The organism is Streptomyces sp. NPDC031225 (assembly GCF_055570355.1).
Window position 1 is genome coordinate 95,756 of record NZ_JBVIHJ010000003.1, and the last position, 114,208, is coordinate 209,963.

The following is a 114,208-nucleotide window of genomic DNA, read 5'->3' on the forward strand; positions in this document are numbered from 1 at the left end:
GCGCGGCCGGGACGGTACGGGCGGTCAACTGGCCGACCAGCACGCGGACCACGGTCACGATGTCGGGATCGTCGATGTAGTAGACCTGCCGACGGCCCTCACGGCGGGAGCGCACGAGCCCGGCGAGCCTCAGCTTCGCCAGGTGCTGGCTGACCGCGGGCAGCGCACCGCCCACCCGGTCGGCGAGATGGGTCACGTCGCTCTCGCCCTGGGAGAGCGCCCACATGAGGTGCAGCCGGGCGGGCGAGGCGAGCAGTCCGAACACGGCGGCCGCCTCCGTCAGCACCTCGGCCGACGGGTCCTCTGAGTCACCAGCGAGTGTCCTCACGGTCCTCTCCTGCCCCGCTCCGGCCACTGTCAACGTACGTGCGCTGTCTCAGTGCGGGAGCGCGGCCGGCGCCCGGCGCCCGGCGCCCGGCGCGCGGAGAGGGTGCCGCCGGTTCATCGCTTGCGCAATGTAATAAGTGTGTGAAAGAACATCGACGACTTGTCACCAGCTCCCGACGCGCCTCGCTCTCCCCCACGTCAGTCCCTAGGCTTGCGCAATCAGGCAACCCGACACATCGGGGTCCGGCGGTCTTCGCCCGGCCCCGGCCCGACTGGAGGACTACGACGTGGGCATCATCGGCTGGATCATCCTCGGCCTGCTCGCCGGAGCCATCGCCAAGATCCTGCTGCCCGGACGCGACCCGGGCGGCCTGATCGGCACCACGCTCATCGGCGTCGCGGGCGCCTTCGTCGGAGGCTGGCTCTCCTCGCACTTCCTGGACCGCCCGGTGGAGAGTCACTTCTTCGACCTCTACACCTGGGGCGCGGCGATCGGCGGCTCCCTGGTCCTCCTGATCGGCTACCGCCTGCTGTTCGGCAACTCGCGCAACTGACCGAGGGACCGCCCGCCTCCGGCCTGCCTGGCGCAGGTTCTCTGCCTGCCAACTCCACCTGCTGAGCTTCGACTTGATCAGTCCGACCCATGCGGCGCGTGTCTTCTCCCCCGGCGAGACGTGCTCGCCCCGAACCGCGGCAACACCGTGTGTCTCCGCTCCCTCAGCGCCCCGGCCGCAAAGCAATGGCCAAGGCTGTGGAGTGTGCCCCTCTTCGGCGGGCACTCGTGCGTCACCAACTAAAGATGGGGTGGCACCGCATGGAGATCTCAGGCGTCATCAGCGCGATCGTCATCGGCATCGTGATCGGTGTCCTTGGCCGACTCGTGATGCCGGGGCGCCAGCACATCGGCATCCTGTGGACGATCCTGATCGGCATCGTCGCCGCCTTCATCGGCACGGGCATCGCGGCGGCCCTCGATGTCGCCGACACCAAGGGCGTCGACTGGGTCGAGTGGCTGATCCAGATCGCTGTCGCCGCGCTCGGAGTGGCCGCCATCAGCAAGGTGAAGGTTCGCCACTGACAGCCCACCGCACCCGCTGGGCGTGCGGATCAACTCGCCATCGCCTGCCGGGCCGTGCTCTTCTGCGCGGCCCGGCAGGCGATCGCCGTGAGAGTCGGTCAGCCAGGCCTTCGTGCACACGCGTCGGGCGGCCACGCCACCACCCGGCGGTCCGACAGGGCCCGCTCACCGGGCCCGTTCACGCGTAGGCCCCGCCCCTTGCATGCCGTCTCTCGCGGAGCAGGACGGCGAGCGGCACGCGGACGCCGTAGCCCACCGCCCGCCGCGTGACGGACGTACCGGTGTTCTCGACGCGGGACAGCTGGTGCTCGGCCAGGTCCAGCAGGGCCCGCTGCAAGGGCCGGAACCCCGGCACCGTGGAGTCCTCCAGAGCTCGCGAGGCGGTCAGGGACGTCCTGGTCCTACGGCAGGTCTGGGCGACCAACTCCCGTACGGCCGCGGTGTCCTGGCCCTGTTCGAGGTCGGCGCGGGTGACACCGAGGCGGTCCAGGTCCTCCTGCGGCAGGTAGAGGCGCCCTTCGTTCAGGTCGTCGGTGAGGTCGGTCAGGAAGTCCAGGCGTTGCAGCCCCTCGGCGAACGACCGGCAACGGGACCGGAACACCTCGTCGCCCCCGCCCTCGTACTGCAGGTCCTCGATCAGCATCAGGGCCGGCAGGGCCAGGTTGTCGACATAGCGCTGGAAGTCGGCTTCGGTGGCATGACCGGTGAAGTGCAGTTCCTCGGTGGTGGCCTTGAGGTAGGTGTGCACCCAGTGGTGCGGGAGCCGCCGTACCGCCACGGTGTGCAGGAAGGCCCGCAGGACCGGGTCGTCGGCGTGCCCCGACTCCAGCCCCGCGGTGACGTGTTCGGCCCAGGCATGCCAGCGCGGCAGACGCTCGTGCAGCGGCCCCTGGTCGGCGAGGTCGTCGGTACGGGCGAGGAAGGCGTAGGCCGCGACGACGTGCGGGTGCAGCGCCGGGGCCACCAGCAGGCGTACGGCGGCGTAGTGGGCGAGGATCCTGCGGGCGAAGACCCGGGCGGCGGTCGCGTAATCCGCGTGCAGGGAGCGGTCCCGCACCCCGGCCGCCGTGAGCCTGCGATCCCAACTCGGCACCTGACACCACCCTTTACTGTCCGACCCGAGCTGCTGGACCGCCACGAGCCTGGTCGGACACGGTGTCGGCAGGGCGGTCGGACCGACCTTAACCTCCGCTGCGCGTGGCCCGCAGGGGGAGGCCGCAGGATGGCCGGCCTTCGGGGACGCTGCAAGTGCCGTGTCTGTGACCGGCGTTCAACTACAGGCGCCGCTCGTCGCGTTCTGGAGCAGCCGTGCGACAGCCGCTGCGTTCAGGTCGTGCGGAGGCGCGGTCGGGCCATGATTGTGATGCCAAGGGTGGGTCCGCTGACGAACTGACCCGCCGCGTGCGGGACCGTGGGCACGCCGGCCATGAAGCCGAGCGCGGTCCGCTTCACGCCGGGTCAGCAAACGGTGGCCTCCCTGGGGCGCGTTGCGAGGGGCGACACCCGAAGGCAGCTCGACGGAAGCCCCCTTGGGGGCTCGGTCCGACGGTCACGAGGGCGCGGCGGTCTCCTGCAACGTGAGCACGTCACCCACCCGAACCGTGCCCGCCTCCAGGACGTCCAGGTACACCCCGAGGCAGGAGAGCCGGCCGAGGTCGAACACCGGGATGCGGTGCTCGCGGGCGACCGCACGCATCATGGCGGGGTCCGGCGGCAGTTCGTCGTGACCGAGGGTGGGAACCACGCAGCGCGGTGTGGGCACCACGACCCGGAACAGTGCCTCCCCCGCCCGCAGCCGTGCGCCCAGCCAGGCGTCCTCGGGGAATCCCGGTGCATCGCCGGTGTCCACGACGAGGTTCGGCCTGAAGCGGCGCGCGTCGAAGTCCCCGCCCGGATACACGGTCCGCATCCGGTCCAGGGCCGCCATCGTCACGAGATGGACTCTGCCGAAGTCGAAGAACGTCCCGGGCGCGACACGACCCGTCGTGACGCGCTCCCCCGTCCCGTCGACGAAGGCCGACTCCCGCACCACCTCGGGCACACCGCCCTCGTAGTCCGGCACCGCGCGCTCAAGCCTGCCGTGTTCGGGCACCACGGCGGAGACGAACACCTCACGGCCCAGCAACGTGCAGAGCCGTCGCCCCAGTTCGGGGTCCTCGACCGACAGGGCGGTACCGTCCGGCAGCACGACGCGGACCACACCCGCATCGTCCAGACGACTGCGGCAGCGCAGCAAGTCCCCCCACTTCCGCGGGTGTTTGGCGCTTCCGACCGCACCCGATCCCTCAAGCACGGCATACACCCGGTCCCCGGCCACGCCTCGCTCGGTGACGGTCACGGAGGTCACGTCCTCCCCCAGCATCGACTTCACCGGATACCGGTACAGCGCTGTCACAGTCCCCATGGACCGATTATGGCGACCGCGCCTTCGGTGTCGGCCGAGCGCCATTTCGAGGGCTGCAGAAAGGCGGATCAAGCCGGGTATGAGCGCGGATTCTCCGGGTAGCAGGAGCAATGCCTGTCGGGGAGGGGCCGTCACACCTGGGGAGGTCGAGGCGGCCCTTCCCTCCCCGTACAGGTATCCGTGCCCGCCGGCACAGGATGTGGACTGCGAAAGGACCGGGCGACAGGCAGACACACCGGCACCTACTGCCTCATGGCCACCGGGATACGACGGCTTGGCCCTATCTCTCCACGCCCCGGCGTCGCGCGATCCCTTCGAGGCGTTCGAGATCGCGTTGTGCGGCGACCGGGTGGGCGAGGTCGAGGGCCATCCCTGCGCGGGCGGTCACATAGAGGACGTCCTGTCGGGTGGCCGCGTCGAGGCCGGGGACGGCAGCGCCACACCATAGGACGGTCGACGCACGCATCGCCCGCGAATTTCCGGGCCACGGACCGGGGCCGCCGGGAGCTCCGGCCGGTCACGACCGAACGTCGTGGCTCCGTCGACGACCCTCCTCACCGATGCGCGTGCCGCACGCCCGCGCTCGTCCGACCCGGACCGCATCGGCCGCCCCCCGCGCGTCCCGGCGGCCCGGGCAGGGGAGAATGGGAGCCGTACCCAACGGTCGACGGAGGAGCGGGGACATGCAGGACGCGCGCGCAGGACAGGTCGCCGGGCCCGAGGACCTCATCGATGTGGCCCGCCTGGTCACGGCGTACTACGCACTCCACCCCGACCCGGCGGAACCGGGGCAGCGGGTGGCGTTCGGCACCTCGGGCCACCGCGGCTCGTCCCTCACGACGGCGTTCAACGAGGACCACATCGCGGCCACCAGCCAGGCCATCTGCGAGTACCGCGCCGCACAGGGCACCGACGGCCCCCTCTTCCTCGGCGCCGACACCCACGCCCTGTCCGAGCCCGCCCGGGTCACGGCGCTGGAGGTGTTCGCGGCCAACGAGGTGACCGTCCTCATCGACCAGGCCGACGGCTACACGCCCACCCCGGCCGTCTCCCACGCCATCCTCACCCACAACCGCAACCGCGCCTCCGGCCTCGCCGACGGTGTGGTGGTCACCCCCTCGCACAACCCGCCCGCCGACGGCGGCTTCAAGTACAACCCGCCGAGCGGCGGCCCCGCAGCGTCCGCGGCGACCACCTGGATCCAGGACCGCGCCAACGAGATCATCACGGGCGGCCTGAAGGACGTACGACGCATCCCCTACAGCCGCGCCCTGGCCGCACCCGGCACCGGACGCCATGACTTCCTCGGCACCTACGTGGCCGACCTGCCGAACGTGCTGGACCTGGACGCGATCCGGTCGGCCGGGGTGCGCATCGGCGCGGATCCGCTGGGCGGCGCCTCGGTCGCCTACTGGGGCCGGATCGCCGAACAGCACGGGCTGGACCTGACGGTGGTCAACCCGCTCGCCGACCCCACCTGGCGTTTCATGACGCTCGACTGGGACGGCAAGATCCGCATGGACTGCTCGTCGCCGTACGCCATGGCCTCGCTCATCGAGCAGCGCGACCGGTTCGACATCGCCACCGGCAACGACGCCGACGCCGACCGGCACGGCATCGTCACTCCGGACGCGGGCCTGATGAACCCCAACCACTATCTGGCCGTGGCGATTTCGTATCTCTTCTCCCACCGGGAGCAGTGGCCCGCGGGTGCCGGGATCGGCAAGACCCTGGTGTCGTCCAGCATGATCGACCGGGTCGCGGCGGACGTCGGCCGTCCGCTGGTCGAAGTCCCCGTCGGCTTCAAGTGGTTCGTGGACGGTCTGTCCGACGGCACACTCGGCTTCGGCGGCGAGGAGTCGGCGGGCGCGTCCTTCCTGCGCCGCGACGGCTCGGTGTGGACCACCGACAAGGACGGCATCGTGCTGGCCCTGCTCGCCTCCGAGATCGCCGCCGTCACCGACAAGACCCCCTCGGAGCACTACGCGGGGCTCACCGACCGGTTCGGCGCCCCCGCCTACGCGCGTGTCGACGCCCCGGCCACCCGCGAGGAGAAGGCGCTGCTCGCCAAGCTGTCCCCGAGCCAGGTCACCGCCGACACCCTCGCGGGCGAGCCGGTCACCCAGGTGCTCACCGAGGCCCCCGGCAACGGCGCCGCCCTCGGCGGGATCAAGGTCGCCACCGCCAACGCCTGGTTCGCGGCCCGCCCTTCGGGCACCGAGGACGTCTACAAGATCTACGGGGAGTCGTTCCTCGGCCCGGACCATCTGCGCCAGGTCCAGGAGGAGGCCAGGTCCGTGGTTCTGTCGGCGCTGGGCGGCTGACACGGGGAGAACGTCCGTACCCCCCTCGTAACTCGGCGGGTCGGCGCAGTGGGGCGGGTTGATCAAAACCCCTCAAGTGGAGGCAGGTCGCCCCGCTGCCGCTGCCCGGCACTGCCCCGGGGTGGTACCGAATTCCCGGGTGAAGGCATGAGAGAGGGCGTACGGGGTGCCGTAGCCGACGCGGCGGGCGATGGTCGCCAGCGGGTCCGGGGTGTCGCGGAGCTGGGTGGCGGCCAGGGTGAGGCGCCACCAGGTGAGGTATGCCATGGGCGGGCGGCCGACCAGCGTGGTGAAGCGGCGGGCCAGGGTGGCGCGGGACACGCCTGCCTCCGCGGCCAGGCGGTCGTTGGTCCACGGGGCGGCCGGATCCGAGTGCAGCGCCCGTAGGGCGGCGGCCGCCACCGGGTCGCCCAGTACGGTCGACCAGGTGCCGCTCGTGCCCTGGGCTGCCCAGGATCGGATCATGTAGACGAGGAGCAGGTCGAGCAGGCTGGGCACCGCGACGCAGGCGCCGGGCCCTTGTGCGGTCAGTTCATGGCCCAACAGGTCGACAGCGGCGCGCAGTTCGGGATGGGTGCCCACTCGGTTCGGCAGGTGGACGACCTTCGGCAGTTCCGCCATGAGCGGGTGCAGACGGCTGCGGTCAAGCCGGTACTTGCCGCACAGCATCCGCACCTCGCCGGAGGTGGCCGGGGGCCGGCTCGGCTCCGTCCCGTCGACCCATCGCTCGAACGGCACCGCGTGTTCCACCGTCGTCGCATCGGCGGGGGCGTCGGCCATCACATGCCCGGTGCCGTGCGGCAGCAGCACCACGTCACCGGTGCCGAGTGAGACGGGAGAGCCACCGTCGGGCAGCAGCCAGCAGCTGCCCTCCAGGACCACATGGAAGCCCGCACCGTCGTACGGCGCGAACCGCGTGCACCAGCTCCCGCTCACCCGCACCCGATTCGATGACGGACGCCCGATGCGCACTGCCGAGACCGCGTCGCTCACCACATCCATCCGACGAGGATATCAACAGCGTCAACGGTGAGACGAATGCGTATCTGCATGAGCCAATCAGGCATTGAGAGGCTCATTCGCCGGGTCTACAGTCGATGACATGGAGAGCAAGGACATGGAAGGCGCGAGCAGGCAGAGCATCATGTTCGGCGATGTCGAGGCCGTCCGAGTCGTCGAGTGGCAGGGGGCGTTCGCGCCCGCACGCGGCATGGTCCCGGAGTCCGGCACCGAGGTGTGGAAGGGCAACGAGGACTGGCTGGCGCCGGATCACTGGGAACCGGACAGCGACAGGGCGATGGTGACGCTGCAGACCTGGGTGCTGCGCAGCGGCGGACGGACCGTACTGGTCGACACCGGAGTGGGGAACGGGCGCGAGCGGCCCGGCTCGGCACGGTTCCACCACTGGCAGGGCGATTTCCTGGGTGGGCTGGCACGGGTCGGGGTACGGCCGGAGGACGTCGATGTCGTCGTCAACACCCACGTCCACGGCGATCACGTCGGGTGGAACACCGTTGCCGTGGACGGCGGTTGGGAGCCCACGTTCCCCAACGCCCAGTACCTCATCCCGGCCGCGGACGACTTCCACTTCGGACCGCAGAACGCTTACGGGAACGGCCGCCGGGAGGATGACCGGCTGATCTACGAGGACAGCATCGCGCCGGTGCACCGGGCTGGGCAGAGCGTCCTGTGGGACGGCACCCACCGCATCGACGACCACCTCACCCTGGAGTCCGCTCCGGGCCACACGCCGGGCTCATCCGTGCTGCGGCTCGCATCGGGAAGCGACCGGGCGGTCTTCGTCGGCGACCTTCTGCACAGCCCGGTGCAGATCCTCACGCCCTCCTGGAACAGCCGCTTCTGCATGGACGCGGCACAAGCAGTGTCCAGCCGCCGTCGCATCCTTGAACGGGCCGCCGGTGAAAACGAGTTGGTCATCCCTGCCCACTTCGGCGGCGCGGGCGCCGTGGAAGTCCGGCAAGAGGGCGGCAGGTTCGCCCTCGGGCGGTGGGCGGCCTACGGCACGGAGTAGGCGGCCTCAGTCATGGCGACGTGCTTGCCTGCGGGTCTGTCCGGCATCAGGGGGATCATGGATGGGCGGGCCCTGCGCCCGCTGGAAGCACCCGCCCCAGGCGGGCGAGCGGGGACAAGGCCATCACCACGGGCGACAGCAGCATCCCTGCGGCCGTCACCAGGAGACCGGTGCGCAACCCCCACTCCCCCGCGAGGAATCCGCCGAGCAAGGAGCCGAGCGGGGCCGACCCCATGCCCACAAACGTGATCGTGGCGGCCGCACGACCCTGCATGCTGTCCGGAGTAACGGTCTGCCGGACAGCCATGACCGTGACATTCACCAACTGGCCGCCCGTCCCGAACACGAAGCTGACCGCGAGGAGCACGGGAACCGTCACCGCAGAGGTGCCGTGCAGCGCGGGCACACAGAGGAACGCGCCGTCCCCGAGTGCCGCAGCGGACATGAGTACCGTGCCATACCCGAACCGGCTCGGCAGGCGGGCGGCCAGCACCGAGCCCAGGAGCACGCCAGGCCCTGTCGCCGCGAGCACCAGCCCGATCGCGGTGCCCGAGAGGTGCAGTTCCCGCGGCAGGAAGAGCAGATAGACGGTCGTCATGGCGGCGTAGGAGAACTGGAAGGCGGCCGAGGCCAGGCACACGGTCCGCAGCGAGCCGTCGCTCCCGACGAAGCGCAGGCCCTCATGAATCCGTCGCCCTATGTGAGGGGGATGTTCCGAGCGCCCCGGGACCGATTCGGTGCGCCGAATCCGGCGGATCGACAGGAACGACAGCACGAAGAAGAGCGCACTTGAGGCGGCAGCGATCGGCGCCGAGAGCACCGACACCAACGCGCCACCGAGGGCGGGGCCGCCGATCTGCGCCGCGGACCGGCTGCCCTCGAGCGCACTGTTGCCCCGCACCAGCTGATCGCGTTTCACCAGCCGGACGAGAGACGCCTGGTAGGCCACGTCGAAGAACACGGACAGGGCCCCGACGGCGAAGGCGACCACGAGCAGGGCGGGCAGGCCGAAGAGGCCGAAGAGGCCGGCCACGGCGGCGGCACCCAGTGCCAGGGCCCGGCCTGCGTCCGTGAGAACCATGACCGTACGGGTCCGCCACCTGTCCACCCAGGCGCCGGCGAAAAGTGCGAGCAGCAGAATCGGCGCCTGCCCCACCGCACGGAGGACGCCCAACTGGCCGGCTCCGGCGCCGAGTGCCAGGACGGCGTAGAGCGGCAGCACCAACAGGCCTGCGTGTTCGCCGAGTTGGGAGGCGCTCTGACCCAGCCAGAGTCTGCGGAAGTCGGTGTCCCGCCACAGAGACCGAACAGGTCGACCGGACTCGGATTCAACGGAGGAAGCGGACGGCACGAGGATCCCTTGCATTGCCGACAACGAGGCCCGCCACCGGGTACACGGAAGTGCACCGACGGTTCAGGGCAGGGAAAGGCTCGCTGTGCCGCGACAGCAAGGGCAGCACGCGATGACAGGCCGATCACGGCCTACGACGTCAACGCGCGCTCGGACGACCGGGCATGTCTCAGCTCCTCGTGGGTCACTGGCCGAACCTGAACGCTAGCCCTCGGCGGCCGAGCAGGAAACACGATTGATGCCGGCAAGGACGGCCCAGCGGCTCGGACCACCATGCCACCGCCGGGTGCGCACTCGACGGGCATCGTCGCGCGGTCGCCCGCCCAAGGGCTCCGGCACCCGGCGCGGCCCGCGGACCCCTGAGGCTCCGTGGGCTCTCGCAACGGCGCCGGCCACGCCCTCATGGTGGTCACACGCACTTCTTCACGCGGAACTATGGTGCCCCGCCACATGTGCCGCTGACATGCGGATTCCTACGGTATGGCAACACGAACGCGTCCCCTGCCTACCGCTTGGAAGTGGTGCCGATGTCCTCCCCCGCGACCGCTCCCCCACCCCCCGCCAGCCTCAAGCGCATCGTCGCCGCCAGCCTCATCGGCACCACCATCGAGTGGTACGACTTCTTCCTCTACGGCTCCGCGGCCGCCCTGGTCTTCAACAAGCTGTTCTTCCCCGACTCCGACCCGCTCGTCGGCACGCTGCTGTCCTTCCTGACGTACGCGGTCGGATTCGCCGCCCGCCCGCTCGGCGCCCTGGTGTTCGGGCACTACGGCGACCGGCTGGGCCGCAAGAAGCTGCTGGTGCTGAGTCTGCTGCTGATGGGCGGGGCGACGTTCGCGATCGGCCTGCTGCCCACCCACGCCACCGTCGGCACCGCCGCACCCGTGCTGCTGACCGTGCTCCGCCTGGTCCAGGGCTTCGCGCTGGGCGGAGAGTGGGGCGGGGCCGTGCTGCTGGTGTCCGAGCACGGGGACGCGCGCAGGCGCGGATTCTGGGCCTCGTGGCCGCAGACCGGAGCGCCCGCCGGGCAGCTCCTCGCGACGGGTGTGCTGTCGCTGCTGACCGCCGTTCTGTCGGATGCCGCGTTCGGCAGTTGGGGCTGGCGGATTCCCTTCCTGCTCTCCGGTGTCCTGGTGGTCGTCGGCTTGTGGATCCGGCTGTCCGTCGACGAATCCCCCGTGTTCAAGCAGGCGTTGGCGCAGGCGGAGGCACGCAAGGCGGCGCGTGACGGTGAACCCGAGAAGCTGCCGCTCGTCTCCGTGCTGCGCGACCACTGGCGTGACGTGCTGGTCGCGATGGGGGCGCGCATGGCGGAGAACATCAGTTACTACGTCATCACCGCGTTCATCCTCGTCTACGCCACCACGTCGGCCGGTGTCTCCAGGCAGACCGCCCTCAACTCTGTGCTGATCGCGTCGGCCGTGCACTTCGCCGTGATCCCCGCCTGGGGGGCGCTGTCGGACCGGATCGGCCGCCGCCCGGTGTACCTGTTCGGCGCGGTCGGTGTGGGCTTGTGGATGTTCCCGTTCTTCTCGCTCGTCGACACCGGCGGCTTCGTCAACCTGATCCTCGCGGTGACCGTCGGTCTGGTGCTGCACGGTGCCATGTACGCGCCCCAAGCCGCCTTCTTCTCCGAGATGTTCGCGACCCGGATGCGGTACTCCGGTGCCTCCATCGGCGCCCAGTTCGCCTCGGTCGCGGCCGGTGCGCCCGCCCCGCTCGTCGCCACCGCGCTCCTCTCCGAGTACGGCAGTTCCACCCCGATCGCCCTCTACGTCATCGCCGCGGCCGTCCTCACGGTCGTCGCCGTCGGTGTCGCCAAGGAGACCCGCCACCGGGACCTGGCCGACGTCGAACCGGCCGCCGGGGCCGAGTCCGCGGCCACCTCCCCTGCGGCGGACGCGCATACCGTCTGAAACTCCCGGACCCGACCGGCCCCCGTACGTCCGTGCGCGCGGGGGCTACGAGGGCTTCGGGGGTCAGTGCCGTGGTGCCGCCGACAACCGCTGCAGCCGCAGGGCGAGTTGCACCTCCAGGGCACGGGCGGGGCTCTGCCAGTCCTCGCCGAGCAGACGACCGACGCGCTCCAGTCGCTGGGCGACGGTGTTCACGTGGACGTGCAACTCGTCCTTGGTGCGTGCGGGGCTCATCCCGCAGGCGAAGTAGGCATCGAGGGTGCGCAGGAGATCCGTGCCGCGCCGTTCGTCGTAGGCGACGACCCGGCCGATGGTCCGGTCGACGAATCCCGCGATGTCCCGGTCGCCCGCCAGGAGCAGCCCGAGGAACCCGAAGTCCTCAGCGGCGGCACCGTCCCCCGAGCGGCCCAGAAGACGCAGTGCGTCGAGGCAGCGCCGGCTCTCCTCGTAGGCGGCGGCCACGGCGTCCAGGCGGTCGGCGGGGTCGCGCACCGGGGCCGAGGCGCCGACGGTGACGGCTTCGTGGACGGCCGCGCCGAGGTGTCTGGCGGTACGGCGGGCCAGTTCGGTCGCGGTGTCCCCGGTGGCGAGGGGAAGCAGCAGGACGGTGCCGCCGTCGCGGGCGGCTGCCAGACCGTGCCGGGTGGCGGCGAGGTGGGAGGCCGCTGACCACAGGCGCCTGCGGGCGGCCGCCTCCTGGTCGGCGTCGGCGGTGGAACCGTCCAGGCGGGCGGCCAGCACGACGTGGGTGGCGTCGAGGTCGGCATCCAGTCGCGCGGCACGCTCGCGCAGCAGACGCGGGTCGCGGTCACGGGCGTCGAGCAGGTCGTCCAGAAGCTCGCCGCGCACCCGCTGTTCGGCCTCCGAGGCGGTACGCCGGGCGAGCAGCAGCAGCGAGGTGACCATCGCGGCGCGCTCCAGCGTGCGCTGGTCGACGGGGTCCAGGCCGGGATGGCCGCGCAGCACGAGGGCGCCGAGGAGTTCGCCGCCCGCGGCGACGGCGGCGATCCAGTCGTCCTGGTGCCGCACGGCGTGTCCTTCGGCCCGGGAGGTCTCCAGCGCCGCGGCCGGTGCCGTCTCGGCGAACTCGACGGTGCCGTCGAGGATGTGGGACACGGCTGCCGACACGTCGTGCACTCCCCCACCGCGCAGCACCAGTTCGGCGAGCCGGTCGTGGACGTCGGAGGCACGCTCGATAACAGCGCTGCGGTCCCGGATGATCTCGTTGGCCCGCTCCAGTTCGGTGAGGGCCGAGCGGGTCTCGGTGAGCAGGTGGGCGGTGTCGATGGCGGCCGCGGCCAGAGCGGCGAAGGAGCCCAGGAGCGCGATCTGCTCCCGCTCGAAGACCCGGGCACGCCGGTCCGCCGCGAACAGCACCCCGATGACGTGGTGCCCGAGCGTCAGCGGTACGCCGAGGATGGCGACCAGGCCCTCGTCCCGTACGCCCGCGTCGATGGCGAGGGTGTGCCGGAAGCGGTCGTCCTTGAAGTAGTCGTCGGTGACATAGGGGCGGGAGGTCTGGGCGACCAGTCCGCCGAGCCCTTCACCCATCCCGATCCGCAGTTGCTGGAAGCGGGCGGCGACCGAGCCCTCGGTGACCCGCATATAGGTGTCGCCCCGCGCCGGGTCGTTCAGGCTGAGGTACGCCACGTCCGTGCCGAGCAGCGACCGGGCACGCTGCACGATGGCCCGCAGCACCGCGTCCAGGTCTCTGAGCCCGGCCAGGTCGTGGGCGGTCTCGAACAGGGCGGACAGCTCGGCCTCCCGCCTGCGCCGGCCCTCCAGTTCGGAGCGCACGCGTAGGGCCAGCGCCTTGGCTGTTTCGAGCGCGGCGATCCGGTCGGCGGGCCGCCCCTCGGCGCGTGCGATCAGCACCGGCTGCTCGTAGGCGTCGGCGGACGCGCCCCTGGCCAGCAGGTCGAGGAAGGGTGCCTCGGCACTGCCGACGGAGCGCGCTGCGGACTGCACGTGATCGCTGGACATGCTCACAGGATTGCTCATCGTGCGCTCACCCCGTCAGGCCTGTGGAAAACTCCGGACCGGTCGGCGTGCCGACCGGTGCCTTTCAATGCGCTGTCCAGCCACCGTCGAGAACGAGCGACGTGCCCGTCACGAACGACGCCTGCGGACTGCACAGGTACGCCACGGCCTCGGCGACCTCCTCCGGTTCGATGAGCCGCTTGATCGCGCTGTCCTGGAGCAGTACCTCGGACACCACGCGCTCCTCGGGGATGCCGTGAGCCCGGGCCTGGTCGGCGATCTGCCGCTCGACCAGTGGGGTGCGCACATAGGCGGGATTCACACAGTTGGAGGTCACTCCGTGTGGGGCACCTTCGAGGGCCGCTGTCTTGGACAGGCCCTCCAGACCGTGTTTGGCGGCCACATAGGCGGATTTGTAGGCCGAGGCGCGCAGACCGTGCACCGAGGAGACGTTCACGATCCGTCCCCACCGCTGGCCGTACATGTGCGGCAGGGCGCCGCGGATCAGGCGGAACGGCGCCTCCAGCATCACGGTGAGCACCGTGTGGAACACCTCGGGCGGGAACTCCTCGATGGGGCGGACCAGTTGGATGCCGGCGTTGTTGACCAGCACGTCGGTGCCCGCGGCGGCCTGCTCGGCGGCGTCCAGGTCGGTGAGGTCGACGAGCTGCGGTTCGACGGTGCCCGCCAGCCCCGCCGACCGCTCCGCGAGTTCCTCCAGACCGGCCGCGTCCCGGTCGACCGCTCTCACCTTGGCCCCGGCCGCCGCCAGCCGCAGCACACAGGCGCGCCCGATGCCGCCGGCGGCGCCGGTGACAAGGGCGGTACGGCCGCCTAGGTCGAATGTGGGGGTGTGGGGTCCCGGGAGGGCGCTGCTAGCGGTCATGCTCCGACCCTAGGCAGCCCCGGGCCCTCACCACATGTGGTCCCACCCCATACTTCAGTCAGAACTCGTAGAGTCGAACCATGTGGGTGCGTCCATGAGCGCCTGCTTGATCCGCAGCAGTCCGAACTCGTTCAGCTCCGGCAGGGCGTCCACCGCGAACCACCCCACCTCCAGTGACTCGTCGTCGTTCACCCGTGCCTCGCCGCCGACGGCTCGGCAGCGGAACGAGATGTCCATGTACTGGCAGGTGTCGCCGTTGTCGTAGGTCACGGGCCGGAGCGCCTGGACCACGACGGTCCGCTCGACGACACAGCGCACGCCCGTCTCCTCCTCGACCTCGCGCACGGCACAGGCCGCGGGCTGCTCCCCCGGCTCCGGAATGCCGCCGAGCAGCGACCACCTGCCGGTGTCCGAGCGGCGGTTGAGCAGCACTCTGCCCTCGTCGTCGAAGACGACGGCGCTGACGCCGGGGAGCCAGAGGAGGTCGTGACCGATGGAGCTCCGCAGGGTGCGGATGAAGTCAGGAGTAGCCATGGCTGCGACCCTAACTCGCCGGTGGCACCCCTCCGGCGATCTTGACAGAACGGACGACCGCAGGACGGCCACCCGTCAGCGGCGTACCCCCGGCACAGGCTCGGCCGCCCTGCCTTACGGCGCTGGTGCGCTCACGCCGCACCGGCGCGACGCCCCCGCACTCCCGCACCGATCGCCCAGCCGAGCCCGCCCGCGGCGACCAGCACCAGAGCCATCTCGGGCAGGATGCCCAGCCGGGTGGCGGGGGTCTCCGTCGACCTCAGCGGCACCTTCTGCACCAGTGCGGCGGGCACAAACATGCCGGTCCTCTGGGTGATCTTCCCGTCCGGCATGATGATCGCACTGACCCCGCTGGTCACCGGCACGGTGACGGTCCGGCTGTGCTCCACGGCGCGGACCCGGGACATGGCGAGCTGTTGGTAGGTCATCTCGCTGCGGTCGAAGGTGGCGTTGTTGCTCGGCACGGAGATCAGCTGCGCGCCGTCGGTGACCTCGGACCGCACGGCCCAGTCGAAGGCGGCCTCGTAGCAGGTGACCAGGCCGACCTTGGCGTTGGCCATCCGGAAGACACCCGGCTTGCTGCCCCGGCTGAAGTCCTGGCGGACCATGGAGGTCCAGTTCTTGTTGATCGCGCCGATGAGCGAGCGCAGCGGCAGGTACTCGCCGAACGGCTGGATCTGCCGCTTGTCGTAGGTGTCCGTGGGGCCCTTCACCGGGTCCCACAGGATCTGCTCGTTGTAGAGCTTGCCGTCCCGCTCGACGACGCCGCCGACCGAGATGGGCGCGTCGATCGCCTTGGCCGCCGCGCTGATGACCGCGGCCGCATCGGTGTTGGCGAACGGGTCGACGTCGGAGGAGTTCTCCGGCCACAGCACGATGTCGGGCTTCGCGACCTTGCCCGCCTTCACCTCGGCAGCCAGCCGCTCGGTCTCGCGCGCGTGGTAGTCGAGCACGGCCCGACGCTGGGCGTTGAACTCGAGGCCCGCACGGGGCACGTTCCCCTGGATGGCCGCGACGGTCACCGTGCCGTCCTCGGCCTTGTCGCTGACAAGCGTCCGGGCGGCAAGCGCCCCGACCACGGGGACGGCCACGCTCAGCAGGGCCACGGCCGCGGCCGGACGCCGTACGGCACCGATCCCGCGCCGCTCCACGAGCAGACGCACGATCTCGTACAGGCCGAAGCCGCACAGGACGACGGCGAACCCCAGGACGGGCGTGCCGCCCACCGCGGCGAGCGGCAGGAAGACGCCGTCCGCCTGTCCGAACGCGATCTTGCCCCAGGGGAAGCCGTTGAACGGCGCACGCGCGCGTGCCGCTTCGCCGGCGATCCACACGGCCGCCGCCCACACCGGTGAGCCAGGCAGCTTCGACACCGCGGCGACGCCCACGCCGACCATCGCGACGAAGACCGCCTCGACCGCGACCAGCGCGATCCAGGGCACGGGGCCGACCTCGACGCCGGTCCACACCAGCAGCGGCAGCAGGAAGCCCAGGCCGAAGAGATAGCCGAGCCCGAAGGCCGCCTTCCAGCCGCGTCCGCGCAGCACCCAGCCGAAGGCTGCGAAGGCGGGCAGGGCCAGCCACCACAGGGTGCGTGGCGGGAAGCTGACGTAGAGCAGCACTCCGGAGAGCGCCGCGGCGGCGGCCGGGACGAGACGGCGGAGTCGGGCGGCCCAGCGGGAGGTGGGCGCGGACCGGGGCTCCAGCTGGTCCGACTCGTCCACGGAAGTTGCGGTGACGGTCACCCAGGGAGTGTACGGCGGCTGACCTCGGCGTCGTCGGCCCGGTCCGTCCGGTGACCGGAGCCCGCGACCGGGCGTGTGAGCCGCCGCGTGACAGGGTCGACCCGCACAACTCGTCCACAAATCGCCCATCAGCAGTTACGGTGTGCCGAAGTCCCCGCCCTGGGAGCCGGTAGCGTCCGGGCGGCGGGGCCACAGGTCGGGGGACCGGGGTTCGGGGGGCGGGGTGGGTTCCACGGGGATGACGACTGTGGCCGGATCCGAGGAGGACGGCGACAGACGAAACGTTTCCGACGCGGTGGGTGTGCTGGTGCTCGGGGCCAGTGCCACCTGGTCGCTGATCACTGCGGCCGCGCACGACGGCCGTCCGGAGGGCGTCCTCCTCGCCTTGCTGGCCGTCGCCGCGGGATACGCCGCCGGCCGGATCTCGGGGGCGTTGCTGCCGGTCGCCGCACCCTGCGCCGCCGCACTGACGGGCCTGGGCCTGGCGGTGGGGCTCCCCCGGCTGGCACCGGGGCCCGAGCTCGTCGGACCGCTCGGTCACGCGGGTGCCACGACCGCCCTGCTGACGCTCGCCACCGGTGCCGCGTGCTGCGCCGCCTGGTCCACCGCGGAGCCCGCCCTGCGGCTTCTCCTCCGGCTGCTCGCCGTCGGCATCGCCGTGGCCTCGGCCGCCCTGGGGTCGGTATCCGGACTGGTCACCTGCGCGGTGGTCCTGCTGTGCTCACTCGCCGCGGGCCGGATGCACCACCGCGGTCCTGGCATCGCCGGTCTCGTCCTCGCCGCGACCACGGTGACCGGCCTGACGTGGGCGGTGGCCGGGAACGCGGTGCCGGAGGGGCTCGCCGAGTCGCTGCGCGGCGGGCTCACCCCGCACCGGATCGAGCTGTGGCGCGAGGCCCTGCACCTGGCCCGCGAGGACACCGCGCTCGGCGTGGGGCCGGGGCGCTTCGGCGAACTCAGCACCACGGCGGCCCAGTCCCTGCTGCCCGACGGGAAGCCGCACTCGGCGCCGCTTCAGCTCGCCGCCGAGCAGGGCGTGATCGGGGTGGTGCTGCTGGCGGCGGCCTTCTGCTGGCTGCTGTACGCGTTGTGGCGCTCGCCGCGCTCCACTCCGGTGGTCCTGACCGCGGGTGCGGCCCTGACGGTGCTGGCGGCGATCTCCGCCGTCGGCAACGCGTTGAGCTTCACGATGGTGTCGGTGGGCGCGGGTCTCCTGGCCGGTCTGGCGACGGCTCACCCATTGGCCGACGAGGCGTTCCCGAGGTGACCGGCCGGCCCGCTCTCAGTGCCGCGGCTCCGTCGCGCCTGACCGCAGCCGGTCCCGGATGATGCGTACGGCGGCCTCGGCGTCGTCCACGGTGATCGTGAACGTGTGGCCGTCCCACAACTGGAGGACCACGCCCTCGCCGCGGCGTACGACGACGGCCGTGCCCTTCTCCGGACGCCAGCGATAGCCCCAGCCACCCCATTGGCGCGGGTTGACGTGCGGGGCGAACTCGGCACCGGCGACGTGCGCCAGCGGGATCCGGCGGCGCGGCACGCCGATGTGGCCGCAGCGCACCTCCAGGCACTCCATGTCGACCTTGAGGGCGACATGGACGAAGGCGAGCGTCAGGAAGAGGACCAGCAGTCCCGCCGCGATGCAGCCGACCACGGACATGACGAGCGGGGCGACGCCCGAGGTCCACGCCGAATCGACGGCGAGCTCGACACCGAGCGCCATGATCGCGGCACCGCCGAGCGCCAGCAGCCACTGGATCCGGTTGGAGGCGCGGCCGGTCCAGACGTCGGTGTGATGCGAGGTGTGCTCGCCGTGGGGGTGGTCCCTCATGCCTACGAGGTTACTCAGGTTTCGCGCTACGGGTAGGCCGTCGCGGAGAGTGACTGCGCCGGGCGGAGGCCTTCGTCTCCGTCGTCTGCGGTCAGCGGGCGGGGCTGGCCGTCAACAGGAGCCGGCCCTCCTCATAGGCCAGGGCGGGCGCGGGCAGCGCGGTGCCCTCGCGTCCGCTCAGCAGCACGGTGAGGGTGCCGGTGGCCGCCGCCTCGGGGGCGGACTGCTCGCCGATCCGGCGCAGAGCCTGGGCGGCGACGGCTCCGGCGGAGCCGTGCAGGACGAGCGGCGGGCGGCCGGGGCGCTGCACGGCGGCACGGATGCGCTCGGCGACCAGTTCGTAGTGGGTGCAGCCCAGCACGACGGTCGTCACGTCCTCGGGGGTCAGGGCGGCGGCCGCGGCCACGGCGGCGTCGATCGCGGCCTCGTCGGCGTGCTCCACGGCCTCGGCCAGGCCGTGGCAGGGCACCTCGGTGGCCGGCACTCCGTCGGCGAACTCGTCGAGAAGGCCGCGCTGGTAGGGGCTGCCCGTGGTGGCGGGCGTCGCCCAGATGGCGAAGGGGCCACCGCCGGCCGCGGCCGGCTTGATGGCGGGGACGGTGCCAATGACGGGAAGGCCGGGTTCGAGGCGGGCGCGCAGGGCCGTCAGGGCGTGCACGGTGGCGGTGTTGCACCCGATGATCAGGGCCTCGGGACCATGAGCTGCGGCGGCCTCGGCGAGGCTCAGCGCGCGCGAGACGATGTCGTCCGGCGTGCGGGGACCCCAGGGCATGCCGTCGGGGTCGAGGGAGAGCACGAGATCGGCGTCGGGGCGCAGTCGCCGTACCGCGGCGGTGGCCGCGAGCAGACCGATTCCGGAGTCCAAGAGCGCGATCTTCACCCGGCCACGATAGACGATGAGCCCTTTGGGGCCGGTCCCGTGGGGCAGACTGCGCGCGTGAGCGCCATCGCGTGGACCGCCGCCGTATCCCTCGCCGCCTGGCTGTGGCTGCTGCTCTGCCAGGGCTTCTTCTGGCGCACGGATGTGAGACTGCCGCCGGAACGGGATCCGGGGGTCTGGCCGTCCGTGGGTGTCGTGGTGCCGGCCCGCGACGAGGCGGAGGTGCTGTCCGCGAGTCTCCCCTCGCTGCTGGCCCAGGACTATCCCGGCCGGGCGGAGGTCTTCCTCGTCGACGACGGCAGCTCGGACGGCACCGGGGAACTGGCACGTGAACTGGCGCTGCGGCACGGTGGTCTGCCGCTGACCCTGTCCTCACCCGGGGAGCCGCCGGCGGGGTGGACGGGCAAGCTCTGGGCGGTGCGCCACGGCATCGGCCTGGCACGCGCGCGTGGCCCCGAGTACCTGCTGCTGACGGACGCCGACATCGCGCACGAGCCGGACAGCCTGCGGCGGCTCGTGGCCGCCGCGCATGCCGGGGGTTTCGACGTCGTCTCGCAGATGGCCCGGCTGCGGGTGGAGAGCCTGTGGGAGCGGCTCGTGGTGCCGGCGTTCGTCTACTTCTTCGCGCAGTTGTATCCGTTCCGCAGGATCGGCAGGAAGGGCTCACGAACGGCGGCCGCGGCGGGCGGCTGTGTCCTGCTGCGCGCCGGGACCGCCGAGCGGGCGCGGATCCCGGACGCCATCCGGCATGCCGTCATCGACGACGTGGCCCTCGCGCGGGCCGTCAAGGGCGGGGGCGGTCACATCTGGCTGGGCCTCGCCGAGCGCGTGGACAGCGTGCGCCCCTATCCCCGGCTGCACGACCTGTGGCGGATGGTGTCGCGCAGCGCGTACGCCCAGCTCCGCCACAACCCTCTGGTGCTGCTCGGGACGGTCGCCGGGCTCGCGTTGATCTATCTGGTGCCGCCCGTCGCCGTCGTCGTGGGCCCGGTGACGGGGAGTACGGCGACCTCGCTGCTCGGTGCGCTCGCGTGGCTGGTCATGACAGGGACCTACGTCCCCATGCTCCGCTACTACCGGCAGCCCCTGTGGCTCGCTCCCCTGCTGCCCTTCACCGCGTTCCTGTACCTCCTCATGACGGTCGATTCGGCGGTGCAGCACTACAGGGGGCGCGGCGCGGCCTGGAAGGGCCGTACCTACGCCCGCCCGGACACCGTCGTCGGCGAGAAGAGCTGAAGCGAGTGAGGCGCGGCCTCACTTACGGCCCGGCGTCCAGTTCATGCCCCAGCCGTATACGTGGTCCACCGTCCGCTGCGGGCTCACCCCACGGTCGGGGACCAGGTAGCGGGCCTCGCGCTGGACGACCAGGTCGTCGCCGGTGTTGGTGATCAGGGCCAGGGCGCACACCGTCGAGGGCACGGTGCACTCGTCGAGGGAGAACTCGATCGGTCCGCCGTGCTGCGGCTGCAGCGTGACCGTGGCGTGCAGGTCGGCGAAGGACCGCGCGCCCTCGTAGATGGTCACGAAGACAAGGATGCGCCGGAAGTCCCGCGTGTGGTCGAGATTCACGGTGAGGTTCTCGCCGGCGGCGCTCGAACCGGTGCGGTCGTCGCCGTCGAGGTGGATGTACGGCGGCTGGTGCAGGGCTCCATAGGCGTTGCCCAGTGCCTGTACGACGCCCTTGCGGCCGTCGCTGAGTTCGTACAGGGCGCACAGGTCGAGGTCGAGGTCCGCGTGCATGGCCGTCGCGCGGCCGCGCTTGCTGCCCCAGCCCGAGAACTGTTTGTGCACCTGCCAGTTGAGGTTCACGCGCATCGCGCCCGAGGTGCCGCCCTGTTTGGTGAGGGAGACGGAGGGAGCCGACTTGGTCAGCGTGACTTTGGTGAGGCGGACCGGCTGTGCGGTGGGCGGGGGCGGCGTGGTGGGCGGGGGCGGCGCGGTGACCGGCGCGGGCGTGCTGACCGGGGGCGCGGCCTGCTGGGGTTCGTCCACGGTGATCCCGAAGTCCGTTGCCAGACCTTCCAGTCCGCTGTCGTACCCCTGCCCCACGGCACGGAACTTCCAGGCGCCCTGACGACGGTAGAACTCACCGAGGACGAAAGCGGTTTCGACGGTGGCGTCCATGCTGCCGAACCGTGCGGCCACGGTGCCCTGCGCCGCGTCCCGGACCTCGATGCACAGATCCGGAACCCGCGCGAAGGTCCCGCCGTCCGCGGAAGCGGCGAGCACGACGGTCTCCACCGACGGCTCCACGCGCGCGAGGTCGACGAGCAGTGTGTCGGTCACCTGGGCGCCGTCGGTCCGCTTGCCTTCGTGGCGGACCGCTCCGGAGACGTGCTCGGGCTGGTTGTAGAAGACGAAGTCGGCGTCGGAACGAACCTTTCCTCCGACCAGCAGCAGGGCGGAGGCGTCCGCGGGAGGGACTCCCGGTCCGGAACGCCAGCTCAATTCGACGCGCAGTGCCGTCGTCGGCACCGGAACGTTCGACCCTTTCGACATTGACATGTGCGCCCCCATCAGGTGTCGGCAGGCCAGGACGCGCCCCGGGCGGTCCCTTGTGTTCTATACGTTCAACCTATTCCCCCGGGACAGCGAACTCCCATCCCACGCACAGGAAGATCGCCGGTCAACCGTCGGTAACCCGCCGGGAACTCGGCCTTTACATGATTCGGGGACGGTTCGGCGTCCTTTTTTGCCGAGTTCGCTCGCATTGGGGATCCCACGTCACTGCCGACACGGAAAACAACCCTCTTATCGGTCTCCCCAACCAGCACATCGTGGGCTTACCTTATGTGCCATGACCTCCCCCCGCTCCACTTATGGCGGCGGCTACTACTCCGCCTCCTTCCCGGACACTCCGATCTACGACTCGCTCGTGGCCGAGCGGGGCACCCCGCAGATCGCCCCGATCCGGGTCCCTGCCATGTACGACGTCCCGGTCAGTAATCTGCCGGCGCTGCCGTCCGCGCTGCCCGCTCTTCCCGCGGGCCCCTCCCAGTACGCCTACGGCTATCCGCAGGCCCAGCAGCCCTCTCCCCTGCAGCAGGCGCCCGCGGCGTACATCCCGCAGCAGGCCGCCGCGCCGCGCGGTTATCCCGGGCCGCAGCAGCAGCCGCGTCCGGCGGCTCCCGGCATGGGCACGGGCTACGAGGCGATGCGCCCCGCGGCTCCCCGGCCCGCGCAGGCGGCCCCGTACCAGGACCCGTACAACCAGCAGTACCGCGGGTACTGATACCCCTCCCCGGCCGTCGGTGCCCCCTGGCACGATGGCCTCATGGGGAATGCGCAACTGCTGTCGATTCACGTCCATCCGGTCAAGGCGTTCCGGGGTCTCGCGCTCCGGGAGGCCGAGGTCGAGCCCTGGGGGCTGGCCGGAGACCGGCGCTGGGCGCTGGTCGACGACGGGGGAAAGGTCGTCACACAGCGACAGCAGCCGCGCCTCGCGCTGGCCGCCGCCGAGCTGATGCCCGGCGGCGGCGTCGTGCTGTCCGCGCCCGGCATGGATCCGCTGACCGTCCCGGTTCCCGAGCCTGCCGAGACCGTCACCCTCGACCTGTTCGGGGACAAGGTCGAGGGCGTGCCCGCCGCCGGCGCGGCCGCACACTCCTGGTGCAGCGACTACCTCGGCAGCACGGCCCGCCTCGTCCACCTGGACGACCCCGCCACCCGGCGCCCGGTCGACCCCGAGTACGCGCTGCCGGGCGAGACCGTCACCTTCGCGGACGGGTATCCGCTGCTGCTCGCTTCCACGGCCTCCCTCGATGCCCTCAACTCCCTGATCTCCGAGGGCCGGCACGCGGCCGAGGGCCCGCTGCCCATGGACCGTTTCCGGCCGAACGTGGTCGTGGACGGTACCGGCGCCTGGGCCGAGGACGACTGGTCGCTCATCGCGATCGGCGACGTCACCTTCCGGGTGGCCAAGATGTGCGGGCGGTGCGTCGTGACCACGACCGACCAGACCGACGCCGTCCTCGGCAAGGAGCCCCTGCACACCCTGGGCCGCCACCGGCGCTTCGGCAGCAAGCTGGTGTTCGGGCAGAACCTCGTGCCGCGGTCCCGCGGCACGATTCGGGTCGGCGATCCGGTCAGGATTCTCGAATAGGCGACCGCGCGGGCGAGCCGTCGGGGAAGCGGCCGCGGACGGAGTTCCGTCAAAGATCCGCCTGTGCCCGGTCACGGGAACCCGGCCCGGGGGCCTGCGCGTTGGGGCTTTCATGAGGAGTTCATGAGAGGACCGGGCCCCAGGTGATTTCGCTCTCTCTTCGGCCTGTGCCCCACCTGAACTCCTCGGCGGGGGGTTATCACGGAGCGGGAAGGGGGTGCGGACGGTGCGAGCGATCAGCGGACTCTGGCGTTGGCGGCACAATCCGCTGCGCCGCGGGACCGACCTGGCCGAGGCCTGGGTGGGCCTCGTGGCCCTGGTGCTGATCCTGGTCGGCGGACCGGTGATCGGTGCTCTCACCGGCGGGGCGGCCCAGGACACTCTGCAGCGGACCGCGCGGGCCCAGCTCGAGTCCCGCCACCTGGTGACGGCGACGGTGGTCCGCAAGCTGAACCGCTCACCGCTGGACGCCGATCCCGAGACCTCCTCCGGGCGGGATCTGCGAAGCCGTGTGGTGGCCGACTGGACAGCGCCGGACGGCACCAGGCACGAGGGCAAGGTCATGGCCGATCTCCAGAGCCCGCACCGCGGCGACCACTTCACCATGTGGACGGACCTGCACGGGCGGACGGCGGCCCGGCCGCTGGACTCCGCCACCGCCACCACCCATGCCGTCCTCGCCGGCACAGGCGCGGCCCTGCTGACCGCAGGCCTGATCGAGGGCGGTCGGCGGTTCGCGGTCTGGCGGATGATCCGTCGCCGGTACGCCCGCCTGGACCGGGCCTGGGACCGCGCGGGCCCGGACTGGGGCCGGACCGGCACCGGCAGTTGACGGCCTTGCGGCTCTGGTCAACCCACCACCCACGCGCACGCTACGGTGGACCGGCCGAGGTTCCTCGGCAGCACAAACCCGCGTACGACAAGGTGGGGGCACAGCAACGCCATGGCACAGGGCACGGTCCAGGTGACGCACACCGGTACATCGCGGTGGCGGCGCCGCACGGGTGAGTACGCGTCCCTCGCCGCCGCCCTGGAGGCCGCGGCCGACGGTGACGTCCTCACGGTCGCGCCCGGCACCTACCGGGAGAACCTCGTCCTGCAGCGGGCGGTGACCCTGCGGGGCCCGGAGGGTTCTCCCGGCTCCGTGCGCATCGCGCCAGTGGACGGAGTGCCGTTGACCGTGCGTGCCTCCGCGGTCGTCCAGGACCTGCATGTGGAGGGCCAGGACGCGGCCGCGCCCGCTCTGCTCGTCGAGGAGGGCACCCCGGAGCTCGCCGACATCCGGGTCGTCACCCGGTCCGCCGCCGGCATAGAGGTGCGCGGGGGCGCGCGGCCGACCGTACGGCGCTGCACCGTCGACAACCCGGCCGGCGTCGGCATCGCCGTACTGGACGGCGCGGGGGGCGTGTTCGAGGAGTGCGAGATCGTGGCGGCCGGCCAGTCCGGCGTCGCGGTCCGCGGTGGCGCCCACCCCCGTCTGGAGCGCTGCCGGGTCCACCACACCTCGGGCGCGGGCCTTTCGGTCACCGGCGAGAACTCCGCGCTGGAGGCCGTGGGTTGTGAGGTCTACGAGGTCCGCGGCAGCGGGATCCAGATCACCGGCCGGGCCACCGCGCACCTCACCGACTGCGATGTGCACCGCACCACCACCGACGGCGTCACCCTCGACACCGACGCGGTGCTGACCCTGGCCGACTGCCGTATCCACGACATCCCGGAGAACGCGGTCGACCTGCGCTCCCGGTCGGTCCTGACCCTGACGCGCACCACGGTGCGGCAGTTCGGGCGCAACGGCCTGTCGGTGTGGGATCCGGGCACGCGCGTGGACGCCAACCAGTGCGAGATCTTCGACAGCACGGGCGACTACCCGGCCGTCTGGGTCAGCGACGGCGCCACCGCGGTACTCGACTCCTGCCGGGTGCACGACGTGCCGGACGCCCTGTTCGTCCTGGACCGCGGCTCCCGCGCGGACGTCGTCGACAGCGACATCTCCCAGGTGCGCAACACGGCGGTGTCGGTCAGCGACGGCGCCACCGCCCAGCTCGACGACTGCCGGATCCGGGACGCGGCGACCGGCGCCTGGTTCCGTGACCACGGCAGCGGCGGCACCCTCAACAACTGCACCGTGGACGGCACCCAGACCGGCGTGATCGTCACCAAGGGCGCCGACCCGACGCTGGAGCGCTGCACCGTCGACTCCCCGGCCGAGGCCGGGTTCTACGTGTCGGCGGGCGGTCGCGGCAGCTTCCTGAACTGCCGGGTGACCGGCAGCGGCGGCTACGGCTTCCACGTGATAGACGGCTGCCGTACGACGCTCAAGAAGTGCCGTACGGAGCGGTGCGCGCGCGGGGGCTACGAGTTCGCGGACGCCCCTGATGCGGCGGCCGGCGCGGGCCCCGTCGTCGAGGACTGCACGAGCGACGAGAGCGGCGGCCCGACACCGCCCGCGGCCCGGGAGACGGCAGTACTGACGGAGTCCTACGCCCCCGGCGTGCTGGGCGCCATCCCCGGTCAGCGCATCACCGAGCAGGAACCGCTGGTTCCCCCCGCCGAGCCGGACAGGGCGTCGCGCTCCTCGAAGGCCGTCCTCGGTGAACTCGACGCGCTGGTGGGCCTGGACAGCGTCAAGCGCGAGGTCCGGGCGCTCACCGACATGATCGAGGTGGGCCGGCGCCGCCAGCAGGCGGGCCTCAAGGCCGCGTCCGTCAAGCGTCACCTGGTCTTCACGGGCTCCCCCGGCACCGGCAAGACGACGGTGGCCCGGCTCTACGGCGAGATCCTCGCGTCCCTCGGTGTGCTGGAGAAGGGCCATCTCGTCGAGGTGTCCCGCGTCGACCTGGTCGGCGAGCACATCGGCTCCACCGCGATCCGCACCCAGGAGGCCTTCGACCGGGCGCGCGGCGGAGTGCTGTTCATCGACGAGGCGTACGCGCTGTCGCCGGAGGACTCGGGCCGGGACTTCGGCAAGGAAGCCATCGACACGCTGGTCAAGCTGATGGAGGACCACCGGGACGCGGTCGTGGTGATCGTCGCGGGCTACACCGCCGAGATGGAGCGGTTCCTGTCGGTCAACCCGGGTGTGGCCTCCCGTTTCTCACGGACGATCACCTTCAGCGACTACGACCCCGAGGAACTCCTCAGCATCGTGGAGCAGCAGGCCGAGGAGCACGAGTACCGGCTGGCACCGGGCGCCCCGGAAGCCCTGCGGACGTACTTCACGGTGCTGCCCAAGGGGCCCGCGTTCGGCAACGGCCGTACCGCGCGCCAGACCTTCGAGGCGATGGTCGAGCGGCACGCGAGCCGGGTCGCCCAGGTGGCCGACCCGACCACGGACGATCTGACGCTGCTCTACGCCGAGGACCTGCCCGAGTCGTCCTGAGACCGCGGGCCCGGCACGTCCGGCTGGAGCCTGCCCAGCAGTTTCTCCCGCTCCTCGGCGAACGCCGGGTCGGCCTGGTAGTCGGAGTGACCGAGGATCGGCGCGGGCAGCGGGTGCAGGTCGGTGCGGCCGTAGGCCAGCGGGTCCTTCAGTGGTGCGCGGTCCACCTCGGGGCCGCAGTCGCCGGGCAGCCGGACCGGGCCGCCGATGGGGTCCGTGAGCCGGTGGAGGTTGCGCCAGCAGTCCACGTCGTGGTGCAGGGCGGTGAGGGCGGCCGGGCCGAAGTGCGCCGGGAACCAGCGGCCGTAGAGGCGTTCCAGCGGGGAGCCGTAGGTCAGCAGGGCGACCCGCCCCCGGACCGAGGGCTCCAGCTGCCAGGCCGCGGCGGCCGCGAGCACGCTGCCCTGGGAGTGTCCGGAGATGACCAGCCTGCCGCGCGTGGCCCGGATCCAGGTCGCGATCCGCCAGGTCAGGTCGGGTACCGCGCGCTCGGCGTAGCAGGGCGGGGCGAAGGGGTGGGCCGCGCGGGGCCAGAAGGTGCCGACGTCCCAGAGGATGCCGATGGTGCGTCGGGCGGAGGGGTCCTTGTAGGCGCGCCTGCCCCAGGTGACGAACAAGATGAAGCCGAGGCCGATGAGCCAGGACCCGATGGCCTGTGCGCTTTCCGCCGCGCCCTCGACGAAGGCGTACGACCCCTCGGCGGCCTTGCCCGGTGTCTTGTGGGAGGTCAGCGCGCCCACCAGGGCTCCGGCGCCGAGCAGCAGGGTGCTGGCCGACGTCACTCCGAGCAGGCGCGGTCCCCGGTCCGTCAGCGCGGCCATGGCGCGGGTCCTGGCGATGTGCCGGGTGCGTGCCGCGTCCTTGAGTTCTTCGGGGTACTCGCTCTCCACCGTGGCCAGTTGGGCCCGGCCGGCCCGTACGGTCCGCCGGCCGAGCCAGGCGCCGTGTCCCAGGAGCACGACGAGGACCAGTGGGATCACGGACGCCTGCCAGGTCAGCAGGACGGGCGGTCCGGGGATGCTCGCGCCGGTGCCGTCCAGCCAGTCCGCCACCCGCTGCGACACGCCGCCGGACATCACCCCGCCCAGGGCGCAGGCCAGCATGGCCACGGCAGGTCCGCCCAGTCCGCGCATCGCGGCCCGCGGTTCGGGGTGCGTGCGGTACAGGACGTGGGCCACCACGGCGAGCGCGAGGACCAGCACTCCCTGGACGAAGGCGATGCCACCGAAGGTCGCGTCCCCCGACAGCCGGCCGTGCGACTGCCACCCCGGCCGCTCCCACCCGGCGTACACCACGGCGAGGGCGAGCAGGAGGAGCGCGGTGAGCGGCAGTCGGCGTACGAGATTCTCGTCGAGGGTCCGGTCCAAATACCTCTCGCTGCGTCCGCGGCGGCACACAACCCAGACGACGCCGACCCCGGCGGCGACAAGGCCGGTCTGCAGGAGCCGGCCGAGTGTGTCGAGCAGGGCGGGGCCGCCCGGCTCGCGATCGAAGCGGGCCGCCGTCGACGCGACCGCAGCGGCGATCGTCAGCAGTCCTGCGGCGGTGTGCGCGGCACGCAGACGGGCGACCAGGCGGCGGCCGTACCAGAAGCCGGGCCGCCCGAGCGCGGTGCGGTCGTGGTCCTCCTCGGGTTCGCCCCGGCGGAACATGGGCTGCTGCGACTCGTATGCCCGCCAGGTGCGGTGGGACAGGTACCAGAGCAGTCCTGTGAGCGCGGCCGGGACGAGAGCCGCGAGGGCGAGGCGGCGGCCCGGCCGACTCCACCAGCCGGCGTCCGAGACCTCGGGTGACAGGAAACCCAGCCAGGAGTGCGACTCCGCGCACGCGCGTGTGCCCGCGCACTGCCAGGCCGCGAGATCGAGGGCGACCTCGCAGGCCGCGGCGACCAGCAGGACCGTCAGGGTCAGGCCGGCGAGCCGCACCAGCAGGCCGTACAACCGCACCGTCCGTCTGCGGCCGCGCGTGGTGGGGCGCATCCAGTGGGCGAGGTTGACCACCATGAACGGCAGCAACAGCAGCCACAGGGCGCGGGTGCCGTTGCCGGAGGTGAGGTTGCACCAGACGTACGCCTCGGGCACCGGACCGGTGCGGCCGTCGCGCGGGCCGGTCTCTCCGGCCTCCGCGTCGACGTCGTCGGCGCGCCGGAACACGGCCGCGACCTCGTCACCGGTGATCCGCACCGTGCGCGGGTCGTCGAGCATCTTCTCCGGTGTGGTGCCGCCCACTCCGTGGACCAGGAGTTCCAGGGCGGCGCCGGATTCTTCGGGCCGGGCGGCATTGCCGTCCGTGCCCACGGCTGGGACACGTTCCACTGTTTCGCACTTCCCCCGTGACGCGCTGTCGGCATCTGTCCGTGCGGGCACAAGGATCGCCCGTCGGCGTGTTCCGCACACCTCTCGTCACGCAATCTCCCCGATCCGGGTGACTTCGGGAACCCTCGTGTCGTCCCGGTGGCATGCGCGCGACGGGACGGTCGGTGGCGCGACCGGAGGGGGCCCGTGCGAGTATGGGACGTCCGCACGCCAGGGACGGGCAAAATGTGCTTGTCGGAGCGGGTGTACGGCGTGTGGGTCGGCTTGAGGCGAAAGGACCGGAGCGTACGTGAGCGAGAATCAGAACCTCCTCGCGGAGCAGCGGCGCGCCCTGATCCTGGACGAGGTCCGGCGCCGAGGCGGGGTCCGCGTCAACGAGCTGACCCGCAAGCTCGGCGTGTCGGACATGACCGTACGGCGCGATCTCGACGCGCTGGCCCGTCAGGGTGTGCTGGAGAAGGTGCACGGTGGCGCGGTCCCCGTGGTCGAGGCGAGCACGCACGAGCCGGGTTTCGAGGCGAAGTCGGGCCTGGAGCTGACCGCCAAGGAGGACATCGCACAGTCCGCGGCGGAGCTGGTCGCGCCGGGGACCGCGATCGCGCTGTCGGGCGGTACGACGACGTACGCGCTGGCCCATCATCTGCTCGACGTCCCGGATCTGACCGTCGTCACCAACTCGGTGCGGGTCGCCGACGTCTTCCACGCGGCGCAGCGCACCACGGGCCCCCGGCAGGGCGCGGCCACCGTCGTACTGACCGGCGGTGTTCGCACCCCGTCCGACTCGCTGGTGGGGCCGGTGGCCGACCAGGCGATCGGGGCGCTCCACTTCGACGTGCTCTTCCTCGGCGTGCACGGGATATCGGTCGAGGCGGGCCTGTCGACGCCGAACCTCGCCGAGGCCGAGACGAACCGCCGCCTCGTGCAGTCGGCGCGGCGCGTCGTGGTGGTCGCCGACCACACCAAGTGGGGGACCGTGGGCCTGAGTTCGTTCGCCTCGCTGGAGCAGGTCGACACGCTGGTGACAGACGCGGGGCTGCCCTCCGCGGCGCGCGCGGAGATCTCCGAGCATCTGCGGCGACTGGTGGTGGCCGGTGAGTCCGGTGCGGCCGTCGAGGGTACTGACAGCTGACTGAGCGGCAGTTAAGGTGACACCTCCCGCATCGGCCCTACGGGGGGTGTCCATGGCTCACCAACTCCGTGCGGTGGGGCTCGACTTCATCGAGACCGCGCCCGTACGGCTGGTGTTCGCGCAGGAGATGTCCGCACCTCCTGTGTCCGTCTTCCGGGCCCTCGCCGACGACGTGCCCGGCTGGGCGGAGTGGTTCTCGGCGGTGACGCTGGCCCGGTCGACCGGGGACGGCTCGACCCGAGAGATCCACCTCAAGGGCAGCGGCCGCTTCCAGGAGACGATCATCGCGGCGAAGGAAGCCGAGGTGTACGCCTATCGCGTCGACGTGGCCAACGCTCCCGGCGCCCGCGCCATCGCCGAGGAATGGCGTCTCACCCCCGCCGGGACGGGCACCCGGGTGCGGTGGACGTTCGCCGTGGACGGCACGGCGGCGTTCCGCGTCGTCGCGAAGCTCGGGAACGCCGGGCTGGGGCGGGCCTTCCGCAACGCGGTCAGGACCCTGGACGCGCGTCTCGCCGGGTAGGGGTCACGATGGCCCGCCGGGCCGACTGCCTGCCGTTGCGATCCGGCCTACCGGCGGCTCGTGTCCCTGCCTACGGTCGGCCAGGCACCGCGGGACCGAAAGCCCGACCGTGTGGCCTCCAGTCGATGGCCAGCCTGGGGCCGGCCGAGCAACGACCCGCCGGACAGCGGTCGCCCCCACGGCCCGCCAGGCATCACCAACCCCCAACACCGCCCAATACCTCCAGCCGAGGACTCATGCGGGCGCCGCCGAGCAACGACCCACGGGCCGCCAAGCACCACCGGCCCCCAACACCGCCCCACACCCTCCGGCCACCCACCCACGGGAGCCCAGCCGAGCAACGACCCACCGGACAGCGGCCGCCCCTCCGCCCGTCAGGCGGGCCGAGACGCTGTTCCACACCTCGGGCGGACGACCCGCATACCCACCTCGCCCCGGCCGACCGCCGGCTTGTCGATGAGTCCGGTCCACCGGAGACCCCCAGGCACCTCCGGGCCGTAAGCCTCGCCCGGGGCCTCCAGCCGAGGACCCGCCCCCGGCGCCCCGGCCGACCGAGGGGCTACCGGTCCGGCCAGAGACCCGTCTCCAGCAGTGAGCCGATCGCTGTCATGTACGGCTCGATGTCCAGCCCCTGCTCGGCGAGCCACGTGTCGGAGTAGTACTTGTCGAGGTAGCGGTCACCCGGGTCGCACAGCAGCGTGACGACGCTGCCCCGGCGTCCCTCGGCCACCATCTCGGCGATGATCTTCAGCGCGCTCCACAGTCCGGTGCCGGTCGAGCCACCCGCCCTGCGGCCGATGGCCTGCTCCAGAGCCCGTACGGCGGCGATGCTCGCCGCGTCCGGGACCTTCATCATGCGGTCGATCGCGCCGGGTACGAAGCTCGGCTCCATGCGCGGCCGGCCGATGCCCTCGATGCGCGAGCCGCAGTCGCACGAGACGTCCGGATCGCCGGTGGTCCAGCCCTCGAAGAAACAGGAATTCTCCGGATCGGCCACACAGATGCGGGTGTCGTGCTGCATGTAGTGGACGTACCGGGCGAGGGTCGCCGAGGTGCCGCCGGTACCGGCCGTGGCCACGATCCACGCGGGCTCCGGGAACCGCTCCAACTCCAGCTGGCGGAAGATGGATTCGGCGATGTTGTTGTTGCCCCGCCAGTCCGTGGCCCGTTCCGCGTAGGTGAACTGGTCCATGTAGTGGCCGCCGGTCTCCACCGCGAGGCGGGCGGACTCCTGGTACATCGTGCGCGGGTCGTCCACGAAATGACACCGGCCACCGTGGAACTCGATGAGGCGGATCTTCTCCGCGCTCGTCGTGCGGGGCATGACCGCGATGAAGGGCACGCCGGTCAGTTTCGCGAAGTACGCCTCGGACACGGCCGTCGAGCCGCTGGACGCCTCGATCACCGGTCGGCCCGGCCGGATCCAGCCATTGCACAGGCCGTAGAGGAAAAGTGAGCGGGCCAGCCGGTGTTTGAGGCTGCCCGTCGGGTGGGTCGACTCGTCCTTGAGGTACAGGTCGACGCCCCACGTGTCGGGCAGCGGGAAGCGCAGGAGGTGGGTGTCGGCCGACCGGTTGGCGTCGGCCTGGACCTTGCGGACGGCTTCTTTCAGCCAGCCGCGGTAGGCGGCGTCGCTGCGGTCGACATCGAGGGTGCCGCCGGTCCTGGTCTGCTGTGGGGTACTCACGACAGGGCTCCTTACGCTGCGCGCCGACGACGGGTCGCGCGGCCGACGCTTCGATCATAGACACCTTCCGCACGCTTCTCACCTGCATAAACGTGCCTTTGGGAGCCTCAAAGGCACCCCTGGGGTCTGGATGCGCCGCACCTTCAGGGGTGCCTGCGGGGGCGCATTCGAACGAGTGCTCCGGACACTTGCGACGAGGTGTCATGCGCACTGGTGCTCCACGCCCGTGGCGGGCAGACTGCACCAGGCGGGACGGACGTCTCGGACGGGGGCGCACACTGGATCACTACAGTCGACTCTCCGGCCCACGCGGAAGCACGGGCCGACACACCGACGCGCACAAGGGGGCGGGCGGCATGGCGGAGCCGGAGTTCACGGCTATGGGCGTGCGGATCGGCAAGAGGCTGCGCTCGCTCACCCGGGCCGGTCAGGTGCGGATCAGCGACGGCAGACTGGAACTGCTCACCAGCTACGGCAGCGAGATCGACAGTGCGCCGGTGCAGGCGGTACGCGCCTCCAAGCCCTGGTTCGCGGCCGACGACCGGGCCCTCGCGGATCTCAACGGGAACCGCTACCTGCTGACCCTGGGCGAGCACGACCCCGCTCCGGGCGAGCCGGGGCCGCCTGCGGCACGCCGGTTCATCGAGGCCGTACGCAGGGCCGCGGGGCGCCGGGACTGAGTCGTCGTACCCGGCGCGGGCAGGCTTTGCCGACCGCGAGTTGCGCCACCGCGCCTCCTGCGCCACTCTGATCTCACATCACTCTGGGTTTACCGGCGATTACGCTGCGAACCAGCCCGCCGGGCACAACAGCAGGCGGCCGTCTTCGTCCAGGCACCTGCTCGATCCGAACTCCGTGTTCTTCCGGACCTCACGTCGGGGAGTCGCAGCCGTGATCAGTCACCCAAGCAGGCATTGCACGGTAGAGCTTCAAGCCCTGCCGTCGCGGATCGGCCAGGTCCGCAGAATCCTTTCAGCGCATCTGCGCTACTGGCATATGGATCCCCTCATAGACCGGGCCGAGCTCGGTGTGACGGAGCTGTTGACCAACGTCCACCGCCATGCGCAGCCCGACAAGACGTGCACCGTGGAGATCGAGCTGCTGCTCGACCGGCTCACGGTCTCGGTGCACGACCACGACCCGCGTCTGCCGGTCGTGGCCGACATCAAGGACACCGAACCGCTCGCCACGTGCGGGCGGGGGCTCGCGATGGTCGCCGCGGTCAGCGAGAGCTGGGGCATACGGCCGGACGGCGAGTCGGGCAAGGTCGTGTGGTTCACGCTGCCGACGCCTGCCGCCGCGCTGCCCACCGCCACTCGTCCGCTCCGGCGGACGGTCACGGAGAAGCCCGCGCTCAGGTTCGCGGAGGTCTCGGTGGACAGCCACCGGCCCGAACACGCTCCCGCCCGGTCCGCCGTTGCCGGCTGACCGGGCGGTGACACCCGTCGTCCTCACTCGGTCGCGATCGCCCTCAGCACGTCCAGGCGAGCCGCGCGCCGGGCCGGGCGCAGGCCCGCGAGGGCTCCCGCCGCGAGGCCCACCAGGGCGACCACCGCGAGTTGCAGCGGTGGCATCGCGAAGGCGAAGGTGCTGTCGCTCGCGCCGTCCGACGCCTTGACCAGGACCCAGCCGAGGAAGGCGCCGAGGGCGAGTCCGCCGACGGTGCCGAAGGCGGCGACCAGGACGGACTCCCAGCGCACCATGGCCCGCAGCTGGGAGCGGGTCTGGCCCACGGCCCTCAGCAGACCCAGTTCGCGGGTGCGCTCGTGGATCGCCAGGGTCAGCGTGTTGGCGATGCCCAGCAGGGCGATGAGGACCGCGAGGGCGAGCAGCGCGTAGACGAGCGTCAGCATCATGTCGATCCCGCTGGCCGAGGACTGCGCGTACTCGTCACGGGTCTGCACGTCGGGACTGCCGTACTGTGCCGCCACCTTCTTCACCGCCGCCTTGCCCGCGGCGGTGTTCACGCCGGCCTTGAAGGAGACGGCGACCAGGGTGTCGGAGTCCTGCGTGCGGTGCGGGGCCCAGGCCGCCCTGGTGATGACGTAGTCCCCCGCCAGCTCGGACCGTCCGTAGAGTGCGCGGACCGTGAAGGTCCGTGACGTGCCGTCGGTGAACGTCAGCCGGGCTGTGTCGCCGGTGGCGAGGTGCTGCTTGTCCGCCTCCTTCCCGGTGATGGCGATGCCGTCGGTGCCCAGGTCGTTCAGGGAACCGCGGACCGTGCCGAGGTCGAAGGTGCGCGCCAGTGCGGGCGGGTCGGTGACGGTCAACGCCCGTCCCTGGCCGTTGACTTCGGCGACGCCACGACCGAGCCCCACCGCCGTGTCCACCTCGGGCAGTCGCTGCACCGCCCCGGCGAGCCGGGGGCTCAGGCCGCTGCCGCCCGCACCGAACGACGGCGTGCTGACTGCGAGATCACCCGCGAAGGACCGGGAAACGGTCTGGTCCATGGTCGCCTTCAGGGACGCCCCGAAGACCGTGAACAACGAGACCACCGCCACGCCGATCATCAGCGCGCTCGCGGTGGCGGCGGTCCGTTTCGGGCTGCGCAGGGCGTTGCGCCGGGCGAGCCCGCCGGTGACTCCGCGGACCCGGTCGAGGGGGCCGCCGAGGACGCGTACGGCTGTCGTGGAGGCGACCGGGCCGAGCACCACGAAGGCGGCCAGGGCGAGGACGGCTCCGATGCCCGCCAGCAGGATGGACGGGGACACCAGGACGCCGGTGAGGGTGACGGCGAGGGCGAGCGCGGCCAGGCCCGCCCCGGTGACCGCGCGGACGCGGGAGGCACCCGACTGGTCGACGGCCGATTCGCGCAGGGCGGCCAGCGGGGCGGTGCGGCCGGCGCGTACGGCGGGCAGCAGCGCGGAGCCCAGGCAGACCAGGATGCCGACCACGAGCGGCAGCGTCAGCGACAGGGCGCTGACCACCAAGTCGCCGTCCGGGAAGGGGAATCCGATGGCCGGGAACAGGACCTGGAGCCCGGCGGCGATGCCGATGCCGCCTGCCAGGCCCACGGCGGACGCGGTCACGGCCACGACGCTCGCCTCGGTCAGGGTCGACGCGGTGACCTGACGACGGGAGGCACCGAGGGCCCGCAACAGCGCGTTCTCGCGGGTGCGTTGGGCGACGACGATCGCGAAGGTGTTGTGGATGGAGAAGGTGGCGACCAGAAGGGCGACGCCGGAGAACACCAGGAGGAACGCCGTGAAGATCGACAGGAACTGACTGGAGATCATGTCGGTGTTCTCCTGGGTCGACTCCTGACCGGTGATGGCCTCGACCCCCTTGGGCAGCACGGGTGTCAGCCGGTCGACGAGTTCCTGCTGACCGACGCCGGACGTTGCGCGGACCTGGATGCTCGACGCCCGGCCGGGCCCGGCCGTGAGGAATTTCTCGGCGTCGGCGAGGGTCATGCCGGTGAAGGTCACCTGGGCCATGCCGTCCTCGCCGCCGAAGGTCGCGAGGCCCACGATCGTCACGTCGACGGGGTCGGGTGTGCGCAGGACGGTCGTGTCGCCGATCTTCAGGTCGCCCCGGTCCGCGGTGCCCCGGTTGACGACGACCTCGCCGGGCCTCTCGGGAGCGCGGCCCTCGGCCAGTCGGTACGGGTTGAGCTGCGGGTCGTCGATCCAGTTGCCGGCGAGGGTGGGCGGGCCCTGGCCCCCGATGGGCTTGCGGTCGGCGCCGACCAACTGGCCGGCGCCCTGGATGTCGGGCACGGCGGCCGCGACACCCGGGACCTGCTCGACGGTCCGCACGAGACCGGCGTCGACCGGTTCGCGCACTCCCTCGCTCTCCCCCGGCGTGGTGATGGCCCCGGCGCTGCGGATCACCGCATCCGTGCCGCCGGTCGCCTTGCCGAACATGGCGTCGAAGCCGGCGCGCAGCGTGTCGCCCATGACGAGGGTCCCGGCGAGGAAGGACACGCCGAGGAACACCGCGAGGAAGGTTCCGGCGAAGCGCCGCTTGTGGGCACGAAGGGAGGAGACGCTGAGGCGCAGGGAGGCGTTCATGAGGGCCCCTCCGTCCATGTCCCTGAGCGGGATCCGGCCCGTGCGGGTGTGTCCAGGGCCTTCATCCGGTCCAGGACCTTGTCGGCGGTCGGGGATTCCATACGGTCCACCAGACGTCCGTCGGCGAGGAAGACGACCTCGTCGGCGTGGGCGGCGGCGACCGGGTCGTGGGTGACCATGACGACCGTGCGGGCCGTCCGGCGCACGGTCCTGCCGAGCAGGGCGAGGACCTCGCCGCCGGAGCGGGAGTCGAGGTTTCCGGTGGGTTCGTCGGCGAAGACGACGTCCGGCCGGCCGGCGAACGCGCGGGCCACGGCGACGCGTTGCTGCTGTCCGCCGGAGAGCTCGGCAGGCCGGTGGTGGAGCCGGTCGCGCAGGCCGACGACGTCGACGAGGGCGTCCACCCACTCCGGGTCGCCCGCGCCTCCCGCGAGATCGAGCGGCAGCCGGATGTTCTCCTCCACGGTCAGCGTCGCCACCAGGTTGAACGCCTGGAAGACGAAGCCGACGCGGTCCCGGCGCAGCAGGGTCAGACGGCGGTCGTCGAGGGAGCCCAGCGCGGTGTCGCCGATGTAGGCATCGCCCGAGGTCAGCGTGTCGAGGCCGGCCGCACAGTGCATGAGGGTGGACTTGCCGGAGCCCGAGGGCCCCATGATCGCGGTGAAGCGCCCGGCCGGAAAGTCGACGCTCACCCCGTCCAGGGCCCTCACCCCGGTGTCGCCGCCGCCGTACAGCTTCACGGCGTCGACCACCCTGGCGGCCGGCGGCATCCGCGTCGTGGCGGTCCGGGTGGTCGTGGCGGTCATGCCGCACCGCCCTTGCCCGCTGTACGGCCGAACTGCTCGTCCAGGACGGAGAGCCGGCGCCAGTACTCGTCCTCGTCGATCTCACCGGAGGCGAAGCGTCGGCCGAGCATGGCGATCGGCGAGTCACCGGAGGGAGCGGCTTCGGCCAGGGCGCGCCACGGGCCGCGGCGGCCGCGCAGGCCGGTGCGGCGCAGGACGGTGACGACGCCGAGCACGACGGCCGCCCAGATCAGCGGGAAGAAGAGGATCCACGGGCCGGGGCCGCCGTCCCCGTAGGCGAGGGTCTGCATGTCGGTTCATCTCCCTGGAATTCCGGAACACGAAGTTCGGTGATGCTTCGAGACTGGCTCCGGGGAGGGGTCCGGGTCGTCGTACGGCCAGCGGCAGTGCGTGTACCTCCCGGGGAGTACAGCGGCCCGTCTCGTCTGCTCCGTACGGCCCTCGACTTCTGTAACTACTAGTATGTACAGTACGCTCATGAGCACCTCGGACCGACTGATCGAGTCCACCCGTGAGCTGCTGTGGGAGCGCGGCTATGTGGGCACCAGCCCCAAGGCCATCCTGGAGCGCGCGGGCGCCGGACAGGGCAGCATGTACCACCACTTCAAGGGCAAGCCCGACCTCGCCCTCGCCGCGATCCGGCGGACCGCCGAGGAGCTGAGGGCCACCGCGGAGGGAGCACTCGGCGGGCCCGGAACGCCGTACGAACGCATCGAGGCGTATCTGCGGCGCGAGCGGGATGTGCTGCGCGGCTGTCCGATCGGCCGGCTCACGATGGACCCGGACATCATCGCCAGCGACGAACTGCGCGGGCCCGTCGACGAGACGATCGACTGGATCCGCGAGCGCATCGCCGGAATCGTCGAAGAGGGCAAGGAACAGGGCCAGTTCGCGTCCCGGCTGGACGGCGAGGAGATCGCGGCGACGGTCCTCGCGACCGTGCAGGGCGGTTATGTGCTCGCCCGCGCGTCCGGTTCTCCCGCGGCGTTCGACACGGGCGTGCGGGGACTGCTCGCGCTGCTCACACCCCAACCCTCGTAAGGGAGTTCACCCCGTGCAGATCACCCGACAGCGCCCCACAACCCGGCAGGGAGCGGCCGAGAACTTCACCGGGACGGTGTGGCTCGACGAGTTGGCCGCGCCCCCCGCCCCGTCCCGGCTGCGGATGTTCAGCGTCCACTTCGCACCCGGCGCCCACACCGCGTGGCACCGCCATCCGCACGGCCAGGTGCTCTCCGTGACGGAGGGCGAGGGCCTGGTGCAGCGCAGGGGCGGTGCCGTCGAGCCGATCCGGGCGGGCGACACCGTGTGGATCGAGCCGGGTGAGTGGCACTGGCACGGGGCCGGGCCGCACACCTTCATGACCCATCTCGCGGTCGTCGAAGCCGCGGAGGACGGCACGACCGCCGACTGGGACGCGCACGTCGCCCCCGAGGACTACCCCGCCTGAGGAGGCACCGGATGCACGCCATGCAGTACGAGCTCACGCTGCCGGCCGACTATGACATGGCCGTCGTCCGCGCCCGGGTGGCCCGGGTCGGGCATCTGCTCGACGAATGGCCCGGGCTCGGCTTCAAGACGTACCTGATACGCGAGCGCGGGGTGAACGGCTCGCCCGTCAACCAGTACGCGCCCTTCTACCTCTGGGACACCGTGGAAGGCATGAACACCTTCCTGTGGGGCGGCGCCTTCCAGGGGCTGAGCAACGACTTCGGGCGGCCGTCGGTGCAGCAGTGGACGGGGCTGTCGTACGAGGAGGGGGGCGCCGTCGGAACTCCTGCCAGGTCGGCCGTGCGCAGGCGTCAACCGGTGCCCGACGATGTGGAGTTGGCCGAGGTGATGGCGGAGGCGGTGGGTGAAACGGGGCGGCTCGCGCGGGAGGACGGCGCGGTGTTCGCGGCCGCCGCCGTGGACACGGCCCGCTGGGAGCTGGTCCACTTCTCGCTGTGGGCGCACGAGGCAGCCAAGGCAGAGGGTGACGTCTTCGAGGTGCTGCACGTGTCGGCGCCGGGGCGGGAGCGGCTGCCGCGGGGGCGACAGTGGTGAGCGCGATCCGTACGGTCACCGGGGACGTCCCCGCCGAGCGGTTCGGTGTGTGCGACGCGCACGACCACCTGTTCTTCGGCAGTCCCCGCCTGCCCGGCCAGGAGTTGCGGAGCGTGTCCGCGGCGCGGGCCGAGCTGACCGCGTTCGCCGCGCTGGGCGGGGGAAGTGTCGTGCAGTGGACGCCGTACGGGCTGGGCAGGCGGGCGGCCGATCTGCCCCCGCTGTCCAGGGAGACCGGGGTGCACGTGGTCGCCGCGACCGGCCTGCACCAAGCCGTGCACTACGACGACCGGACGCTGTCCGAACTGCGCGGGAAGCTGGCCGATGTGTTCGTCGCCGAACTGACCGAGGGCATCGGGATCTCCGGGGTCCGCGCGGGGCTCATCAAGGTCGCGGGAGGCTTCCACGCCCTCGACGCGCACGCCCGCTGGACCATGACCGCGGCGGCCGAGGCCCACCGTGCGACGGGGGCGCCGATCGCGGTGCACCTGGAGCTGGGCACCGGGGCACTGGACGTACTCGACCTGCTGTGCGGCGAGTTGGGGGTGCCGCCGCACCGGGTGATCCTCGGGCATCTCAACCGCTCCCCCGACTTCACGGTGCACCGGCAGGCCGCGGAGTCGGGCAGCTACCTGGCCTTCGACGGGCCCTCGCGCGCCAACCATGCGACGGACTGGCGCATGCCGGACGCCGTACGGGCCCTGGCCGACGCGGGACACGGGGACCGGCTGCTCCTCGGTGGCGACACGACGACCGCGGCCGCCCGGTCGGTCGACGGGGGCCCGGGAATGCCGTATCTGCTGCGCCGGGTACGGCCCCGGCTCGCGGCCGAGCTGGGGGCGGAGCTGGTGGGACGGATCCTCACCGACAACCCCGCCCGGGCCCTGTCCGTGCAGTGGCCGGAGCCGGTCGGCCGTTGATCCTTCGCACGGCGCCGCCGGAGCCCGTGCCGCCGCTCACCGGCAGAGGGCGTCGATGTCCTCGGAGAACGTCGGGAACTCCGACCGGGCGGCGCTGACGATGTCCCGGGTGGTGCGGCGCGGGGTGGTCGCGTGGCGCTCGGCGATTTCGGTCAGCGCGGTGCTCGGGCGGGCGTCGTACTGCTCGTACTCCACGACCTCCATCGGTCCCAGGCCGTCGGCCAGCACCCACAGGAAGTCGGACAGGCCGGCCGCCACCACGCCGCGTTCGCCCTCGGAGCCGAGGAACACCACGGGCTGCTCGGCGAGGGGCCGCCCGGGCCGTACGCACCACAGGGCGGCGAGACCCCCGGTGCCGTCCTGGCCGAAGACCCGGTAGGCGTCACCGTCCAGTTCGTGGTTGCCGGTCCAGTGGCGGATCCAGTCGGTGGTCTCCTCGGCGGAGTCGAAGGCGTCGTACGGCTCGAAGTCGACGCCCTCGCCGTCGTCGTAGTCGAACTCCACGCGGGCCACGTCGGCCAGGGCGGGCGGGAAGGCGCGGTCACCCTCAGTCGTCTCGAACATGCCCCGCAGGCTAACCGCCGCCACTGACAACGGTCCTGGGACACCGAGATGTCCACCGAAGGCCGGAGTTTCGCCGCGGCGGCCGGCGCCTCGTGGGCGGGCCCGCGGTCCGCGGGGCGGGAGTGGCTGGGGCAGGATGTGCTTGAGCGACCGGCCTTCGAGCGTGGCGCAACCGTCCCGCCCGGCACTGAGGGGATACGCATGCGAGTCGTCGTCATCGGCGGAAGCGGGCACATCGGCACCTTCCTGGTCCCCCGGCTGGTGCGGGCGGGCCACGAAGTGACCAACATCAGCCGTGGCACCCGCACCGCCTACATCGACGCCCCCGAGTGGCGGCAGGTGCGCCAGGTCACCGCCGACCGGGACCGGGAGGACGCCGAGGGCACCTTCGGCGACAGGGTGGCCGCGCTGAACCCGGATGTCGTGGTCGACCTGGTCTGCTTCACCCTGGAGGCGGCCACCGCGCTGGTCGAGCGGCTGCGCGGCGAGGTCGGACACCTGCTGCACTGCGGCACGGTGTGGCGCTACGGCCCCAGCCACAAGCTGCCGATCTCCGAGAGCACGGGCACTCCGCCCATCGGTGAGTACGGCATCCAGAAGGACCGGATCGCACGGATGCTGAAGGAGGAGTCCGCCTCCGGGGGCCTGGTGACCACATCCCTGCACCCCGGGCACATCGTCGGTCCCGGCTGGCAGCCGATCGGTCCGCTCGGAAACCTCGACCCCGCGGTCTGGTACGCGCTCTCGGCGGGCAGGACGCTTCAGATCCCGGGCAGCGGCGTCGAGCTGATGCACCATGTGCACGCCGACGACGTGGCCCAGGCCTTCGAACGGGCGATGGAGCACCGGGACGCGGCGGCCGGTGAGGACTTCAACGTCGTCGCCCCCACCGCGCTCAACGTCCGCGGGTTCGCTCACGTGGCAGCCGGCTGGTTCGGCCGGACCGCTTCACTGGAGCCGGTGACCTGGGAACAGTTCCGAAAGACCACGGCCCCCGAGCACGCCGAGGCGAGCTGGGAGCACCTCTCCCGCAGCCAGTGCCTCAGCATCGAGAAGGCCAGGACCCTCATCGGCTATGCGCCGCGGTACGAGCCGGAGACCGCCGTACTGGAGTCGGTGCGCCGGCTGATCGACCGCGAGGAGCTGACGGTGGCGGGCGCGCTCAGCGCCTGACCGGGCGCGCTTGCGGAAACTGGGCCCGGCCGGCGTCCAGGCGTCCCACCCGGGCCACGTTCTCGCGGTCCTCGGCGTCCTCGCTCGCCTCCGCGGCGAACCAGGCGTCGAGGATCTCCTTGAGCAGGGGCTCGGAGGTGAGGCGGAGGCTGAGGGCCAGGACGTTGGCGTCGTTCCAGCGGCGAGCCCCGTCGGCCGTGTACGCGTCCGTGCACAGGGCGGCCCGTACGCCGGGAACCTTGTTCGCCGCGATCGAGGCGCCGGTACCGGTCCAGCAGCACACGACGGCCTGGTCGGCCGTCCCCGCGGCCACCTGACGGGCCGCGGCCTCGGAGCAGACGGCCCACTGCGGGTCGTCGCCGGGACTCAGGGCGCCGTGCACAGCCACGTCGTGGCCCCGCGCGCGCAGCTCGTCGACGAGGGCGCGCGCCACAGCTTCGTCCATGTCCGAGGAGACGGAGATCCGCATGTCACGAGCCTACTCGGCGGTTCCTCCAGGCGAGCACGGGTTCCAGGTAGAGCACGTGGGGGCCGACGAGGTCCGGCAGGTCGGCCGGGGAGCCGACGAGGGCGATCCGGTCGAACTCCGGGACTCGTCCCCGTGCCGTCTCGGCGGCCACGAGCGCCGTGAACCGTTCGTGGAGGCGGGACGCGGGCAGGGGCGGCGCCAGATAGTGGACACCGACCTGGCCGTCCTCGCCGTGGGTGACCAGACACCGGGTGAGCGCTGCGGCCGGGATGCCGACGCCCGTCTCCTCGGCCAGCTCGACCGCCGCGTGGCGGCGCAGCGCGGGCTCGTCGAGCGGCTCGTCGCCGGTGGGCGGCTCCACCGATCCGCCGGGGAACTGCCAGCGGCCGGGCGCCGCGGTGGACGCCGACATGCGGCCCACGAGCACGCGCCCGTCGTGCGTCGGCTGCACCACGCTCACGAAGAGGGACCGCAGAGGGGTCGCACCCGGGACCCGGCGCAGGGCGAAGTAGCGGTAGGTGGTGCGGGACCAGGAGACGACCAGGTCCTCACCGGCGTCACGCGCAAGCCCCGCGCAGAGCACCACCGGGCCGTCGAAGAGGGCCGGGTTGGCCAGGACGGCGTCGTCCCACGCGCGGTTCATGGCCGCTCGCTGCTCGGCCGGGACGGTCGGTGGGGCGACCTCGACCAGACGGAGTCCCGCCGCCGTCAGCAGTTCAGGCACGGGTCAGTGACCCCAGCGGGTCGTCCAGCACCGGCTGCCACGCCAACTCGGCCGCCCCCACCAGGCTGTTGTGGTCGAGGGTGCAGGCCAGGATGGGGACGCCGCCGCTCTGTCCCCACAGGCTGCGCTCGGCGACGACCGCGCGCAGGCGCTCCGGGTCGGCGTCCAGGAGGGTGCGGTGGAGGCCGCCGAGGATGATCCGGTCCGGGTTGAGGATGTTCACCAAGCCGGCGAGCCCGAGGCCCAGGCGGTCGATCAGTGCCTCGGTGGCCGCACGCACGGCGGGGTCGTCGTAGTGGTTGCGGACGAGGTCGTTGGCCTGCTGGAGCAGGGACAGCTCGGGGCCCGGCGCGAGTCCCGTGGCCGTGAGGAACGCGAGCGGGTCGGCCTCGACGTCCAGGCAGCCGCGGCTGCCGCAGTAGCAGGGGCGGCCCTCGGGGTTGACGGTGAGGTGCCCGACTTCCAGCGCCAGGCCCGAACTGCCGGTGTGCAGGCGCCCGTCGAGCACCAGCGCGCCGCCCACGCCCCGGTGGCCGGTCGCCACGCACAGCAGGTCCCGGGCGCCGCGACCCGCGCCGTGCCGGTGCTCGGCGAGCGCGGCGAGGTTGACGTCGTTGCCCGCGAAGGCCGGTCCGGTGATGCCGGCGGCGCGCACGCAGTCGTCGAAGATGCGGCGGACGGGGGCGCCCGCGGGCCATGCCAGGTGGAGGGGGTTGAGGGCGAGCCCTTCGGGTTCGGCGACGGCGGAGGGTACGGCGAGTCCGGCGCCGACGCAGCGCCTGCCGGTCGTGCGCAGCAGGTCGGCGCCCGCCTCCACGACGGAGCCGAGGACCTTGGCCGGATCGGCGTCGACGGTCTCGCAGCCGGGTGCGGTGGCGACGATACGGCCGCCCAGACCGACCAGGGCCGCCCGGAAACCGTCGGCGTGCACCTGTGCGGCCAGGACGACGGGGCCCTCCTCGGCGACCGCGAGGCGGTGCGAGGGCCGGCCCTGGGAACCGGCGGCCGCGGTGGGCCGTGCGTCGACGCGGATCAGGCCGAGCGCCTCCAGCTCGGCGGCGACCGCCCCGGCTGTGGCCCGCGTCACGCCGAGTTCGGCGGTGAGTACGGCCCGGGTGGGCGCGCGTCCGGTGTGCACGAGTTCCAGAGCGGGTCCGAGCGCGCCGCGCCCCCGGTCCAACCGCGCCCTCGAGGTGGTCCCTTCCCCCGCCGGCCGGGGGTCCGCCTTGCCGCTCATGAGGGCGAGTCTCCCATGATCCGTTGGCGGCACGGGCTACAGGCCACTGACCCGCAGCGTGATGTTCAGCCGTCCCGTCAGCCCCAACTCGGGCGGCGCGGTACCCGGATGCACGCGGGGTACCCCGTGGTACGCGAGTCTGGACGGGCCGCCGAACACGAACAGGTCTCCGCTGCGCAGCTCGACGTCGGTGTACGGCCTGGTCCGGGTCTCGGTGTTGCCGAAGCGGAAGACGCAGGTGTCGCCGAGGCTCAGGGACACCACGGGCGCGTCCGACCTCTCGTCGCTGTCGCGGTGCATGCCCATGCGGGCGTCGCCGTCGTAGAAGTTGACCAGTGCGATGTCGTACGGCGCCTGCTGCGGGCCGAGGGTGTCGCGTACCGCTTCCCGGCCCAGTTCGCCCAGCCAGTGGGGGAAGGGCTTCACCGGTGCGCCGTCGCCGTCGGTGACCGTGAGGGCGTAGCCGTACGGGTACCAGTGCCGGCCCAGGCACACCTGCCGGGCCGTCATCGTGCCGCCGCCCGGGGTGCGGACCGTGCGCAGTCCGGCCGGTGGGCGCGCCCACTCGCGGCAGGCCGCCACCAGCTCGCGCTGCCGGTGCGGGTCCAGCCAGTCCGGGAGGTGCACCGCGCCCGGCGCGACCTCCGTCCGGGGCCTGGGGAACAGCTCGGCATCCATGGGTTCCATCCTGCCCGAGCGGGCCTGAGCTGCGACTCCGATAGCCTGGGCCCACGATGGACGACCGTATGACGACCCCCTGGGGCGAACTCGCGCTCACCCGCTTCCCCGACGACCCGCGTGATCGGCTGCGCGCCTGGGACGCCTCCGACGAGTATCTGGTCAGGCACCTCGCGGCCGAGGATGTGCCCCTGACCGGCGCGGTCGTGGTGGTCGGGGACCGCTGGGGTGCTCTGGTCACGGCGTTGGCGGCGCACCGGCCGGTCCAGATCTCCGACTCGTTCCTCAGCCAGGAGGCGACCCGGGCGAACCTCGCGCGCGCCGGCGTCGAACCGGGCACGGTCCAGTTGCTCTCCACACAGGACCCGCCGCCCGGCCGCGTCGACGTCCTGCTGGTGCGGGTGCCGAAGAGCCTGGCCCTGCTGGAGGACCAGCTGTCGCGGCTGGCGGCCGCGGTGCACGAGGGCACGGTCGTCGTCGGGACCGGCATGGTGAAGGACATCCACACCTCGACGCTCCGGTTGTTCGAGCGGATCCTCGGGCCGACCCGCACCTCGCTCGCCGAGAAGAAGGCCCGGCTGATCTTCTGTGAGCCGCAGCCGTCGCCGGCGCCGCCCGCCAACCCCTGGCCGTACGGCTACACGCTTCCGGACGGCATCGGTGCCGTCTCCGGGCGGCCTGTCGTCAACCACGCGGGTGTCTTCTGCGCCGACCGGCTCGACATCGGCACCCGCTTCTTCCTCCAGCACCTCCCCGACAGCCCCGAAAGCCCCGACGCCCGCCGGATCGTGGACCTGGGCTGCGGCAACGGCGTCGTCGGCACCGCGGCGGCCCTGGCCGACCCCGGGGCCGAGGTGCTGTTCGTGGACGAGTCCTACCAGGCCGTGGCCTCGGCGGAGGCGACGTACAGGGCGAACGGCATGCCCGGACACGCGGAGTTCCGTGTCGCGGACGGTCTGACGGGCGTCCCCGACGGCAGCGTCGACACCGTCCTCAACAACCCGCCGTTCCACTCCCACCAGACCACGACCGACGCGACGGCCTGGCGGATGTTCAGCGAAGCGCGCCGGGCGCTGCGGCCCGGTGGCGAGCTGTGGGTCGTCGGGAACCGTCACCTCGGCTACCACCTGAAGCTGCGGAAGCTCTTCGGCAACAGTCAACTGGTCGCCGGAGGACCGAAGTTCGTGGTGCTGAAGGCCGTGAAGCGCTAGCCGCTACCGTGGCACGCATGTCTGATCCCTCGGTGCGCGCCTTCTACGACTCACTGGCTCCCGACTACCACCGGATCTTCGCCGACTGGGACGCGAGCATCGCGCGTCAGGCGGCGGTGTTCGGGCGTCTGCTGGAGGACGGTGTGGGTCCGGGTCCTCACCGGGTCCTGGACTGTTCGTGCGGGATCGGGACCCAGGCGATCGGGCTGGCCCTCGCCGGGCACCGGGTCGTCGGCAGCGATGTCAGTCCTGTCGCCGCCGCACGTGCCACGGCGGAGGCGGCGGCCCGCGGAGTGCCGGTGCCGACGGCCGCCGCGGACATGCGCCGGCTGCCGTTCGCGCCGGACGTCTTCGACGTCGTCGTCTGCGCCGACAACTCGGTGGCGCATCTGCTGACGGGCCCGGACGTGGCCGCCTGGCTCGCGGGTGTGCGACGGGTGCTGCGGGACGGTGGTCTGCTGGTGCTCACCGTGCGGGACTACGACGAGATCCGGCGGACCAGGCCCCGCGCCGCGCCGGTCCAGATCTCCGAGAGCCCCGACGGCGGCCGGGTGATCACCGTCCAGTTGTGGCACTGGCACGAGGACGGCGAGCGCTACGACCAGGAGTACGTCCGGTTGGTGCCCGGCGACGGGGACGACTGGGCCGTCCGTGTCCGCCGTACGACCTCCTGGGCGCTGACGCGTTCACAGCTGACGGAGTTCGTGACCGCGGCCGGTTTCGTCGACGTCCGTTGGCATGACCCCGCGGCCTGCGGGTTCTACCAGCCCGTCCTCACCGCCCGAGCAGCCCGATGATCCGCCGGGCCGCCTCGGCCATCGCGTCCCGCCCGACGCTCAGGTACTTCCGCGAGTCGACCGCCTCGGGGTGAGCCGCCAGGAACTCCCGGATCGCGCCCGTCATGGCGATGTTGAGCGCGGTGCCCACGTTGACCTTGGCGATGCCGCCCGCGACGGCCGCGGTGAGTTCGTCGTCGCGGACTCCGGAGGAGCCGTGCAGGACGAGGGGGACGTCCAGGGTGGTGGCCAGGCGTTTCAGGAGGTCGTGGTCGAGGGTGGCGCTGCGTTCGGTCATGGCGTGCGTGCTGCCGATGGCCACGGCGAGGGCGTCGACGCCGGAGTCGGCGACGAAGGTGCGGGCCTCGGCGGGGTCGGTGCGTGCCCCGGGGGCGTGGGCGTCCAGCGGAGGCACGCCGTTCTTCCCGCCGACCTCGCCCAACTCCGCCTCGATCCAAAGGCCTTGGGAGTGCGCCCAGTCGGCTGCGGCTCTGGTGGCGGCGAGGTTCTCGGCGTAGGGCAGCCGGGCCGCGTCGTACATCACGGAGCTGAAACCGGCGTCGGCCGCCTGGCGGAGCAGTTCGTCGCTCTGGACGTGGTCGAGGTGCAACGCGACGGGTACGGCGGCTCGTTCGGCCGCCGCGACGGCGGCACGGGCGAGCGGGTGGAGGCGGCCGTAGCGGAACTTGACGGCGTTCTCGCTGACTTGCAGGACGACGGGCGCCTTCAGGGGCTCGGCCCCGGCGATGACGGCCTCGACGTGTTCCAGGGTGATGATGTTGAAGGCGGCGACGGCCGAGTGGTCGGCGGCGGCGCCGGCGACGAGTTCGGCGGTGGTGGCCAGGGGCACGACGTCTCCTAGGGGCGGGCGAGGATCACCGATCGGGTGAGGTGGCGGGGCTGGTCCGGGTCGAGGCCGCGGGCCGCCGCGACGGCCACCGCGAGGCGCTGCACGCGGACCAGTTCGGCCAGGGGGTCGAGGGTGCCCGGCACCCACGTCCCGCCGGTCTCCCGCACCTGTTCGGCGAGGCCGTCCGGCGCTTCGCCGAGCATCCAGGTGGCGGTGCCGTGGGTGGTGATGCTGATGGGGCCGTGCCGGTACTCCATCGCCGGGTACGCCTCGGTCCAGGCGAGCGAGGCCTCGCGCATCTTCAGTCCGGCCTCGTTGGCCAGTCCCACCGTCCAGCCCCGGCCGAGGAAGGTGAACTGGGTGCAGCCGACGAGCCCTTCGGGCAGGGGTGTCGCGAGGGCGGTCCGGGCGTCGGCGACGACGCTGTCGTGATGCAGGCCCAGGTGGGCGCGGAGCAGAGTCAGGGCCGTGGTGGCGAACCTCGTCTGGACCACGGACTTTTCGTCGGCGAAGTCGAGGACGACCACGTCGTCGGCCACCGCCATGACGGGGGTCTCGGGGTCGGCGGTGAGGGCGGTCGTGCGGGTGCTCCCCTTCACCTGCCGGAGCAGGTCGATGACCTCGGTCGTGGTACCGGAGCGGGTGAGGGCGACGACGCGGTCGTATGTGCGCCCGTACGGGAACTCGGACGCGGCGAAGGCGTCCGTCTCCCCCAGCCCCGCGCCCTCCCGCAGCGCCGCCACCGCCTGCGCCATGAAGTACGAGGTGCCGCACCCGACGATCGCGACCCGCTCCCCGGGCGCCGGAAGCGCGCCTGTGTGCCGCACCGCTTCCGTCGCCGCCCGGGTCCAGCATTCCGGCTGACTGGTCAGCTCGTCCTCGACATGGGTCATGCCACACCTTCCATCCATCTGATTGTTCGTGCAAGATATAGCGACCTTTCAAGCATAATCAAGCATTCGAGCGCAGTGAGGTGCAGTGAATCCTGGTGACGTACGGCGTCACCGTGCTCGGCGGGACGGTCCTGGCGGTCTGGGGGCCGTTCTCAGGACACCCGTGACCGATCCTGCTTAGGCTGATCCGCAGGAGGCTGCGATGAGCGGATCACGCGGGCACGACACGGGCTACCTGCCGATCGCCGAGCACGGGCTGATCGGCGATCTGCGCAGCGTGGCCCTGGTCGGGACCGACGGGACGATCGACTGGTACTGCTGCCCGTCCTTCGACGCCCCGAGTGTCTTCGCGTCGATCCTGGACACGGAGCGCGGCGGCCGGTTCGAGCTGGCGGCGGCCGTGCCCGCGCGGACCAAGCAGTTCTACTTCCCCGACACCAACGTCCTGATCACCCGCTTCTACACCGAGGACGGGGTGGGCGAGGTCCAGGACTTCATGCCCGTCGACGACAGCGCGGTGGAGACCGAGCGGCACCGGCTGATCCGCCGGGTGCTGTGCGTCCGCGGCTCGATCCCGTTCCGCACGCGGGTGGCGCCGCGCTTCGACTACGGCGCCCGGCCGCACACCCTCCGCATGGTCGGGGACGTCGCGGTCTTCGACTCCCCCGAGCTGTCCCTGGGGCTGACCGCGACCGTGCCGCTGGAGCCCGAAGGGCCGGACGTACGCGCCGACTTCAAGCTCTCCGAGGGCGAGTCGGCGGTGTTCGCGCTGGACCAGGTCGGCGGCGAGGTGACCCCGCGCCGGTGTGCGCACACCGAGGCCGAGGAACAGTTCAGCAGCACGGTCGCCTACTGGCGGCACTGGCTGTCCGCCTCCAAGTACCGGGGCCGCTGGCGGGAGATGGTGCACCGCTCCGCCCTCACCCTCAAGCTGCTCACGTACGCGCCCACCGGTGCCATCGTGGCCGCGCCGACCACGAGCCTGCCCGAGCAGCTGGGCGGCGAGCGCAACTGGGACTACCGGTACGTGTGGGTGCGGGACGCCGCCTTCTGTGTGTACGCCCTGCTGCGGCTCGGCTTCACCAGCGAGGCCGAGCAGTTCATGGACTTCCTCATCCGGCATGTCAGCCCGGAAGGCCACGGCCCCTCGGGGCCCCTTCAGATCATGTACGGCATCGACGGCCGCACCGATCTGACGGAACGTGAACTCCCGCATCTGGAAGGACATCAGGGCTCCGCGCCGGTCCGGGTCGGCAACGCGGCGGCCGACCAGCTCCAACTCGACATCTACGGTGCCCTGATCGACTCGATCTACCTCTACGACAAGTGGGCCAAGCCGATCTCCAGCGGCCAGTGGGACGACGTGTGCACCCTCGTGGAGTGGGTGTGCGGGAACTGGGACCAGCCCGACGAGGGCATCTGGGAGACCCGCGGCGGCCGTAAGAACTTCCTGTACTCACGACTGATGTGCTGGGTGGCGATCGAGCGGGCGATCCGGATGGCCAACCGGCGCGGTCTGCCCGCCGACCTCAACCGCTGGCGGGAGTGCCGCGACTCGATCTACCGGCGGATCATGAAGCGCGGCTGGTCCGAGACCCGGCAGGCGTTCGTCCAGCACGAGGACGGGGACGTGCTGGACGCGGCCGTCCTGATGATGCCGCTCACCAAGTTCATCGCGCCCACCGACCCCAAGTGGCTGTCCACGCTGGACGCCCTCACCCAGGAGCTGGTGTCGGACTCCCTCGTCTACCGCTACGACCCGCTGGCCAGCCCCGACGGGCTGCGTGGCGACGAGGGCACGTTCTCGATCTGCTCGTTCTGGTACGTCGAGGCGATGGTGCACGCCGGGCGGATCGACGAGGCACGGCTCGCCTTCGAGAAGATGCTCACCTACGCCAACCATCTGGGCCTGTACGCCGAGGAGATCAGCAACACCGGCGAGCAACAGGGCAACTTCCCGCAGGCGTTCACCCATCTCGCCCTGATCAGCGCGGCGTTCAACCTGGACCGGGCCCTCGGCTGAGGACCCGGCCCGGGTTTCCCGCAAACAACCTCGGTGCGTGCCCCGCGGAATAGCCGTGGACCCGCCCCACGTTGGTGCCGGCATGACGACGAACCCGCAACGGCCCGAGGTACTGCGATACACCGCCTTCTCCCACAGCCCCGAGGGCGGCAACCCCGCCGGTGTCGTGCTGGACGCCGCCACCCTGGACGACGGTGACATGCTGGCCATCGCCGCCGAGCTCGGGTACTCGGAGTCGGCCTTCCTGACCGCGCCGCCGAAGGGTCTGGAGGGCCCGGAGGGGCGTACGTTCAGCATCCGTTACTTCAGCCCCAAGGCCGAGGTGCCGTTCTGCGGGCACGCCACCGTCGCGACCGCCGTCGCACTCGCGGAGCGGATCGGCCCCGGGGAGCTGGTGTTCTCGACGCCCGCCGGGACCGTACCGGTCGAGGTGACCGAGCAGGACGGAGCGGTGAGGGCCACGCTCACCAGCGTCGAACCGCACATCGAGGGGATCTCCGACGCCGACCTCGCGGAGGCGCTGGCCGCGCTCGACTGGCCGGCCGCGGATCTCGACCCGGCGTTTGAGCCCCGGATCGCGTTCGCCGGCGCCCGCCATCTCGTCCTCGCGGCGGCGACCCGTGGCCGTCTGGCGGATCTGGCGTACGACTTCGCCCGTCTGGAGGCTCTGATGCAACGACTGGACCTGACCACGGTCCAGTTGGCGTGGCGGGAGTCGGCCACCGTGTTCCACGTCCGTGACCCGTTCCCCGTCGGCGGCGTCGTCGAGGATCCGGCGACGGGCGCCGCAGCCGCCGCGTTCGGCGCGTACCTCCGCGAACTCGGCCTGGTCCCCGACGACGCCGTCCTCTCCCTGCACCAGGGTGTGGATCTGGGCCGCCCCGGCGAACTCACGGTGACGTTGCGCGCGGGCGACCCGCGGATCCGTGTCGGCGGCGCAGGGGCCCGCATCGGCTGAGGCGGCGCCGGACAGGCGGGCGGCCGTACACGGCGTCAGCGGCCGCCTGCTCGTGGGGCGCCTCGTCCACTGTCGCCGCCCCGCCCGTCCGGACCGTGAACGCTGCGGTGTGGACCCTGCACCCGTGCTCGCAGTCGAGGAAGAGCCGGTAGGCACCGCTGCTGGGCGCCGTGGCCGCGAAGGAGACGTGTGGGCCGGTATGCAGGAGGGGTGCGGTCCCCTCGCAGAGCGAGCGGTGTCACTCGCCGCGGTACGGCAGCGTCGTGCCCGGCAGGTTGTACTCGTCCCGTCGGCCGCACATCCCGAAGCCGCCGAGCCGGGTGGGCGCCGCCTCGTAGGCGGTCGCCTCACCGAGGTACGCGGGTTCGCCGGAGGCCAGCGCGTCGAGCTGGGCGCCGGTGCGCTCGGCGGTGGCCAGCGCGCCGGCCCGCCACAGCTCGCGCCAGCCGGTCACCTTCTCCCGCACCAGGCGGGCGGCGGCCCGCTGGAACTCCCGGTACGGGCCGTCGTCCCCGGCGACCAGTGCCTCGCGCAGGCCGAGGTAGCCCTCGACGGCGAGGTCCCGGCGTTGTCGGGCGGCCGCGGCCGTCTCCGGTCCCCCGCCGGGCGGGAGCTGGGCGGCCTCGGCGTACCGCGAGGGGTCGGCCAGCACCTCGGGCGGGAAGGTGAAGACGGCGTCCCCGGCCTCCGGGAGTCCGCTGTTCTGCATCAGCACGGTGATCCGCAGGTCGCCGCCCTGGACCATGCGGTGCACGGTGCCCGGCGTGAACCAGGCGACCGAGCCCGGCTCCAGGGGGATCTCGCGGTAGCCGTCGGGGCTCAGTGTCTGCACCGCGCCCCGGCCGCCGGTGACGACGTACGCCTCGGTACACACAAGGTGGAGGTGCGGGCTGCCGCCGCAGACGCCGTCGGCGGCCTCCCAGTCGTAGGCGCTCAGGTGGGACAGCCCGACGGCGCCGGGCAGCGGGCGGGGAAGCTCCGGCCCGGTCACCACGGGAGCCCCTTCAGGTGGTCACCGACCCGTTCGGTGTCCCAGGCGCCGTCTGCGACGACCAGCCGGTAGCGGTACTCGAAGGACTCCCCCGGCGGCAGTTCGAACGCCTCGAAGAACGCCCACGAGTAGGCGACCGTCGGGAAGGGCTCGGAGCGCACGAACCAGTGCGACTCGTGGATCGCGCTGTTCGCGTCCAGGTTCTCGGGGGCGTGCGCGAAGACGAGCGTGGAGTGCGCGTCCACGTCGTCGTGCTCGGTGGTGAAGGCCAGCCAGGGGCTCTGGCTGCCCATCAGCTTGTCCGCGTCGGCCTCCGTGTCCGGGGCGAAGACCGTCCCGCCGGTGAAGTCGCGGGGGCCGCGCCACTGGAGTCCGGTATAGCCGGCCATCTCACGGCCCGCGGTGGTCGGGGAGCCGAAGGCGAGGGGTTCGTCGCGGGTGTTGGTGAGGCGGATCGACCAGTCCAGGGCCCAGGAGCCGGACTCCTCGTCGACCGAGTGGACGGTGATGCCGCGGACTTCGCGCGCCCACTCGGTGCCGCCGTTCTCCACCCAGGTGAGCTCCTCGGCGAAGGTGAGGCGGTCGTCGTCGACCGCGAGCACGGGGAAGCCGTCGTGCCGCATCGAGCCGACGCGCTCCGGCAGGGGCAGATAACCCTGCCCGTGGACATAGCAGTTGCCGCCCCAGAAGTTCTGCCCGGACAGATGGCTGGCCGTCATCTGCAGGCCCTTGTGCCAGCGGTGGTCGTTGGGCCGGTAGCCGGTCACCGTGTTCCCGGCGAGGGTGCGCACCGGGTGGGCGTACGGCTTCCTGGCCTCGAAGGCCTCGGGGTCGGGTCGGTAGACGTAGCGGAGGATCTCCGTGCCGTTCGCCGCCTCGACGGCGATGTGTTCGCCGTGGACGTGGCTGACGCGGATGCTCATGCGCGCTCCTTGGGGGCCCAGTGGGGGTGGTCGCCGTGCATGGCCGGGTAGAAGGGGTCGCCGGGCGCGACCTCACCGGCGTGCACGGGCTGCCCCGTGAACGCCGACTTGTAGAGCGCGGCGGCGAACTCGAGGGTGGCACGCGCGTCGGTACCGCTGCCGGGAGGCCTGACACCGTTGTCGTACGCGTCGAGGAGCGTGCCGAGCTGGGACGTGTGCGAACTGGGTACGTCGGAGGCGGGCGTGCGCCAGGCGTCGGCGCGTTCTGCGGCGACATGGGGGGCGGGGGTGTAGGTCCAGTCCTCGTTGCGATGGCCGTACAGGTGGGTGAGTTCGACCGTCGCGTCGGCGCAGTCGATGCGGATGCGGCTCACCTCGTCGGGTGACAGCACACTGTTGACGACGGTGGCGAGGGCGCCGTTCTCGAACCGGACGAGGGCCGTGGAGACGTCCTCGCTCTCGGTGTCGTGGACCAGCCGGGCCGCCATGGCGCGGATCTCCGCCCACGGGCCGAGCAGGTGCAGGAGAAGGTCGTACTGGTGGATGCCGTGCCCCATGGTCGGGCCGCCGCCCTCACTGGCCCAGGTCCCGCGCCACGGTACGGCGTAGTAGGCGGCGTCCCGGTGCCAGGTGGTCTGGCAGTGCGCGACCCGGGGCGCGCCGAGCTCGCCGCTCGTGAGGAGTTCGCGCGCGTGGACGGCGCCGGAGCCGTAGCGGTGCTGGAAGACGACGGAGGCGTAGGCCCCGGATGCCTCCTCTGCCGCCGCGATCTCGTCGTACTCGGCGAGCGACAGCGTCAGCGGCTTCTCGCACAGCACCCAGGCGCCCGCCTTGAGCGCGGCCACGGTCTGGTCCCGGTGCAGCGACGGCGGGGTGCCGATGAGGACCAGGTCGGGGCGTACGGCGTCCAGCATCTCGTCCATCGAGGTGTACCCGGCGACCCCGTCGCCGGCGAGCTCCTGGAAGGCGTCGAGCCTGCCCTGGTCCACGTCCACGGCGGCGACCAGTTCCACCCGCTCTGCGTGGGCCCTGAGCGCGGGCAGATGGCTGCCGCTGACGATGGCGCCGGTGCCGACCACGGCTGCGCGGCGGCGGGCTGGACGGGGCATACGGTCCTCCTCGGGCGTCCGGTGCGGGGACGCTGACGTGCGGGGAAAGCGCTTGCTCCCCGGAGACGACCCTAGATCCCCGGCGATTGTCCTAACAAGACCCCGAGCCGTTATCGGCACACCGCGCATACCATTTATTTGCTTGACTCAAGTAACTCAAATATGCTTGCCTGACTCAAGTAATGGAGATGACAGGATTCGGGGAGCAGTTCATGGGAAATCCGCTGGCGCAGCTCGCCGTGGTGGCGCTCGACACGGAACAGGCGAAGAACCCGGCCGTCACGGGCGCCGAGGCCGCCGACCTGGCCCGGTCCGCCGTGGCCGGGCTTCCCGTGCCGCCGGGATTCGTGCTGGTGCCGGCCGACCGCGCGCCCGGCGCACCCGCCGGTGCGGAAGCCGTGCGCGGTGTCTGGCAGGTCCTCGACGACATCGCGGAGGCCCTGGTCGTCAGATCCTCCTCCGCTCACGAGGACACCGAGGAGACCTCGACGGCCGGCCGCTCCGGCCCGGTGCCCGACGTACGCGGCTGGGAGGCGTTCCAGGACGCCGTGCGGGCCGTACTGGACTCGGCGCGGCACGCGCAGCCGCCGGAAGGCACACCGCCGGACGACGGAACGGCGGTGCTGGTGCAGCCGATGCTGCGGGCGGCCGTCAGCGGAGTGCTGTCCACCGCCGACCCGCTCACGGGTCTCACCGACCGGATCCTGGTGACCGTGGTGCACGGCGGACCCGACCGCCCGGTCGACGGCGGCACGCGGGGCGTGCGCTACGAGCTGACCCGCTTCGCCCGGCTGGTGCGGACGGAACCAGCCGAACCGGCCGGGCAGCGGCTGCTGCCCCACCGGCGGATCGCCCGGCTCGTGTCACTGGCGAAGAAGGCCGAGCGGGTCTTCGCAGGGCCGCTGGACCTGGAGTTCACCTTCGACGTCGACGGGAAACTGTGGCTCTTGCAGGCGCGGCCCGCCACGTCGGCCGCGAGACCCGTACGCGGGACCAAGGACGACGGCCCGGCGAGATCCCGTCACTGAGGCCGCGGCACACCGTGGGTCACCCTGATCTTGGACTGGCCGTGCGGGAGTTCCTCCCAGTCGTCCATGAACCGGGCCAGCAGACCGTGCCGCTCGGCGAGGGCGACGAGCGTGTCGGCCCGGTAGTAGAAGTCCTCCCGGAGCACCTGGTGCTCCTCGCCCTCGGTGCGGTCGAAGGTGAAGTCGAACCAGCCGCCGGGGGCGAGCACCCGGCCGACGTGGGCCAGACACTCCTCGATCACCGGGAGCGGCGAGTGCGAGAAGACACTGTGCGCGTGCACGACGTCGAAGTGGGCGTCGGGCAGGAACCGAAGGGTGAGGTCGCGGACCGGGGTCAGGTTCGGCAGCCGCTTCTCCAGCCCCATCTCGACGATCGTGTCCTGGGCGGCGAAGAGGATGTCGGGCGAGATGTCGATCCCGTGGTAGCGGCCCGGCTCCAGATGGCGGATGAACCGCCAGCCCCCGCGCAGGTTGCCGCAGCCGATCTCCAGCATCCGGTGCTCGGGGCGCAGGCCGTGGCCGAGCAGGTAGTCGAACTGCATGGCCCCGAGCGCCATCCAGCGTTCCCGGTTGCGGCTGCCGACGGCCGCGTCCGGATCGGCGCGGGTGTCGGAGCGCATCACGGCCCGGTAGTAGGAGACGTGGTCCGGGTGGCGGTGGCCGAGCCACAGGTCGCGGGCCACGCGGACCAGGTGGCGGGGCACGCGGTCGGGATGGCGCAGGGCGTAGCCGACGCGGTGGCCGAGGGCGGCACGGTTGGCGGTGAGGTTCTTGGCTGGCATCCTGAGGCCTTTCGGAGGTCGTCGCTCTCCTGCCAGCCTCGGTGCGGAAGCCCGGACTCCGGCTCGGTCGACCGGCTGGTGCCGCGAGGAGGTTCGGGTGACCGCCATGTCGGCCGATCGGTTGATGCGGCCCCTCGGCCCCGGCGATAGACACGGAACATGAACCACACCGATCCGGACGAGCGCTGGCTGGGCGCGGTCGTGCACGGCGCGTTCTTCCTGCTGCTGGGCTCGTCGTTCGTCCGCTTCCTGAGCCGCGACCAGGGCGGAGCGCCGACCGGGCCGGTGGTGGCGCTGTTCGCCTTCTTCTGTCTGCTCTACGTACTCGGGCAGCTGCTGGCCCCGCCGCCCCGCCCGGGGCTGCCGCCCACCCGGCGTCATCTGGTCTGGCTGGGCTCGATCACCACCGTCTGGGTCCTCCTGCTCGTCGTCACGCCGAGCGCCACCTGGTGTGTGATGCCCCTGTTGTTCGCCGGGCTGCACGCGCTGCCGCCGAGGATCGCGGTGCCCTCGGCGGCCGTGCTCACCGCGCTGGTCGTGCTCTCCGAGATACGGGTGGCCGACGGACCGCTCAACCCCAACATGGTCGTGGCCCCGCCCGCCGTCGCCGCGGTCGCCACCGCCGTACTCGTGCACCTCCAGCGCCAGGGCGCCCGGCAGCGGCTCCTGATCGAGGATCTGGTGCGCACCCGGCGCGAACTCGCCGTCACCGAACGGCGGGCCGGTGTCCTGGCGGAACGTCAGCGGCTGTCCGCGGAGATCCACGACACCCTCGCGCAGGGACTGTCCAGTCAGCGGATGCTGCTCCAGGCCGCCGAGCGGGTATGGGACACCGACCCGGCGGCGGCCCGGGAACACGCCCTGGCGGCGGCCGAGATCACCTCGCACAGCCTCACCGAGGCTCGCCGTTTCGTGCACGACCTGGCCCCGGCCGACCTCACGGAACGCTCCCTGGCACAGGCGCTCGGGGAACTCGTCCGGCGCGAGAACGGCCCGGGGCTGACCGTGGAGTTCCGGCTCGACGGGGCGCCGGGCCCGCTGCCGGAGCGCGTCGCGGCGGCGCTCCTGCGCATCGCCCAGGGTGCGCTGGCAAACGTACGGGAGCACGCGGCGGCGACCAGGGCCGCGCTCACGCTGACCTGGCTGGACGATCAGGTGTCGCTGGACGTCGCCGACAACGGGCGGGGCTTCGAGACCGGCGGGCCCGGGCGTCCCCGGCCCGTGTCGCCGCGTGGGCACGGACTCCCCGCCATGCGGATCCGGGCCCGCCAGGCGGGCGGCACCCTCACCGTGGAGTCCACTCCGGGAGAGGGGACCGTGGTGTCGGTCGCCGTCCCGTTCACGGTCGAGGAGCCCGCCCTGTGAGTACGTCGCAGCCCTCCTCCCCCGTCCGGCTCCTGCTCTGCGACGACCATGCAGTCGTCCGCGCCGGTCTGCGCGCCCTGCTCTCCAGCGCCGGCGGCATCGACGTCGTCGGGGAGGCGGCCACCGGCGAGGAGGCGCTCGCCATGGCGGCCCATCTGAACCCCGACGTCGTACTGATGGATCTTCAACTCGACGGCGGGATGGACGGCGTGACGGCCACCCGGATGCTGACCGCCCGCGGGGCGCAGGGCCCTCGCGTCCTGGTGCTGACCATGTTCGACACCGACGCCGACATCACCCGGGCCATCGAGGCGGGCGCCACCGGCTATCTGCTGAAGGCCGAACAGCCCGAGGAGTTGTTCACGGCGATCCGCGACGCCGCGACCGGCCGCGGCACGCTCTCCGCCCCGGTGGCCGACCGGCTGCTGACCCGGTTGCGCAGCCCGCGCCCGGGTCTGTCGGCACGCGAGCAGGACATCCTCGCGCAGCTCGCCCTCGGCCTCGGCAACCGGGAGATCGCCCGCGCCCTGTTCATCAGCGAGGCGACCGTCAAGACCCATCTGGGCCGGATCTACGGCAAGTTGGGCGTCGAGACCCGGGCGGGCGCGGTGGCGGTCGCCAAGGAACGACGGCTGCTGGGTTGACCGGCCGCGGGAACCAGGAGTATCCGATCCGCACTCTTCCGTTACGGCAGACACCCTTGACAGCATGCGTACTGGTTGGCGACGTTTGGTCCTTGCCGACATTTCGTTCGGCGGGACGCGGATGCCGCGTCGTGGGGGGAATTGGGGGGAGCGGTCGCCCATGCGATCCATGAGCAGTGACACGGACATATCGATCCACAGACCCGAACAGCTCGGCACCTCGCTCCGCACGGCCTGGCACCGGGCGATGGATGAGTCCCAGGACTATGCGAACCCGTTCCTGGCACCGGAGTTCGCGGCCGGCATCGGCAGACACCGCGGCGGCGCCCGGGTGGCGGTCCTGCACCAGCGTGGTGAGGCCGTGGGCTTCCTCCCGTACGAACGCACCTCCTTCGGTGTCGGCCGGGCCATCGGGCTCGGCCTCTCCGACTGCCAGGGCCTCGTGCACCGTCCCGGGGTCACCTGGGAGACGCGGGCCCTGCTCAAGGCCTGCCGGCTCTCGGTGTTCGAGTTCGACCACCTCGTCGAGGAGCAGCGGCCGTTCGCGCCGTATGTCACGGGGACGTTCGCCTCTCCGGTGATCGATCTGAAGGTCGGCAGCGACGACTACCCGGAATGGCTGCGCGGCGCGTACCCGGGGCTGGCCAAGACGACGCTCAAGAAGGAACGCCGGCTCGCCCGCGACCTGGGCGAGATGCGGTTCGTGTTCGACGAGCGGGACCCGCGGGTGCTGCGCACCCTGATGCAGTGGAAGTCGGGCCAGTACCGCAGGACGGGCCGGATGGACCGGTTCGCGCGGCCGTGGATCGTGGGCCTGGTGGAGGACCTGTTCCAGGTCCGCGAGGAGCACTTCACCGGTCTGCTGTCGGTCGTGTACGCCGGCGACCGGCCGGTCGCCGCCCACTTCGGACCGACCTCGCGCACGGTGTTCGCGCCCTGGTTCACCGCGTACGACCCCGAGTTGAGCTACTACTCCCCCGGCCTGATCATGCACCTGCGGATGGCCGAGGCGGCGGGCCGGCGCGGGGCGCGGCTCATGGACATGGGGCGCGGCGACAAGGAGTGGAAGGACTGGCTCAAGACCCGTGAGCTGCGTGTGGCGGAAGGATTCGCCTCCCGCCCCCATCCGGTCGCCACGGCGCACCGCCTGTGGCGCCGCCCGGTGCGGGGCCTGCGCAACACGGTCAACGCCCACCCGGCCCTGCGCGAGCCCGCCGACCGCCTCCTGAGGACCGTCGGCACGCTGCGCACGTCCGCACACTCCCCGGACTCCGGCAAGGCGGGCCCGATGGCGAGCTGAGCGCACCTGCTCGGTCCACCTGCGGGGCACCTTCGCACCGCCCTGCCGGTTCGCCCGCGACGCCCTGGAACCGCCCTGACGGTTCGCCCGAAGCACCCCCTCGCCCCAGGGACGCGGGTGTGCCGCTCTCCCCTGCACCGTCCTCCTCCGGACCTTCTCCGGACCATCGACACAAGGGGTGCCGATGCCCTACGGCTCACGGCTGGCCGCGACGATGACACGGCGACTGGGACGCGAGTGCGTGTACACGCCCTCGGCCCGGCTGGCCCTGTACCTGGCGTTCCGGCGCTGGTGCCGGCCGGGCGGGCGCGTGCTCATGTCACCGGTGACCGACGACGTGATCCTCTTCGTGGTCCTCGCGGCCGGCCTGCGGCCCGTGCTGGCCCCGGTGTCCGCGTGGGACGGCAACATCGACCCGGCCGCCGTGCCGGAGCCGACCTGGCACGGCGTGGACGCCGTCCTGACGGCCAACCTGTACGGCGTTCCCGACCGGGTCCTCGAACTGCGGCGCCGCTGCGAGCAGTTGGGGATCCCGCTGTTCGAGGACGCGGCGCATGCGATCGGCAGCCATGTGGACGGGCAGCCCATCGGGACCTTCGGCAGGGCGGCGGCGTTCAGCCTGTCCAAGCACGTGGCGGGGATGGCGGGCGGATTCCTCGCCGTCGAGAACGCGCGCACGCGCCGGGAGCTGGAACTGCTGCGGGACGATCTCCTGACCCCCGGCAGGCTGCGCCAGGACATCACCACGACGCTCCGCCCGCTGGCCCGGTCCGCCGTACGGTCGCTCCATCTGGTGCGCCCGGTGTGGCGGACCATGGAACGGCTGGGGCTGATGGAACGGGACGCGTTCCGGATGGCCCTGCACGCACCGCGGCTCACCGCGTCCGCGCGGGAGGCGCCGAGCCTGACGGCGTACGAGCCGTGGGTGCGGGTCGACCTGCACGGCTACCGCTCCCGGCACGGCGCGCTGGTCCGGGGCCAGCTGAAGCTGCGGATGGCCCGCCTCGACGAGGACCTCACCCGGCGCAGGGCCGGGGTCGCCCTGCTGGCGGGCACCCCGTGGGCGTCACCGGCGCTGCGGGAGCGGACCGTGCACGACGGCCCCCTGCCGCTCTTCCGGGTGCCGCTGCTGGTCCAGGACCGCGACGCCCTGGTCCAGCGGCTGGTGCGGCACGACGTGGTCTGCGGCTACCTCTACGATCCGCCGCTGGACGACTACGCGGGCGCGGAGTTCGTCGAACCCTCCCCCGACCCGGCAGCCGCCCGCTGGTTCGCGGCGCACGCGCTCCCCGCGGATCCGCTCCAGGCCCGCAGGATCATGGCCGCGTTCACGAAGGAGCGGGTGGCCGACGCACACCCCTCGCTGCTGCGGCCGGTTCCGGACGCCGCACCGCCCCGGCTCCTGGGGCCGTGAACTGCGACACCCCGCCGATCGATCAGAACACCAGAGGGTTAGCATATGAGCGCTGCCTAGCTCGAAAGAGAATTCTGTGACTGTCAAGGACGACTCGTTCACCGACTGGAAGAACCGCGAGGAGATCGCGGAATCGATGATCCCGATGATCGGGAGGCTGCACCGGGAGCGGGACGTCACCGTTCTGCTGCACAGCCGTTCCCTGGTGAACAAGTCGGTGGTCAGCATCCTCAAGACCCACCGGTTCGCCCGGCAGATCGCCGGTGCGGAGCTCTCCGTCACCGACACCCTGCCGTTCGTCCAGGCGCTCACCGCGCTGGACCTCGGCCCCTCGCAGATCGACATCGGCCGGCTCGCCGAGATCTACCAGACCGACGACCGCGGCCTGTCGGTGGCGGAGTTCACCGCCGACGCCGTGGCCGGCGCGACGGGCGGCAACAAGATCGAGCGCCGTGAGCCGCGGGACGTCGTCCTGTACGGCTTCGGACGCATCGGCCGCCTGGTGGCCCGGCTGCTGATCGAGAAGGCGGGCTCCGGCAACGGTCTGCGGCTGCGTGCCATCGTCGTCCGCGGCGGCGGGCGAGCCTCCGAGGACCTCGTCAAGCGGGCCTCGCTGCTGCGCCGGGACTCCATCCACGGCCAGTTCCAGGGCACGATCACCGTCGACGAGTCCCAGGGCGCGATCATCGCCAACGGCAACACCATCAAGGTGATCCACGCGAACGACCCGTCCGAGGTCGACTACACGGCGTACGGCATCAAGGACGCCATCCTCATCGACAACACCGGCAAGTGGCGCGACCGCGAGGGCCTGGCCCAGCATCTGCGCCCCGGTATCGACAAGGTCGTGCTGACCGCGCCGGGCAAGGGCGACGTCCCCAACATCGTGCACGGCGTCAACCACGACACGATCAAGCCGGACGAGCAGATCCTGTCCTGCGCGTCCTGCACCACCAACGCGATCGTGCCGCCGCTGAAGGCGATGGACGACGAGTACGGCGTGCTGCGCGGCCACGTCGAGACGGTCCACTCGTTCACCAACGACCAGAACCTGCTGGACAACCACCACAAGGCCGACCGCCGGGGCCGCTCGGCTGCGCTCAACATGGTCATCACGGAGACGGGCGCCGCCTCCGCCGTGGCCAAGGCGCTGCCCGACCTCGATGCGCCGATCACCGGCAGCTCGATCCGGGTGCCGGTGCCGGACGTCTCCATCGCGATCCTGAGTCTGCGGCTGGGCCGCGAGACAACCCGAGAGGAGGTCCTCGACCACCTCAGGAACGTCTCGCTGACCTCGCCGCTCAAGCGCCAGATCGACTTCACGACGGCCCCCGACGCGGTCTCCAGCGACTTCATCGGCTCCCGCCACGCCTCGATCGTCGACGCCGGCGCCACCAAGGTCGACGGCGACAACGCGATCCTCTACCTCTGGTACGACAACGAGTTCGGCTACTCCTGCCAGGTCATCCGCGTCGTCCAGCACGTGTCCGGCGTCGAGTACCCGACGTATCCGGCGGCGCTCTGACCTCGGCGGAGCGCGGCTTAGGCCGTCGGGCCCGCCAGGCCGGCGCAGCCGACAGCATGGACCGTCAACGGGCCCCGGATCCACGGATCCGGGGCCCGTCGGGCGCGGTGTGCCGGTTCAGGCGACGAAAGCGGACGCCTTCGCGTTCGCCGCGACGCCCTCGAGCGAGGCGAACGCGTCGACGTCGGCGCACACGGCGAGCGGTCCGGCCTCGACGTGGAGACCGACGGCGGCCGCGACGGCCACGCCACCGGAGATGCTGTCGAGGTCCGTGTCGTGGATCTCGGTGGTGTCGATGCGGGGGGCGGAGTTCATGTCGCGCGGTTCCTTTCAAGGAAGCGATGTCGAGGACGGCCCCCGGATCGAAGCATGAGCGGGGCAGCCCTGCCAGTCACCCGCCACCGGCCGCCACGAGCGGCTTCACCGGCGTCGCGATCCGCTCACCGAACACACCCTTTCCTTCACGCGCTCCGCCGTCGCGGCGGCACGCAAAGGGCGTGGGGCGGGACAACCACGGTCACGACCGGGACTTTCACTGCCCGGACGGTGAACGGTGTGCAGGTTCACCGGTTTTTCCATGACGGTCCGTCCGGAGCCGGTGCCTCTCCCTCATTTGAAAAACGTTTCACGTGCCGCGAGGGTAGACTTGCGTCGCCTGGTCGAACGGCTGCACCAACAAGGGGGGTGGACGCCATTTCGGTTCGTCCCGCCCGCATCCAGGAGGTCGCGGCCGCCGCCGGAGTCTCTGTCTCCACGGTGTCGAACGTCCTGAACCGGCCCGAGCGGGTCAACGCGCGTACCGCCGAGCGGGTCCGCGACGCGGTCGCCGCACTCGACTACGTCCCCCATCCGGGAGCGGCCGGTCTGCGCAGCGGACACTCGTCGTCGATCGGTCTGGTGCTGCCGGACGTGGCCAACTCGTTCTACTCACGCATCGCACGCGGCGCCGCCGACGCCGCTTACGAACACGGCTATGCGCTCGTGCTCTGCGACAGCGGGGACGCGCCGGAGCGGGAGCAGGGCTACTTCACCATGCTCGTCGAACAGCGGGCCGTGGGCGCGGTGGTGGTCCCGCTCAGCGCCGACCCCACCCGGCTGACGCGACTGCGCGAGCGGGGCATCCCGCTGGTCCTGGCGGACCGGGCGATGCCCGCCCAGGAAGGCTGTTCGGTCTCCGTGGACGACATCGCGGGCGGCCGCATCGCCGTGCAGCACCTGCTGGACCGCGGGGCGCGCGACATCCTCGTCGTGAACGGCGAGCGCACGATCCGCCAGTGCGCCGACCGCTACCAGGGCGCCCGCCAGGCCGTGCGCACCCGCCGCGAGGCACGCCTGGGACACGTCGTGGCCGAGGAGATGACGGTGGCGTACGGCGCCGAGATCGCCCGCGGTCTCGACGAGCTGCCCGACGGGGTCTTCTGCACCAACGACTTCCTCGCGGCGGGGCTGTGCCGCACCCTGGGCGAGCGCGGCGTGAAGATCCCGGGTGACGTACAGGTGGTCGGCTACGGCGACCTGGACATAGCGAGCTTCGTCGGCACGACGCTGACCACGGTCCGCCAGCCGGTGGAGGAACTCGGCAGGGCGGCCGTGGAGATGCTGCTCGACGAGGTGGAGGCCCGCGCGGAACACGCCCACGAAGCCCGGGTGTTCGCACCGGGGCTGGTGCTGCGGGACTCCACGCGGGCGCCGTCAGACGGGCCTTTCTAGCGTCACCGGCCCCAGCAGCCCGGACGGCAGCTGGGAGGGGAAGGCCCACGCGGTCGGTGTGGCTTCGGCGAGATACGGGGCCAGGGTGTTGTGGACGGTCACGTCGAGACGGACGGTACGCCCGGCGGTGCCGCACAGTGCGAAGCGGTACGGCGCACAGAACGCCTCGCCGACGAGTTCCCCGTCGACGCGCACCGCGACGCTGCCCCGCACCCGCCCCAGGTCCAGCACCGGGTCCGACCCGTCCGGCACCTCCAGCGTCCGCGTATAGGTCACGCCACCGCTCCAGCCGCCCAGCCCGAGCTCCCCCCACTCCCCCGGCGGCAGGGGTGCCGGAACGGTGCGCACCCGCACCGGCCCGCGCCAGGCCGAACCGCCGCGCAGGACGGCCGTGGGGGTGGTGACGACCTCGAACTCCGTTGCCTGGTCGAGAGGTTGACTCAGTGTCAGATGTGTGCCTTCGAGGAGGAGTTCAGGACCGCCGTCGATCCTCACGCGAGCGGGAAGTTCCAACGGCAGGTCCAGCGACACGGTCCCCGCCGGAACGGTGAACCGGAAGCGCTGCTCGGCCTCCCGGACGTCGTCGGTGGACCGCAGGGGCAGTACGGCGGAGCCGAGCACCGGGGCTCCGGCGAGCCAGTCGGCCCCGGGCAGGGGGTGCGGCCGTACCGCGGCAGCGCAGTGCTGCAACTCCCCCCAGCGGCCCTCGTGTTCGACCGTCAGGCCGCTCCACGGGCCCGTCCTGGCCTGCCACCCCGGGCCGCTGACCAGGGCGGTCGTGTCCGCCACGAGGTCGACGTAGATCCCGTCGCGCGCGTCGACGCTGTCGGCCACGACGTCGAGGACGTGATCGCCGGCACCCAGGGGCAGTTCGTGCCGGAAGAACATCGGCACCGCGCCCCAGTCGGACTCGTAGTACTCCACCTTCTCCTGCCGCGCCACGACTGCTCCGTCGAGCAGGACGGTCACGCCCACCGCGGCCCCCACCACGAGGACCGCCGCCGCGCCCCGTCCCGGGATTCCGAGCCGTCCCCGGTAGGTCACGGCGCCGTCCGGCCGTACGTCGTCGGGGACGCGCATGAAGAGCGGGCGCGGCGCGAAACCGTCCGGGCGGGACAGGCAGAAGTAGCTGCCCAGGGGGGTCTTCGCGGCACCCGAGATGGTCTGCGGCCGGTCCTGGGCGTCGGACAGCTCGTACTCCAGCACATTGCGGGCGTGTCCGACGTCCACCCGGGCGGACGCCAGATAGCCGCCGCCGGTCTCCAGTCCCCTGCCGTTCCACCACACGCGCTTGGTCGCCGCCGCACCGATGTGCAGGTCGGCGGGCCCGCGGTGGCCGGTCTCCACGACTGCCCTGACCCGGGCGGCGGTTCCGCTGCCGGGCACCGGCACGCGCACGAACTCCTCCGGCACCAGGCCCTTGTTGCCGAGCAGCCCGTGCGGGTCGGGAATGCCGCGACTCGACGAGTACAGCGAGACCTCCCAGTCCGGTGGCGCCAACTCCCTCTCCCCGGCCAGGACTTGTCCGACGGCGACGGCGTCCAGAGGAGCCGGGGCCTGCGCGGAGGGCACGGGTGGCAGGACGCGGACCCGGTTGCCGTAGGTCACCCGGACCGGCTGCCAGGGTTCCTCGTTCTCGGTCCACCGCATGGTCCAGATCTGCGGTTCGGCGACGGACGCTCCGGCGGGCAGGGCCAGATCACCCCAGGTGTTGTCCATCGTCGGAGTGAGACGGCCCTCCCAGCCGGTCGACAGGTCGGTCGTCTCCGGCCGTTCCGCGGGCGCCGGGGGCGTGCTGCCCGCCGGAGGACCCTCGCGCCATACGACGAGTGCGGCGGGGGCGCCTTCCAGGGGCACCTCGATGGTCGAGACGCCGTCGGTGACGGTGACGCGTCCGGGGCGGCGTCCGCCGGTCGCCGGGTTCCAGATCTCGGCCTCGGCGACCGGGCCCCGCACGGTGACGGAGGAGGTGCGGGCGTAGCGCGCGGGGTCGATCCCGTGGTGGTTCCCCGGCGGGTGCGTACGGGCGTCGGGGAACGCCCCCGTGACCAGCGCGACCGCCATGTCGTCCTTACGCCTGACGAGCAGCGGCACCTCGCCCGTCGCGTATCCGGCGGCGTCGGCGACCGCCGCCGCACCGGTCTCGGCGTCGGCCACCCGTTCAAGGCGCGGATGGTCCAGCAGTGCGGCTACGGCGGAGTCGTCGCCGGCCAGCCCCGCGGCCTGCGCCGGAGGTCGGCCCACAACCACGACCCGGCCGCCGGCGTCGAGGAGTTCGGCCAGCCTGCGGGCTGTCCCGTCCTCCAGAACGCTCGCCGAGGGGAGCAGGACCACGCTGTACGCCTGTTCCCTGACGCGCAGGGCGCCGTCGCCTGCCTTGGCGCCCTGGACCGAGGCGTCGTCGATGACGTCGAAGGAGATCCGGTGGCGGTCGAGGGCGCCCACGTCGGGCCGGAGCCAGTTGTTCGTGCCGCACAGCTCCAGGTAGTGGCGCTGGGTCTCGTCGACGTCGGCGTGGGCGTCGCCGAGGCGGCCGTCCCCGAAGTGCTGGACGGGAGCGTCCACGGGGATGAGGGACTGCATGGTGGCGGAAGGGTGCAGGACCGCCACGTCGGCGCTGTAGGTGCCCCAGGACAGGATCGAGCAGATCCGGGCGACGGCCCGGGAGAAGGCCGGGTACTGCTGCCAGTAGGGCTGGCGCCAGTCGGTGGACGGCGGCGCCCACTCGAACCAGCCGCCCGCGGTGCCGAAGTAACTGGCGTGCGGGTTGTACAGGTTGGCGCCGCTGCGCAGGAACGGCAGCAGCCAGTCGTAGGTCTCCTCCAGGGTGCCGCCCCAGCCGGAGGAGTGGAACGACTCGATCCAGACGCGCTCGTGACCGTAGAGGTGGGCCATGGAGGAGTGCACCTTGGCGTCGCCGTGGTGGTCGCTGCCTGCGGCGCTGTACCAGCGGTGGGTGCGGAAGTAGTCCGTGTAGAGCTGCGTCGACTGGGCCGGGAAGCCGGAGCGGGCGGGGTGGCTCTGGTCGCAGCCCAGGAGCAGGCCGCGTTCCTCGTGCCAGGCGGCGAGGGGCCGGAACAGGGCCTCTTCGGTGAGTTCGGCGCGTACGGCGTAGTAGTCGGCGCGGATCTTGCGTGCCCGGGTGGTGTCGTCGCCGCTCCCGCCGAACAGGGCGGGCAGGTGGTCGAGGAGGTCGTAGCCGCGCCGGGCCCGGAACTCCTCGGGGAAGCGGCCGGTCCAGGAGTTGGTGGCGGGCAGTTCGTCCTGGAAGCTGCCGGCGATGACGTTGCCCAGGTACTCGGGGACGCGGCGGTCGTACTCGCGATGGATGGCGTCGAACAGGAGACCGACGGCATCGGGGGCGAGGTAGTCGAAGGCTGTGGGGACCGCGAGGACCAGGCGCACCTCGGTGCCGTCGGCAGCCTCGATGCGCGGCGGCCCTTCCTGGCCGGCTGGGGCAGGCCGCCCGGTGACCAGCAGCCGGGCGCCCGCGCTGTCGTACGCCCCCAGCAGGGTCTCCGCGCCCTTCAGGGCGACCGTGCCGCCGGAGACGACCGCCCGGCGCGAACGCAGGGCCCGGCCGGCCGACTCGGGGTGCCGCCGAGTGATGCTCCCCTGGACGTTGGCGCCGGAGAAGCCGATCTGGTCGTAGAACCACAGGCGTGTGCCCAGCTCCCCGGCGATCTCGCAGGCGTCCGTGAAGCGGGCCCACCACTCCTCGCCGAACCACACCGGGTCGTCGGTGCGGGCGCCGAAGGTCGGTCCTGCCGGGGCCAGGTTGATCACCACGAGGTTGTGGACGCCGCCGTCCGCGAAGCGGCGCAGTTGCCAGGCCAGGCGCTCACGGGTGACCTTCGCGCCGGACCACCACCACAGCGGGGTGGGGCCGAAGTCCCGGGGCGGGTCGTCGAACAGTTGTCGCAGGGCTGGAGAGATCACGGATGGGTCCTTCCGACGACGGCCCGGACACTCTCACGGATCAAAAACGTTTTACGTCTGCCTCACCGTAGGACACGCCCAAGACGCCCACCAGATCTGCGGGGCCGTCAGGTCGTTTCCACGGATGGCCGCATGACGTCTTGTTGGAACGTTTTTACCCTCCTATAGTCGCCAGACATCGGCCGAGAACAGCGACGTCCCCCTCCGCTCGGACCCACTCTCCCCAGACGGAGCCGCATCATGGCCCGAACCTCGCCTGCCCCGACCCAGCCGGAACCACCCATCGAGAAGCGCCTCTGGAAGGTCGCGACCCTCTCCGGCATGGCGTCCTACCTTGATGCCGCGCTCATCGTGAGCATCGGCGTCAACCTGGCCATCTATCGCGACGCCTACGACATGGGCGTCTGGATGGCCGGTGCGATCAGTGCGATCGTCACCATCTGCATCGCCGTCGGTTCCCTGGTCGGCGGACGGCTCGCCGACGTCTTCGGCCGACGCCGCCTCTACAACCTGGACATCCTCTGTTACGCCCTCGGGGCCGTCATCATCACGCTGGCGCCCGACGACATCACCCTTCTGGTGGGTGTCCTCCTCGCCGGGCTCGCGGCCGGCGCCGACCTGCCGACGTCCCTGGCCGTGGTCTCGGACGCGGCCCCCGACCACGCCCGGGGGCGACTCATCGCGTTCACGCAGGTCATGTGGATGCTGGGCATCATCGTCGTGGTCTTCGCCGGGTTCGCCCTGTCGGACACCGGCATGCTCGGGGCCCGCCTCATCACCGCCCATCTGGCCGTCGCCGCGCTGGTCACCTGGCATCTGCGCTCCAAGCTGGAACTGGCCACCGGGCCCGATCCGGAGCAGGACCAGGTCCCGGCGGACAAGCCGGCCGAGCAGCAGGGTGTCGCGCTCAAGAACGTCTGGACCCGTGCCGCGCTGGTACCCATGCTCGCGACCTTCGCCTTCTACGTGACCTGGGGTCTGGGCGCCAACACCATGGGCCAGTTCACGACGTATCTGCTGGTCACCGTCAGCGGTGCCACGCAGAGCGTGGCCACCGGCATCAACCTCGCCTGTCTTCCGATCGGTCTGGTGCTGACGTTCGCCTTCGTCCGGATCGCCGACGGTCCGCGACGCGACCGGATGTTCTACGTCGCCACGCTCGTGCAGATCGCGGCCTTCGCGATCGGCACGCTCACGCTGGGCGCCATCGTCGGCTTCCTCGTCTTCTACGTCCTCTACCAGCTGTCCTATCCCTTCGCGGGCGAGGCCAACTACAAGGTGTGGTCGCAGCTGACGCTGCCCGCGGAGACCCGGGGCACCACGCAGGGCATCACCTACGCCGTCTCGCGCGGGGTCTTCGCGGGCGTCGCGTTCGTCACGCCTGCCCTGCTCGACCGGAGCCCCAGCCTCCTGCTCTGGGTGATCACCGGCTGCATGGTGCTGTCGGCGTTCGCGGGCCTCTACATCGTCCGCGTCCTCGTTCCCCGCGCGTCCCCGGCCGCCACCGCACCGGCGGATCTGAAGGTCGCACGGACCTGAACCGACCCACCGAAGGAGCGCCGACCATGGCGACGACCGAATCCACCACGACCCGCACCGGTGAACGGGACGCCGACCTGAGCGAGTTGCTCCCGCCCGTGACCCGCCGCCGACCGCGGATCGGGCTGGTCTCCGGTGGACTCGGCACGTACTGGCCGCAGTTCCCGGGCCTGCTGCCCCAGTTGCAGGAGTCGGCCACGTATGTCGCCGAGCGGCTGGGGCAGTTGGACGCCGAGGTGACGGACGCGGGCTTCGTCTCCGACGCACAGGAGGGCGCGGCCGCCGCCGAGCGGCTGCGCCGGGCCGACTGCGATCTGATCGTGCTGTTCCTGACCACCTATCTGACCTCGTCGATGGTCCTGCCGATCGCCCAGCGCACGCACACCCCCGTGCTGGTCGTCGACCTCCAGCCGTCCGAGCGGATGGACCACGCCTCCTTCGACACGGGTGCCTGGCTGGCGTACTGCTCGCAGTGCTCCGTGCCCGAGGTCGGCAACGTGTTCCGCCGGGCCGGGATCCCCTTCCGGTCGGTGTCGGGCTGGCTGCGGCAGGAGTCGGCGTGGCGGCGCATCGAGCGGTGGGTGCGCGCCGCGCATGTCCGGGCCGCGCTCCGGCACGCCCGGCACGGGCTGATGGGGCACGTGTATCCGGGCATGCTCGATGTGCAGACCGATCCGACGCTGCTGTCGGCGACGTTCGGCTCGCATGTCGAGGTGCTGGAGTTCGACGACCTGCGGCACCGGGTGCAGCAGGTGACCGAGGCGGAGACCCGGGAGCGGGTGGAGCTCGCCCGGCAGGTCTTCACCGTCGACGAGAGCGTCGTGGACGAGGACTTCACCTGGGGGGCGACCGTGTCGGTGGCCCTGGACCGGCTGGTGGCGGACTTCGGCCTCGACACCCTCGCCTACTACCACCGGGGACTCGACGGTGAGTTGCACGAGCGGCTCGGCGCCGGGATGATCCTGGGCGCCTCACTGCTCACGGCCCGGGGTGTACCCGCGGCCGGCGAGTTCGAACTGCGCACCAGCATCGCCCAGTTGGCCTCACAGAGCGTCGGCGCCGGAGGCTCCTTCACGGAGATCCAGGCGCTGAACTTCGAGGACGGGGTGGTCGAGATGGGCCACGACGGACCCGCCCATCTCGCGCTCAGCGCCCGGGACCCGCTGCTGCGCGGCCTCGGTGTCTATCACGGCAAGCGCGGCTGGGGGGTCAGCGTCGAGTTCGACGTACGGCAGGGGCCCGTCACCCTGCTCGGTCTCGGGCAGGACGCCGGTGGCACCCTGTCGTTCATCACCTCCGAGGGCACGGTCGTGCCGGGACCGCTGCTGGCGATCGGCAACACCACCAGCAGGGTCGACTTCGGGCGGGACCCCGGCGAGTGGGTCGACGCGTGGAGCGCCACGGGGGTCGGACATCACTGGTCGCTTGCGGTGGGCCACCACGGCGCCGACTTCGGGGCCGCGGCGAGTCTGCTCGGGATCGATCACCGGGAGGTGTAGTCGCGATCAGTGAGACTCGGCTGCCCGTACCCGGGCCAGGACATCCCGGATCATTTCTGCGCTGATCATGAAGTGCTCCTTCGCGATCCCCTCGGCGCGCTCTGGTTCACCCGCCGCTACGGCCTCGTAGAGCGCGGTGTGCCCGTGACCGGCCCTCTCGTGATGGGACCGTTCGCCCCTCCCCCAGGGCTCGACGGGGAAGCCGAGGCTGATCCGGGTCAGCAGATCCCGGCTGAGCTGGGTGATCTGCGGATTGCGGGTCGCCGCGCAGATCGCCCGGTGGAACGCGCTGTCGGCGGCCTGCTCCTCCCGGGGTGTGCTCGCGGCGAGGTGCGCGGCCAGCGCCTCGCGCATCGGCTCCAGGTCCTCGGGGCGCCGGCGCCGGGCGGCCGTCGCGGCCACCATGCCCTCCACCAGCCCCCGCAGGTCGAAGAGCTGCTCGAACTCCTCCCAGCGGGGCAGCAGCGTACGGCGGACCGCGGCCCCGGAGGACTCGGTCCAGCTGTCGCGGACGAAGGCGCCGCCGCTGCGCCCCCGACGGATCTCGACGACACCCAGGGCCTGCAGGCGTGCCACGGCCTCGCGCACGGTGGGGCGGCTGACGTGCAGCAGTCCGGTGAGTTCGCGCTCGGCCGGCAGCCGTTCGCCGGGGAGGAAGTCACCCACGGCGATCGCGGTGAGCAGCCGGTCGGTGACCTCGTCGACCGCGGAGGTCACCCGGACCGGGCGCAGCGAGGACGACGGGCCGCCGCCGAGCAGAACACGGTCGAGGACGCGGGAGAACTCGTCACCGGGTTCGGGTTCGGATGTCAGTTGTCCTCCTGGAAGTCGCCACTTCTGTAAACGCGGGCGGGCCACGTGAACCCGCCGTTACGTCTTTCCCTCGCCACGCTAAAAGGTCTTGTGGGCTGACCTTTTAGCGCCCCACTATCTCACTCATCCGTCACACCCACCTAGTTTCAGACAGCGGCAGGCCGGTTCCGACCGGTCTGGGAGGCTCATCCGTGGCGATCCCCGAACCGAACCACACCGGAACCGTCGACTTCAACGGCTGGTCCACCTGGTACCGGATCACGGGCGAACCGGGCAGGACACCCCTGGTGGTCCTGCACGGCGGCCCCGGCGCCGGTCACCACTACACCCTCAGCATCGCGGGCATCTCCCGGCAGGGCCGACCCGTGATCCACTACGACCAGCTCGGCACCGGGTCCTCCACCCATCTGCCCGACAAGGGTGCCGACTTCTGGACCGTCCAGCTCTTCCTCGACGAACTGGACAACCTGCTCACGGAGTTGGGCATCGCCGACGGCTACCACATCCTCGGCCAGTCCTGGGGCGGCATGCTCGCGGCCGAGCACGCGGTGCGCCGTCCGCCCGGGCTGCGCGGTCTGGTCATCGCCAACTCCCCTGCGTCCATGGGGCTGTGGCTCCAGGCTGCCGCCGAACTGCGCGCCGGTCTCCCCGAGGAGGTCCAGCGCGTCCTGTACGCCCACGAGGCGGCCGGGACCACGGACCACCCCGACTACCGGGCGGCGGAACAGGTCTTCAACGAGCGCCATGTGTGCCGCCTCACGCCCAACCCGCCCGAGGTGCAGGCCACCTGGGACAACATCGAGGCCGATCCGACCGTGTACCACACGATGAACGGCCCCAACGAGTTCCATGTCGTCGGCACCCTCAAGGACTGGTCCGTCATCGACCGGCTGCACCTGATCGAGGTGCCGACCCTCCTGGTGTCCGGCCGCTTCGACGAGGCCACTCCCGAGACCGTCCGCCCCTTCGCCGACCACATCCCCGATGTGCGCTGGCACATGTTCGAGCATTCGAGCCACATGCCGCACGTCGAGGAGGAGGAGCTCTACCTCCGGATCGTCGGCGAGTTCCTCGACTCCACCGACTGATCCGGGAGTTGTCTGCCATGTCGCGCACCACCAGACGGGGCGCCCTTGCCGCCGCCACCGTCGCCCTCACGCTCACCGCCGCCGCCTGTTCGTCCTCCTCGGACTCGGGCTCCGCCTCCGACCCGAGTGCCTCCACCTCCGGGTCCTCCGCATTCCAGGCCCAGCACAAGGGCGGCACCCTGAACCTCGTCGCCCACGCGGCCGCGGGCAGCTTCGACCCGCAGGTCAACTACACGCTCCAGTACTGGCAGTTGTTCCAGTCGATGTACGACGGGCTGCTCTCGTTCAAGAAGGTCGGCGGACAGGAGTCCTTCACCGTCGTCCCCGACCTGGCCACGGCCATGCCGAAGGTGACCAACGGCGGCAAGACCTACACCTTCACCCTCCGCAAGGGCGTCACCTTCTCCAACGGCAAGGCCCTGACCACCGCCGACGTGGTGGCGTCCTTCCAGCGCATCTTCAAGGTCTCCAGCCCTACCGCCGGCACCTTCTACAACGGCATCGTCGGCGCCGACGCCTGTCTGAAGACCCCCGCCTCCTGCACCCTGTCCAAGGGCGTGATCGGTGACGCGGCGACCAACACCGTCACCATCAACCTGACCGCCGCCGACCCTGAATTCGAGTACAAACTGGCCGTCCCGCACTCCGTCGTCGTACCGAAGGACTCACCGACGAAGGACGCCGGGACCAAGCCGCTGCCGTCGACCGGCCCGTACATGGCTGCGTCGTACGACCCGAACCGGGCGCTCAAGCTGGTGCGCAACCCGCACTTCAAGGAGTGGTCGCGGCAGGCGGAGCCGCAGGGCTACCCCGACGTCATCGACTACACCTTCGGGCAGACCGTCGAGTCCGAGGTGACCGCCGTCGAGAACGGCCAGGCGGACTGGATGTTCGACGCGCCGCCCGCGGACCGGCTGGGCGAGATCGGCACCAAGTACGCCTCGCAGGCGCATGTGAACCCGCTGACGGCGTTCTGGTACGCCACACTCAACGTCAACACGGCCCCGTTCGAAAACAAGTTGGCGCGCCAGGCGATCAACTGGGCCGTCGACCGGTCAGCGGTGGTGCGTCTGTACGGCGGCACCAACCTCGCCTCCCCCGCATGCACCATCCTGCCGCCGGGCTTCCCCGGGCACGTCGCCTCCTGCGACTACACCAAGGGCGGCGGTGCGACCTGGAAGGCCGCGGATCTCACCAAGGCGAAGGCGCTGGTGAAGCAGTCCGGTACGGCGGGCCAGGAGGTCGGCATCGTCACGCAGGACGACGACGTCAACAAGTCGATCGGGCAGTACCTGCAGAGTCTGCTCACCCAGCTCGGGTACAAGGCGACGCTCAAGCCGCTGTCGGCGAACATCCAGTTCACCTACATCCAGAACACCAAGAACAAGGTGCAGCTGGCCCTGACGTCCTGGTACCAGGACTATCCGGCGGCCTCCGACTTCCTCAACGTGCTGCTGTCCTGCGCCAGTTACCACCCCGGCAGCGACTCCAGCATCAACATCGCCGGGTTCTGCGACAAGGGCGTCGACGCCAAGATGCAGGCGGCGATGAAGACCTCACAGACGGACAAGGCAAGCGCCGACAAGCAGTGGGGGGCCGTCGACCAGCAGATCATGGGCGAGTCCCCGGTCGTCCCGCTGATCAACCCGAAGATGATCGACTTCACGTCGACGCGGGTCGGCAACTACCGGTTCAGCAAGCAGTTCTACATGCTGGTCGGGCAGCTGTGGGTGAAGTGACCCTCGCCCCGCCGGCCGGGGCCCGGCGCTCGCCGGGCCCCTGGCGGACCGCCGCCGGCGACCTGCTGCGCAACACACCGGCGCTGGCGGCCGCGGCGGTCCTGCTCCTCGTCGTGCTGGCGACCCTGTGCGCTCCGCTCTACGCACACCACATCGCGCACACCGACCCCTTCCAGTCCCATGTCTCCGGCACCACGGTCGTCGGCGGAAAGACGGTGCCGGTGCTCACCCCGAGCAGCACGGGACTCGGCCTCGGAGTCACCCCGATCGGCCCGACCTGGGACCCCGCCCACTACTTCCTCGGCGCCGACAACCAGGGCCGCGACGTCATGGCGCGGCTGTTGTACGGCGGCCGGACGAGCCTGTTCATCGGGTTCACGGCGGCGCTGCTCACCTGCGCCGCCGGAACGGCCGTGGGGGTCGTCGCCGGGTACCTGGGCGGGGTCGTGGACGCCGTCATCTCCAGGATCCTGGACGTGATCTGGGCGTTCCCGGTGTATCTGCTGGCCATCTGTCTGTCGGTGGTGCTGCTCACCAACGGCCTCAGGCTGGGCCCGGTCACCGTCGACGCGGGAAGCCTGTGGCTGCCCGTCACGATCATCGCGGCGATCTATGTCCCGTACATCGCGCGGCCGTTGCGCGGTCAGGTGCTGGTGCTGCGCAACAAGGAGTACATCCAGGCGGCCGTCGGCTCCGGCGCCCCCACCGCGCGCATCCTGCGCCGGGAGGTGCTGCCGAACGTGGTGCCCACGGCGATCGTGTTCGTGCCGTTGATGACCGCGCTGGCCATGCTCACCGAGTCGGCGCTGTCCTTCCTGTCCGTCGGCGTCCAGCCGCCCGACGCCAGCTGGGGCACGATCATCGAGGACGGCCTCGGGCTGCTCTACACCCGGCCTGCCGTGACGATCGCGCCCGGTCTGCTGATCGCGCTGACCACGGCCGCGCTCAACGTCCTCGGCGACGGGGTGCGCGACGCGCTCGACCCGGGCGCCCGACTGCGCGGAGGGGTGTGACCATGCTCGCCTTCGCCCTCAAGCGCTTCGGCTCGGCCCTGCTGGTGATGTTCGCGATCAGTGTGCTGGTGTTCCTGATCTTCTTCGCCACCCCGGGAGTCGACCCGGCGGCCCGGATCGCGGGCCGCAACGCCGATCCGGCGACGCTCGCCCAGGTGCGGCACTCCTTCGGGCTCGACCGGCCCATGCCGGTCCGCTATCTGCTGATGATGCGTCATCTGCTCGTCGACCGGGACCTGGAGTCCTTCGTCAACCGCGGCTCCCGAGTCATCCCGCAGATCCTGCAGGCCACCCCCGTGACCCTGTCGCTGGTCATCGGTGCGGCCGTGATCTGGATGACGGCCGGCATCCTCATGGGTACGGCAGCGGCGGCCCTGCGCGGCAGAGCCGCCGACCCGCTGATCATGCTGGTGGGCGTGGTCGGCGTGTCGCTCCCGGCCTACTGGCTCGGCGAGGTCGTCAACCTCCTCACCCAGAAGCAGCTGCACGACTCGCTGTTCTCCTGGGTGCCCCCGCCCGGCTACGTCGGCCTCGGCCGGGATCCGGGACAGTGGGCGCTGCACATGCTCTTCCCGTGGCTGACCCTGGCCCTGCTGTACGCCGGGATCTACGCCCGGCTGCTGCGCGGCGAGGTCGTCTCGGCGCTGAACGAGGACTACGTCCGCACAGCCCGCGCCAAGGGCCTGTCCGAACGGCGGATCCTGCTCCGGCACGCCCTGCGCTGCTCACTGATCCCGATCGTGTCGCTGTTCGGCCTGGACTTCGGCGCCCTCGTGGGCGGTGCCGCGCTGCTGACCGAGGTGGTCTTCGGCCTGCCAGGCATCGGCAAGCTCACCTTCGACGCCCTCCAGAACCTGGACCTGCCGGTGATCATGGGGACCGTCCTGTACGCGGCGTTCTTCGTGGTCCTCGCCAACGCCCTGGTGGACATCCTGTACGCCCGACTCGATCCGAGGGCCCGTCATGCCTGAACCCCTGCTGGACGTGCGTGACTTGAGCGTGCGTTTCCGCACCCGTCAGGGCTCCGTCACAGCCGTCGACGGTCTCTCCTTCTCCGTGGACCCCGGTGAAGTCCTGGGTGTGGTGGGCGAGTCGGGCTCCGGCAAGAGCGTGTCGATGCTGGCCGTGCTGCGGCTGCTGGCCAACCCGAACGTGAGCGTGTCGGGTGAAGTCCGCTTCCGTGGACGCGACTTGCTGACCCTGCCCGACAAGGAGATGCGTGCGGTGCGCGGCAGGGAGATCGCGATGGTCTTCCAGGACCCGATGACCGCGCTGACCCCCGTGTACACCGTGGGCTGGCAGATCGCCGAGGCGATCCGGGCGCACGAACAGGTCTCCCGCAAGGAGGCTCGGGCCCGTGCGGTCACGCTTCTCTCCGACGTCGGCATCCCCGACGCGGCCTCGCGGGCGAACGCCTATCCGCACGAGTTCTCCGGCGGGATGCGCCAGCGCGCGGTCATCGCGATGGCGCTCTCCTGCGGCCCCGCGCTGCTCATCGCCGACGAGCCGACGACGGCACTGGACGTCACGGTCCAGGCGCAGATCCTCGATCTGATGCGGGAACTCAACGGACAGGGCTCCGCGATGGTGATCATCACGCACGACATGGGCGTGGTCTCCCAGATCGCCGACCGGGTCCTCGTCATGTACGGCGGCCGGGCGGCCGAGGAGGGTCCGCGGCGGGCGGTGTTCCACGGTCCGCGGCACCCGTACACCTGGGGGCTGCTGGACTCGGTGCCCCGGGTGGGCGGTGCCCGGCTGCGGCGGCTGCCGACCATCGCGGGCGTGCCCGTCTCGCCCGGCTCCGTCCCGCGGGGGTGCGCGTTCGCACCGCGCTGCCGACTGCGGCACGACCGGTGCGAGGAGCGTCCCGCGCTGGCGGGTGAGGTACACCGTGACGCCTGCTGGCTGCCGCCGGACGACCGGGCGGGACTGCGGATGACGGCACGGACGGCGGGCGAGGCACGGGACCGGGACACGGAGGTGGCGTCGTGACGGCACGGGAGCGCGTGACAGTCGACGGGGCGGCACGTTCGGGGGAGGTCCTGCTGCGGGCCACGGACGTCACCAAGCACTACCCCGCGCGCGGACGACGCCAGGTGCTGCGGGCCGTCGACGGGGTGTCCCTCGATGTGCGCGGCGGTGAGACGGTCGGCATCGTCGGCGAGTCGGGCTGCGGCAAGTCCACGCTGGGCCGCTGTCTGGTCCGGCTCACCGAACTCACCGGCGGGCGCGTCGAGTTCGACGGGCAGGACATCTCGGCGCTGTCCACGCGCCGGCTGCGTCCCGTACGACCGGGCATGCAGCTGGTCTTCCAGGATCCGCAGGCCTCGCTCAACCCCCGCCGCCGTGCCGGGGACATCGTGGCCGAGCCGCTGCTCGTGCACCGGTACGGCGACCGGGCCGCAGTCCGCCGCAGAGTCGGGGAGCTCTTCGACGTCGTAGGACTGGCGGCGGCCCATCTGGACCGGTATCCGCACGAGTTCTCCGGCGGTCAGCGCCAACGCATCGGTATCGCGCGCGCGTTGGCGACGAACCCGAAGCTGATCGTGGCCGACGAGCCGGTCTCGGCGCTCGACGTGTCGATCCAGGCCCAGGTGCTGAACCTGTTCGCCGACCTCCAGGAGGAGTTCGGCCTCACCTACGTCTTCATCGCACACGACCTCGGTGTGGTCCGTCATGTGTCGGACCGGATCGCGGTCATGTATCTCGGCGGGATCGTCGAGCTGGCCGGGACGGAGGCGCTGTACTCGGACCCGGCCCACCCGTACACCCAGGCCCTGCTGTCGGCGGTCCCGGACATCGACGACGGCACGCCCCTCGGGGACGGACCGCGCCGGGAGCGCATCGTTTTGACCGGTGAGGTGCCCAGTCCGGCGGACAAGCCGACGGGGTGTCCGTTCCGCACGCGCTGCCCGTACGCCCGGGAGTTGTGTGCCGTGGAACGTCCGCGGCTCACGGCGACCGCTTCGGGCCGCCAGGTCGCCTGCCACTACCCGCTGGCCGGCTGAGGGGCCCTGGTCGGCCCGGGGTCTGCAGCCCCCGGGCCGACCGGTCGTCGGGCTCAGCCGAACTGGCCGACCACGTAGTCGCCGGCCGGCTGCTGGGTCATGACGTTCAGCCGGTTGAAGGCGTTGATGACGGCGATCAGGGAGACCAGGGCGAGGAGCTGTTCCTCGTCGTAGTGCTTGGCGGCGTTCTCCCAGACATCGTCCGACACGCCCGTCCCGTCGGCGAGACGGGTGCCCTGCTCCGTCAGTTCGAGCGCGGCCCGCTCGGCCTCGGTGAAGACCTTGGCCTCACGCCATGCCGCGACCATGTGGAGTCGCTGCGCGGTCTCGCCCGCGGCGGCGGCCTCCTTGGTGTGCATGTCGAGGCAGAACCCGCAGCCGTTGATCTGGCTCGCGCGGATCTTCACCAGTTCCTGGGTCGTCATCGCCAGTCCCGAGTCCGTGACCACCTTGCCCGCCGCGGCGAAGTGCTTCAGCAGCTTGCCGGAGAGCGGGCCGGCGAGGACGTTCAGTCGGGCTTCCATGGTGTGCTCCTTCTGCCGATGTCGTTGGCTACACACCTATGACTGAACGGCCCGACGGATTGTGACAGGCCTGGATGTGACCTGGGTCTCCTAGCCTCCGTACGCCTGCTTCCAGCGGGCCCGGTGCCGGGCGTCGCCCTGGCCCCGGCCGTTGACCTCGCTCAGTGACATGAGGGAGGCCCCGTTGTTCCACAGGCCGAGATGGTCGCGGTGCACGAGGAGGATGCCGTGGGCGGGCGCGAACTTCTCGGAGGGGCCGGTGAAGCGCGAGGTCGTCACGAACACGGCCAGGTCGGCGCGGAAGTGCACCTGGGAGCCCAGCAGATCGCGGAGCTCGCGGGTCGGGATCGCCCTGCTCGGCGCGTACCGCTTGCACTGGACGACCATCGTGCGGCCGTCCGGGAGCCGCCCGAGGACATCGGCGCCGTTGTCCCCCGCACCGCCGACCCGGCGGACCTCGGTGCAGCCGTCCCGTCGGCACAGCCCCGCGACCAGTTCCTCGAACTCCGTGCCCGTCATGGCGTCCACCTCGGCGAGGGTCCGACGGCCGGCCTTCACCGCCTCTTCCTGACGCCAGTGACGGTCCCGGCCGCGCAGCAGCCGGTCCGTGCGCCACAGCCGCCGGCCCGCCTCCACGGCGACGCCGACCAGCAGGAAACCCAACAGATACGGCCACACGCTCGCCCAGAACATCACCAGGAGCAGCAGCGCCACCGCGCCGGCTCCCGCGCCCCACTTCCACCGCAGCGCACGCCGCCTGCGCACGGCCGTACCCCGTCGACGCCCGGCCACAGCGCCCTCCCCCCTGAGATCTCCCCGTCCTTGTTCCAAGCAGTCTGGGGAGCGGGGCACGGCGCGAGAAGGGCGCGAGTCGGCCATGTCCGGAACGCGGGGTGCGGTGGGGGCGTTCCTGGACGCCGGACGGCCGCGGCGCCGAAAGGCACCGCGGCCGTCGGAGGAACGGGACGGGTCAGCCCTTGACGGGCTTGCCGCGTCCCCAGGCCCAGGCCAGCCGGTCGGCGCCGGACTGGTTGGTGGTCTGCAGCCACGGGTGGTTGGCGGGGCCGACGAGCTTCTGCACCGAGTAGATGTCGTCGGTGCGCAGGCCGGGCCAGTACACCGAGCCCATCTTCAGCTCGCGGAAGGTGTCGGTGACGGCCTGGATGAAGTTGACGAAGTTGTCGTCCGGGGTCTTCACGTTGTAGTTCAGGCCGGTCGTCATCGGCGCCCCGAACTCGTCCGCCACGGTGCGGCCCGCGCAGTCACCGATGCGCACCTTCAGGTCGGCGACCCACTCGTCGTAGGTGGCGTACGACTTCCAGAAGCCGTAGTGGTGCAGCGACAGGTAGGTGCCCTTCAGACGCGGGTCGGCGCAGACCGTCGTGACGTGGTCGTTGTAGCCGGCGCCGCTGACGAAGACGCGGTTGCGGGGCACCGACCTGTAGGTGTTCAGCCACTTCGCGGCGATGTCGGCCCACTGGGCGTCGGTGTAGCCGTGCGGCTCGTTCATCGGCTCGAAGTAGACCCGCGAGTTGCCCTTGTAGGCCTTGACCACGGTGTTCCACATGGGCCAGTACGTGGCCTCGTCGTCGATGAAGCCGTCCTTGCGGTCACCGGTGCCCTCCCAGTAGGACACGATGACCTTGAAACCCTGCGCCGTCGCCGCGTCGATCACGCCTCGGTACGACTTCCAGTACGAGCCGTTGACCGTGTACGGGTTGATGGGCAGCCGGACGGTGTTGGCGCCGAGGTTCGCGCGGAACGCCGCGATGATGCGGGTCGACTTGGCGTAGGTCTGGGCGTAGGTGTCGGAGGTCGACAGGCCCGACAGCTGGAGCTCGTCGTCGGTGAAGTTGTCGCGCGGGTCCGCCCAGTTCACGCCCTTGAACTGGGTCGTGTCGTGGGCGGGCGCGGCGGCGGAGGCAGGACTGCCGGTGAGGGCGGCGCCGCTGAGCGCGGCGATGGCCACCGCGACGAGCGAGGCACGGAGCCTGGGGGTACGACGGGCACTGGTGGGGGTCTTGCGCATCGACCAATCCCTTTCGGAATGACAGCATGTTTACGTAAACATGACGGCGCCGGAATCGTGGCATCCACCTCGGCGACCGTCAAGGTCTTCGACACGTACCATCCGGTGCGACACGCGACAGGGCGCGTTCGTTCGAAGTTCGGCCCAAATCCGGTACACGTCCGACCGAAGTCCGGTCGACGTTCGGTTGAAGGAGGCAGCAGTGGTGGAGCGGGGAGGTTCCGGTGTCCCCGGCGGGCGGCGCAAGCAGCGTGTGTCCATGGCCGACGTCGCCGAGCTCGCGGGCGTCTCCTCACAGACGGTCTCGCGGGTCTCCAACGGTCACCCCGGGGTGATCAGTTCGACGCGCGAGAAGGTCCTGGTCGCGATGCGGGAGCTGGGCTACCGGCCCAACAGCGCCGCGCGGGCCCTCAGGTACGGGCAGTTCAACACCATCGGGGTGATCCTGTTCAGCCTGTCCTCGACGGGCAACAGCCGCACGGTGGAGGCGATCGCCACGCACGCGGCGGCCGAGGGGTACGCGATCACCCTGATCCCCATCGACGTCCCGACACAGGACAACGTCCTGGGGGCCTTCACGCGGATGGGCGAGCTGGCGGTCGACGCGGTCATCGTCATCATGGAGATCCACCTGCTCGACACCGGCACGGTGCAGCTGCCGCCCGGAGTGCATGTCGTCGTGGTGGACTCCGACGCCGGCGACCGCTACAGCGTGGTCGACACCGACCAGGCGGACGGCGCCCGCAGGGCCGTACAACATCTGCTCGACCTGGGCCACCGGACCGTGTGGCATGTGACGGGCCCGCAGGCGTCCTTCGCCGGGCAGCGGCGGGCGCAGGCCTGGCGGGCGGTGCTGGAGGAGGCGGGGCGCCCGGTTCCGCCCGCGCTGTACGGGGACTGGTCGGCCGAGTCCGGTTACGCGGCCGGGCTCGTGCTCGCCGAACCGCCGGACTGCACGGCCGTGTTCGCCGCGAACGACCAGATGGCGCTCGGGCTGCTGCGCGCGTTCCACGAGCGGGGCCTGTCCGTGCCGCACGACGTCAGTGTGGTCGGTTTCGACGACATTCCCGACGCCGGGTTCTTCGTGCCGCCGCTCACCACCGTCCACCAGGACTTCGCGGAGGTGGGCGACCGCTGTGTCCAGAAGGCCCTCCAGCAGATCCGCGGGCAGGCCGGCACGGAACCCGGCACCGACCTCGTACCGACCCGTCTGGTGGTGAGGGGAAGCACGGCCCCGCCGCCGGGCTGAGGCGGGTTCCGGCATGATCGGAAGGGTCGGAGTGGGGCACGGGGAACTGGAGGCAGGCTGTGATCGTCTGGGTCAACGGCGCGTTCGGCAGTGGGAAGACCACGCTCGTGGAGGAGCTGCGGACGCGGTGGCCCGAGGCCCTGGTCTTCGACCCGGAGATGGTCGGATACGTGCTGCGGGAGATCGTGGACGTGCCGACCGGCGACTTCCAGGACCTTCCGCTGTGGCGGCGGCAGGTCGCGAACCTGGCCGTGGGGCTGGCCGAGGAGTACCGGCGCCCCCTGCTCGTCCCCATGACGCTGGTGAACCCCGGCTATCTGGAGGAGGTCTTCGGCGCTCTGGGGAACGCGGGCATCGTCGTCCACCACTTCTTCCTCAAGGTCCCGCCGGAGGAACTGGTGCGCCGCATCGAGGGACGGGTCTCCTTCCCCGACGACCCGGACAAGGAGGAGCGGGTGCGGGCGTGGTGCACGGCCCGGATCGAGACGTGCACCGACGCGGTCGACACCCTGCCCGGTGACACGGTGTTCCTCGACGGTGGTTCGCCCGTGCGGGAGTTGGCCGACCAGGTGCTCTCCCACATCCGTTGACCTTGCCCCAAGGGGAGCCCGCAGCATCGGTCCATGGTGCGAGGCAGGCGGGTACTGGTCGACGTCCGGCCGCTGCGGGCGGACGCGTTCCGAAGGCTGTGGGCGGCCGGGATCGTGACGGCCCTGGGGGCTCAACTCACGGCGGTCGCCGTGCCGTTGCAGATCTACGACCTCTCCGGATCATCGGCCTACCTGGGGCTGGCCGCACTGGTGGGTTTCGCCCCGATGGCAACGGCGGCGCTCTGGGGAGGGGCGCTCGCCGACGTACGGGACCGGCGGCGGGTGCTGCTGGTGACCACCGTCGGCATCGGAGTGACCTCGCTGCTGCTGTGGGCGCAGGCGTGGGCACACCTGCGGTCGGTCGGTGTGCTGCTCGTGGTGGTGGCTGTCCAGCAGGCCATGTTCGGCGCCAACGCCGCGGTGAGCAGGGCCGTGACACCGCGTCTGGTACGGCCCGAGGTGCTTCCCGCAGCCAACGCGCTCCAGTCGACGGTCGTCCTGTCCGCCGGGATCGCCGGGCCGCTACTGGCCGGCGCCCTGCTGCCGGTCGTGGGGAGCCCGACGCTGTACCTGGCGGATGCCCTCGCCGTCTGCGCGACGGTGTGGGCCGTGTGGCGGCTGCCGCCCCTCCCGCCCGCGAGTGCCCCGTCGGGACAGAGCACATCCCTGCGCCGCATCATCGACGGACTACGACTCGTGCGGCGGCGCCAGGTGTTGTCGGTGGTCTACCTCGCCGACTTCGCCGCACTGTCCCTCGGCCTGCCCACGGCGCTGTTCCCGCAACTGGCGGCGGAGACCTTCCACCCGTCGGACATCGGGGTGCTGTACGCCGCGGTCTCGGCGGGCGGCGTGCTCGCGGGCCTGTTCTCCGGGGCTTTCACCCGCTTCGCCCGTCACGGCGTCGCGGTGGCGGTCTCGGTGGCCGTGTGGGGCCTGGCCGTCGCGGGGTTCGGGCTGGCCCGCTCGCTGGTCGCCGCCGTGGCATGGCTGTCGCTGGCGGGCGCGGCGCTCCTCGCGCTGGGGGTGTTCCGCAAGACCGTTCTGCAGAGCGCCGTCCCGGACGGGATGCGCGGCCGGCTCCAGGGCATCGACACGGTGGTGGCCGTCGGCGGACCGCGGCTGGGCGACCTCCTGCACGGGACCGCGGGCGCCGCCTTCGGTGTCACGTGGACCGTCACCGGCGGCGGCCTCCTGACCGTTGCGGCAGCGCTCACACTGCTCCTGCTCTTCCCGGCGTTCCGACGCCACCGGGCTCCGGCCGCCCCCACCCCGGTGTCAGCGGCAACTCGCGGAGTCCGGTGAGGAAGGCGGTGTGGACGGGCCGGCTCGGTCCGGCCTGTTCTTCCTGCGTCATGTGGCCGACGCGGCGGGGTGCGGGTCGGTGGTGGAGGCCCGCGTCGACCGATGACCGGGGCCGCGCCGATGCGCAGGCGCGTCCCCGGGCGTCTCCTCAGACGTTACGGCGGTACTGGCCGCCGACCTCGAAGAAGGCCTCGGTGATCTGCTGGAGGGAGCAGACCCGGGTGGCGTCCATGAGGACCGCGAAGACGTTGTCGCCCCGTACGGCCGCGTCCTTGAGGGCGTCCAGGGCGATCCGCGCCTCGTCGTGATGGCGGTCGTGGAAGTCCTGTACGCGCTCCAGCTGGGACTGCTTCTCCTCCTCGGTGGCGCGGGCGAGTTCGACGACGCCGGGCTCGGCGGTGTCGGCGTGCGGGTTGCGGAAGGTGTTGACGCCGATCAGGGGCAGCGAACCGTCGTGCTTGCGCTGCTCGTACAGCATCGACTCGTCCTGGATGCGGCCGCGCTGGTAGCCGGTCTCCATCGCGCCGAGGACACCGCCGCGTTCGCTGATCCGCTCGAACTCCTGAAGCACCGCTTCCTCGACCAGGTCGGTGAGCTCGTCGATGATGAACGACCCCTGGAGCGGGTTCTCGTTCATCGCAAGTCCCCACTCCCGGTTGATGATCAGCTGGATGGCCAGGGCCCGGCGTACGGACTCCTCGGTGGGGGTGGTCACGGCCTCGTCGTAGGCGTTGGTGTGCAGGCTGTTGCAGTTGTCGTAGATGGCGATGAGTGCCTGCAGGGTGGTGCGGATGTCGTTGAAGTCCATCTCCTGGGCGTGCAGGGAGCGTCCCGAGGTCTGGACGTGGTACTTCAGCTTCTGGCTGCGCTCGCCCGCCCCGTACTTCTCCTTCATCGCCACCGCCCAGATGCGGCGGGCGACCCGGCCGAGGACCGAGTACTCGGGGTCCATGCCGTTGGAGAAGAAGAACGACAGGTTGGGCGCGAAGTCGTCGATGCGCATGCCGCGAGCCAGGTAGGCCTCGACGTACGTGAAGCCGTTGGCCAGGGTGAAGGCGAGCTGGCTGATGGGGTTCGCGCCGGCTTCGGCGATGTGGTAGCCGGAGATCGACACCGAGTAGAAGTTGCGGACCTTCTGCTCGATGAACCACTCCTGGATGTCGGCCATCATCCGCAGGCTGAACTCGGTGGAGAACAGGCAGGTGTTCTGGCCCTGGTCCTCCTTGAGGATGTCGGCCTGCACGGTGCCGCGCACGTTGGCCAGCGCCTGCGCGCGCAGTTCGGCCGCCTCCTCGGGCAGCGGGTCGCGGCCCTCCTCGCCGCGGAACCGCTCGATCTGCTGGTCGATCGCGGTGTTGAGGAAGAACGCCAGGACGGCCGGTGCCGGTCCGTTGATCGTCATGGAGACGGAGGTCGTGGGCGCCACGAGGTCGAAGCCGTCGTAGAGCGCCTTCATGTCCTCCAGGGTGGCCACCGAGACGCCCGAGGTGCCGACCTTGCCGTAGATGTCGGGGCGTTCGTCGGGGTCGCGGCCGTAGAGGGTGACGGAGTCGAACGCGGTGGACAGGCGGGTCGCCGGCTGACCCTCGGAGAGCAGCTTGAAGCGCCGGTTGGTGCGGAACGGGTCGCCCTCTCCGGCGAACATGCGCGCCGGGTCCTCGCCGTCGCGCTTGAACGGGAACACCCCCGCGGTGAAGGGGAAGTGGCCGGGCAGGTTCTCCCCGCGCCAGAACCGGACCAGTTCGCCGTGGTCGGTGAAGCGGGGCAGGGCGACGCGGGGGATCTTGTTGCCCGACAGGGACTCGCGGGTCAGCTTGGTGCGGATCTCCCGGTCCCGGACCTTCACGACCTGCTCCTCACCGGAGTAGGAGGCGATCACGGCGGGCCAGTTCTCGATCTGCCGCGTGATGTCGTGGGGCAGCTTGTCGTGTGCGTCCGCCAGCAGGGACCGCACGTTGTCCGCGTCGGAGCCGGCGTCGACGAGTTCGGCCGTGACCGCCTCCAGCCGCTGGACCCGGCGTGCCGCTTCGGCCAGTAGCAGGGTCTCTGCGTGGTAGCCGCGCACGGTGTCGGTGATCTCGGCGAGGTAGCGGACCCGCTCGGGCGGAACCACCTGGCGAATACCGGAGGAGTGACGTACGTCGACCCGCGCCAGGGTGCCCTCGGGCAGCGGCAGCCCCTTGTCGGCGAGCACGGCCGTGAGGTGCTGCTGGAGTGCGGTGACGCCGTCGTCGTTGAAGGTGGCCGCGGAGGTGCCGTACACCGGCATGTCCTCGGGCCGCTTGCCGAACGCCTCGCGGTTGCGCACCAGTTGGCGGCCCACGTCCCGAAGGGCGTCCTTGGCGCCGCGCCGCTCGAACTTGTTGATGGCCACGACGTCGGCGAAGTCGAGCATGTCGATCTTCTCCAGCTGCGAGGCGGCGCCGAACTCCGGCGTCATCACATACAGGGAGGCGTCGACGAACGGCACGATCGCCGCGTCGCCCTGGCCGATGCCCGGCGTCTCCACGATCACCAGATCGAATCCGGCGGCCTTCACGACGTCGATGACGTCGGAGAGGTGCTCGGGCAGCTCACGGCTGCCGCGGGTGGCCAGACTGCGGAAGAACACCCGGTCGCCGTCCAGGGAGTTCATCCGGATCCGGTCGCCGAGCAGCGCTCCGCCACCGCGGCGACGGGTGGGGTCGACCGCGATCACCGCGATGCGCAGGGCGTCCCGCTGGTCGACGCGGAACCTGCGCACCAGCTCGTCGGTCAGGGACGACTTGCCCGAGCCGCCGGTGCCGGTGATGCCGAGCACCGGCACCTGCCGTGCCGCCGCCGCGGCTCGCAGCTCCGCCAGGAACTCCGGGGGCAGCTTGCCGAGTTCGGCCCCGGTGATGGCACGTGCGATCGCGAACCGGTCGCCGGTCAGGACAGCGGAGACGTCGGCCGGTTTGCCGTCCCAGAGGTCGAAGTCGCAGTCCCGTACGACCGTGTTGACCATTCCCGCGAGGCCCAGCCGCTGGCCGTCCTCGGGCGAGAAGATCGTCACCCCGCTCTCCCGGAGCCGGGAGATCTCCTCGGGCACGATGACACCGCCGCCACCGCCCACCACCCGGATGTGCTCCGCGCCCTGCTTGCGCAGCGAGGCGACCAGGTACTCGAAGTACTCGACATGTCCGCCCTGGTACGAGGAGACCGCCACACCGTGCGCGTCCTCTTCGAGAGCAGCGTCCACGACCTCCCGCACGGACCGGTTGTGGCCGAGGTGGATGACCTCGGCGCCCTGCGACTGGAAGATCCGCCGCATGATGTTGATCGACGCGTCGTGCCCGTCGAACAGCGCCGAGGCGGTGACCAGGCGGACAGGGTGCACGGGGCGATGCAGATCGCTCATGGCGGGGCCTTCCCAAGACACGTCGAAAAGCGTGGGCTGATAAAATAGTAGGACGTCCTAGTAACTTCTGGGAGGGCGACCCCCCGCTCTGCCCTTCTCGATCATGCTCAGTCGCCCGTCCGGCGGACCTCCGAGCGGACGAACCGGGGCCGCAGAGCCGTCGTGGAGCGGCCTCGCAGCACCGAGAGCCGGACGCCGGAACCGTGGGAGAGGTCGCCGAGGCGGCCGGCGATGCAGCAGCGGACCGGGTCCGGCCCGGCACGGTCGCGACGGTATGCGACGGCGATGTCGGTGAGGGCGGCGACGGCCGCCGCTCTACGGGCGTGGCGCGAGCGTCGCTCTACGGAGGCGGGACGAGGCGGCGCGAGGCGGGACGAGGCGGCCGGCGGCCGTGAGGGGACCCAGTGCCGGGCCGGCGGGCGGAGGCCTGGGCGAGGGCCGCGACGGTGCCGTGGGGCGTGATCCGCAGCGCCGCAGCGCCGGCCGGTGCGGCTCCTGGGTGCCGGAGAGCTCGCGCGATCTTGACGGAGGTGGACGCTCAGACCGCTCCGGCGGCGGCCAGCGGGCAGCGCCACTGGGCGGGCACGGCGACGGCCGGGACGGCGTTCCAGGGGGCGAGTACCGCCGGGCGTGCAGGATCGGGCCGGAGGGCTCCGCCCGTCGACGGGCACGCCCGGTGTACGGCACACCGGTCGCGGTTTCGGTGCGCTTCGTACGACTGCTCTTCGGCCGCGGCGACCGGTGATCGCGACCACCCCCACTGAAGCGATCTTCACCAGTGATCTCTACCATGTGAGCCCAAGACAACCATTCCGGCCGCCCGACGGGGGGATTGCCCTGAGGGGCGGCCTGGATCGCCGGTGCCAGGGACCGCTCCCCGGGCTGCGGTGATCTTCCTTCCCAGGAGGACGCCCCGCATGTTCCGACGTATTGGCAACACAGTCGTCCGACATCCCGTCTGGACGATCGTGGCCTGGCTGATCGCCGCCGTGGCGATCCTCGCCACCGCCCCGAGTCTGCCCTCGAACAGCGACGAGAGCAGTTTTCTGCCCAAGAGCTACGAATCGATCAAAGCGGCGGATCTCCAGGAGAGGGCGTTCCCCAGCGCCTTCACCCCCTCCGCGATCGCGCTGTACCAGCGCACCGACGGCGGCAAGCTGACCGCCGAGGACAAGAAGGACGTCGCCCGGATCAGCAGGGAACTGGGCGAGAAGAAGATCGACCAGGTGCAGAAGGTGATCCCCGGCCAGCCGTCCGAAGACGGCAGGTACACCCTGACCCTGGTCCAGATGGACAGCAAGAAGGCCGGCCAGCCCGAACAGGCCGACGCGGCCAAGGTGTTGCGCGACGACGTCAAGCAACTCACCAAGGGCACCGACCTCGACGTCAAGCTCGGCGGCTCCGCCGCGCAGGCCCTCGACCAGCAGGACTCGTCCAAACGCGGCGAGGCGCTGATCGGCATCGGCACCTTCGTCATCATCCTGGTGACCCTGCTGATCATCTTCCGCGCGCCGATCCTGGCCTTCCTGCCCCTGATCACGATCGGGTTGGTGTCCGCGATCGCCAACGGGCTGATCGCGTACGCCACCAAGCTCTTCGATCTCCAGGCCAACAGTTCGATCTCGTCGATCCTGATCGTCGTGCTGTTCGGCGTGGGCACCGACTACTTCCTGTTCCTGATGTTCCGCTACCGAGAACGTCTGCGTCTCGGTGACGAACCGAAGCAGGCCATGGTCAACGCGGTCGACCGGGTCGGCGAGGCCATCGCCTCCGCCGCGGGGGCGGTCATCATCGCCTTCCTCGCGCTGGTGCTGTCGACGCTGGGCTTCCTCAAGCAGATGGGCCCGGCCCTGGCCATCGCGGTCACCGTCACCCTGATCGCGGGCCTGACGCTGATCCCGGCCGTCGTCTCCCTCATCGGCCCGAAGGTCTTCTGGCCGTCCAAGTCCTGGCAGCGGGAGCCGGAGAACGCCCGGTTCGCCGCTCTCGGCCGGAGCGTGCGGAACCGTCCGGCGCTCACCGCCGCGCTCTCCGGCCTCGTCCTGGTCGCGCTGTCCCTCGGGACGCTCGGCTACAAGGCCACGTTCGACCTCGCCTCGGGCTCCATGCCCGACACGAAGGAGTCGATGGTCGTCCAGGACGAGATGCAGAAGGCCTACTCCGCCGGCGCCGCCGCACCCACCGACGTCTACCTCTCCAGCACCGACGGCAGCCCGCTCGACAAGAGCGCCTTCGCGTCGTACGCGTCAAAGCTCGGGGCTGTGGACGGAGTCGCGAGCGCCCGTATGACCCAGGTCAACAAGGCGGGAACGACCGCGGACTTCACCGTCACGCTCAAGTACGAGGCCTCGACCGACAAGGCCATCGACACCGTGGGACGGGTCCGCGACGTCGCTCACGCCGGCGCCCCGGACGGCACCGAAGCCCTCGTCGGCGGCATGTCCTCGATCTTCAAGGACATCAACACCGCGGTCAACCACGACTACAAGACGGTCTTCCCCGTCGCCGCCGTACTGATCATGCTCATCCTGGGGCTGCTGCTGCGCAGCGTGGTCGCCCCCTGGTACCTGATCGGATCGGTGGGCCTGGGCTTCGGTGCCACGCTCGGCGCCACGGTCTGGATCTTCCAGGACGGGCAGGGCCATTCGGGCCTGATGTTCATGCTCCCGGTGATCATGTATCTCTTCGTGGTCGCCATCGGCACCGACTACAACATCCTCATGATCGCCCGGCTGAGGGAGGAGGCCCGCGAGGGACGCGAACCACGGGAGGCGGCCGGCATGGCCGTGCGGCACGCCGGTCCCACCGTGGCCGCGGCCGGGTTCATCCTGGCGGCGACCTTCGCCACCATGATGCTGGCCGGCAACGCCCTCCTCACCGAGATGGGTTTCGCGGTCTCCTTCGGCATCGCCGTAGCCGCGTTCGTCATGGCGATGTTCTTCACCCCCAGCCTCACGGCCCTGATCGGCCACGCGGCATGGTGGCCGGGCCACGCCGACCGGGCGAAGGAACCCAAGACCGCCCCGGCCCCGGTCTCCGACGGTGACCTGGACAGTGACAGCGCTGTGCACGATCCGGCCGGGCGCAGCACCTGACGGACGGCATGACGAGGTGACGGCTGCCGACCCGCACGACCCGGCAGCCGTCACCGCATCCCGGCGGCATCCCGGCCCACCACGGGGCGGGGTACCGCCCGCCACCGCCGTCCCGGTCCGCGTACCGAGCCCGACCCGCCACCTCGGACCACCGAACCGGCGGTCCTGGCGGGTTCGTTGCCGCGCTGCACGGGTCCGACACACATGACGGGCGGACGGCAGCTACGGCGGGCCGGTCGCCATTCGCGCACCGGGTCGGCAGGTTACGGCTACCGGGAGCGCCGCAGCCCAGGGCCTTGTCGGGACCCTGAATCCGACAAAGCCCTGGGCTGCGGCTTCCCGCAGAGCGGCGAGGTCGGCGACCCGGCTTCCGCTACGCCGACCGGGCGATGGTCCGGGAGGCTCACGCCCGGGGCCTGAAGGTCGTCCCGTGGACCTGCGACGACCCGGTCACTGTGGAGGCGCTCATGGACATGGGCGTAGACGGCATCATCACCGACCACCCCGACCGCGTACGGCAGATCATGGCCGAGCGCTGCATGCGGCCGCCCAGGCCGTATCAGCCCCGCTGACGGAACCACGCACACGCACGTCACAGACGCCTAGGTCCAGTCACGCCCGTCCGATCACGTGCGCTCATCGTTATGCCGCCTTGACGTTCCATCAGGGACGGGTCACAATCCAGGCATGAATGTGACCGGTCACAACCGCAGTCCGGCGAGCATCAGGGACGTCGCCGCGGCCGCCGGGGTCTCCTACCAGACCGTCTCCCGGGTGATCAACGGTCACCCCAGCGTCAAGCAGTCGACGCGGGAGCGGGTCCTCGCCGCCATCGACGAGCTCGGCTTCCGGCGCAACGCCACCGCACTCGCCCTGGCAAGGGGTCGCAGCAGGGCCGTGACCGTGCTCACCGCCAACACCACACACTATGGCTACGCCTCGATCCTGCAGGGTGTCGAAGAAGCAGCCCGTGCGGCAGCCTACTCGGTGGGGGTCGGCGTCCTCGAATCGGCCGACGAGGCCGCCGTCACCGCCGAGGTGCAGCGCGCCGCCGACGCGGGCGGCGGGCTGATCGTGATCGCCTACGACCCGCCCGGTGTCCGGGCCCTGGAGTCGGTCCCGGCCGGGATGCCGGTCGTCGGCGTGGTCGAGACCCCGGCGAGCCCGCCCACCGACAACCGGCCCTGGGTGTGGACCGACGACCGCGAGGCCGCCTACGAGGCGACCCGCCATCTGCTGTCCCTGGGCCACGAGACCGTGCACTACGTCGCCATTCCGTCCAGCACCCGCCGCACCAGCGCCCGTACCAGCGGCTGGCGCCGGGCACTGCAGGAGGCCGGTGCTCAGGAACCCCTTCCCGTGCAGGGCAGTTGGGGCCCCGCCGGTGGCCACGCGGCAGGTCTGACACTTGCCGCGGACCCGTCCGTCACCGCGATCCTGTGCGGCAACGACGACCTCGCACTCGGTGTACTGCGCGCCCTGCACGAGGCCGGCCGCTCGGTGCCCGGCGAGGTCAGTGTGGCCGGGTTCGACGACGCACCGCACTCCGCCTATCTGACGCCGTCCCTCACGACCGTACGCATGGACTTCACGGGCCTCGGCCGCGCGGCGTTCGCCCTGCTGCACGCGGAGTTGGAGGAGTCCGCGCAGATCGCCGCGCACGGCGTCTTTGCACCGGAGCTGGTGGTCCGCGAGAGTTCGGGCCGGGCACCCGCCTGAACACCGGTCACGCAAGTACCGGCACGGCGAGCCTCACGATGGGATCGCGTGACCGGCGGTAGATCGACTCCGGGATCCCGGGAGCACGCACGGCTCCCGGGCGATCGGCATCATGGCAGAGCCATCGCACATCGGCTGGAATGGACCGGGCCGAGGTGAACCCGTCCGCGCTGAACTAGGCCGCATCGTAAGGCAGTTCGCCCGCTGATCAGTGCCCGTCGTTCCACGCCGGGAGGGCCCGCCTCGGCGTGGGGCGCCTGCGAACCCACCCGTACAGGACCACCGAGCAGACCGCAGCCAGCGCGCACCAGGTCGACACGAACTCCAGCCGCCACAGCAGCCAGCACACCACCGCGCCCACCCCGCAGAGGACTCCGAGTCCGGCCAGCCGGTGGTCGCCGGAGAGCAGCAGGGCTCCGACCGTGGCGATCAGGTAGCCCGCGACGAGCAGTTCGGCCTGGGGCAGGCCGATGACGTAGGCCATGGTGTGACCGCGGATCTCGGCCCGGACGGGGCGGGTGGCGAGACCGTACGCAAGGCCGGCGGCGGTCGCCGCGCCCACCGCCACGACCACGGTCACCCGGCGTCGGGCCCGGCGTGGGGCCACGCACCACACGCCCACCGGCACCCACACCGCGAGCACGAGAAGCGCGATGACGGCCCAGGCGACGGTGGCCGCGCCGGTGCCGCCACCGGTGTGCCAGACGTGGGCCTCCACGAGTTGGTGGGCGCCCAGCAGCAGGGGCAGCGCGGCGAGGGGCAGGTCCCTTGCGCGGCGGGTCCGGGCCACACAAGCCGCTCCTACGGACGTGACGGCCGCGCCCGCCACGAGATCCGCTGTCGCACTCCAGCACATGACGTCACCATGTCAGCCCGTCCCCCCGGACGAGGGTTCCGCCACGTCAAGGCCGGGATCGACGCGGAGGGTCGGCCGCCGGGCTGGTACGGACACCGTCCGCCGGTCGCTCCGTCAAGGGCCGTCCACCGCGGCTCACGCCGAGGCCCACCCACCCGGTCCCCACTCGGCGATCACCCGCCCGGCCTCGCGCAGATGTGCTCCGGCGGGCGGAACGTGCGGTCGGTGCCGGAATCCGTGTTGACCTGGGTACGTACGGTCTCCAACTGCTGTAGCAGTGAGTCGAGTTGCCGGTCGGTCGGGTCGCGGAAGAACTCCAGGACCGCCCGGTGGAAGGCGTCGCGGAGTTCGGGGGGCATCACGTCGGAGGCGTCGAAGCAGAGGTTGCGGGCGCGGGAGGTGAGCAGGTGGTCGATGTCCCGCTCCACGGGGGAGCTCGGTGGCGACAGCCCGGCCGTCTCCGGGAACAGCGGTCGTACCGCGGGGTCCGCCTCCGTCTGCCAGCGTCGGCGTCCGGCGGGGCTCGACAGCCGCTCCACGAGTTTCTGGGCGTCCGGATCGTCACTGAAGACGGCGGCCATGTCACCCGCGACCTCGAAGGTGTCCCGGTACTCGGGCCGCCCGTCCAGATAGCGGGCCGACGGCTCCACCTTCACGTCTTCGCCGGCGTAGAGGTACCGGATGAAGGCGCTCTGGTGCTCGTGCGTGCAGTCGAAGTCGGGTGAGTCGAGCAGGCCGCGCGGTTGCCCTTCCCGGTCGGCCGAGCCCTCGAACGACGTGGTCAGGGACCCCTCAACCGAGGCCGAGGAACGGGTGCCGAGCAGGTGCGCCCAGGTTTTCCAGGCACGCTCGACGGCCGGGGTGCGCCAGTCGAGGCGGCCCATGGCCCATTCCGTGTAGAGCGTGGGGCCCGCCTGGTGGAGGACGAGATCCTCGATCCAGTCGGTGCCCGGCCAGCCCGAGGTGGCCTGCGAGGCGAGTCCCACGCACCAGGTGGGTGTGCCGCTCGGCGCGCCCCGCTTGCTCCACACGAGGCTCTTCAGGTCGATCTTCAACGGCACCCAGTACGTGCGCCATTTGCTGTCCACGTACAGCGTCGGCGCCCATGGCGGGGAGGCGCGCTCGGTGCTCTCGCGGGCGAGGGGCTTCAGCTTGTCGCGGCGGGCGTACTCGATGAGTTCGCCGATGCTGTTGAGGACGGCCACGTCCGGCGGGTCGTCGGCCTCCAGTTGTGAGACGAGCGTCTCGCGCAGTGAGCGGGTGCCCTCGTAGGTGTACGTCCGTCCGGTCCCGTCGTCCAGGCTGTCGAGGGCGGCTTCGAAGGCCTTGCCCTCCTCGCCGGTCCACGGGCCGAGGACGACGAGCGGTTCCCGGGTGGGGGAACCGCAGCCGGGGACGAGGGCGAGCAGGCATGCCGTGAGGAGGACGCGCAGAAGGCGGCTCATGACAGGGCTCCCGGGCGGGTGACGACGAGGTACTCGCGGCGGTACGCGTGCAGGGTGGCGGCGATCAGGGCCGCGGTGGCGAGGCCCACGGGGAGGACGAACGGGGCGACTCCGTCCAGGAACGTGAGCCGGCCGTCCGCCAGGCCGTCGTCGATCCGCACCTGGAGCGTTTCGATGGCCAGCGGGTCCGGTCCCGAGAAGGGGCGTTCCTCGGCGGCGGTCTCCGTGTTCGGCGAGGTCCGCGCGGCCAGGGCGTCCGCGACAGGGACCGTCCCGCGCTGGGCGTGCAGGGCGAGCAGCGCGTCGGCGGTCAGGAAGGGGACGGCGAGCAGGGGCAGGGCGGCGGCCGCGAGGGGGACGCTCAGCCGGATGCGGAAACGGCACCGCAGGAAGGACACCGTCCGCCACAGTCCGGCGGCGAGGAGGGCGAAGGCGAGCGTGGCGACGACGGCCGCGGTGATGGTGCCCGCCCCCCAGGCTGCCCGGTCGTCGAGCCGTTCCCGCAGTCGTGTCTCCAGGCCGCTCACCCGGTCGACGATCGCGGTCGCGCCCCATCCTGTCGCGGCCGGGCACGCGGGGTAGGGGTTCGCGCTGCTCGCGGCGCCGGGCCGGGAGCAGAGCATGCTGCGCGCGTAGCTCAGTTCGGCTTCCCGCAGGACCGAGTCCGTGGCGTCGCCCTGGGCCCGGCCGATCCAGCCGGTGTAGTCGACGACCAGCGCGGACACGACCCGCAGTTCCTGTTCCTCGGCGACGGTGAGGGCTCCGCTGCGGGTGACCTGGTTCAGGCTCTGCGTCGCGCGTGCGATGCGGGTGCGGTACCGCTCGCTGAGCCCGCTGAGTTCGGCGGCCCGTCCCTCGGCGAGGCTCCGTTCGGCCTCGCCCTGCGCGATCAGCAGCGAGGCCCGGGCGTCCGCGAGGTCGACGAGCGCGGGCGCCGCGTGGTCCCGGAGGTACGCGGAGTCGCCGCGCACGTCCGCGTAGACCCAGCCGAGCGCCCCGAAGGCCACCAGGGCGAGCAGCGGCAGGGCGACGAGCCGGTCCCGCAGATAGCCGCGGTTGCGGCGGCCGGTGGTGGACGGCCAGGCGTAGCGGCGGATGCGGCGCGTGAGTTCGGCGGTTACGGCGGCACCCGCCCGCGCGAGGCGGAGGGTGTCCTGTGCGAGGGCGCGTGAGCGACCGTCCGGAGCCAGTCGGCGACTCTCTTGCCGAGCCATGGGCTGTCCCTGTGATGTCGGAAGGCGAGCGGGCGGATCTCGTAGGCACGGTCCAGAAGGATCTCGGCCACTGCCGCGTCCTCGGGGGCTTTGGAGCGGGCGGCCTGGCGGGCGAGAGTGAGACAGCGGCGGGAGAGGTCCTCGCGCAGGCCGTGTTCGTCGGGCGGGAGCCCGAGCCGGCGGTCCGCGCCGGCCGACAGGGCCGCGAGTCCGGCCGCGTCGAGGGCGCCGCGCGCGAGAGCGCCCAGTACGGCCTCCCAGACCTCGACCGTCATCCGGACCCTGGCCTCCTCGTCGGTGAGCCCGTGCGCGTGGAAGAGCAGGGCGAGACGCTCCAGCACCTCCTCCAACCGCCGCGGCACCTCGTCGTCGCGCTCAGCCGTGCGCACGTACTCGATGCCGATCCGGACGGCCGCCGTACGGGCCGCGGTCCGGTGCCTGGAGTGCTGCGGTACGGCGTCGAGTTCGCGTACGGCCTCCCCGCGCGCCCTTTCGCCGTCCCGGGCGAGCCGGGCGCGCGCGGCACCGAAGGCAGCGCTGCCCAGGGAGGGGTTGCGCAGCCGGACCGCCTCGTAGAAGGTCAGGGCCTCGTGCCGGCGCCCGAGGCGTTCGGCGCAGTGGCCCAGGGCCAGTTTGGGGGCGTACTCGCCGGGGATGGCCGCATACACCCGGTCGAAGTGCCGCCAGGCCGCGCCCGCTTGGTCCCGGGCGAGCCCCAGCAGCCCGCGGTGCCAGTCGAGCCGCCAGTCGTACGGGGCGCGGGCGGGCCCGATCCGCGTCTCGGCGGCCCGCAGTTCCGCCTCGGCGGCCTCGGGTCCGTCCGCCGGGTTCCTCAACCGCAGCCTGCAGCGCAGCAGATGGACCTCCGTGGAGTCCCGCCAGTCGCCGATGTGCTGGAGCAGGGCCTCCGGGGCGGCGTCGGCCAGCCGGCTCAGCTCGGCGTGGTGCTCGTCGCGGGGGTCGGGGCGCGGGACGGGTAACCGCTGGGCGACCTCGGCGGGCGAGGGCGGGGCGAACGGTGACGGGGCGTCGGGTGCCGCCCAGTGGGCGAGGGGTGGTGCCGAGCCGAGGGCGCCGTCGAGGGCGTAGGCCGACGGGAGGAAGAGCGGGGAGGGCTCGAAGGTCTCGGTGCCGGTGCGCAGGGACCTCAACTCGCGGAACACACCCCGGAGTTGCTGGTCCATCTCGCGGGCGTCGGCGAACCGTCCGGCGGGCTCGGCCAGGGTCGCGCGGTGCAGGACACGGGCGAGGGAGAGCAGGCCCAGGCCGCGGGGGACGGGGGCGGTGGCGTCCCCGGCGGTCCACGGTTCCTTGCCCTGCTCCCCCTCGGCGGCCGGTGCCGTACCCGTGTCCGCCCCGTGGTCCGCCTCCAGCGTCCCGAGGTCCCCGAGGCGCGCCAGATCCTGCGCCGACGTACCCAGTCCGCTCAGCCGTCTCAGCGTCTCGCCCAGGCTGAACAGGTCGTCCTGTGCTCCGGACTCGCCGTTCGGTCCCACGGTGGGCGCGCTGAAGCCGTCCGTGGTCATCCCCGGCGCCCCGGCCGGGCGTACGCTCCCCACGTCGATGATCTTCGTGGTGGTCCCGTCGTGCATGACGTTGTCCGGCTTCAGATCGCCGTAGACCTTGCCGGGCCGGTCGGCGTGCAGATACGCGAGGGCTGACAGGACGCGCACGCCGTAGGCGAGGACGAACTCGTGGAAGCGGCGGTCGCCGAACTCCCCCGGGTTCAGTTCGGCCCGCGCCCGCACCTCCTGCAGCGTGAGCCCGTCCACGTACTGCAGGACGAGGAAGTCGCCGACCCCGGGGTGATGGCCGTAGTTGAAGACGCGGATGATGTCGTCGTGGCCGAGGTCGACCAGGGCCCGCCGCTCCCGGGCCAGCGCGCCCGCCGCGGCCGCCGCCTGCTCGGGGTGCAGGATCTTGATGGCGACCTCGCGGTTGTCGACCTTGGTGTCCAGCGCCAGGTAGACCTCGCCCATGCCGCCGTAGCCGAGCGGCCGGATCATCCGGTACTGGCCGGCGAGCAACTGCCCGGGCGGCAGGGGCAGTTCTCCGGGGGCGCCGCCGGTTTCCCAGCCGCGTCCCAGCAGCGTGATCGAGGGCAGCACGGTCGGGTCGGGGTTCTCCGCGGGCAGCTCGACGTGCGCGGCCCTCAGGAACATGGGCTGCCCGGTGACGACGAGCGGGCCGAACGACCCCTCCGACTCCGGTACTTCACCGCACGCACTCCCGCCCCGAACCCCCTTCATGCCTCCTCAGGATAGGGCCGGGCGCCGGGATTGACCCCGTGCGTTCCTCATGCGAACGGTGACGCCTCCGGGCCGGGCCCGCCAGGAAGGCCGGGATCGGCGTCCCGTTCGGCCCGGCGCCCCTCTAGAGTGAGGGGTCCCTGACAGAAGGGTCCGGACCGCAGCCGTCCAGGCCGGAGCGGTGGAGGAGAGACGCGGTGACCCTGCGCGAGAACGATCCGGAGTCCGTCGGCGGCTACCGGATCGAATCTCGGATCGGGACCGGCGGCATGGGCGTCGTCTATCTCGGCAGATCGGCCTCGGGGCGGGCCGTCGCGGTCAAGGTCGTCCACACGCGGTACGCCGACAACCCCGAGTTCCGGGCCAGGTTCCGGCAGGAGATCGCCGCCGCCCGCCGGGTCAGCGGCGCGTTCACGGCGCCGGTCGTGGACGCCGACCCGGAGGCGCAACGGCCGTGGATGGCCACCGCGTTCGTCCCGGGCCGTACGCTCGCCCAACGGGTCGAGGAGTCGGGGCCGCTGGACTGGCCGGCGCTGCGCCGTCTGGGCACCGAACTCGCGGAGGCGCTGCGGGAGATCCACCGTGCGGAGGTCGTGCACCGGGATCTCAAGCCGAGCAACGTGCTGCTGCTGGAGAGCGAGGGCGACGACGGGGCGGTCAGGGTCATCGACTTCGGTATCTCCCGCGCGGCCGACAGCGACGTCCGCACCCAGACCGGCATGGTGATGGGCTCACCGCCGTTCATGGCGCCGGAGCAGTTCAGCCGTCCGCACGAGGTCGGCTCCGCGGTGGACGTCTTCTCGCTGGGCGCGGTGCTCGTGTACGCGGCCACCGGACACAGCCCCTTCGAGGCCGAGAACGCCTACCTCGCCGCGTACAACACCGTGCACGGCGAGCCCCGGCTCGGTGAACTGCACGAGGATTTGCGCCGGTTGGTCTCCCGGTGTCTGGCGAAGGAGCCTGCGGACCGTCCGTCGTCGGGCGAGGTGCTGGAGGGACTGGCGGGGCTGCCCGAGGACCTGTCCGAGGGGAAACCGGCCGAAGGGGCGTCCCCGGCGCCGGAGATCCCGCCCACGGCGACGGTGGCCTCTCCGCTCGAGGACGCCGGACCGCCCAGGCGCCGCAGTCGCGGGAGACGGCTGTGGGCGGCCGTCGCCGTGGCGGGCCTCCTCGGCGGGGCCGGGGCTGCCACCGCCGCTCTGGTGGCCGGTGCCCCGGCGAGCACGTCCGACGAGGTCGTCCGGACCGCCCCGCGGACGACGCCCGCCCTGACGACACCGGCGGGCTGGCGGCCCTGGCACAACGCGCTGACGTCGGACAAGAAGGACCCGATGGCCGTGGGCCCGTCGTGCACCCTGGACGCGCTCGGCGTCTTCTGCGCCTCCGAACAGGTCGCGCTGACGCGCCTGGACCCGGCGACGGGAAACACGGACTGGATCAAGCCCATGCGCCGTAAGCAGGTCAGCGGCTTCTCGGTGCGCCGGCCCGTCGTCCATGACGGCGTGGTGTTCGTCTACGGCACGGACCGCGCGCAGGGAGTCGACGCCTTCGACGGGAAGTCCGGCAAGCTGCTGTGGCGACTGCCGGGCCCACTGGGCGATTTCGACTTCCTCAACGGTGTGCTCCTCGTTCGCCTGGACGGCCTCGGTACCTCCGGCTCGGCGCGCTTCGCGGCGTACGAGCCGCGCACGGGCAAGGAGTTGTGGCGGCGCGAGCTGGCCTCCACCTCGACGAGCCCGTTCTACGAGGGCCCCGGGAGAACGCTGTACGCCGATCTGCGCGGCGGCTCCGGCGAGATCGCCCGGATCGACGCGAGGACCGGCAGGACGCTGGGCGCCGTCGACGCACCGAAGGGTGACCTGTGGCTGGCCACGGTCCACGACGGCACGGCGTACTACGCGCGCTGGGAGAACGACTCGGGCGTATCCGCCGACTTCTTCGTGCAGGATCTCAGCACTGGGAAGTCCCGGCGGATCGACTTCCCGTGGAGTGTCGAACCGGAGGCGCCGCCGTTGGTGCAGGGCGACACCATGTATGTCTTCGACTACGGCAACGAGACCCTGCTCGCCCTGGACGTGAAGCGGGGCAAGCCGCTCTGGTCCAGCTCCCGCGACCTGCGTGTCTTCAGCCAACCGGCGTACCACGCGGGCCGGTTGTACGTCACGATGCCGGACACCAGCATCCTGGCCCTGGACCCGGAGACCGGCAAGGAGATCGGCCGGACCGCCCCGTCCTTCGACACGGCGGGCCGCTCCTTCGAGGAGCTGTCACCGAGCGCGGTGCCGCCGCTGCTGGTGGACGACGTGCTGTACGGGGTCAGCGGCCCGGGGATCTTCTCGGTGGCCGACGTCACCTGAGCCGGGCGGCGGACACCGCGTGGGCCGCCGGTCCCGCCGGTCCGCCGAAGCGAACCGGAGGTGGGCCCGGTTCCGGGGCCGGACCCACCCGGATGTTCAGGCGGTGTGCAGAGTCAGGCCGTACCGGTTGAGGATCTCGTTGACGGGCTGGAACCAGGTCTCGCCGCCGCCGGCGCAGTTGCCCCAGCCGCCGGAGGTGACGCCCTGGGCCTGGTCACCGCTGATGAAGGAGCCGCCGGAGTCCCCGGGTTCGGCGCAGACGCTGGTCTTGGTCATCTGGTGGACCGCGCCCTGGCTGTAGTTGACGGTCTCGTTCATGGCGAGGACGGTGCCGCAGTGCCAGTGCGTGGTCGAGCCCGAGCGGCAGATCGAGGAGCCGACGGGCACCACGTTCGAGCCGCGCACCAGCTGGTCGGAGACGGTTCCCCAGCCGAGCACGACCGGTACGGTCCACCAGCCGCTGCCCACGTTGACCCAGGCGTAGTCGTTGTCGGGGAAGGACGAGCCCTGGAAGGCGCCGACGTAGCTGCGGTCCCAGCCGTAGACGCTTCCGGTGTGCTGGTCGCAGTGACCGGCGGTGATGAAGCCTCCGTGGACCGAGAAGCCGATGGAGCAGCGGACGTTGCCGGTGTAGTAGGGGTCGCCGCCGACGGTTCCGGCGGCGAAGGTGGTCGGCGCGGAGGCCACCTCACGGACGGTCACGGGACCCGCCTGACGGGCGCGGGCGACAAAGCGCCGGACATCGTTGTCACCCTGTCTGCCGTCGACGATGTTCACGACGATCGCGCCGGCTTGGGGGTCGATGTGCCAGCTGGTGACGGCTTGAGGCGCGGGGAGTTCGTCGATCCGGGCCTGGGTGGCGGTGAGTTCGCGGGCGCTGTGGGCGACGGCGCGGACGGTAGCGCCGGTGGCCCGTATCGCGCGGCGGGTGGCGGCGGAGGCGTCGGGGGTGACGCCGACGGTCAGGGTGCCGGCGGTGGCGTCGAACCAGGAGCCACCGTAGGAAGTGCCCGCGGCCCGGCGGACCTTGGGCTCCAGAGCCGTGGCCCGCCGCTCGGCGGTGAGCCGTGCCGCCGCCTGCTTCGGCGTGAGGTGCAGATCGCGCTGCATCGCCGTGAGGAGCCCGGCGGAGGCGGGGGCGTCGGCGGACCGCGAGGCGGACGGGGTGTCGGCGGCGGCAGGCACAGCACTCGCGCCGGCGCCGAGCAGGAGCAGCACGGCCAGGCCCGCGCGCATGAATCCGGTGCGTCTCATGGAGGTTGCCCTTCGTTGTTCCAACGGGATGGCAGAGTTCTCTGAGAGCGCTCTCAGTGTGATGGCGGGACAGAGCCTAGCCATTGCCTCTTGGCAGGTCCATACCAATACCGAAGGTGTCGCGCCGGCCATGGACCGGGCGTCGGGGGTTCTCACCGGGCCTCCTGGGGGATTCACCTCGGGAAACCCTTTCTGTCCCACGAAGGAACAAGAAACAAGATGACACGGAAGAAAGCCCTGGTGGTCCGAGGTGGATGGGAGGGACACGAGCCGGTCAAGACCACGGAGTCGTTCGTGCCCTTCCTCCGGGACAACGGCTATGACGTCCGGATCGAGGAGTCGACCGGCGTCTACGCCGACGCCCCCGAGATGGCCGCCACCGACCTGGTCGTGCAGTGCGTGACGATGTCGGAGATCACGCACGAGCAGGTGTCGGGACTGCGGACGGCCGTCGAGGCGGGGACCGGCTTCACCGGCTGGCACGGCGGGATCGCCGACTCTTTCCGCGCCTCCTCCGACTATCTCCACCTGGTGGGCGGGCAGTTCGCGACCCACCCCGGCAAGGAGCCGTGCGAGCGGCACGGAGGCGCGGAGGACAACTTCCTGCCGTACACCGTCACCATCACCGAACTCGGCCGCACCCACCCGGTCACCGCCGGCATCGGGGACTTCGACCTGGACACCGAGCAGTACTGGGTGCTCCACGACGACCTGATCGACGTCCTCGCCACCACCACCCATCCCGCCCGGCCGTGGCAGCCCTGGCACCGGCCGGTCACCTCGCCGGCCGTCTGGACCCGCCGATGGGGCGCCGGCCGGATCGTGGTGACGACACCCGGGCACAGCCTCGACGTGCTCGACAACCCGAGCGTCCGCACCGTCATCGAAAGGGGCATGCTGTGGGCGACACGCACCGCATCGGCGTCGTAGGTCTCGGCGTCATCTCCCGCGCCTACCTGGACACGCTCGTCGGCCTCTCCGCCGTACGCGTCACCGCGGTCGCCGACCTCGACGCCTCCCGGTCGGCCGCCGTCGCCGCCGAACTGCCGGGCGTACGGGCGCTGTCCGTCGGGGAACTGCTGAGCAGCCCGGACGTGGACACGGTACTGAACCTCACCGTTCCCGCGGCACACGCGGAGATCGCCCTCGGCGCCATCGCCCACGGCAAGAACGTCTACGGCGAGAAGCCGCTGGCCGCCGACCTCACCGACGCCCACGCCGTCCTGGAGGCCGCGGCGAAGGCGGCCGTGAGGGTGGGTTGCGCCCCGGACACGGTCCTTGGCACCGGGATCCAGACCGCGCGGGCGGCCGTGGAGGGCGGGGCCGTCGGCCGCCCCCAGTTCGCCTCGGCCGCCATGGTCACCCCGGGCCACGAACGCTGGCATCCGCACCCCGACTTCTACTACACCGCCGGTGGCGGCCCGCTGCTGGACATGGGGCCGTACTACCTGTCGTCGCTGGTGCATCTGCTGGGTCCGGTGCGTGCCGTGATCGGGGCGGCGAGCCGGCTGCGGTCCGAGCGGGTCATCGGGTCCGGCCCCCGCGCGGGCGAGCCGATACCGGTCGAGGTGGCCAGCCATGTCACAGGTGTGCTCGAACACGAGGGCGGCACCCTGACGACGATCACGACGAGTTTCGACGGCGTGGCCACCACCGCCGCGCCGATCGAGGTCCACGGGGAGACGGGGACCCTCGCGGTCCCGGATCCGAACCACTTCGAGGGTGAGGTACGGCTTCTCGGACTCGGCGAGTCCGAATGGCGGACGCTTCCGCCGTCCGCGGGCTACGCGGGCGGCACGCGGGGCGTCGGGCTGCTCGACTTCGTCACAGCCGACGGGCAGCGGGCGCCCCGCGCGAACGGTGAACTCGCCCTGCATGTGCTGGAGATCATGACCGCACTGCTCCGCTCGTCCGACGAGGGACGGCGGATCGAACTGTCGACGACGGTGGAACGGCCCGACCCGGTGCCGCTGACGCCCGCGGAGCAGTGGCGGTGATCAGTCCACGGGCCATGTGTGCGCGGGCGCGTTGAGATGCATGTAGTCCATGTACGTCGTCGTCATCCTCCGTAGCGCCTCCTGGCGGTCGGCGACGCCCGCCTTCTCCAGGTGGTGGACCATCTCCGTCTGCCACACGGCCCCGTTGCGGGCGGTGACACAGCGCTGCTCGATGACGCCGAGCAGCGGTTCGCGCCACGAGGTGTCCATGCCGGCCAGCTCGAGGCCCCGGTGGGCCAGGGGCAGCAGGCGCCGCAACACCAGTTCCGTGACCGGCACTTCGCCCACCCCCGGCCAGTACAGGCGGGCGTCGATGCCGTCACGGGCCGCGGTGTGCAGGTTCTCCTCGGCGACCGAGAACGACATCCGCGTCCACACCGGCCGGTCGTCGTCGACGAGGGCGCGCGTCAGGCCGTAGTAGAAGGCGCCGTTGGCGAGGGTGTCGGCCACGGTGGGCCCGGCGGGCAGGACCCGGTTCTCGATGCGCAGGTGCGGTCCGCTGTCGGTGACGGCGTACACGGGCCGGTTCCAGCGGTAGATCGTGCCGTTGTGCAGCGTCAGTTCGCCGAGTTCCGGGACGCCTCCGCCGTCGAGCGCCTCCTGCGGGTCCTCGTCGTCGCAGATCGGCAGGAGGGCCGGGAAGTAGCGCACGTTCTCCTCGAACAGGTCGAAGACGCTGGTGATCCAGCGCTCCCCGAACCACACCCGGGGCCGTACGCCCTGGGCCTTGATCTCCTGGGGACGGGTGTCGGTGGCCTGTTCGAAGAGGGGGATGCGGGTCTCGCGCCACAGCTCCCTGCCGAACAGGAAGGGCGAGTTGGCGGCCAGGGCGATCTGTACGCCCGCGACGGCCTGCGCGGCGTTCCAGTAGTCCGCGAACTCCTTGGGCGCGACCTGGAGATGGAACTGGGTGCTGGTGCAGGCGGCCTCCGGGGTGATGGCGTCGGCGTACATGGCCAGGCGGTCCACGCCGTCCACCGTGATCCGCAGGTCCTCGCCGCGGGCCGCGAAGATCTGCTCGTTGAGCAGCCGGTAGCGCGGGTCGCCGGACAGGGCGCCCTCGCCCACGTCCGACTCCCGAAGCGTCGGCAGGATGCCCACCATGATCAGGTGCGCGCCGACCGCCGATGCGCGTTCCTCGGCGTGGTTGAGCGCGTCACGGATCTCCTGCTCCCAGGAGCCGGGGCCGCCGGACAGGAGCCGACGCGGCGGGATGTTGATCTCCAGGTTGAAGCGGCCCAGTTCGCTCGCCCAGGCGGGGTCGGCGATCGCCTGGAGCACTTCGGTGTTCCGCATGGCGGGGAGGCCGTCGTCGCCCACCAGGTTGAGCTCGATCTCCAGCCCGACCTGCGGCCGCTCGCTCTCGAAGCCGGACTCGCGCAGCATCTGTGCGAGGACGTCGAGGCAGGTGTGCATCTTGTCCCGGTATCTGCGGCGGTCCTCCCGCGTGAACACCAGGGCCGGCACGTCACGTCCCATCGGGCCCTCCCGAGTCCCCTCGGCGGATACCTCCCCGGTCCCAGAGTCCCACCTCGCAGGCGCCCCGGACAGTCGGCGCACAGGACGGGGGCGGTGGGCGACACCCCGCTCACAGAACGTGCGCTCGGGCACGCAGCCACAGGGGCGCGGTGGCCAGGGGAAGCTCGGCACGGTGCCAGGCAGGGCCGGTGACCGGTCCCCCGGCGCCGGTGTACGGCAGCCACTGTCCCGGCGGGAACCAGACCTGTCGCCGTCCTCCCGGCGCGTACAGCGGGGCGACCAGCAGGTCGGGGCCCAGCAGGTACTGGAGGTCGGCGGCGTGGGCGTCCGGGCGGCCGGGGTGGTCCAGGGCCATGGGGCGGGCGAGCGGCTCGCCGGTGCGGACCGCTTCGGCGGCGGCCGAGCGGATGTACGGCAGCAGGCTCTCTCGCAGGCGGGCCGCGTGCAGTACGGCCGTGTACGCCTCCTCGCCGAAGTCCCAGGGCAGCCTGGACGTCATGCCGTGGAACCGGCTGAGCGGTGACAGCAGGCCGAACTGGGCCCAGCGGACGAAGAGTTCGGGATCCGGTGTGCCGTGGAACCCGCCGATGTCGTGGCTCCAGAAGGGGTGCCCGGAGAAGGAGAGCGAGAGGCCCGCGCGCAGGGTGGACGCCAGGTCCTGCCAGCTCGCGTTGGAGTCGCCGGTCCACTTGGCGCCGTGGCGCTGGCCGCCGGTCCAGGTCGAGCGGCCCCAGGTCAGGCCGTGGCCCGCCACGTCCCGGGTGACCTCGGCGACCAGGTCGTTGAAGAGGAGCGGGTAGAGGTTGTGCAGCCGCTCGCCGGTCATGCCGTTGTGGGCGACCGCCTCCGCGGGGACCGCCTCGCCGAAGTCGGTCTTGAGGACCGAGGCCCCGGTGGCCAGCACCTGGCGGATCCGGCTCCGGAGCCAGTCGGCGGCGTCGGGACGGGTCAGGTCGAGGACGGCCGAGTCGGGATGCGCCCCGCCCCAGATCCGGCCGGTCCAGGTGGCGCCCGAAGGGGTGCGCAGGAACCAGCCGTTGCGTTCCGCCTCGGTGAAGTGCGGGCTGTCGACGCTGAGATACGGGTTCATCCAGAGCGAGACGTGGAAGCCCTGTCCGGACAGGTCGGTCATCAGCCCGCGCGGATCCGGGAACGCCTCGGTGTCCCACCCGAGGTCCGACCAGCAGCCGTGTCGCTGCCAGTACGTGTCGATGTGCAACACCGAGCAGGGGAAGCCGAGTTGACGCACACGTCGGGCGCGCTCGCGTACGTCGGCCGCGCTGTCCCGGCGGAAGCCGCCGGAGATCCAGGGGCCGAAGGCCCAGTCCGGGGGCAGCAGGGCGGGGCCCGTCAGGTCGCGGTAGGTGCGCAGGCACTCGGCGGGCGTGCCGGTGATCAGGTAGTAGTCGAGCACCTCGTCGGGGACGGTCAGCGACCAGGCGCCGGTGTTGCTGTGGGCGAGGTCGAAGGAGGCCGCGGTGGTGGTGTCCACGAGGACGGCGTAGCCCCGGCTGGAGAGCAGGAGGGGAACCGCCTTGTAGGAGCGGGTTCCGGTCGAGCCCTGGGCGTCCTCGACCCAGCAGTCGACACTTTGGCCTCGCAGGTCGGGGCCGGTGAAGCGTTCACCGAGGCCGGAGAAGTGCTCGTCGGGTTCGGTGATCCAGCTGTCGTGGTAGGCCAGTCGGCCGTCCGCGAGTTCGGTGACGCCGAGGGGCAGGACCGTCGTCCGGTCGCTGGGGTCGCTCACGTCGGTGGCCTGACGGAGGTGGCAGGTCGTCAACTCCAGGGTCAGGGGCGCCGGCTGGAGCTCAAGGACCAGGGCGTCGAGGTGGAGGGTGAGCCTGTCCGGTGACCGCTCCACCGTGCAGCCGGTGTCGGTCGGGGCGGTGACCACGCAGACCCGGGGTTCCGTGGGCACCTCGTCCAACCGCAGGGTGATCCGCAGGGAGTTGCCCGTGGCGGGGCGCAGGCGGAGGGTGCCGGTGCGTCCGGCCGCCGTGCGTACGTCGAGGGTCACGCCGTCCTTGCCGGCGTGGGTGACGGATGCGTCGGCCAGGGGGTCCAGTGCGGCCGGAGTCAGGGCCGGAGGCGGTGCCACCCAGGGAGTGCTGTCACGGGGATGCACGGCGATCAGCCCCTCACACTGCCCGCGGCGAGCCCGCCGACGATGAAACGCTGGAAGACGGCGAAGACACAGACCACCGGAATGCTGATGAGGGTGGCGGTGGCCATCAGGGCGCCCCACGACGTTCCGTGCTGCCCGACGAAGGAGTTGAGCAGGACGGTGACGGGCTGGACGTCCGGCCCCTGGGCGAGTGTGAGGCCGAAGAGGAACTCGCCCCAGCCGATGAGGAACGACAGTCCGGCCGCCGCGACCACGCCGGGCGCCGTGAGCGGCAGGACGATCCGCAGCAGCACCCCCGGCAGCCCGCAGCCGTCGACCAGGGCCGCCTCCTCCAGCTCGCGGGAGACACCGCGCATCACCGGGCGCAGCACGATCACCGTGAAGGGCAGCGTCAGCGTCGTGTCGGCCGCGATCAGACCGAGGTGGGTGTCGGTGAGACCGGCCCGGCGTTCGAGGATGAACAGCGGGGCCGCGAGCACGATGGCCGGCGGGAGCTGGGCGACGAGAAGCGCGAGCACCATCACGCCCGAGCCCCGCATCCGGACCCGGGCGAGCGCGTAGGCGAGCGGGACGCCCAGCAGCAGGGTGAGCGCGACCACCCCGCTGGAGATGACCAGGCTGTTGAGCAGGGCCCGGGTCAGCCCCTCGTACCCCAGGGCCGTCGCGTAGTTCTCGCCGGAGACGGGGCTGGGCGCCCACTGCGGGGTGGGGGCCTGGATGCGGTCCGGCCGGGTGAGGCTGGTCTTCACCATCCAGTACACCGGCAGCAGGAAGACCGCGGTGATCAGCGTCGCGGCCGCTGTCAGCAGCCAGGGGTGACGTGGGGTCCTCATACGGCACCTCCCCTCACGGCCTCGTCCTCGCGCCGCAGCCGTCGTACGTACCAGACCCCTGCCAGCAGCGGTACGACGAGCAGCAGCAGGCCCGCCGCAGCGCCCTGTCCGAACCGGAAGAAGGTGAAGAACACCTCGTAGACGTAGAGGGAGAGCACCCGGGTGGCGTCGACGGGGCCGCCGCCCGTCATCACGAAGACGAGGTCGAAGACCTTGAAGGTGTAGACGAGCCCGAGGAGCAGGACGGTCACCGAGACGGGCCGCATCAGTGGGAGGGTCAGATGGCGGAAGCGCTGCCAGGCGTTCGCGCCGTCGAGGGCGGCGGCCTCGTGGAGCTGCGGGTCGATGGTGTGCAGTCCGACCAGGAGCAGCAGCATGTTGAAGGGCACGCCGACCCAGACGTTGGCGAAGATCACTCCCGCCAGGGAGGTGGACGGGTCGGTGAGCCAGTCGTGGGACAGGGCGTCCAGGCCGACCGCCCGGAACAGGGCGTTGTAGGCGCCGGACTCCGCGTCCAGCATCCAGCGGAAGAGGGTGCCGCTGACCACCGGGGGCAGCAGCCAGGCGACCAGCAGGAGTGAGCGCAGCAGGCCGTTCAGGGGGAACGGGCGGGCGAAGAGCAGGGCCAGGGCGAAGCCGATCGTGAACTGGAGCAGCAGCGAGCCCAGGGTGAAGAGGAGGGAGAGGCGTACCGAGTGCCAGAAGGCCGGGTCGCCGGTCACCGCCCGGTAGTTGTCCAGTCCGTTGAACCGCTCGGCGCCGCCGAGGAGTTGGCTGAGGTCGACGTCGTGGACGGAGGTCCACACGGTATAGCAGAGCGGGTAGGCCAGGAAGAGGGCGAGGAAGGCCATGCCCGGCAGGCAGAACAGACAGCCGGTGCGGCGCAGACCCGCGGAGGGCGAGAGGGGCTGGGTCATTGCTCGCCCAGGGCTTTGTCGATCTTCGCGGCCGCGGTCCTGGCGGCGGCGGACGGTGACGCGGACCCGGCGAGCACGGCCTGCTCCGCCTCCGCGACGGTCTGGGAAACCTCGGCGTAGTGGGCGCCGTACTGGCGCGGCCGGGCGAGGGGCAGTTGGCTGAGAAAGAGCCGCAGGGCCGGGTCGGAGGCCCAGCTGCCCCGGTCGGCGAGGTCCTTGCGGGCGGGCAGTTCACCGAAGGCCACCAGGTACGGCACCAGGACCGAGGGGCGCTGGGTGTACTCCAGGACCTCCCAGGCCTTGTCGACGTGCTTGCTGTTCGCCATCACGACCCAGTTCTCGCCGCCCAGGCAGGTGGCGGCCTCCCTGCCGCGGGGCAGGGCGATGACGTCCCAGTCGAAGTCCGCCTTCTTCAGGGCGGGGATCTGCCACGGTCCGTTGATCTGCATCGCGGCGCGCTGGTTGAGGAACCGGGTGTTGACGTCCTGCTGGGTCCAGCCCACGCACTGTTCGGAGAGGGAACCCTTGGCGATCAGTTCGTCGAGGAAGGTGAGCGCGGTGGCGCCGTAGGTGCTGAACGTGTCCAGGTCGCCGCCCGCCTGCCAGAGGAACGGCAGGAACTGGAAGACACCCTCCTCGGTCTTGATCGCGCTCAGCGCCAGGCCGTAGCGGTCCCCGCTGGTCAGCCTGTGGGCGGCGTCGGCCAGTTCGTCCCAGGTGGTGGGGGGTTCGACACCGGCGGACTTGAGCAGGCGGGTGTTGCAGTAGAGGGCCAGACAGTTGCTGTTGTTGGGGATGCCGAGGGTCTTGCCGCCGACCTGGCAGCCACTCCAGGGGCCCTTGTAGTACTGATCGGCCTGGCCCCATGTCCCGACTCTCGCGGTGAGGTCGGCCAGCAGACGGCTGCCGCCGAGGGTGTTCATGGCGACGTTGTCGACGATGGCGAGGTCGGGCAGGTCGCCGGAGATCGCGCCCAGGGTGAGCTGCCGTTCCAGCTCCGCGAACGGGAAGCTCCGCCGCCGGATCCGCACGTCGGGGACACCGGCCTCGATGTCCTTGATCAGGCGGTTCATTCCGGGCTGGAAGTTGTCCAGGGTGAAGTAGTCCCACCAGTCCAGCGTCACCGGGCCCGACTCGGCCGAACTGCAGGAGGCCAGGGCGCCGCCGACACCGAGGGCGGCCGCGGCCGCTGTCACGCCCGAGCTGCGCAGGAAATCACGGCGGTCGAGGGGGTACGACATTCTCTGCTCCCAGGGTTCGGTGATCGGGACGACCGAAGTGATCGAGCCGGTCGGAGTGATCGGGGCACAGAAACCGACGTATCAGAAATCCAGGTCCAAATCGGGGAAATCGGGGAAATCGGGGAGCCCGGTTTCGGGTTCCGAGCCCGGCACCGGCCGGCAGCGTCCGGTGCTCGCGCGCAGGGTGATCAGGGGTTTCAGCAGGACGTGCCGGGCAGGCGTGTCGGGTGAGCGCAGCCGCCGCACCATCAGGTCGACGGCGACCCGGCTCATCTCCTTGGCGGGTATGTCGGCCGCGGTGAGCGGCGGGTTCACCTGTTCGGCCCAGGGGCTGGCGGCGACGCCGACGACGGAGAAGTCGCGCGGCACGCTGCGGCCGTGCCGGGTGAGTCCGCGGTAGACGCCTTCAAGGGCCGCTTCGTTCAGGGTGACCAGCGAGGTCGTCGCCGGGTCGTCGTCCAGGATCCGCTCCACGGCCCGCTCCCCCGAGGCGAGGTCGTCGCCGCAGAGGTAGGCGTGCGGGGTGAGCAGCAGTTTCTTCATCATCTCGGTGTAGCCCTCGTCCCCGAGGCGGGCGAAGCCGTAGCCGCTCTCGAACAACTGTTCCGACCGGTTGACGAAGGCGATGCGGCGGTGGCCGAGGTCGGCGAGGTGCTGGACGCACCCGCCGGCCAGTCCGGCGAAGTCCAGGTCGACCCAGCCGGCCACGTCGGCCCGGTGGTTGCGGCCGATGGCCACGAAGGGGAAGCCCGCGTCGGCCAGCCGCTCGACCCGGTCGTCCTCCCGGCGGATCTCCATGACGATGACGCCGTCGACCCGCCGGTCGTCGATCATGCGCGGGAACGAGGGGTCCTCGTGGGTATCGGCGGGCGCGAGGAGCAGATCGTAGCCGTGCCGTGCGGCGGCCTCGGCCACTCCGCCGACGAAGGCCAGCTGCATGGTGGTGTAGTCGCCGAGTCGGCCGGCGGGCGGATAGAGGAGCCCCAGCGTGTGCGTGCCGCCGCCGGAGTCGTCGCTTCTGGTGTGCTGTGCCATGGTCAGCCGGCCGGTAGGGACTGTTCGGCCCAGATGGTCTTGCCCGCAGGCGTCTGACGGGTGCCCCAGCCCTGGGTGAGCTGGGCGACCATGTGCAGCCCGCGGCCGCCCTCGTCGTAGGTACGCGCGCGGCGCAGGTGCGGGGCGGTGTTGCTGGCGTCGGAGACCTCGCAGATCAGGGTCCGGTCGCGGATCAGCCGCAGCCCGATCGGTACGGCGCCGTAGCGGATGGCGTTGGTGACCAGTTCGCTCACCACGAGTTCGGTGACGAACGCGGCCTCCTCCAGTCCCCACGCGGTCAGCTGACGGGTGGCCTGGGCGCGGGCGTCGGCCACGATCGCCGGGTCCGAGGGCAGTGACCAGGCGGCGACCTGGTCGGCGTGCAGGGCGCGGGTGCGGGCGAGGAGCAGGGCCACGTCGTCGGACGGGCTCGCGGGCAGCAGGGCCTTCAGGATGGTGTCGCAGGTCGCTTCGAGGGAGGCGACCGGGCCGGTCAGGGTCTCGCGGAGCCGGTCGAGCCCGGCGCCGACGTCACGGTTGCGCGCCTCGACCAGTCCGTCGGTGCAGAAGGCCAGCAGACTGCCCTCGGGCAGCTCCAGCTCGGTGCACTCGAAGGGCAGCCCGCCGATACCGAGCAGCGGCCCCGGGGTCAGCTCGACCACGCGGGCCGTGCCGTCGGGGAACAGGACGACGGGTGGGACGTGACCGGCGCTGGCGAAGGTGCACACGCGGGAGACGGGATCGTAGACGGCGTACAGACAGGTCGCGCCGATCTCGCCGCTGACGACGTACGGCTCGTCGGGGGCGATGTCCTCATTGTCCGTGGCGAGATGGGTGACCAGGTCGTCGAGGTGGGTGAGGAGTTCGTCCGGGGGCAGGTCGACGTCGGCGAGGGTGCGGACGGCGGTGCGCAGGCGGCCCATGGTGGCGGAGGCGTGGATGCCGTGCCCGACCACGTCCCCGACGACCAGGGCGACGCGGGTGCCCGACAGCGGCACGACGTCGAACCAGTCGCCGCCCACCCCCGCGCCCGTACCGGCGGGCAGGTAGCGGTAGGCCACCTCGACGGCCGCCTGTCTGGGCAGGTCCCGGGGCAAAAGGCTCCGTTGGAGGGTGAGGGCGTTGGTGCGTTCGCGGGTGTAGCGGCGGGCGTTGTCGACGCCGACGGCGGCCCGGCCGGCGAGTTCCTCGGCCAGGAGCAGGTCGTCCGGCTCGAAGGGCGGGGAGCCGTCGATGCGGGCGAACACCGCGACGCCGAGGGTGATGCCCCGGGCGCGCAGCGGGGTGGCCATGAGGGAGTGGAATCCGTACGCGTCGTTGCGCGCGGTGCGGGCCTCGTGCCCGGCGAGCCAGCGGGTGAAGTCGGGGTCGCCCGCTCCGCTGAGCACCGGTTTCCCGTCGACCAGACAGCGGGCGGGCGGTGAGAACGGGGGGTAGGTGTCCATCGTGCCGAGGTCGATGGCCGCTTCGGGCACACCCTCGGCCGCGGACTGGTGGGCGACCCTGCGCAGCAGTACGTCCGCGTCGACGGGCCCCGGCACCGGCTCCTCGCCGCGCAGCACGGAGTCCAGCAGGTCCACGCTGACGAAGTCCGCGAGCCGCGGTACGGCGAGGTCGGCGAGTTCCTCCGCGGTGCGGGTCACGTTCAGCGTGGTGCCGACGCAGGCGCCCGCCTCCTGCAACAGGGCGAGCCGCTGCCGGGCCGCGTGCTGGTCGCTGCTGTCGAACGCGGCACTGCCCACGCCGACGACCTCCCCGGTGGCGGGGTCCCGGACGGGCCACAGCTCGATGACCCAGGCGCGGTGGTGGGCGGAGGAGAGGGGGGTGGGGACGGCCGTGGCGCCGGGGGCGCAGGACGGCTCCGGTGCCAGGCACTCGTAGCGGAGGGGGGTGCCTTCCTCGGCGACCTGACGGACGCACTGGAGGAAACCCGCGTCGGCGGGCGCGGGGGCGTACCGCTCCCGTCCGGTGCCGCCCGGCGCCCGGGCGGGTCCGGGTGTACCGGTCGGCTGCTCGCCTTGAGCGGCCGCGTTCCGCCGCGACGAGCCGGAGTCCGCGGTGTGGGTGGAGAGCGCGACCGAGGCCTGGTCGAACGCCCACTCCACCATGCTCCGGTCGCGCTC

The 114,208-nt window shown here is 71.6% G+C and carries 95 protein-coding genes and 1 pseudogene (2 of these 96 cut by a window edge); 49 read left to right on the top strand and 47 right to left on the bottom strand.

Translation table 11 applies throughout. From position 1 onward, the window contains the following. Positions 1-328, bottom strand: partial view of an ArsR/SmtB family transcription factor gene (locus tag ACZ48Z_RS05985; RefSeq protein WP_468734566.1) — the 5' portion only. The gene continues 26 nt to the left of window position 1, outside the view; only the first 328 of its 354 coding nucleotides appear in the window; the start codon lies at positions 326-328; its stop codon lies off the left edge, out of view. A 286-nt stretch (positions 329-614) separates the two neighbouring features. Between ACZ48Z_RS05985 and ACZ48Z_RS05990 the strand changes: the two genes are divergently transcribed. Beyond that, on the top strand, positions 615-881 hold the full coding sequence (locus ACZ48Z_RS05990; protein WP_468734567.1) for a GlsB/YeaQ/YmgE family stress response membrane protein: 267 nt from the start codon (positions 615-617) through the stop codon (positions 879-881). 260 nt (positions 882-1,141) lie between these two features. Continuing rightward, entirely contained in the window at positions 1,142-1,405 is a 264-nt protein-coding gene (locus tag ACZ48Z_RS05995; protein WP_468734568.1) for a GlsB/YeaQ/YmgE family stress response membrane protein, read from the top strand. A gap of 178 nt (positions 1,406-1,583) precedes the next feature. Here ACZ48Z_RS05995 and ACZ48Z_RS06000 read toward each other — a convergent pair whose 3' ends face one another. Then, positions 1,584-2,498 carry a squalene/phytoene synthase family protein gene (locus ACZ48Z_RS06000; RefSeq protein WP_468734569.1) on the bottom strand — a complete coding sequence of 305 codons (915 nt, stop codon included), beginning with the start codon at positions 2,496-2,498 and terminating at the stop codon, positions 1,584-1,586. Positions 2,499-2,954: 456 nt separating this feature from the next. Then, positions 2,955-3,809 carry an MOSC domain-containing protein gene (locus tag ACZ48Z_RS06005; protein ID WP_468734570.1) on the bottom strand — a complete coding sequence of 285 codons (855 nt, stop codon included), beginning with the start codon at positions 3,807-3,809 and terminating at the stop codon, positions 2,955-2,957. Positions 3,810-4,083: 274 nt separating this feature from the next. Here ACZ48Z_RS06005 and ACZ48Z_RS06010 point away from each other — a divergent pair, with 274 nt between their 5' ends. Next, the gene (locus ACZ48Z_RS06010; protein WP_468734571.1) at positions 4,084-4,257 is read left to right on the top strand and encodes a hypothetical protein; all 174 of its coding nucleotides are present in this window, start codon (positions 4,084-4,086) and stop codon (positions 4,255-4,257) included. A 235-nt stretch (positions 4,258-4,492) separates the two neighbouring features. Then, positions 4,493-6,133: a phosphoglucomutase (alpha-D-glucose-1,6-bisphosphate-dependent) gene (gene pgm, locus ACZ48Z_RS06015; RefSeq protein WP_468734572.1), complete on the top strand. Its 1,641-nt coding sequence runs from the start codon at positions 4,493-4,495 to the stop codon at positions 6,131-6,133. A gap of 72 nt (positions 6,134-6,205) precedes the next feature. Here pgm and ACZ48Z_RS06020 read toward each other — a convergent pair whose 3' ends face one another. Then, complete coding sequence (locus ACZ48Z_RS06020) at positions 6,206-7,135, bottom strand: AraC family transcriptional regulator (RefSeq protein WP_468734573.1); 930 nt, start codon at positions 7,133-7,135, stop codon at positions 6,206-6,208. 100 nt (positions 7,136-7,235) lie between these two features. Between ACZ48Z_RS06020 and ACZ48Z_RS06025 the strand changes: the two genes are divergently transcribed. Then, the gene (locus tag ACZ48Z_RS06025; protein ID WP_468734574.1) at positions 7,236-8,165 is read left to right on the top strand and encodes an MBL fold metallo-hydrolase; all 930 of its coding nucleotides are present in this window, start codon (positions 7,236-7,238) and stop codon (positions 8,163-8,165) included. 55 nt (positions 8,166-8,220) lie between these two features. On the opposite strand, the gene ACZ48Z_RS06030 is transcribed toward ACZ48Z_RS06025, so the two are convergent. Next, positions 8,221-9,516 carry an MFS transporter gene (locus ACZ48Z_RS06030; RefSeq protein WP_468734575.1) on the bottom strand — a complete coding sequence of 432 codons (1,296 nt, stop codon included), beginning with the start codon at positions 9,514-9,516 and terminating at the stop codon, positions 8,221-8,223. 527 nt (positions 9,517-10,043) lie between these two features. On the opposite strand from ACZ48Z_RS06030, the gene ACZ48Z_RS06035 reads away from it, so the two are divergent. Beyond that, complete coding sequence (locus ACZ48Z_RS06035) at positions 10,044-11,432, top strand: MFS transporter (protein ID WP_468734576.1); 1,389 nt, start codon at positions 10,044-10,046, stop codon at positions 11,430-11,432. A 63-nt stretch (positions 11,433-11,495) separates the two neighbouring features. Here ACZ48Z_RS06035 and ACZ48Z_RS06040 read toward each other — a convergent pair whose 3' ends face one another. The 4 genes from ACZ48Z_RS06040 to lnt form a co-directional block, all read right to left on the bottom strand. Beyond that, positions 11,496-13,415 (bottom strand): helix-turn-helix domain-containing protein, encoded by a 1,920-nt coding sequence (locus ACZ48Z_RS06040; RefSeq protein ID WP_468734577.1) that lies wholly within the window; start codon positions 13,413-13,415, stop codon positions 11,496-11,498. An 82-nt stretch (positions 13,416-13,497) separates the two neighbouring features. Continuing rightward, on the bottom strand, positions 13,498-14,298 hold the full coding sequence (locus ACZ48Z_RS06045) for a 3-hydroxybutyrate dehydrogenase (protein WP_468734578.1): 801 nt from the start codon (positions 14,296-14,298) through the stop codon (positions 13,498-13,500). A gap of 54 nt (positions 14,299-14,352) precedes the next feature. After that, on the bottom strand, positions 14,353-14,832 hold the full coding sequence (locus ACZ48Z_RS06050; RefSeq protein ID WP_468734579.1) for an NUDIX hydrolase: 480 nt from the start codon (positions 14,830-14,832) through the stop codon (positions 14,353-14,355). A gap of 131 nt (positions 14,833-14,963) precedes the next feature. Beyond that, positions 14,964-16,577, bottom strand: a complete 1,614-nt coding sequence (lnt, locus tag ACZ48Z_RS06055; protein ID WP_468734580.1) for an apolipoprotein N-acyltransferase — start codon at positions 16,575-16,577, stop codon at positions 14,964-14,966. Between the two features lie 238 nt (positions 16,578-16,815). Here lnt and ACZ48Z_RS06060 point away from each other — a divergent pair, with 238 nt between their 5' ends. Continuing rightward, on the top strand, positions 16,816-17,844 hold the full coding sequence (locus tag ACZ48Z_RS06060) for an O-antigen ligase family protein (protein WP_468734581.1): 1,029 nt from the start codon (positions 16,816-16,818) through the stop codon (positions 17,842-17,844). Between the two features lie 15 nt (positions 17,845-17,859). Here the strand turns inward: ACZ48Z_RS06060 and ACZ48Z_RS06065 are convergent, their stop codons facing one another. After that, a complete protein-coding gene (locus ACZ48Z_RS06065; RefSeq protein WP_468734582.1) occupies positions 17,860-18,408 on the bottom strand; it encodes a hypothetical protein in 549 nt (182 codons plus the stop codon). Positions 18,409-18,499: 91 nt separating this feature from the next. Further along, entirely contained in the window at positions 18,500-19,288 is a 789-nt protein-coding gene (locus ACZ48Z_RS06070) for a glutamate racemase (protein ID WP_468734583.1), read from the bottom strand. A gap of 57 nt (positions 19,289-19,345) precedes the next feature. On the opposite strand from ACZ48Z_RS06070, the gene ACZ48Z_RS06075 reads away from it, so the two are divergent. Then, complete coding sequence (locus ACZ48Z_RS06075) at positions 19,346-20,524, top strand: glycosyltransferase (protein WP_468734584.1); 1,179 nt, start codon at positions 19,346-19,348, stop codon at positions 20,522-20,524. 18 nt (positions 20,525-20,542) lie between these two features. On the opposite strand, the gene ACZ48Z_RS06080 is transcribed toward ACZ48Z_RS06075, so the two are convergent. Further along, complete coding sequence (locus ACZ48Z_RS06080; RefSeq protein ID WP_468734864.1) at positions 20,543-21,787, bottom strand: TerD family protein; 1,245 nt, start codon at positions 21,785-21,787, stop codon at positions 20,543-20,545. Between the two features lie 298 nt (positions 21,788-22,085). On the opposite strand from ACZ48Z_RS06080, the gene ACZ48Z_RS06085 reads away from it, so the two are divergent. The 4 genes from ACZ48Z_RS06085 to ACZ48Z_RS06100 all read left to right on the top strand — a co-directional run bounded on the left by ACZ48Z_RS06085 (position 22,086) and on the right by ACZ48Z_RS06100 (position 26,769). Continuing rightward, complete coding sequence (locus tag ACZ48Z_RS06085; RefSeq protein ID WP_468734585.1) at positions 22,086-22,520, top strand: DUF6643 family protein; 435 nt, start codon at positions 22,086-22,088, stop codon at positions 22,518-22,520. A gap of 42 nt (positions 22,521-22,562) precedes the next feature. Further along, the gene (locus ACZ48Z_RS06090; RefSeq protein WP_468734586.1) at positions 22,563-23,390 is read left to right on the top strand and encodes an MOSC domain-containing protein; all 828 of its coding nucleotides are present in this window, start codon (positions 22,563-22,565) and stop codon (positions 23,388-23,390) included. A 226-nt stretch (positions 23,391-23,616) separates the two neighbouring features. Further along, complete coding sequence (locus ACZ48Z_RS06095; protein WP_468734587.1) at positions 23,617-24,222, top strand: Rv1733c family protein; 606 nt, start codon at positions 23,617-23,619, stop codon at positions 24,220-24,222. 111 nt (positions 24,223-24,333) lie between these two features. Next, the gene (locus ACZ48Z_RS06100) at positions 24,334-26,769 is read left to right on the top strand and encodes a right-handed parallel beta-helix repeat-containing protein (protein ID WP_468734588.1); all 2,436 of its coding nucleotides are present in this window, start codon (positions 24,334-24,336) and stop codon (positions 26,767-26,769) included. Here the strand turns inward: ACZ48Z_RS06100 and ACZ48Z_RS06105 are convergent. Further along, the gene (locus ACZ48Z_RS06105; protein WP_468734589.1) at positions 26,739-29,084 is read right to left on the bottom strand and encodes a hypothetical protein; all 2,346 of its coding nucleotides are present in this window, start codon (positions 29,082-29,084) and stop codon (positions 26,739-26,741) included. The two genes, ACZ48Z_RS06100 and ACZ48Z_RS06105, sit on opposite strands and share 31 nt — an antisense overlap. A gap of 289 nt (positions 29,085-29,373) precedes the next feature. On the opposite strand from ACZ48Z_RS06105, the gene ACZ48Z_RS06110 reads away from it, so the two are divergent. Beyond that, positions 29,374-30,213 (top strand): DeoR/GlpR family DNA-binding transcription regulator, encoded by an 840-nt coding sequence (locus ACZ48Z_RS06110; protein ID WP_468734590.1) that lies wholly within the window; start codon positions 29,374-29,376, stop codon positions 30,211-30,213. Between the two features lie 52 nt (positions 30,214-30,265). Beyond that, a complete protein-coding gene (locus tag ACZ48Z_RS06115; RefSeq protein ID WP_468734591.1) occupies positions 30,266-30,736 on the top strand; it encodes an SRPBCC family protein in 471 nt (156 codons plus the stop codon). A 559-nt stretch (positions 30,737-31,295) separates the two neighbouring features. On the opposite strand, the gene cds1 is transcribed toward ACZ48Z_RS06115, so the two are convergent. Further along, a complete protein-coding gene (gene cds1 / locus ACZ48Z_RS06120; protein ID WP_468734592.1) occupies positions 31,296-32,423 on the bottom strand; it encodes an L-cysteine desulfhydrase Cds1 in 1,128 nt (375 codons plus the stop codon). Between the two features lie 356 nt (positions 32,424-32,779). Between cds1 and ACZ48Z_RS06125 the strand changes: the two genes are divergently transcribed. Next, positions 32,780-33,103 carry a hypothetical protein gene (locus ACZ48Z_RS06125; protein ID WP_468734593.1) on the top strand — a complete coding sequence of 108 codons (324 nt, stop codon included), beginning with the start codon at positions 32,780-32,782 and terminating at the stop codon, positions 33,101-33,103. Positions 33,104-33,314: 211 nt separating this feature from the next. Next, positions 33,315-33,851, top strand: a complete 537-nt coding sequence (locus ACZ48Z_RS06130) for an ATP-binding protein (protein WP_468734594.1) — start codon at positions 33,315-33,317, stop codon at positions 33,849-33,851. Positions 33,852-33,874: 23 nt separating this feature from the next. Here the strand turns inward: ACZ48Z_RS06130 and ACZ48Z_RS06135 are convergent, their stop codons facing one another. The 3 genes from ACZ48Z_RS06135 to ACZ48Z_RS06145 are packed head-to-tail and all read right to left on the bottom strand — an operon-like array spanning position 33,875 to position 37,532. Then, complete coding sequence (locus ACZ48Z_RS06135; protein WP_468734595.1) at positions 33,875-36,436, bottom strand: ABC transporter permease; 2,562 nt, start codon at positions 36,434-36,436, stop codon at positions 33,875-33,877. Next, positions 36,433-37,242 (bottom strand): ABC transporter ATP-binding protein, encoded by an 810-nt coding sequence (locus tag ACZ48Z_RS06140; RefSeq protein ID WP_468734596.1) that lies wholly within the window; start codon positions 37,240-37,242, stop codon positions 36,433-36,435. The genes ACZ48Z_RS06135 and ACZ48Z_RS06140 overlap by 4 nt, the downstream gene beginning before the upstream one ends. Then, positions 37,239-37,532, bottom strand: a complete 294-nt coding sequence (locus tag ACZ48Z_RS06145) for an SHOCT domain-containing protein (RefSeq protein WP_468734597.1) — start codon at positions 37,530-37,532, stop codon at positions 37,239-37,241. Before ACZ48Z_RS06145 ends, ACZ48Z_RS06140 begins: the two co-directional genes overlap by 4 nt. Positions 37,533-37,704: 172 nt before the next feature. Here ACZ48Z_RS06145 and ACZ48Z_RS06150 point away from each other — a divergent pair, with 172 nt between their 5' ends. The 4 genes from ACZ48Z_RS06150 to ACZ48Z_RS06165 are packed head-to-tail and all read left to right on the top strand — an operon-like array spanning position 37,705 to position 40,208. Then, positions 37,705-38,283, top strand: coding sequence for a TetR/AcrR family transcriptional regulator (locus ACZ48Z_RS06150; protein WP_468734598.1), 579 nt, complete (start codon positions 37,705-37,707; stop codon positions 38,281-38,283). Positions 38,284-38,296: 13 nt separating this feature from the next. Continuing rightward, a complete protein-coding gene (locus ACZ48Z_RS06155) occupies positions 38,297-38,692 on the top strand; it encodes a (R)-mandelonitrile lyase (protein WP_468734599.1) in 396 nt (131 codons plus the stop codon). A gap of 11 nt (positions 38,693-38,703) precedes the next feature. Further along, a complete protein-coding gene (locus tag ACZ48Z_RS06160) occupies positions 38,704-39,288 on the top strand; it encodes a DUF4865 family protein (RefSeq protein WP_468734600.1) in 585 nt (194 codons plus the stop codon). Then, positions 39,285-40,208, top strand: a complete 924-nt coding sequence (locus ACZ48Z_RS06165; protein ID WP_468734601.1) for a phosphotriesterase family protein — start codon at positions 39,285-39,287, stop codon at positions 40,206-40,208. The genes ACZ48Z_RS06160 and ACZ48Z_RS06165 overlap by 4 nt, the downstream gene beginning before the upstream one ends. Positions 40,209-40,244: 36 nt before the next feature. Here ACZ48Z_RS06165 and ACZ48Z_RS06170 read toward each other — a convergent pair whose 3' ends face one another. Then, complete coding sequence (locus ACZ48Z_RS06170) at positions 40,245-40,772, bottom strand: SMI1/KNR4 family protein (RefSeq protein WP_468734602.1); 528 nt, start codon at positions 40,770-40,772, stop codon at positions 40,245-40,247. 201 nt (positions 40,773-40,973) lie between these two features. On the opposite strand from ACZ48Z_RS06170, the gene ACZ48Z_RS06175 reads away from it, so the two are divergent. After that, on the top strand, positions 40,974-41,945 hold the full coding sequence (locus tag ACZ48Z_RS06175) for an NAD-dependent epimerase/dehydratase family protein (protein ID WP_468734603.1): 972 nt from the start codon (positions 40,974-40,976) through the stop codon (positions 41,943-41,945). On the opposite strand, the gene ACZ48Z_RS06180 is transcribed toward ACZ48Z_RS06175, so the two are convergent. Genes ACZ48Z_RS06180 through ACZ48Z_RS06195 form a run of 4 tightly spaced genes read right to left on the bottom strand, consistent with a single transcriptional unit; the run spans position 41,935 to position 45,053 of the window. Then, complete coding sequence (locus ACZ48Z_RS06180; RefSeq protein WP_468734604.1) at positions 41,935-42,414, bottom strand: RpiB/LacA/LacB family sugar-phosphate isomerase; 480 nt, start codon at positions 42,412-42,414, stop codon at positions 41,935-41,937. The genes ACZ48Z_RS06175 and ACZ48Z_RS06180 overlap by 11 nt on opposite strands. 1 nt (position 42,415) lies before the next feature. Next, a complete protein-coding gene (locus tag ACZ48Z_RS06185) occupies positions 42,416-43,138 on the bottom strand; it encodes an NUDIX hydrolase (protein WP_468734605.1) in 723 nt (240 codons plus the stop codon). Further along, on the bottom strand, positions 43,131-44,375 hold the full coding sequence (locus tag ACZ48Z_RS06190) for an ROK family protein (protein ID WP_468734606.1): 1,245 nt from the start codon (positions 44,373-44,375) through the stop codon (positions 43,131-43,133). The genes ACZ48Z_RS06185 and ACZ48Z_RS06190 overlap by 8 nt, the downstream gene beginning before the upstream one ends. A gap of 36 nt (positions 44,376-44,411) precedes the next feature. Further along, on the bottom strand, positions 44,412-45,053 hold the full coding sequence (locus tag ACZ48Z_RS06195) for an alpha-ketoglutarate-dependent dioxygenase AlkB family protein (protein WP_468734607.1): 642 nt from the start codon (positions 45,051-45,053) through the stop codon (positions 44,412-44,414). A gap of 68 nt (positions 45,054-45,121) precedes the next feature. Here ACZ48Z_RS06195 and ACZ48Z_RS06200 point away from each other — a divergent pair, with 68 nt between their 5' ends. Then, complete coding sequence (locus tag ACZ48Z_RS06200) at positions 45,122-46,264, top strand: methyltransferase (protein ID WP_468734608.1); 1,143 nt, start codon at positions 45,122-45,124, stop codon at positions 46,262-46,264. Between the two features lie 17 nt (positions 46,265-46,281). After that, complete coding sequence (locus ACZ48Z_RS06205; RefSeq protein ID WP_468734609.1) at positions 46,282-47,061, top strand: class I SAM-dependent methyltransferase; 780 nt, start codon at positions 46,282-46,284, stop codon at positions 47,059-47,061. Here the strand turns inward: ACZ48Z_RS06205 and ACZ48Z_RS06210 are convergent. Continuing rightward, entirely contained in the window at positions 47,039-47,890 is an 852-nt protein-coding gene (locus ACZ48Z_RS06210) for a class II fructose-bisphosphate aldolase (protein WP_468734610.1), read from the bottom strand. The genes ACZ48Z_RS06205 and ACZ48Z_RS06210 overlap by 23 nt on opposite strands. Before the next feature lie 8 nt (positions 47,891-47,898). Further along, positions 47,899-48,783 carry an SIS domain-containing protein gene (locus tag ACZ48Z_RS06215; RefSeq protein ID WP_468734611.1) on the bottom strand — a complete coding sequence of 295 codons (885 nt, stop codon included), beginning with the start codon at positions 48,781-48,783 and terminating at the stop codon, positions 47,899-47,901. Between the two features lie 202 nt (positions 48,784-48,985). Between ACZ48Z_RS06215 and ACZ48Z_RS06220 the strand changes: the two genes are divergently transcribed. Together ACZ48Z_RS06220 and ACZ48Z_RS06225 are read left to right on the top strand one after the other, a co-directional pair. After that, positions 48,986-50,806: a glycoside hydrolase family 15 protein gene (locus ACZ48Z_RS06220; RefSeq protein WP_468734612.1), complete on the top strand. Its 1,821-nt coding sequence runs from the start codon at positions 48,986-48,988 to the stop codon at positions 50,804-50,806. Between the two features lie 82 nt (positions 50,807-50,888). Beyond that, positions 50,889-51,764, top strand: coding sequence for a PhzF family phenazine biosynthesis protein (locus tag ACZ48Z_RS06225; RefSeq protein WP_468734613.1), 876 nt, complete (start codon positions 50,889-50,891; stop codon positions 51,762-51,764). 238 nt (positions 51,765-52,002) lie between these two features. On the opposite strand, the gene ACZ48Z_RS06230 is transcribed toward ACZ48Z_RS06225, so the two are convergent. From ACZ48Z_RS06230 to ACZ48Z_RS06240, 3 genes are read right to left on the bottom strand one after another with little or no spacing between them, the layout of a single operon-like run. Continuing rightward, entirely contained in the window at positions 52,003-52,758 is a 756-nt protein-coding gene (locus tag ACZ48Z_RS06230; protein WP_468734614.1) for a cupin domain-containing protein, read from the bottom strand. Then, positions 52,752-53,678, bottom strand: a complete 927-nt coding sequence (locus ACZ48Z_RS06235) for a DUF6807 domain-containing protein (RefSeq protein ID WP_468734615.1) — start codon at positions 53,676-53,678, stop codon at positions 52,752-52,754. The genes ACZ48Z_RS06230 and ACZ48Z_RS06235 overlap by 7 nt, the downstream gene beginning before the upstream one ends. Next, positions 53,675-54,787: a Gfo/Idh/MocA family protein gene (locus ACZ48Z_RS06240; protein WP_468734616.1), complete on the bottom strand. Its 1,113-nt coding sequence runs from the start codon at positions 54,785-54,787 to the stop codon at positions 53,675-53,677. Before ACZ48Z_RS06240 ends, ACZ48Z_RS06235 begins: the two co-directional genes overlap by 4 nt. A 212-nt stretch (positions 54,788-54,999) precedes the next feature. Between ACZ48Z_RS06240 and ACZ48Z_RS06245 the strand changes: the two genes are divergently transcribed. Next, entirely contained in the window at positions 55,000-55,815 is an 816-nt protein-coding gene (locus tag ACZ48Z_RS06245; RefSeq protein WP_468734617.1) for a PEP/pyruvate-binding domain-containing protein, read from the top strand. On the opposite strand, the gene ACZ48Z_RS06250 is transcribed toward ACZ48Z_RS06245, so the two are convergent. Further along, a complete protein-coding gene (locus ACZ48Z_RS06250; protein WP_468734618.1) occupies positions 55,809-56,597 on the bottom strand; it encodes a class I SAM-dependent methyltransferase in 789 nt (262 codons plus the stop codon). The genes ACZ48Z_RS06245 and ACZ48Z_RS06250 overlap by 7 nt on opposite strands. A 159-nt stretch (positions 56,598-56,756) precedes the next feature. Between ACZ48Z_RS06250 and ACZ48Z_RS06255 the strand changes: the two genes are divergently transcribed. The 5 genes from ACZ48Z_RS06255 to ACZ48Z_RS06275 all read left to right on the top strand — a co-directional run bounded on the left by ACZ48Z_RS06255 (position 56,757) and on the right by ACZ48Z_RS06275 (position 62,845). Further along, positions 56,757-57,962: a sensor histidine kinase gene (locus tag ACZ48Z_RS06255; protein WP_468734619.1), complete on the top strand. Its 1,206-nt coding sequence runs from the start codon at positions 56,757-56,759 to the stop codon at positions 57,960-57,962. After that, the gene (locus ACZ48Z_RS06260; RefSeq protein WP_468734620.1) at positions 57,959-58,606 is read left to right on the top strand and encodes a response regulator; all 648 of its coding nucleotides are present in this window, start codon (positions 57,959-57,961) and stop codon (positions 58,604-58,606) included. Before ACZ48Z_RS06255 ends, ACZ48Z_RS06260 begins: the two co-directional genes overlap by 4 nt. Positions 58,607-58,766: 160 nt before the next feature. Then, entirely contained in the window at positions 58,767-59,906 is a 1,140-nt protein-coding gene (locus ACZ48Z_RS06265; protein ID WP_468734621.1) for a GNAT family N-acetyltransferase, read from the top strand. Positions 59,907-60,090: 184 nt separating this feature from the next. Further along, positions 60,091-61,320: a DegT/DnrJ/EryC1/StrS family aminotransferase gene (locus tag ACZ48Z_RS06270; protein ID WP_468734622.1), complete on the top strand. Its 1,230-nt coding sequence runs from the start codon at positions 60,091-60,093 to the stop codon at positions 61,318-61,320. Between the two features lie 76 nt (positions 61,321-61,396). Continuing rightward, positions 61,397-62,845, top strand: a complete 1,449-nt coding sequence (locus ACZ48Z_RS06275) for a glyceraldehyde-3-phosphate dehydrogenase (RefSeq protein ID WP_468734623.1) — start codon at positions 61,397-61,399, stop codon at positions 62,843-62,845. 117 nt (positions 62,846-62,962) lie between these two features. On the opposite strand, the gene ACZ48Z_RS06280 is transcribed toward ACZ48Z_RS06275, so the two are convergent. Continuing rightward, on the bottom strand, positions 62,963-63,160 hold the full coding sequence (locus tag ACZ48Z_RS06280) for a hypothetical protein (RefSeq protein WP_468734624.1): 198 nt from the start codon (positions 63,158-63,160) through the stop codon (positions 62,963-62,965). A gap of 369 nt (positions 63,161-63,529) precedes the next feature. Here ACZ48Z_RS06280 and ACZ48Z_RS06285 point away from each other — a divergent pair, with 369 nt between their 5' ends. After that, on the top strand, positions 63,530-64,555 hold the full coding sequence (locus ACZ48Z_RS06285) for a LacI family DNA-binding transcriptional regulator (protein WP_468734625.1): 1,026 nt from the start codon (positions 63,530-63,532) through the stop codon (positions 64,553-64,555). Here ACZ48Z_RS06285 and ACZ48Z_RS06290 read toward each other — a convergent pair. Further along, positions 64,538-68,494, bottom strand: a complete 3,957-nt coding sequence (locus ACZ48Z_RS06290; RefSeq protein WP_468734626.1) for a glycosyl hydrolase — start codon at positions 68,492-68,494, stop codon at positions 64,538-64,540. The genes ACZ48Z_RS06285 and ACZ48Z_RS06290 overlap by 18 nt on opposite strands. Positions 68,495-68,734: 240 nt before the next feature. On the opposite strand from ACZ48Z_RS06290, the gene ACZ48Z_RS06295 reads away from it, so the two are divergent. Continuing rightward, complete coding sequence (locus ACZ48Z_RS06295; RefSeq protein ID WP_468734627.1) at positions 68,735-70,033, top strand: MFS transporter; 1,299 nt, start codon at positions 68,735-68,737, stop codon at positions 70,031-70,033. A gap of 26 nt (positions 70,034-70,059) precedes the next feature. After that, the gene (locus tag ACZ48Z_RS06300) at positions 70,060-71,532 is read left to right on the top strand and encodes an arabinose isomerase (protein ID WP_468734628.1); all 1,473 of its coding nucleotides are present in this window, start codon (positions 70,060-70,062) and stop codon (positions 71,530-71,532) included. Positions 71,533-71,538: 6 nt separating this feature from the next. On the opposite strand, the gene ACZ48Z_RS06305 is transcribed toward ACZ48Z_RS06300, so the two are convergent. Next, complete coding sequence (locus ACZ48Z_RS06305; RefSeq protein ID WP_468734629.1) at positions 71,539-72,390, bottom strand: FadR/GntR family transcriptional regulator; 852 nt, start codon at positions 72,388-72,390, stop codon at positions 71,539-71,541. 146 nt (positions 72,391-72,536) lie between these two features. Here ACZ48Z_RS06305 and ACZ48Z_RS06310 point away from each other — a divergent pair, with 146 nt between their 5' ends. The 6 genes from ACZ48Z_RS06310 to ACZ48Z_RS06335 are packed head-to-tail and all read left to right on the top strand — an operon-like array spanning position 72,537 to position 79,196. Beyond that, entirely contained in the window at positions 72,537-73,433 is an 897-nt protein-coding gene (locus tag ACZ48Z_RS06310) for a proline iminopeptidase-family hydrolase (protein WP_468734630.1), read from the top strand. 17 nt (positions 73,434-73,450) lie between these two features. After that, positions 73,451-75,172: an ABC transporter substrate-binding protein gene (locus ACZ48Z_RS06315; RefSeq protein WP_468734631.1), complete on the top strand. Its 1,722-nt coding sequence runs from the start codon at positions 73,451-73,453 to the stop codon at positions 75,170-75,172. Then, positions 75,160-76,185 (top strand): ABC transporter permease, encoded by a 1,026-nt coding sequence (locus tag ACZ48Z_RS06320; protein WP_468734632.1) that lies wholly within the window; start codon positions 75,160-75,162, stop codon positions 76,183-76,185. Before ACZ48Z_RS06315 ends, ACZ48Z_RS06320 begins: the two co-directional genes overlap by 13 nt. A gap of 2 nt (positions 76,186-76,187) precedes the next feature. Continuing rightward, positions 76,188-77,156 carry an ABC transporter permease gene (locus tag ACZ48Z_RS06325; RefSeq protein WP_468734633.1) on the top strand — a complete coding sequence of 323 codons (969 nt, stop codon included), beginning with the start codon at positions 76,188-76,190 and terminating at the stop codon, positions 77,154-77,156. Further along, positions 77,149-78,180 carry an ABC transporter ATP-binding protein gene (locus ACZ48Z_RS06330; RefSeq protein WP_468734634.1) on the top strand — a complete coding sequence of 344 codons (1,032 nt, stop codon included), beginning with the start codon at positions 77,149-77,151 and terminating at the stop codon, positions 78,178-78,180. Before ACZ48Z_RS06325 ends, ACZ48Z_RS06330 begins: the two co-directional genes overlap by 8 nt. Then, on the top strand, positions 78,177-79,196 hold the full coding sequence (locus ACZ48Z_RS06335) for an ABC transporter ATP-binding protein (protein WP_468734635.1): 1,020 nt from the start codon (positions 78,177-78,179) through the stop codon (positions 79,194-79,196). The genes ACZ48Z_RS06330 and ACZ48Z_RS06335 overlap by 4 nt, the downstream gene beginning before the upstream one ends. A 53-nt stretch (positions 79,197-79,249) precedes the next feature. Here ACZ48Z_RS06335 and ACZ48Z_RS06340 read toward each other — a convergent pair whose 3' ends face one another. From ACZ48Z_RS06340 to ACZ48Z_RS06350, 3 genes are all read right to left on the bottom strand, one after another. After that, positions 79,250-79,720 (bottom strand): carboxymuconolactone decarboxylase family protein, encoded by a 471-nt coding sequence (locus tag ACZ48Z_RS06340; protein ID WP_468734636.1) that lies wholly within the window; start codon positions 79,718-79,720, stop codon positions 79,250-79,252. A 90-nt stretch (positions 79,721-79,810) separates the two neighbouring features. Continuing rightward, positions 79,811-80,485 carry a restriction endonuclease gene (locus tag ACZ48Z_RS06345; protein ID WP_468734637.1) on the bottom strand — a complete coding sequence of 225 codons (675 nt, stop codon included), beginning with the start codon at positions 80,483-80,485 and terminating at the stop codon, positions 79,811-79,813. A 205-nt stretch (positions 80,486-80,690) separates the two neighbouring features. Then, positions 80,691-81,749 (bottom strand): glycoside hydrolase family 5 protein, encoded by a 1,059-nt coding sequence (locus tag ACZ48Z_RS06350; protein ID WP_468734638.1) that lies wholly within the window; start codon positions 81,747-81,749, stop codon positions 80,691-80,693. A 202-nt stretch (positions 81,750-81,951) separates the two neighbouring features. On the opposite strand from ACZ48Z_RS06350, the gene ACZ48Z_RS06355 reads away from it, so the two are divergent. The 3 genes from ACZ48Z_RS06355 to ACZ48Z_RS06365 are packed head-to-tail and all read left to right on the top strand — an operon-like array spanning position 81,952 to position 84,890. Continuing rightward, positions 81,952-82,998, top strand: a complete 1,047-nt coding sequence (locus tag ACZ48Z_RS06355; protein WP_468734639.1) for a LacI family DNA-binding transcriptional regulator — start codon at positions 81,952-81,954, stop codon at positions 82,996-82,998. Positions 82,999-83,057: 59 nt separating this feature from the next. Next, positions 83,058-83,588 (top strand): AAA family ATPase, encoded by a 531-nt coding sequence (locus tag ACZ48Z_RS06360; protein ID WP_468734640.1) that lies wholly within the window; start codon positions 83,058-83,060, stop codon positions 83,586-83,588. A gap of 33 nt (positions 83,589-83,621) precedes the next feature. Further along, complete coding sequence (locus tag ACZ48Z_RS06365; RefSeq protein WP_468734641.1) at positions 83,622-84,890, top strand: MFS transporter; 1,269 nt, start codon at positions 83,622-83,624, stop codon at positions 84,888-84,890. Positions 84,891-85,038: 148 nt separating this feature from the next. On the opposite strand, the gene icmF is transcribed toward ACZ48Z_RS06365, so the two are convergent. Next, positions 85,039-88,269 carry a fused isobutyryl-CoA mutase/GTPase IcmF gene (icmF, locus tag ACZ48Z_RS06370; RefSeq protein WP_468734642.1) on the bottom strand — a complete coding sequence of 1,077 codons (3,231 nt, stop codon included), beginning with the start codon at positions 88,267-88,269 and terminating at the stop codon, positions 85,039-85,041. Positions 88,270-89,186: 917 nt separating this feature from the next. Here icmF and ACZ48Z_RS06375 point away from each other — a divergent pair. The 3 genes and pseudogenes from ACZ48Z_RS06375 (at position 89,187) to ACZ48Z_RS06385 (ending at position 93,083) form a co-directional block, all read left to right on the top strand. Next, entirely contained in the window at positions 89,187-91,364 is a 2,178-nt protein-coding gene (locus tag ACZ48Z_RS06375) for an MMPL family transporter (protein WP_468734643.1), read from the top strand. Between the two features lie 333 nt (positions 91,365-91,697). Further along, positions 91,698-91,936, top strand: a pseudogene (locus tag ACZ48Z_RS06380) (glycerophosphodiester phosphodiesterase); the annotation flags it as partial. A 115-nt stretch (positions 91,937-92,051) separates the two neighbouring features. Next, positions 92,052-93,083 (top strand): LacI family DNA-binding transcriptional regulator, encoded by a 1,032-nt coding sequence (locus ACZ48Z_RS06385; RefSeq protein ID WP_468734644.1) that lies wholly within the window; start codon positions 92,052-92,054, stop codon positions 93,081-93,083. 208 nt (positions 93,084-93,291) lie between these two features. Here the strand turns inward: ACZ48Z_RS06385 and ACZ48Z_RS06390 are convergent, their stop codons facing one another. The 4 genes from ACZ48Z_RS06390 to ACZ48Z_RS06405 form a co-directional block, all read right to left on the bottom strand. After that, the gene (locus ACZ48Z_RS06390; RefSeq protein ID WP_468734645.1) at positions 93,292-93,939 is read right to left on the bottom strand and encodes a DUF6629 family protein; all 648 of its coding nucleotides are present in this window, start codon (positions 93,937-93,939) and stop codon (positions 93,292-93,294) included. Between the two features lie 173 nt (positions 93,940-94,112). Next, positions 94,113-95,384, bottom strand: a complete 1,272-nt coding sequence (locus tag ACZ48Z_RS06395) for an alpha-glucoside ABC transporter substrate-binding protein (RefSeq protein WP_468734646.1) — start codon at positions 95,382-95,384, stop codon at positions 94,113-94,115. Next, positions 95,381-96,598: a hypothetical protein gene (locus ACZ48Z_RS06400; protein WP_468734647.1), complete on the bottom strand. Its 1,218-nt coding sequence runs from the start codon at positions 96,596-96,598 to the stop codon at positions 95,381-95,383. The genes ACZ48Z_RS06395 and ACZ48Z_RS06400 overlap by 4 nt, the downstream gene beginning before the upstream one ends. Further along, positions 96,502-98,847, bottom strand: a complete 2,346-nt coding sequence (locus ACZ48Z_RS06405; protein WP_468734648.1) for a tetratricopeptide repeat protein — start codon at positions 98,845-98,847, stop codon at positions 96,502-96,504. Before ACZ48Z_RS06405 ends, ACZ48Z_RS06400 begins: the two co-directional genes overlap by 97 nt. A gap of 197 nt (positions 98,848-99,044) precedes the next feature. On the opposite strand from ACZ48Z_RS06405, the gene ACZ48Z_RS06410 reads away from it, so the two are divergent. Further along, positions 99,045-101,204 (top strand): protein kinase domain-containing protein, encoded by a 2,160-nt coding sequence (locus ACZ48Z_RS06410; protein ID WP_468734649.1) that lies wholly within the window; start codon positions 99,045-99,047, stop codon positions 101,202-101,204. 96 nt (positions 101,205-101,300) lie between these two features. Here the strand turns inward: ACZ48Z_RS06410 and ACZ48Z_RS06415 are convergent, their stop codons facing one another. Then, positions 101,301-102,458 carry a S1 family peptidase gene (locus tag ACZ48Z_RS06415; protein ID WP_468734650.1) on the bottom strand — a complete coding sequence of 386 codons (1,158 nt, stop codon included), beginning with the start codon at positions 102,456-102,458 and terminating at the stop codon, positions 101,301-101,303. 219 nt (positions 102,459-102,677) lie between these two features. Between ACZ48Z_RS06415 and ACZ48Z_RS06420 the strand changes: the two genes are divergently transcribed. Further along, a complete protein-coding gene (locus tag ACZ48Z_RS06420) occupies positions 102,678-103,388 on the top strand; it encodes a ThuA domain-containing protein (RefSeq protein ID WP_468734651.1) in 711 nt (236 codons plus the stop codon). Then, complete coding sequence (locus ACZ48Z_RS06425) at positions 103,358-104,455, top strand: Gfo/Idh/MocA family protein (RefSeq protein WP_468734652.1); 1,098 nt, start codon at positions 103,358-103,360, stop codon at positions 104,453-104,455. The genes ACZ48Z_RS06420 and ACZ48Z_RS06425 overlap by 31 nt, the downstream gene beginning before the upstream one ends. Here ACZ48Z_RS06425 and ACZ48Z_RS06430 read toward each other — a convergent pair whose 3' ends face one another. The 7 genes from ACZ48Z_RS06430 to ACZ48Z_RS06460 form a co-directional block, all read right to left on the bottom strand. Further along, entirely contained in the window at positions 104,456-105,934 is a 1,479-nt protein-coding gene (locus ACZ48Z_RS06430) for a glutamate-cysteine ligase family protein (protein WP_468734653.1), read from the bottom strand. Between the two features lie 109 nt (positions 105,935-106,043). Then, a complete protein-coding gene (locus ACZ48Z_RS06435; protein ID WP_468734654.1) occupies positions 106,044-108,032 on the bottom strand; it encodes a TIM-barrel domain-containing protein in 1,989 nt (662 codons plus the stop codon). Between the two features lie 32 nt (positions 108,033-108,064). Next, positions 108,065-108,892, bottom strand: a complete 828-nt coding sequence (locus ACZ48Z_RS06440) for a carbohydrate ABC transporter permease (RefSeq protein ID WP_468734655.1) — start codon at positions 108,890-108,892, stop codon at positions 108,065-108,067. Continuing rightward, positions 108,889-109,809 (bottom strand): carbohydrate ABC transporter permease, encoded by a 921-nt coding sequence (locus tag ACZ48Z_RS06445; RefSeq protein WP_468734656.1) that lies wholly within the window; start codon positions 109,807-109,809, stop codon positions 108,889-108,891. The genes ACZ48Z_RS06440 and ACZ48Z_RS06445 overlap by 4 nt, the downstream gene beginning before the upstream one ends. Next, the gene (locus ACZ48Z_RS06450; protein WP_468734657.1) at positions 109,806-111,050 is read right to left on the bottom strand and encodes an ABC transporter substrate-binding protein; all 1,245 of its coding nucleotides are present in this window, start codon (positions 111,048-111,050) and stop codon (positions 109,806-109,808) included. The genes ACZ48Z_RS06445 and ACZ48Z_RS06450 overlap by 4 nt, the downstream gene beginning before the upstream one ends. An 81-nt stretch (positions 111,051-111,131) precedes the next feature. Then, the gene (locus ACZ48Z_RS06455; RefSeq protein WP_468734658.1) at positions 111,132-112,085 is read right to left on the bottom strand and encodes a LacI family DNA-binding transcriptional regulator; all 954 of its coding nucleotides are present in this window, start codon (positions 112,083-112,085) and stop codon (positions 111,132-111,134) included. A 2-nt stretch (positions 112,086-112,087) separates the two neighbouring features. Next, on the bottom strand, positions 112,088-114,208 hold the 3' portion of the coding sequence (locus ACZ48Z_RS06460) for an ATP-binding SpoIIE family protein phosphatase (protein ID WP_468734659.1). It continues 354 nt past the right edge of the window; the window shows 2,121 of its 2,475 coding nt (coding positions 355-2,475); the start codon falls outside the window, past its right edge; it ends in the stop codon at positions 112,088-112,090.

What these genes read in the sequence shown, in the direction of transcription:
- ACZ48Z_RS05995 (WP_468734568.1), top strand. Translation starts at nt 1,142, where the DNA reads ATGGAGATCTCAGGCGTCATCAGCGCGATCGTCATCGGCATCGTGATC.
- ACZ48Z_RS06005 (WP_468734570.1), bottom strand. Translation starts at nt 3,809, where the DNA reads ATGGGGACTGTGACAGCGCTGTACCGGTATCCGGTGAAGTCGATGCTG.
- pgm (WP_468734572.1), top strand. Translation starts at nt 4,493, where the DNA reads ATGCAGGACGCGCGCGCAGGACAGGTCGCCGGGCCCGAGGACCTCATC.
- ACZ48Z_RS06020 (WP_468734573.1), bottom strand. Translation starts at nt 7,135, where the DNA reads ATGGATGTGGTGAGCGACGCGGTCTCGGCAGTGCGCATCGGGCGTCCG.
- ACZ48Z_RS06025 (WP_468734574.1), top strand. Translation starts at nt 7,236, where the DNA reads ATGGAGAGCAAGGACATGGAAGGCGCGAGCAGGCAGAGCATCATGTTC.
- ACZ48Z_RS06035 (WP_468734576.1), top strand. Translation starts at nt 10,044, where the DNA reads ATGTCCTCCCCCGCGACCGCTCCCCCACCCCCCGCCAGCCTCAAGCGC.
- ACZ48Z_RS06040 (WP_468734577.1), bottom strand. Translation starts at nt 13,415, where the DNA reads ATGTCCAGCGATCACGTGCAGTCCGCAGCGCGCTCCGTCGGCAGTGCC.
- ACZ48Z_RS06045 (WP_468734578.1), bottom strand. Translation starts at nt 14,298, where the DNA reads ATGACCGCTAGCAGCGCCCTCCCGGGACCCCACACCCCCACATTCGAC.
- ACZ48Z_RS06050 (WP_468734579.1), bottom strand. Translation starts at nt 14,832, where the DNA reads ATGGCTACTCCTGACTTCATCCGCACCCTGCGGAGCTCCATCGGTCAC.
- ACZ48Z_RS06060 (WP_468734581.1), top strand. Translation starts at nt 16,816, where the DNA reads ATGACGACTGTGGCCGGATCCGAGGAGGACGGCGACAGACGAAACGTT.
- ACZ48Z_RS06065 (WP_468734582.1), bottom strand. Translation starts at nt 18,408, where the DNA reads ATGAGGGACCACCCCCACGGCGAGCACACCTCGCATCACACCGACGTC.
- ACZ48Z_RS06080 (WP_468734864.1), bottom strand. Translation starts at nt 21,787, where the DNA reads ATGTCGAAAGGGTCGAACGTTCCGGTGCCGACGACGGCACTGCGCGTC.
- ACZ48Z_RS06085 (WP_468734585.1), top strand. Translation starts at nt 22,086, where the DNA reads ATGACCTCCCCCCGCTCCACTTATGGCGGCGGCTACTACTCCGCCTCC.
- ACZ48Z_RS06090 (WP_468734586.1), top strand. Translation starts at nt 22,563, where the DNA reads ATGGGGAATGCGCAACTGCTGTCGATTCACGTCCATCCGGTCAAGGCG.
- ACZ48Z_RS06100 (WP_468734588.1), top strand. Translation starts at nt 24,334, where the DNA reads ATGGCACAGGGCACGGTCCAGGTGACGCACACCGGTACATCGCGGTGG.
- ACZ48Z_RS06115 (WP_468734591.1), top strand. Translation starts at nt 30,266, where the DNA reads ATGGCTCACCAACTCCGTGCGGTGGGGCTCGACTTCATCGAGACCGCG.
- ACZ48Z_RS06125 (WP_468734593.1), top strand. Translation starts at nt 32,780, where the DNA reads ATGGCGGAGCCGGAGTTCACGGCTATGGGCGTGCGGATCGGCAAGAGG.
- ACZ48Z_RS06135 (WP_468734595.1), bottom strand. Translation starts at nt 36,436, where the DNA reads ATGAACGCCTCCCTGCGCCTCAGCGTCTCCTCCCTTCGTGCCCACAAG.
- ACZ48Z_RS06140 (WP_468734596.1), bottom strand. Translation starts at nt 37,242, where the DNA reads ATGACCGCCACGACCACCCGGACCGCCACGACGCGGATGCCGCCGGCC.
- ACZ48Z_RS06145 (WP_468734597.1), bottom strand. Translation starts at nt 37,532, where the DNA reads ATGCAGACCCTCGCCTACGGGGACGGCGGCCCCGGCCCGTGGATCCTC.
- ACZ48Z_RS06150 (WP_468734598.1), top strand. Translation starts at nt 37,705, where the DNA reads ATGTACAGTACGCTCATGAGCACCTCGGACCGACTGATCGAGTCCACC.
- ACZ48Z_RS06160 (WP_468734600.1), top strand. Translation starts at nt 38,704, where the DNA reads ATGCACGCCATGCAGTACGAGCTCACGCTGCCGGCCGACTATGACATG.
- ACZ48Z_RS06170 (WP_468734602.1), bottom strand. Translation starts at nt 40,772, where the DNA reads ATGTTCGAGACGACTGAGGGTGACCGCGCCTTCCCGCCCGCCCTGGCC.
- ACZ48Z_RS06175 (WP_468734603.1), top strand. Translation starts at nt 40,974, where the DNA reads ATGCGAGTCGTCGTCATCGGCGGAAGCGGGCACATCGGCACCTTCCTG.
- ACZ48Z_RS06180 (WP_468734604.1), bottom strand. Translation starts at nt 42,414, where the DNA reads ATGCGGATCTCCGTCTCCTCGGACATGGACGAAGCTGTGGCGCGCGCC.
- ACZ48Z_RS06190 (WP_468734606.1), bottom strand. Translation starts at nt 44,375, where the DNA reads ATGAGCGGCAAGGCGGACCCCCGGCCGGCGGGGGAAGGGACCACCTCG.
- ACZ48Z_RS06195 (WP_468734607.1), bottom strand. Translation starts at nt 45,053, where the DNA reads ATGGATGCCGAGCTGTTCCCCAGGCCCCGGACGGAGGTCGCGCCGGGC.
- ACZ48Z_RS06200 (WP_468734608.1), top strand. Translation starts at nt 45,122, where the DNA reads ATGACGACCCCCTGGGGCGAACTCGCGCTCACCCGCTTCCCCGACGAC.
- ACZ48Z_RS06205 (WP_468734609.1), top strand. Translation starts at nt 46,282, where the DNA reads ATGTCTGATCCCTCGGTGCGCGCCTTCTACGACTCACTGGCTCCCGAC.
- ACZ48Z_RS06215 (WP_468734611.1), bottom strand. Translation starts at nt 48,783, where the DNA reads ATGACCCATGTCGAGGACGAGCTGACCAGTCAGCCGGAATGCTGGACC.
- ACZ48Z_RS06220 (WP_468734612.1), top strand. Translation starts at nt 48,986, where the DNA reads ATGAGCGGATCACGCGGGCACGACACGGGCTACCTGCCGATCGCCGAG.
- ACZ48Z_RS06225 (WP_468734613.1), top strand. Translation starts at nt 50,889, where the DNA reads ATGACGACGAACCCGCAACGGCCCGAGGTACTGCGATACACCGCCTTC.
- ACZ48Z_RS06235 (WP_468734615.1), bottom strand. Translation starts at nt 53,678, where the DNA reads ATGAGCATCCGCGTCAGCCACGTCCACGGCGAACACATCGCCGTCGAG.
- ACZ48Z_RS06240 (WP_468734616.1), bottom strand. Translation starts at nt 54,787, where the DNA reads ATGCCCCGTCCAGCCCGCCGCCGCGCAGCCGTGGTCGGCACCGGCGCC.
- ACZ48Z_RS06245 (WP_468734617.1), top strand. Translation starts at nt 55,000, where the DNA reads ATGGGAAATCCGCTGGCGCAGCTCGCCGTGGTGGCGCTCGACACGGAA.
- ACZ48Z_RS06250 (WP_468734618.1), bottom strand. Translation starts at nt 56,597, where the DNA reads ATGCCAGCCAAGAACCTCACCGCCAACCGTGCCGCCCTCGGCCACCGC.
- ACZ48Z_RS06255 (WP_468734619.1), top strand. Translation starts at nt 56,757, where the DNA reads ATGAACCACACCGATCCGGACGAGCGCTGGCTGGGCGCGGTCGTGCAC.
- ACZ48Z_RS06265 (WP_468734621.1), top strand. Translation starts at nt 58,767, where the DNA reads ATGCGATCCATGAGCAGTGACACGGACATATCGATCCACAGACCCGAA.
- ACZ48Z_RS06270 (WP_468734622.1), top strand. Translation starts at nt 60,091, where the DNA reads ATGCCCTACGGCTCACGGCTGGCCGCGACGATGACACGGCGACTGGGA.
- ACZ48Z_RS06280 (WP_468734624.1), bottom strand. Translation starts at nt 63,160, where the DNA reads ATGAACTCCGCCCCCCGCATCGACACCACCGAGATCCACGACACGGAC.
- ACZ48Z_RS06295 (WP_468734627.1), top strand. Translation starts at nt 68,735, where the DNA reads ATGGCCCGAACCTCGCCTGCCCCGACCCAGCCGGAACCACCCATCGAG.
- ACZ48Z_RS06300 (WP_468734628.1), top strand. Translation starts at nt 70,060, where the DNA reads ATGGCGACGACCGAATCCACCACGACCCGCACCGGTGAACGGGACGCC.
- ACZ48Z_RS06315 (WP_468734631.1), top strand. Translation starts at nt 73,451, where the DNA reads ATGTCGCGCACCACCAGACGGGGCGCCCTTGCCGCCGCCACCGTCGCC.
- ACZ48Z_RS06325 (WP_468734633.1), top strand. Translation starts at nt 76,188, where the DNA reads ATGCTCGCCTTCGCCCTCAAGCGCTTCGGCTCGGCCCTGCTGGTGATG.
- ACZ48Z_RS06330 (WP_468734634.1), top strand. Translation starts at nt 77,149, where the DNA reads ATGCCTGAACCCCTGCTGGACGTGCGTGACTTGAGCGTGCGTTTCCGC.
- ACZ48Z_RS06340 (WP_468734636.1), bottom strand. Translation starts at nt 79,720, where the DNA reads ATGGAAGCCCGACTGAACGTCCTCGCCGGCCCGCTCTCCGGCAAGCTG.
- ACZ48Z_RS06350 (WP_468734638.1), bottom strand. Translation starts at nt 81,749, where the DNA reads ATGCGCAAGACCCCCACCAGTGCCCGTCGTACCCCCAGGCTCCGTGCC.
- ACZ48Z_RS06365 (WP_468734641.1), top strand. Translation starts at nt 83,622, where the DNA reads ATGGTGCGAGGCAGGCGGGTACTGGTCGACGTCCGGCCGCTGCGGGCG.
- icmF (WP_468734642.1), bottom strand. Translation starts at nt 88,269, where the DNA reads ATGAGCGATCTGCATCGCCCCGTGCACCCTGTCCGCCTGGTCACCGCC.
- ACZ48Z_RS06375 (WP_468734643.1), top strand. Translation starts at nt 89,187, where the DNA reads ATGTTCCGACGTATTGGCAACACAGTCGTCCGACATCCCGTCTGGACG.
- ACZ48Z_RS06385 (WP_468734644.1), top strand. Translation starts at nt 92,052, where the DNA reads ATGAATGTGACCGGTCACAACCGCAGTCCGGCGAGCATCAGGGACGTC.
- ACZ48Z_RS06390 (WP_468734645.1), bottom strand. Translation starts at nt 93,939, where the DNA reads ATGTGCTGGAGTGCGACAGCGGATCTCGTGGCGGGCGCGGCCGTCACG.
- ACZ48Z_RS06395 (WP_468734646.1), bottom strand. Translation starts at nt 95,384, where the DNA reads ATGAGCCGCCTTCTGCGCGTCCTCCTCACGGCATGCCTGCTCGCCCTC.
- ACZ48Z_RS06400 (WP_468734647.1), bottom strand. Translation starts at nt 96,598, where the DNA reads ATGGCTCGGCAAGAGAGTCGCCGACTGGCTCCGGACGGTCGCTCACGC.
- ACZ48Z_RS06405 (WP_468734648.1), bottom strand. Translation starts at nt 98,847, where the DNA reads ATGAAGGGGGTTCGGGGCGGGAGTGCGTGCGGTGAAGTACCGGAGTCG.
- ACZ48Z_RS06415 (WP_468734650.1), bottom strand. Translation starts at nt 102,458, where the DNA reads ATGAGACGCACCGGATTCATGCGCGCGGGCCTGGCCGTGCTGCTCCTG.
- ACZ48Z_RS06420 (WP_468734651.1), top strand. Translation starts at nt 102,678, where the DNA reads ATGACACGGAAGAAAGCCCTGGTGGTCCGAGGTGGATGGGAGGGACAC.
- ACZ48Z_RS06430 (WP_468734653.1), bottom strand. Translation starts at nt 105,934, where the DNA reads ATGGGACGTGACGTGCCGGCCCTGGTGTTCACGCGGGAGGACCGCCGC.
- ACZ48Z_RS06440 (WP_468734655.1), bottom strand. Translation starts at nt 108,892, where the DNA reads ATGAGGACCCCACGTCACCCCTGGCTGCTGACAGCGGCCGCGACGCTG.
- ACZ48Z_RS06445 (WP_468734656.1), bottom strand. Translation starts at nt 109,809, where the DNA reads ATGACCCAGCCCCTCTCGCCCTCCGCGGGTCTGCGCCGCACCGGCTGT.
- ACZ48Z_RS06450 (WP_468734657.1), bottom strand. Translation starts at nt 111,050, where the DNA reads ATGTCGTACCCCCTCGACCGCCGTGATTTCCTGCGCAGCTCGGGCGTG.
- ACZ48Z_RS06455 (WP_468734658.1), bottom strand. Translation starts at nt 112,085, where the DNA reads ATGGCACAGCACACCAGAAGCGACGACTCCGGCGGCGGCACGCACACG.